The sequence below is a fragment of the uncultured Holdemanella sp. genome (genome assembly GCF_934754935.1).
Classification (GTDB): domain Bacteria; phylum Bacillota_I; class Bacilli_A; order Erysipelotrichales; family Erysipelotrichaceae; genus Holdemanella.
Genome location: NZ_CAKVJB010000003.1, coordinates 1 through 85,198, shown reverse-complemented (window position 1 = coordinate 85,198; position 85,198 = coordinate 1). Strand labels below are relative to the sequence as shown.

The window sequence follows — 85,198 nt, the reverse complement described above, 5'->3', positions numbered from 1 at the left end:
GCGGTATCGAGATGCAATGAGCTCTAAGCACAGTAAATAAGCGAATAATTACCATTCATTTGCAAAAGAGGAGCTTTCTGAAAATACCAATAAAGGCAGACGATAATCATACTCAATTCTGAGATAATCTTCCTTGATCATCCAATCAATGCATTTTGCGATATCATCTAATTTCATATCCTGATAGTATCCATAAGCAGGACATTCATTTAGTTGATGTTCAAATATCTTTTTATCCTTTGAACCTTTTAATATTTTAGCCAACATACTTCTTCCACCAGTTGAAATCAATTCATCTGCACCTCTTAGAATCATCCGTATGTCTTCTTGTGGCAAATCTTTAATTTTCCCTGCATCAAGAATGACTGGCACTCTACGTACTTTTTTACTCATACATGCTTTTCCTCTACATCATTACACGAATCAATCCACACAAAATTAAATGTCCTACATAGAACCAATAAAAGAACCATTTCATAAATGTACTCTTTCCTCTTGTTCCATCATATAAAGACATAATTGGATATACTAAAATAATCCCAAACTGTAATAAACCATATACTACATCTATGCATAAACAATAAACAAGGACATACATAGAAATATATAAAGCCATACCGAGTACTTGTTTTTTTAGATTGCCTTGATTTTTATAAATATGATTTGTGCAAAGAATCGGAAAACATGACCAATCACTTGGAAATGCCAATAAACAAAGAACAAGAATACAACCTATTTTCTTTGCGTCTTTCCAATCTTGATCTTCGACCCATAAACCAATCACCGATAAGAATAGTGGCCATATAATACTTGTTTGATTTAAGAATGATTCTTTAAATGGAATAAAAGATATGCCAAAACAGAAGTTATACGCAAAGTGAGCAATGATTGAAAAAATCAATAATCTTTCTAAATATTTCTTTAAACTATGCGTATGCGTATAGCCTTCCACCACCATAAACCACATAATAGGTGCTGCCACTCGTCCAATTAAATGTATCAATAAAAGCCACCAGAATTTTTCATAATTTGGATACAACGTTGTTGCGAAATGATCCATAAACATCGCAATGATCGCAATCATCTTGATTTGATTTCCATTTAACTTTTTTATCATCGAGTCACACCCTCTCCTACATTGGGTTCAAAGTGCGAATAAATCACATCCCCACCAAATAAAAGAAGTAAAACTAAACACGCTGCTGATAATTTTTTATTCAAGTGTTCCTTTACCCAGTTATCAATTAATGGTGCAACGACATAGACGAATGCCATACCACCAACGCCAAACACTAATAAACCTTCCGCACAAATTCTTCCATGAAGATTTAAGAAGTAGCCTGTATAATCCCACCATTTCTGACCATTGTGCGTGAGTTCTAAAAAGAATCCTGTAAAATATTCAATGCAGCCACAAAGAAGTACGGCCATACTAAATTCAACTTTAGGTCGCATTCTAAATCGTTTTAATAAAAGTAGAATCAATATACATCCAAAACCATAAATAGGAATCCATGGACCATGTAAAACACCACGATTCACAAATACTCCATAGCTAATCATAGATAAACTGACTTCCCAGATCCATCCGACAAAACACATAAAGAAGAAACATACTAAAATGGATGTGATTGTATAATTTCGATTTGGATGTAAAACCCGAAGATTTGACTTCTTATACTCCTCTTCAATTGGAGATAGACGAACTGGATAACATAATAAGTACACTTCGGTAATCATAGTTTCTGCTTCCATCTTAGCATAGGTATATCTCTCGTATTGTTTTTCTTTTGAACTCAAATGAAAGATGATTCCAAAATTATCACACAAGAATTTTTTAACACCCGTATACGCATTCTCTATTGGATTTTTCGCATTTAATGCCGCAATCACATCGGAATACGTATTTCGCATCAAAGCACTACTTGGTTTTTCAAATAAATACGTATCGTTTAAAATAGCACTCTGAAATTCTTTTCTTCTTAATGTATAAAATTCACACATTACTGACATACGATACATATTTGAATAGAATATAGCACTCATTCCAAATGTACATACATCTAGAATATACCATCCTGCCATTGATAGTTGCCATTTAAAACATTCAAACTTATGCCCCTTCATCATATTACGAGATAGAGAAAATGCATCTTTTAAAGATATAGTTGGATTTTCTGCCAAAATATAATCCACTAAAAAATATACATAGTAAAAATATATTCCTCCAACAACCGTAAAATTCATAACTGTCAAAATAATGGATTTCACTAACTTCACAAACGCAACATGTATCTGTTTGCGAATACGCATTAAATAAACCAATCGATCAAGTGGAAGTTTGGCATAGACTCTTCCTTCCAAAAAGAGTCTGCGATTAATAACTGGCAAAACATTCACAATATAGACTCTATAAAATACAGATATGCATAAACCTATTACGACAAAACAAATACTCGCAATATCTTTAGAATGAACAATGGTAGATAAACCTAAAAACAGTGTCTTCACAAAAGAACCTGAAGTAATTCCATTCACGACATGCGCAAATACACCATTACTCGTACCAAAGACACCTTCAGGAAGTAAAGATGTCATGGACTTCACAAAAGAGGAGTGCATCAATAAGCCTGAAACACTTTTGGCATTATCTTGCTTTAAAAGTGATAAAGTCGAACTGAATTCACTTCCCATAAGTACTGCCGCAAGACATAACACTAAATAGGTCGCGTAGTGTGTTTTTACATTTTTGTGTGCGTTTTTCTTAATTTCTTTGAGTTTCATACATAAATAATATCATATCTAGTGTAAAATATTTTCAAAAGAAAGAAGGAATGTTTATGAACCCAATCATTCAAAGTTTATTTGACCGTAAGTCATGTCGTATTTTTGAAGATAAAGAAATATCACAAGAAGACAAAACACGGATACTTCAAGCTGCTATGCAAGCCCCTAGCGCTGGAAACCAACAGATGTATACCATCATTGATGTACAAGATGAAAAGCTACAAGAAACACTATCTAAAACGTGTGACAACCAACCATTTATTAACCAAGCTAAAATGGTTTTGATTTTCTGTGCCGACTTTCAAAAATGGTATGATTTATTCAACCACGAAAACTGTAATCCTAGAAAACCAGGCGTAGGCGATTTATTACTTGCGACAACGGATGCGACGATTGCCGCGCAAAATGCGGTTGTAGCAGCCGAAAGTCTAGGTATTGGATCTTGTTACATTGGTGATATTTTAGAGCAGCATGATCTACATAGAGAATTGTTACATCTTCCAGAATATGTGGTCCCTGTATGCATGTTAGTACTTGGATATCCTGCAGATGATCATTTTAAAAGACAAAAACCACAGCGTTGCAAATTAGAAGACATTGTTTGTGTTGATCATTATTACAGAAAGAATGAACAAGAACTAGAAAATATGTTTGAACACAAAGCTGGAAATAAGAAACTAAGTGAATGGACAGAAGCGTTCTGTGACAGAAAATACAATTCTGATTTTTCAAAAGAAATGACAAATTCTGTACAAAAATATATTGACCAATTTAAAAGTGAAGCCGATTAAGACTTCACTTTTTATGTTACTTATTAATTTCTAATACGGCATGATAAGCATCTTTAAATGCATCTAAGGCAATACCTGCTTTCTTGCAGTCACCAATGATATATGTAGGAATACCTAAATCTGCATACATACTTGTATCATTTGCCTTTGATCCAACAGCCATAATCACACTGTCATATGGATATTCTTTGCCACTGGCAACAACGACATGATCATCAATTTTTTCTACAGTTGCACTTGTTTCTATTGTGATTGGCATTTGTGCCATCGCAAATTGAGCTGTAATTTGACGCAATGGTCCTAGATCTTGTAAAGCTTTTTCTTTCATTTCTAGAACCGTTACTTTCTTTTGTTTGGCAGCTAAAAATTCTGCTGTTTCAAAACCAACAAGTCCACCGCCAATAATGACCACATTATCGCCTGATACCTCTACTTTTTCACTTAATACATCATGTGCAACAATTGCTCTTTCACTACCCTCAATTGGAAGTATAAATGGACTTGATCCAATCGCAACAATGAGTGCATCCGGCTTAATTTCTTCAAGCATTTCTTTAGTACAAACCGTATTTAAGTGCACTTCAATACCAGATTCTTGAACATCCAAAATCATTTTGTCTACGGCATTCTTAAAATCTTTTTTAGCTGAAATAGCACCAGCCAATAAGAATTGCCCACCAAGACTTTCACTCTTTTCAAATAAGATTGGTATATTGCCTGTTTCTTTTAAATCTAAAGCTGCTTCCATACCCGCAATTCCACCACCTAAGATGACAACTTTTTTAGAAACAGAGCCAGATTTTAAACCTAATGTTTCTTCTTCTAATAAACCAGGATTTCGCATACAAGTAATATGTTTAATAGCTGGATTGTATAAAGAAGCACAGAATGAGTCATAACAACCTTGGTTACATCCGATACAATAGCGAATCTGATTGACTTTACCTTCCTTTGCCTTATTACAGAAATTGGCATCGGCAAGCTGAGCACGAGCCATGACAACTAAATCAGCCTTATCCTCTTCTAATATTTTTTCGGCAAATTCAGGCGTATTGATACGTCCACATGGCATTGTCAACATACCCGTTTCTTTACGAATGCGTGCAGCATCTTCTACGTTAAATCCATTTTCAATATCAACTGGAGCCACTTCATATAATGTAGCTGCCGTTAAGATATTTCCACGACTAATATTTAAAACGTCAACACCTAATTCTTTGGCATCTTTACAAAATTCAATCACTTCTTCAACCGTTAATCCACCTTCTAACATGTCATCATGACAATCGACACGCATGAATAGTGGCATGTCCTCTGGCATATTGGCACGAATAGATTTAATACATTCCAACGGGAATTTCTTACGATTTTTAAACGATCCACCCCACTCATCACTTCTATGGTTGATTCCACCCGACAACATTGAGTGTGGTAAATAGTTATGCGCGCAATGGAATTCTAAACAATCAAAGCCAGCTTCTACTGCACGTTTTGCAGCTTGTCCAAACTTATCTATTATATCGAGTAATCTTTCGTTTGTGATAGCTGGCACTGTATATTGTGGACTTAATGGTAAGTCATTTGGCACTAAGATCTGAGCCGTTTGATCCGAAGCTACAGCCAATCCACCTTGCCATAATTGAACGCAAGTTTTTCCTCCAGCTTCATGCACGGCATCATTTAATTTTCTAAATCCAGGAATGTACTTATCTTCGGCAATCGATAAAAATCCATGTGGAGCACTCGCTGCATCTACACTTGTAACTTCTATTGTATTTAATCCGTTTCCACCTTTTGCACGTGCTACATGATACGCAATCAGCTTATCTGTAACACTCTTTCCATCTTCACTTTCTGCACTTTCGTGTGTTCCCATCGCGGACATGACAACACGATTTCTTAATTCCATACCACGTATTTGTATGGGATCAAATAATTTGTCAAACATATGATTCTCCTCCTTTGTGTATGATTACTTCTTATTTCATTATACTTTAATTGTTAGCGGTTTCACATATACAAAAGAAAAAGAGCTGTCATTCTTTGACAACTCGTACAGTTTCAATACCATAATATTTCATGACTTCAATCGAACATTCACTGATTATTTCGCCTGGAATTACAGGAAGAATAGCTGGAGGACAAGATACAGTAACGCTTGAACATATTTTTCCTAAAGATTTAGAAACATCTACTGTCATGCTTGGCGCAAATACAGCTTGGCGTATATTCATTGCTTTATTAGATTGTTCTATTTTTGGTGGTTTATTTACTAAAATAGCTTTTCTTTCAATTCCACACAAACATTTCTCTAATCTTTCAAAATCATCTTTCGTATTATATGGAGATGGCATCAATACAATATAATCAGTATCATAGAATTCAGGATAGATATCACAATTCATTAAAAAATCTGCAATTTCATTTCCAGTATAGCCAAACTCTTTCGTTGCAATCGTAATCTTCATGGGTTCACCAGATAGAATCGTATACCCATATTGAACTAAAGTATTCTTTAATAAATCAACTCTTTGAATACATTCAGACAAAGAGTTTCTAAATGTATGGTCCAACACATCATTTGCCGCATCTAAAGATGCCATAATCAAATAGGATGGACTTGTAGAAGAAAAATACTCCATAAAATGTTTAACGTCATTTTTCCATACTTGATTCAAAGAATCACTTAAGTGAAGATAAGCTCCGCCTGTAAGTACGGGTAATGTTTTATGAGCAGAGTCACAACATAGATCAGCTCCTAAATCAATGGGGTGTAAAGAATCTTCAAGAAAGCGAAGATACGCACCATGTGCATTGTCTATGGCTAGTAATACATTGTGTTTTTTACATATAGAAGCTAATGCTTTAATATCCAAAAGATTTCCTAAATAATCAGGATTTGTCAAATATACAGCCGTCGGATTGTTTTCAATAATTTTCTTTTCTAAATCTTTCGCATTGATCTTACAAGATAAGTAGTCACTATTTCCATAAAGCCATTCTATGTCAAAATCTAAAAGTGCAGCCGCATGAATAAAGCTTCGATGAGCATTTCTTCCTGCAAGAATCTTAGGTTTCTTGCCTTTACTTTTGGCATCTTGGCATAATATCGTACACATCGTTTGAATGCATAAAGTCGAACCTTGGGTTGAATAATAGGTTGGACATCCAAATAAGGTTGAAGCGTTTTGTTCACTTTCCTTAATGATTCCCTCTGCCGCAAACAATTCATCGGCTCCAGAAATTTCTGTAAGGTCCATTCCTTCAAAACCAAGAATGCCAGCACCTTTATGGCCTGGCATATGCATTCTTACAGGTGACTTTTCTTGATATGATTTTAGAAAACTAACAATCGGCGTCTTCATTATTATTTTCTTTCATATCACGAATAATGGCTACGGCAAGTGCACATTCTAATCGTTTACAGAATAGTTCACAACCCTCTTTATATACACCTTTGACAGATCCTGTCGCATGATATGCATTGGCAGCACATCCTCCTGAACAATAAAGTCTTGCCCAGCAGTCTGCACATTCTTTACGTGCATATACGTTACATGATGCGAACTCATCTTGAATCTTTTTATTTGTGACACCTGTATAAATGTCTCCTAATTTAAAGGCTTCTTCTCCTACAAATTGGTGACAAGGATATAAATCTCCCCATGGTGTTACAGCCATATATTCGGTTCCTGAACCACATCCTGAAATACGTTTATAAATACATGGTCCGCCTTTTAAATCGATCATATAGTGATAGAAAGTAAATGGATCTTTCTTATCATCATAATCAAGCATTAACTTAGCCAAATCTTCATATTGTTTCATAACAATTTCACGATCAGCTTGAGTTAGTGCTGCAGGATCATCTGAACTAGCAACAACAGGTTCCATACTTAATTCTCTAAATCCTAAATCTAACATTTGCTGAACATCTTTTAAGAAGTCTGGATTGGCATGTGTAAAAGTACCACGCATATAGTAATTTTTACCTTCACGAGCCTTTACTAACTTTTGGAACTTAGGAACGATCGTATCAAAGCTTCCTTTTCCAGAATAATCCACACGATAACGGTCATGAACTTCTTTACGACCATCTAAACTTAAAACAACATTGCTCATTTCTTTGTTCGCAAATTCAATCACATCATCATCGATCAACATACCATTTGTCGTTAATGTAAAGCGGAAATTCTTTCCGGCTTCTTTTTCAATGCTACGGGCATAGGCTACTAATTGTTTAACCACATCAAAATTCATTAGTGGTTCTCCACCAAAGAAATCTACTTCTAAGTTTCTTCGTGTTCCTGAGTTTTCCACCAAGAAATCAAGAGCACGTTTACCTGTTTCAAAACTCATTAGTGCACGATCTCCATGATATTTTCCTTGACTGGCAAAACAATAAGAGCAATTCAAGTTACAAGTATGGGCAATATGTAGACATAAAGCTTTAATAACACCACTTGTCTTAGCTTTTAATTGTCCTGCCATTGGCTCATATGTATCTTCACTAAATAAACGACCTTGTTCTTTTAATTCTAAAATTTGATCATAACATTCTTCTAATTCAGATGTTTCAACACTTGGATATTTTTCTTTCATTTCTAGAACCAAAGCATTTTTATCTTTATCTAAAAATTCAGCAATCATATCATAGGCAATCTCATCTACCACATGAATACTTCCTGAACAAATATCCAATACAATATTCTGATCAAACATTTTATATTGATGAATCATGTATTTTTTCCTCCCTCAAATTTAAAAAAATGCTACCTTAAAGGCGGCATTAAAAATGCCGAATCACTTCGGCATTTCTTAATTACTTACTTTCTTTATTATTTTCGCAAGCTTGGTTCGCAATTCCACAGCTAGTTTTACAAGCTGATTGGCAAGAAGTTTGGCATTCTCCACATCCGCCATTTTTTGCACTTTCACACAAGTTACGAGTATCTACTGTATTAATATGTTTCATGATTATATACCCCCATATAAATTCTACTTTATTCTAACACGCCAACAAAAGAATATCAAATTAAAAAGGCATTCCGAAGAATACCTTTATAAACTATTTAGAACTTTCTTCCTTAGTACGGAATACGTAACGACTTGTTACTGTAGCACCTTCTGGAGCACCAGAGTAAGAAGCATATTCTTTATTCATAGCTTTGATTTCATCCATTACACTCTGTAATGTTCCAAGTTCTCCAACACCTAGATCAACCTTTTCTTTTAATTGATCCAATCCTTCAGACTTGAATTGTTCATTACCTTCGTATAATTGTTGAGCACCATCATTCAATTGATCAACGGCATCACTTAGTTTAGTTAATCCACTTGTTAATTCGCTCATCTTTGACTTAGATGCACTTAATTGTGCAGTTCCATCATTTAATGCCTTTGCACCATTTCTTAAAGAATCACTGTTTTCAGACAATTGACTTGTTGCTTGAGTTATTCCTGTATAAGCCTGAGACATACCTGAATCTAAACCATTTAAGCCTTCACCTAAACTATTTAATTTGTTTGCTAGAGTGGCTACACCATTAGCTATAGCAGGTGAATTCGTTGCTAATTTTTCAACTCCAGCTTTTAAAGTATTCACTTTTGTTTCAAACTCTTCACCTGTCATACCATTTTCATTTAAACTATTCATTACACCATTTAAAACTTCAACTGATTTTTTAGCTTCACCTAATTTTGCACTAAGTTTGTTAATGTCAGTTTCAGAACTATTATAAATTTCATTTAATTCTTTTAAAGTTCCCTTTGAATCCACAACAATTTTATCAATACCCGCCTGACATTGACTTAAATCTTTCAATGTAACACTTAATGAAGATGCATCTCCTAATGTTGCTTTCTGGCTTTCTAATGCATTAATTTGTTCTTCAATCTTGGCTTTAGCTCCAGTTGTATCATCTTCTGGAACTGCATTAGCTGCGTTTTTTAAAGCTTCAATTGAAGCATTTAGTGCGTTGATTTCTTTTGTACGAATAGCAGCTAATTGATCATCAACACTCTTAATTTGTGCATTATCTGCAGTAATAATTGCTGATGCTCCATCTGTAACTTGCTTAAAGCCTGTTTGTAGAGCTCCTAATTTATCAACATATTTTCTAGCTTCACTAATTTGCTTACTTAAATCAATAAATGCACCATCTTCATCTTGTAAATCATTAAGTACTTTTCCTAAATTTTCAACCTCTTCATTCGTAGTCTCTAAAGCTTCAGTAAGTTTTTTTACCATATCTGGTTTTAACATACTGTCATCACCATTTACTTGTTCATTTAAATACTGAATACCTTCGTTCAAATCATTAGATCCTTGAACCAATTGTGTTAATTGACTCTTTGATTCTTCATTATTTAAAGATGTATTTAATGTTGTAGCACCCATTGATAATTTATATAAATTTTGTTTACTAACAACATTTAATTGATCCACACCAGCCGTATATTGATTTAAACCAGTACTTAAAGTTGTTGTTCCATCATGTAATTGATCAAATGCATTTGTTAATGTTTCAATTTGAGGATAAGCACTTGATAATGGAGAAATACCTTCTTTTAATTGTGTTGTTCCATCATACAATTGTTTAGATCCATCAATCAATTGATCATCAGCTTCAATTAATTGGTCAATTCCATCTGTTAATTCAGATACAGAACCAATACCATTTAATTCATCTGCTAAATCAATTTCGTTTGTCATACCAATCATGATTGAACCTAGATCAAAATCATTGACATCGGCTTCAACTGTTACATCATCACTGATTCCTAATTGATCATTTACTTTATCTAAACCAGCAGATTTTAATGTTTCACTTAATCCTGGAATATTCGCAAATGCCAACATTTCATTTGTACCATCATTAACAATCTTACCAGATTCACATTTTACATTTGAGAACTTGCCAGTACTCATATTCAACATACCACCAGCTAAATAACTAGGGTGAATCACAATGGATTTACCATTGATATTTTTAACTTCTGAATAGTTATTTGCGAAAGAAATAGTTAATTTTAAATGTCCTGATTTTCCTTGAATATCATCTGCAGAAATTTCTTGACCATCTAATTCATAATGAATCTTAACAGACACAGGAAGTTGTTTTGTGGCTGTTCCTTCATAATACACATCATTACCCTTCGCATTCCATGTATATGTATTTCCATCTTTTGAAGGTTTTTCATTTGATTTAATGTTCTTAACATCTGTTAAGTTTAAAGTTTCTTTAATATTATTAATTCCATCCTCATCATGTAACCAACTAGATACGATTGTATCACTGATTGAACCATCTGAGTTTAATACAGAATAAACAGTTTCTGTTTTTTCTGTAGGATTTTCATCATTACCTTGTGCAAATACAGTCACAGGCATCATACTTCCTGCCATAACTGCACTTAACACTACACTACCAACTACTTTTACTGTATGACTTAAATTCATATTTATTCTCCTTTCGCTTCCATGTTTGATTCTGGCCAATTCTTTGTCGTCTTTTCAATGAACTTATGACAGAAAATCAACAATGAAGGTAATACCAATAAAATACTTACGACTGAAATTAAAGCACCACGTGCTAATAAAATAACTAATGATTTAATTAAATCCATCTTAGCTACAAAACTTACACCGATACATGCGGCAAAGAATGAGAATCCACTTGTCATAATTGACACACTCGATTTTTCCATCGCAATCAAAGCAGCTTCCTTAACCTTCTTACCATGCGATAACTCTTCTTTAAAACGCGTTGTCATTAGGATAGCGTAGTCAACTGTAGCCCCCAATTGAATAGTTCCAATAACCATACTTGCGATAAATGGAAGTGTAGTTCCTGTAAAGAATGGAATACCCATATTGATTGTGATCGCAAATTCAATTGTTAATACTAAGATGACTGGAAGTGCAAATGATTTAAATGTTAAGGCAACAATGATAAAGATCATGATGACTGATAACACGTTAACCATCGCAAAATCTGTATTTGTTGTCGTGATCAAATCACGTGTCATACTTCCTTCTCCACCAATCATACCCTTCTTATCATATTTATGAATGATGGTATCCATTTTATCTAATTGTGTATTTAATTCATCGGTTGCAGCTTTATAATCACTGTTTACTACTATCAATTTCTTTCCACCATTTTGGAAAATATCCTTTACTACACTTGGAGTAAAGTTAGATGCAAGTCCTGGACCCACAAATTCTTCATAAGCTAATACGTTATGAATACCTTTTAAATCTTTGATTTCAGAACACATATTCTGAATTTCATTTGTTGTTAATTTGTCATCTACCAAAACAAAATGAGTCGTTGTCATATCAAATTTATCTTTTAACTGATTTGTACCAATGATACTCGCAAAATCACCTGGCATACCAGAAATCAAATCATAATAGATATTTGTATGTGACTGTCCATATCCGAATGGAATGAAAATCAACACAAAGGCAACAAGAATCTTTTTATAGTGATGAATCACAAAACGAGGCACCTTGTGCAATTCATTCAAAATCGTTTTATGTTTATATTTTTCGATTGTCTTATCAAAGAACATCAACAAGCTAGGCAAAATGAAGATTGTTGATAATACACCAAGAACAACCCCTTTAGCCATGACAATACCAATATCTCTACCTAATGTTAACTGCATTACACACAAGGCAACGAAACCAGCAATAGTTGTGATTGAACTTGAAGTAATTGAAGTAAAAGTAGCTTTGATAGCCTTAGCCATAGCTTCTTCATTTGGAAGATTTTGTTTTTCTTCTTGATATCTATGTAATAAGAAGATGGAATAATCCAAAGTAACAGCTAACTGTAATACAACGGCCAAAGCCTTTGTGATATAACTAATTTCACCTAAGAATACATTAGTACCAAAGTTATAAACGATTGGGAAAATCATTCCTAACATAAATACAATTGGTGCAACCGTACTCTCTAATCCCAAGAACAATACAATCATACATAATACAACGGCAATACCTGCATAAATTGGTGTATCATGTTCTGTTTGATCTTTTGTATCTTCACTGATGGCTGACATACCACCTAAGTAACAATCATCTTTTGTATATTTTTTTATTTTACTAATCGCATTCATTGTACGCATTGACGACGTTGGCTCTTTAAACGTAACAATCATCATTGTACTGTCGCCAGAATAAAGCATATCTTGAATGCTTTCTGGAATTGCTTGTTTTGGAACAGAGATATCTAATACATCATCTCTCCAAATACATTTTTCAACTCCATCAATTTTATTAATCTCTTCCTTAATTTTTGCGGCCTCTTGATCAGACTTATTGTTGACAACCAAGAAGTCTACACTCGATAAGTTAAAATCATCTCCAAGAATCTTTTGTGTTTTCATAGATTCTGAAGTTGAAGGTAAATAAGATAATAAATCGTAATTAATATTTGTATTGAAATAACCAATTGCGCTTGGAATCAAAAGAACAATGGCTACAGCCAAAATCATATTACGATATTTAACTATCCATTTTGACATCTTATCCATATCGAATCACCTTTTTTTCTATCCTTTCCTTTACTACGTGAAGAGTATAGTACCAAACTGACCACTAGTCAATATTTTTGTTTTAATTTTTTTAAATCACCAATATACAATTGTTTTAATATGTTCAATTGGTCATTTTTAATTGTAATTTGTAAAATATTGTTTATAATAAGGATGGTGATATGCATGAAAAGTAAGATACTTGAAAATAAGAAAATAAAAGAAAACAACCTCTTACAGGCTGCCTTTAATCTATTCACAAAAGAAGACATCACAAACGTCTCTGTTAATGATATTGTAAAAAACGCGGGAGTCGCAAAAGGAACTTTTTATCTATATTTCAAAGATAAATACCAAATACGCGATATTCTAATTCAAAAAGAAGCACATCGCCTTTTTGAAGAAGCCCACAAACAATTAGAAAAAAATGATATTCGTAATTTTGAAGATTCTGTCATCTTCTTAATCAACCAAGTATTGATTCGATTAGAAAACAATCCATTGATTTTAAAATTTGTTGAAAGAAACCTATCTTGGGGAGTATTCCATGCCCAGTTAAACACGGCTATTGATAATGATAGTTTCAATCTTATAAAAGAATTTAACGAAATCGCAACCGCAAATGGATATGAATTTGAAAATTCAGAAGTCATACTCTACTTAATAGTTGAACTTACAGGAAGTACTTGCTATAACAGTATTCTTCATAGTCAACCCCTTCCTATCGAAGAATATAAACCCATTCTTTTCGATTCCATTCGAGCTATTCTTTCTCAAGGAAAGAAAAAAAGCTAGGACTCGCCTAGCGTACAATAATATAAATCATATAAATGACATATACGAGGATCATAAAGATCCCCTTTTTTCTTGTCATTGTATCTCCCTTTTTGGCAATGCCATAAATCAAAAGAGATACACCGATCAAGACAAAAGTATCAATAATATTTTGTGAAGTAGCCGCAATCGGATGAATTGTACTAGAAGCACCTAAAATAAATAAGATATTCATAATGTTACTTCCAATCGCATTTCCTAAAGATAATCCACTCTCACCTTTTCTTGCCGCAACAACACTTGTTACTAGCTCAGGTAATGAAGTACCAATTGAAACAACGGTTAAACCAATCAAAGTATCACTCATTCCAAGCATAGCCGCAATCTGTTTTGCACTATCTACTGTGATATCTCCACCCCAAATAATACACGCAACACCGATTACGATATAAATCAAACATTTGATTCCCGATAAAGTTTCAACTTCCTCATCCTCAACACGATTCTTTTTAGCACTACGAATCAAATTTAAAATAAACAATACTAAACCTACTAAGAAGATCATACCTTCAAAGCGATTCAACATTCCATTTAATACAAAAACAGAAAGTAAAATACTCACCAAAATATTGATTTTTAAATCACGATTCAAAATATCCTTATCCATTAAAAATGGAGTAATCACTGCACTTGTTCCAACCACAACCAAAGTATTGAAAATATTGGAACCAACAATATTTGAAATCGCAATTTCATTGCTGCCCATTAAACCAGCCGTAATACTTACACTTGCTTCTGGTAAACTTGTTCCAAGCGCAACAATTGTCAAACCAATAATAACTGAAGGCACTTTTAATTTACGAGCCACACTTGCACTGCCATCCACAAACAAGTCTGCACCCTTCATTAAAAGGACCATACCTAATACTAATAAAAGAAATACCATTTTCTCAATCCTTTCAAAGTCACCTTATTATATCACAGGCTTAAAAGAAAAGAAGAGATTTTTTTCTTCCCATCAATCGTTACAAATATTGAACAAAAGAACTTATCTCTTTTCATTTTGGCTTAAACTTTCATCAACGTCTTCTTAATCGACTCTTCACTCACTGAGAAAATCGATGCGATTGCTTTGATGCTGAAACCTTTGTCTAACATAGTTTGGTATACTTCAAATCTGCTTAGTGCAATGCCTTGTTCGATTCCTTGTTTGATTCCTAACTCAATTCCTTCAGCTTTCCATTCCTTTGACTTTACCTCAAGCCATCTCTTTTCTGCTTCACACATCTCAATACACCTAAGCTTTCATCAACATCTTCTTAATCGACTCTTCACTCACTGAGAAGATGGATGCGATTGCTTTGACACTGAAACCTTTGTCTAACATAGTTTGGTATACTTCAAATCTGTTTAGTGCAATGCCTTGTTCGATGCCTTGTTCAATTCCTTGTTCGATGCCTTGTTTGATTCCTAACTCAATTCCTTCAGCTTTCCATTCCTTTGATTTTACCTCAAGCCATCTCTTTTCTGCTTCACACATTGCAATCTCCTCCTTTTCCTCTAATTCCTTTAAATCCAACCATTCTACATCCGTCAATGTCTTGACCACTTTTAACACACTACTCTTTACAAGCCCAAAGCTATTACTTTTTCCTTCATAAATTGACTGATCATAAATACTTCGACATATATAGAATAAATTATACACGTCTTCTTCATTAAAATTATATGAAGTATTTCCTGTGATTTCAATCAGATTCATTTGGTAGTCATGGAAATAGGATTTAAATCTTTCATCCACATCTACAAGTTCTGAAAGCTTACTAGCTGCATTCCAAGGTCTTTCTCCTGTATAGAATACTAGAATGTGCACCATGGGTAGTTTTTCTTTCGATTTATTCTTTTTAAGCTTCTTTAACATTCGATCATAAGCTACATACTCATATGTTGCAGCTCTTACAACCATTGAAGCATCTACACGACTTTGATTTTCAATAATGAATGCACTATAAAGATTTCCATCATTATACTTACGAATCACATCCACATGCTTTTCTAGATCCATATTCGCATCATTCATCTCTGAATCAAGTTCTACACAATTCTCTGGTTTTAGAACTCTTTGACCATCAAAGAAGTAGGCATTAAAGAAATCAACAAAATAGGCATTGTTTTCTAGAAATTCCTTCATTGTTTTATCCTTAATTTTATTCATATTATTTAACCTCCTATATCATATACGAAATAAAATGAGGTTTTTCTAGAAAAGTTGTATTTGTTAAGAAATTTTTACATAATTACATAGAATTTTTGGACCAAAATATGTATAATAATCCCATAAAGGGAGTAGCATGCACATATATGTGTTTACAGCTTCGTCAATACGATGTTAAATCCGGACTGTGATGAAATGGCAAGACTTTGGTAAATAAGACCAGAGTCTTTTTATTTTATCTGGTCCAGGAGGAACTATATGAACATAATTTTATTGGTACTAGGCTTCATTTTACTACTAAAAGGAGCCGATTGGTTTGTGGATGGAGCTAGCAGTATCGCCTCTCGTTTTGGCATACCCCAACTTATCATTGGACTTACAATCGTTGCGATGGGAACTAGTCTACCAGAAGCCTTTGTTTCTATAACAGCCGCTTTAAAATCCAATGCTGCCATCACGATTGGAAACGTTGTTGGAAGTAACATATTAAATGTAGGAATCATTCTTGGCATTACCGCTCTCATTCGTCCATTACATATTCAAAATAGTACAATCAAATATGAAATGCCATTTATGATGCTTGTAACACTTGTACTTATTCTACAAGGCATAAATCATACTATTTCACGATTCGATGGTATTGTGATGTGGTTATTCTTTCTTGGTTACTTATACTACATCTTTAAAATGTCTAAGAATCAAATGGAAGAAACTGAAATCAAAAAGACAAACCCATTATTTATTCCACTCGGCCTTGTATGTTTAATGGTTGGAAGTAACTTTGCGGTAGATGCAGCCACAAACATTGCCATTTCACTAGGTGTCAGTCAAAGATTTATCGGCCTAACAATCGTTGCCTTAGGAACATCTTTACCTGAACTTGTCACTTCTGTAACAGCCGCAAGAAAAGGCAATGCCGACATTGCGATTGGAAACATCATTGGATCTAACATCTTCAACATCTTATTTGTCGTAGGATCTAGTGCACTTATTACACCTGTACCTTTTGAATCCCACTTTATTATTGATTCCTTTGTCGCAATATTGATTGGTCTTGTCCTTTATCTTTGCACTAAAAAAACAAGAGTACTCGACAAAAAAACCGGTATACTCTTGTTGGTTACATATTCAATTTATTTTATTTATCTTCTTTATTAGCCTTCAACAAATCACGAATCTCTTCTAATAAGACAACGGTATCATCTTTTTTAGGTTCTTCCTGATCAAGTTGATCATTCGTTGTCTTTTTAAAATGTGCTAAAAACTTTAACATTGAAAAGATACATGCCGCTACAATCAAGAAATCCACAACATTTTGAATAAAATTACCATACGTAATTGTAGCTGTACCTACTTGTATTTTTAAACCTGTAAAATCAAGTCCACCAAATAAAATTCCCACAATCGGCATCAATATATCATTTACTAAAGAAGTAACAATTTTTCCAAAGGCACCACCAATGATAACACCCACTGCCATATCCATCACATTGCCTTTGGCGATAAACTCTTTAAATTCACTGATTGTTTTATTTGGTTTCATTTATTTTTTCACCTTTTCAAAATGCAAAGTCTGTTTTAATACGGTTGAACAAGCTAAATCCCCAAGAACATTCACACAAGTAGCTCCCATGTCACATAAAGTATTTACCGAAATATATACACCTAAAATTTGATTGGTTGGGATACCTGCAATTGGACATAAAGCCGCAAAAGCCGCAATCGCACCACCAGGAACACCTGGAGTACCAATACTTAACAATACGTTACAAGCAAGTACTGTAACCATTGTACCCATACTTAAATCAATACCAAGTGCACTCGCAAAGAATGTGATCATAAATGACATCAAAATTGAAACAGCATCCATATTGATTGTTGCACCCAAAGGTAAAGTTAAAGATGTAATTTCTTCTGGAATACCAATTTTTTCAGTTGCACACTTTAATGAAAGTGGAATCGTAGCACTACTTGAACAAGTTCCAAACGCATTCAATGCAGCCGGTGCAACATCTTTAAAGAATTGAATTGGACTGTATTTTCCAAACAATTTGACCATACCACCATAAATAATAAATGCATATAAATAGAACGTAATATATAAAGCCAATAATACTTGTCCCAATTGAAGCATTGTATCAATTCCATTTGAGTACATAACTGTCGCAATACATGCGAATACTCCAAATGGAGTCACATACATGATTTTACTAATGATAAAAATAGAAATTTGATAAATAGAATCACACAAATTCACAAATGGATCTGCCTTTTCTTTGATTGCCAAACATGCAAGACCAATAATTACCGCAAAAGCTAGTACTTGAAGCATATTTCCTGTTGCGAATGCTTCTACTGGATTTGAAGGAATAATGTTCTGTAAAGTATCCAACAATCCATTAAACGTAGCCGCTTCTACTTGAGTCTTAGTTGCCACAATATGTGCATTTCTTCCCAAATGTAACATACGAGGTAAAACCAATCCTAAGCCAGAAGCTAAAGCCGTTGTACCTGTATACCATAATAAAGCATGTAAACCTACTTTTCCTGTTTTGGCAATATCACCAATACCAATAATTCCCATGACTAAACTTGTGAATACAAGTGGGAAAATCATCATTTTTAATGCCGACATATAAATGGAAGCCACAACACTCAATGCAGTATTTGCCCATTCCGGCATAATAATTCCTACAATAACACCGGCAATTAATCCAATAAAAATGCCAAGCGTTATATTATATCCTTTCTTTTTCATATTTCTCCTCCAATAATGTAAATATTTTACCACACTATTACATATATGTTAAAATTTACATTAAGCAATTGACATTTTCCATTAATAATGGATAGAAGTTTTTAATTGTCAAACGTAAATAATATTATGACTGTTTTAGAAACGATTTTCAAAATCAGGCAAAAAGAAAAGTATCTATTCATATAGACACTTCTTTTCTTCCTATTCTTTTAACTTTTAAATTCTTACATAGCACTAATTTCCCAAAAATTTTCTTTACGCTTACGCTCTATATAAACAATTTTTCTAGCCTCAATTAAATTTTCTAAACTAGTAATTAGATCCATTCTATCTATTTCACTAAGAGATTGAAGAATCTCATAGTATGAAATGTATTTATTCTTTTTAATTAGATGCAATATCTTTTCTTGGATTTCTTCTATTTTCTTCATTCCTCCATAGCGATAACTAGAAATAGAGATGTTTTTATATCGAATTCCAAACATCACTTTGAAATCAATAACATGTATAATTAGCATCAAAAAATTCAAATCCTGACTGTACATATAAGATTCATCCGGATAACTTTCTACAAATGTAGTTTTAATTCCACCTAACACATACTCTTTTTCATATAGCTTGACTATTTCAAAATAATATTCACGAAGATCAATCAAATCTGAAACCGGAAAACTATAAAGCTTATCATTTCCTTTTATAATTTGATCTTCATCATCTTTTATAATCCCCCTAACTGAAAGGACCTCAAGTAAATTTCTATCTGCATCCATAATAATTAGCTCCTTTCAAGTAATCTCACTTCTATATGCATAACATTTTTAATATCCATAATAAGATAACAATTTTTCCAAAGTGATATCTATCCCTTTACCTTTAAGTAAATCTTTTCTTTCTTCGTATAACTGAGTAATAATATTTATAGCATTATAGCCATAATGAATTTCATTATGACAATTACTGCATAATGAAACAATGTTTTCTTCAATATCCAACGAATATTCAAAATCATCCTGGAAAGACAGAGGCACTAAATGGTGTGCTTCTGTGTATGGCGTTTCTCCGTCTTTTCTTAAAAAGCACTTATGATCTTTATCTACTTCACATTTATAATTTGCATGATTCAAAGCATTAAGAGCTACCTGTTTTTCTCTCTTATAGATGGAAATACCATGTATAATTTTAGGTGTTGATTTTAATTTTAAATCACTTGAATATTGAAATTGTTCCTCACTTCTTTTTACATTGGAAATTGCAACTTTAATTTTTGTATCTTCTTCTTCGTTTCTTTGAACTATAAATCTATTTCTCTTTTTTAGCATCAAAACAATATTTTCTTTCAACTGCAGTGCTTCTTGAATAATCCAAGTTATATATGAATCCTCATTGTAATTTTCTGAATCATATGACAAAACCAATTTTTTGTGTTTAGTTTCGTTTTCTAATGTTTTGGTTGGAATAGTCCAAATTCCATTTGTACCCTTTTTTAATTCTTCAAAATTTTCATTGAAAAAATGGTACAATTCAACACTCTCTTGAATGTATACCTCTAAGCATTTAGTTGAACTATTTCGAATTGCTAGATGCATTTCATTATCTCCCCATCTCAAATCATAATACGACTTATTAATCATATTAGACTTTTTGAAATTATCTGAAAAGATTTCATTTGAATATGCAGTTGATATAAATTTATTCCAAAAATTGCTATACTTATTATTTTTAATCAAATCGTGTAAATATAAATATTTTGCTCCTTGAGGATTAGGTGATAACACAAAGGAAGAATCTAGTTTACTTAATAGTTTGATTAAATAAAATCGATATACTGTATTCTTCTTAGATAATTTAAATGTATTCTTTCTTTCTTGAATATATTTATACACATTATCATTTCCGATATATTTATCCGGTATGACTTCTATGACGTCTTCTACTTGATAAACAGCATTAATTACACCGCCAGTTTCTCTAAAAGCAATATATTTAGGTACTTTTTGAGGATAACCTTGTGTTAAAGGATGAGCATGAACATTGTATTTTTCTATTAATTCCAGGGTCCCATTAATAGGAACTGTTAAAACTTCATAATTTTCTTCTCTTGTATTTTGATAATAATTAAATGTATTTGTAGTTTCTAGAATATACTCTGCCCATGAAGTTAGAAAATTATCAGTACCTAGCATTTTCCGTGGCCCTTGAATATTGCCTGCCATTCCTCTTCTTTGTATATCAAAAACTGATAAGTTATCAAAATTAAATTGTTTAATCAATTTAAATCGAACATAATCTTTTCTTGTTATCTCATCATAATTATCAGGATTTCTCCAGTATTTTTTATCATTAATTAAACTGTTCTTATCAACATCGGTTTGTATCACTTCACAAAGATACTCAATTGTCTGTATAGGTCTGCTTACGTAAATATAAACATAATCCCCCACAGAATAATTTGCATTTTTTCGCCAATCAATAAATTCTAAATCATTAAATGCAGATTCAATATCATAAATATTAGGATTAGCCGGTATAAGCCATAACATTGTTTCACACCCTTTACATGAAATTCTTATAGCTCCACCATATCACAAATACATAAACATTTCATGAATTTATTAAATCTTTGAATTAATCAATTTAGCCAGAATCACTATTTTCTTATTGTTATCTCTTGTGTCACAAGTAACCAATGTCATTAACTGATCTTCTTTATTTACTGAAACACCAGTTTTATACAATCCTCTATTAATGGAATCTGATATAAATGCATTAAATGAATTTGTTGAACCCCATTCAGTTTGTGTAAATTCTAAAGAATCATTCAAGTTATTTTAATCAACATTCATTACTCTAAAAATTTGATATGTTCTAGTTTCATCTTCAGTAATAAATTTAAATGTATCATGCTTTTTATAATAGTTCTGATCCATATAACTCATTAAAAGTGTAAAGATAATGTTATCCCATTTACTAGAAAAATTTCATATTCTTTATCTTTCAAAACACACATTAATTTACTATTAGCTAAAATAGTAACGCAAGAGTCAATCGTCTTATCATATGCTTCTAAAAATCGTTTCAAAAAAATGACACTGCCTAAAACAGTGTCATTTGATTTTCTTCATCCAAACCCTCTAACGCATTCATTTCTGCTAGCTTTTCAACTAATGTCTTGGAAAGCTGTGTACGCTTTAATACATCTTCCTTAGAAAGGAATGGTTTCTCTTCCCTTGCCTTTACAACAGATAAGCCTACGTTTGAACCCAAACCATCAATACTTGTAAAAGGCGGAATAATTGCTTTTGGATCATCTGGATCCACAATAAATTCGGTAGCTGCACTACGATTAATACTAATATTCGAGAATCTAAAGCCACGCAATACCATTTCTAAAGCAAGTTCTAACGTATCATAAATCGCCAATTCTTTATCACTTGGCTTTTGTGTTTTGTCCTCTTTCATATGTTTGATGTCCGCCATTCTTTGACGAATAGCTGCCTCACCTTGAATCATTGTCTGCACATCATAGGCATCACAACGAATACTAAAATACATACAATAGTAATGTACTGGCATATGTACTTTAAACCACGCAATACGCACGGCCATCATAACATAGGCAACCGCATGGGCCTTAGGGAACATGTACTTGATTTTTGTACAAGAATCAATAAACCATTCTGGTACATTGTTCGCCTTCATTTCAGTAACCCATTCATCTTTTAAACCTTTACCCTTACGAACACTTTCCATGATCGTAAACGATAATTTTGGTTTAACACCATATCCCATTAAATCAACCATGATATCGTCACGACAACCAATAACTTCATTCAACTTACAAGTTCCATTATCAATCAAATCTTTGGCATTTCCCAACCAAACATCTGTACCATGAGACAATCCAGATATAGTGACTAATTCCGCAAACGTTGTTGGTTTTGTAAGTTCAAGAATACCACGAACAAATGGTGTACCAAACTCCGGAATACCAGCTGCTCCTGTAACTTCATTATACTTTGTCGTATCAATTTTAAGTGATTCTGTTGTTGAGAAAATAGCCATAGTCGCCTGATCATTCATTGGAATCTGACGAACATTTACCCCTGTAATTCTTTCCAACATTTTCATAGCCGTAGGATCGACATGCCCTAAAATATCAAATTTTAAGATATTATCATGAATCTGGTGGAAATCAAAGTGCGTTGTCTTCCAAGTCGCATTTGGATTGTTTGCCGGATATTGAACCGGTGTAAAATCATGCACATCCATATCCAAAGGCACTACGACAATACCACCCGGATGCTGACCCGTTGTTCTTTTGACACCTTCACAACCCTTAGCCAAATCTACACGCTTAGCCTCATTAAAAGGCTCACATTCCATTTCTTCCTCATACCCTTTGACATATCCATATGCCGTCTTTTCCTGAACCGTACCTACGGTACCCGCTCTAAAGACGTGATCATCTCCAAATACTTCTTTTGTGTATGCATGGGCATTTGGTTGATATTCACCTGAGAAGTTCAAATCAATATCGGGAACTTTATCTCCCTCAAAACCTAAGAATGTTTCAAACGGAATATCCTGACCATCCCCACGCATGATTTCTCCACATACTGGACAAACCTTATCCGGTAAATCAAAGCCAGACTTAGCTTCATCTCCATCTAAGAACTCATAATGCTGACAATTCTTACATACATAATGAGGAGTTAATGGATTTACTTCTGTGATATTTGACATTGTCGCAACAAAACTAGAACCTACAGATCCACGCGAACCTACTAGATATCCATCGTCATTACTCTTTTTCACAAGTAAGTGTGAAATATAATAAACTACATAGTATCCATGACCAATGATACTGTCTAATTCACGTGTTAAACGCTTTTCAACAATATCTGGCAAATCTTTTCCATACCATTGGTGAGCTGTTTCAAAACAAATATCTCGCAATTTTTGGTCTGAACCCTCGATATCCGGTGGATACAATTTATCTTTGATTGGAAAGATTGGTTCAGTTAATAACTTTAATTTATTTGTATTTTCCACAACGATCTCATAAGCTACATCTTCACCCATCCACTCAAATGCCTTCAACATTTCATCTGTTGTCAACAAATGCTGATTTGGATTGCTCGTAGCCTTACGTGCCTGCTTATTATAAATATATAGAGGATGTCTAGCATTTCCAATTGCCTTGGCATTGATATACACATCACGAAGACGTTTCTCATTAGGATTGACATAATGCGCATCGCTTGATGCGATAACCATTTTACCAGCTTCTTTTGCCGTATCATAAATAAACTGTAGATACCATTTTAAATCATCCACATCCGTAATGCTTCCGCGATCCAATAAATTCTTATAACAATCTAATGGTTGTAACTCAATATAGTCATAATAGCTCATGGCTTCAAACAATTCTTTTTTACTTCTTGTATGAGCCAATTCAAAAATCTCACCATTTTGACATGAAGAACCAATCAACAAGTTGCCATTATCCCACTTCTTTGAGATTTCCTCCTTAATAATACGAGGCTGTCCATTTTCTTTCCCCATACTTACTAAGTATTGCGTATGTGATAAAGTAATCAATTCAAACAACTCTTTTAAACCATCTTTATTCTTGGCAAAAACTGTCATGTGATATGGACGATTTCTTTCGTAAGGCTTCTTACTTGAATACTTTTCACATCCACCTTCCATATCTATCAATGTATCTAATGTTGCTTCATGCCCCAATTGATTCATCATATTATACATAACTTGTGAAAGTACATCCGCATCATAATCTGCACGGTGCGCACCTTCACCATCATAACTCACACGATAATGACGACATACACTTCCTAAATTAAATCGTTTTTGATCATCCGGAAGCATCGCATACGATAGTGGTAACGTATCGATCACTGGATTCGTTAGTTCATCACGACCAGTTTTTCGACATGCCGCATTCATAAAGCCAACGTCAAAGGTTGCGTTGTGTGCAACTAATATGGAATCTCCTATAAATTCTAACAATTCATCTAAGGCATCTTCGATTGGTTTTGCGCGATCCACATCATTTTGTGTAATATGCGTTAAATTTGAAATATGCGCAGGAATCGTTCGCTTTGGGTTAATAAACATCTGTAGTCGACCCACTTCTTCACGATTCTTGATCTTCACACCACCAAATTCAATAATCTCATCACGCGTATTCGATAAACCTGTTGTTTCCAAGTCAAATACGACAAATGTTGCATCTTCTAATCTTCGATGATCATTATTGTAGACAATATGATATTTAGAGTCTGCCACCAACATTTCACATCCATACAACATTTTAAATTCGCGATTCGGATCTTTTTTTGACAATGCCTCAATCTTATGTTGAGCCATTGGAAAAGCCTGAACAACTTGGTGGTCACACACACCAATGGAATCCATACCCCAATCATAGGCTTGTTGGATAAATTCTTCGATGGCACAAACACCATCCATTTCCGAAAAGTTAGAGTGCACATGCCACTCCGTTCTTTTCACTTGAGCATGATCCTCTCTTTTCTTTTCTTGCGTAATTTCAAGCTTTCTTACCATAAAAGAATCACACTTAGAAAAAGAATCATATACGACTTCTCCGGTTAAAACTACGTGCATTCCTTTTTTAACAGCTTGAATTTCTTCAATTGGACATCTAGCCCCCTCAAAACGTTTTGCGACAATCGCATCATCATAATCACTGATATATAACATTTGTAGTGTTTTACCACTTTTCATCACACGATTATCAATATCAAAAATATGACCCTCAATTTGAACATTCGAGTAGCCCACACGCAAATCCGCAATCTTATATTGTGTAGCCGATTCTTTTTTATAACTATTTGAAGAAGAATATTGTTTCTTGACTGGTTCTTGTTTCACAACAGGTGCAGCAACTTGAACCTTTGCCGTTTCAATCGCAACATTTTCCTCTACTTTTTTACATACAATTTCTTGATTGATGCCCACTTCTTTTAACTTTTCTTGTAAACTCGGCAAAGCTAAATTTAATGCTGCAAGTCGAGACTCATCTCGTGTTGAAAAACAAATCGTATCATTTTCTAGATAAGGATGTAAGAAACGGAAATCCTTCACATCACTATATTTTTCCACAAAATGATTCACATAACGATCCAATTCATCCATTTCTACCGCATTATTTTTGGAATGAATATGCAGCTTCACATGTACATGCAGTGCCAGCTGCAACTTTGTGATGATCTGTTCATATATTTCTAAAGGAATTACATTCTCAAATTCTATATAAAACTCAACTATTTTATGAGCTGTATGAAATACAGGTTTCTCATAAAAGGAGGCATTTTTAAAATAAGCATATAATTCCGTATCCAATAATTTTTCAAATACTTCCATTTTATTTAGCCATCTTTTCAAAAGCATCCTTAGCGGCTTTTTGTTCTGCTTTTTTCTTTGTACTACTTGTTCCTTGACCTAATAAAATATCATCTAAATATACACCCATAGTAAATGTTGGGGCGTTGCTTGGACCTTTTTCTTCTAATAATTTATATTGAATTGTTTTTCTAGAATCTGCCTGAATGACTTCTTGTAGATGTGTTTTATAATCTGTAACAGCTTCACTCTTTTCTTGTTTGAATACAGGCTTCATATACTTAGTCAAGATTTCATCACAAACATGATATCCTTGATCAATATAAATAGCTCCAATACAAGCTTCAAACTGATCGGCCAAAATACTTTCTCGATGTCTTCCACCCGTTTTTTCTTCACCGACACCTAAACGCAAAAATTCATACCATCCTAGCTGTCTATTTAATACGGCTAATGTCGATTCACATACAGTTTGTGCACGAAGTGTTGTCATTTGTCCCTCACGCATTTTTGGTTCCATTAAAAATAGCTGAGTTGCACTCCAAATCTGCAAAACAGAATCGCCCATAAATTCTAAACGTTCATTATCATCCATTTCACGATGATGTTCATTGGCATAAGAAGAGTGTGTACATGCCTCTAAATAAATATCTTCATTTTTATATTTATATCCATTTACCTTTAACCAATCAATAAACTTTTCCATTTTATTCTTCTCCTTTTTTAAGATCTTCTAATACGCAAGCTGGCACAAAACCAGAAATGTCTTGTCCATATTTAAAGAGTTCTCTTACATTTGAACTTGAATATAAACTATATTCAGGTCGTGTGAATAGACAAACCGTTTCAATATTCTCATCCAATCTTGCATTCATAAACGCCATGTTTTGCTCGTATGTACAATCCACACCATTACGAATTCCACGTACCAGCACAGTAGCATTTACACTTTTACAAGCCTCTACTACTAATCCAGATTGAATTTTACATGTTACATTCGATAAATGTTTTGTCGATTCATTTAACCATTCAAGTCTTCTTGCCTCGGTAAACTCATTGTTTTTGTCTGAATTTGGTGAAATAAAAACAACCAACTCATCAAACAATTTACTAGCTCTTTCAATAATATCCAAGTGTCCATAAGTCACTGGATCAAATGTTCCACAAAATGCTGCTATTTTCATTTTTCATTCTCCTCTTTTTGATAATAAGAAATCCGCGTAATACCATATGTCTTTTCTTTATATTTTGTAAAGGAAGCTATTTTTTCTGGCCACACCTCTTCTTCACGGCTTTCCACAACAATAATTCCATCGGATTTTACCATATCCAAATCATCTAACTTCTGAATCAATTTTTCATTTTCCTGCTTTGCGTAAGGAGGATCAATATAGACTACATCATATTTTAATGTGAGTCGCTCTAACACACTAAAGATATTTCCACAAATGATTTTTGTCTCTTTATCAGCCTTTAAACTTTTTACATTCTCCTTGATTACCGAGATAGCACCCTTATTATTATCGACTAAAGTCGCATGATCCATCCCCCGACTTACAGCTTCTAAACCCATATTTCCTGTTCCGCTGTAACAATCTAAAAAGTTACCACCATCAAAAATATTTCCTAAACTTGAAAAGATTGCACCCTTAATTTTATCTTGTGTCGGTCTAGTTGCATCATTTTTAGGACTTTTTAATGATCTAGACCCATATTTTCCCGCTACAATTCTCATGATAAACGATCCATCTCCCTTCTTCGGATTGCACAAATACAATTTTGTGCCAACCCCATTGTCAGCATAATCGACATTAAACTTGTTCCCCCACTACTTATAAACAAGAGTGGAACGCCTGTAAAAGGAATTAAACAAGCAACGCCTCCGGCATTTAAGAAAAAGTGCATAAATAGATAAACGCCTGTTCCACCTAATATCACTTTATACATGTCTTCACTTGTTTTAAATGCATAATAAAATAAACGAATTTCAATCATTCCATATAATATAACTAAACCAAATAATCCAAAAATACCCGTTTCCTCAAGCAATACAGCTAAAATATAATCATTATCTGCCTGTGTTAAATAACCATATTTTCGCGTTGAATTGCCTATACCTTTTCCATGAATATCTGAACTTGCGATACCATATAGGGAGTTGGCAGGTTGATATCCATCTCCATATACATCTGTATATGGATCTTTAAAATTCTCAACACGTACCGCAATATGCGCAAGTGGTGTATATTTTATAATTTCAGTACCAATATTTGTGATTCCAAATAAGACAATGGCTGCTGCAATGGCTCCATACACCAATACTTTCAATACTTTTTGCGTACGTTGTAAAACCACATATTTTGGAATCATGATACAAGATAGGAAAATAAAACAAATAATCACCAATGTTCCCATGTCTTTTTGAACAAATACAATTCCAAACATTAAAACAAATGAAATCCATGCTCTCATAAAAAGTTGCCCTCTTACTTTTAACATATCTGTTTCTTTTTTAGCCCGATATAAACATGTAGCACAAATAAGAATAATCAATGGTTTTGCGAATTCACTTGGCTGTAAGGAGATACCTCCAATCAAGATCCAGGCACGGCTTCCTCCAATTTCAGGGAACGCAAATGTAGTTCCCATAATAAACAAACAAATTGGAATAATCATTTTTTCAATTCTTGCATACCATTTAAAGCGAAACCATCTATTCATAAACCACATTGCAATATATCCACATACCGCAAACATACATTGTTTTATAAGTACTTTAGGAACAATATTGGGCGCAGATGTTGTTTTCCCTACATTTGTTGAAATAATAGTGAATGTTCCAACCAATAACAGAAGCGCAACCGCCCAGTTGATATATTTATCACAATTTGGATCCAATGCGAAAAATGATAATTTTGACCGCCGTTTTTGTTTGGACATGAAAATCCCCCCATCATAAATTCTATTTTAGCATATTTTCAAAAATCATTTGTCAATAATTCGAAAATGCTATAGAATACTTGCGAGGATGATTACTATGAAAATAACAAGCAAAGATATTATATTAGATACTGATGAGCGAATTCGTATGCAAAGTGAGCCTGTTTCATTGCCTTTATCCAATGAAGATAAAGAACTTTTGCAGGCTATGTTAGATTATGTACGTAATTCACAAGATGATGAAATTGCCGAAGCCGAAGGTTTACAGCCAGCTGTTGGTATTGCGGCTGTTCAAGTAGGCGTTTTAAAACAAATGATTGCGGTTAGAATCCCATATGAAGATGGTGTGGATGAAGTTGCACTAGTCAACCCTAAAATCATTTCTGAATCTGTACAAAATGCATACTTAGATAATGGAGAAGGCTGTTTATCTGTGAAAGGTGAACATCCAGGTCATGTTTTCCGCCATGCAAGAATTAAAGTTCGTGGTTATGATTTGATTCAAGATAAAAATGTAACCATTTCAGCCGAAGGATATTTCGCAATTTGCCTTCAACATGAAATCGATCACTTGTCAGGTACACTTTTCTATGATCACATTGATGCCAACAATCCTTGGAAAAGTGATGATGAGGCAGAAGTCATTTAAGCTTCTGCTTTTTTAAATTGCCTAGCTTTGCTATAATAACAATAGAGTCATTAAATTATAGAAAGAGGTCGAATATGCCAAAAACACAAGAACAAACGTTTGGGCATGCATCGAACAAAAAACCATATCATGCAAAAAATCACGTTGAAAAAGGTGATACTTTGATCTATGCCTTAGGAGGTCTAGGCGAAGTTGGTAAAAATATGTATTGCTACGAACACGAAAATGAAATCTGTATCGTAGATTGTGGCGTTTTGTTTCCAGGTGATGAATTATTAGGTGTTGACTACGTTATTCCTGATTATCACCATTTGATTCGCATGAACAAAAAAAGAAAGTTTTTAGTAATTACCCACGGTCACGAAGACCATATTGGAGGAATTCCTTTCTTACTTAAGCAAGTCCAGATTGATGCCATTTATGCACCTCGTTTTGCGAAGGCTTTGATTCTTAAAAAGCTAAGCGAACATAAAGGACTAGAAAAAACAAAAATTATAGAAATCGATGAAAATTCAAGTATTACTACAAAATACTTCAAAGTAGGTTTTTTCAATACTATCCACTCAATCCCAGATTCTTTAGGTGTACATATCACATGTCCTAATGGATCTATCGTTCATACAGGTGACTTTAAATTTGATTTAACACCTGTTGGAACCAATGCTGACTATCAAAAGATGGCATTTATCGGTGTTACACAACCCGACTTATTAATGTCTGATTCCACAAACTCTGGAGTTGAGGACTTCTCTATTTCAGAAAGAAAGGTTGCCAACGAAATCCAAGACATTATGCGAAAGACAAAGCAGCGTCTAATCGTTGCCACATTCGCATCCAATGTACATCGTGTTGCCCAAATCATTGAGGCAGCTACTAAATTTGGAAGGAAAGTCATAGTCTTTGGACGAAGCATGGAAAATGTTGTGGATATTGGAAGAAAGATGGGTACGATCAAAGTCAAAAATTCAGACTTTTTGAGTCCTGAAGAACTTGCTCATACTCCAGATGACAAAGTATGTATTATCTGTACAGGAAGCCAGGGAGAACCACTTGCAGCTCTATCAAGAATTGCCAATGGTACACACCGCTTTATCCACTTAAAGCCAGGCGATACAATTGTCTTTTCAAGCAATCCAATTCCGGGAAACCAATCGAGTGTCAATCGTGTTATTGATAACTTATTTAGATCAGGTGCTACCGTACTTACAAAATCCATCTTGAATAACTTGCATACAACAGGACACGCTTCAAAAGAAGAACAAAAACTAATGTTACAATTAGTTCGTCCTACTTATTTTATGCCAATTCATGGTGAATATAAAATGTTGATGCAACACAGACAAACAGCTATGGAAACTGGTATTCCAAAAGAAAACATCTTTGTATGCGCAAATGGTGACATTCTTATTTTAAGAGATCACAAAGTACTACAAAGTGATTGGCGATACCAAGGTGATGACATCTATGTAGATGGAAATGATATTTCTGGATTATCTACAGCCGTATTAAAAGATCGTCGTATTTTGGCCGATAATGGTTTAGTTGCCGTTATTTTAGCTATTGATTCAAAAGAAAACAAGATCTTAATGCGACCTGTTATTGTATCACGTGGATTCGTCTTTATTAAAGACTCACAAGGTTTGATCAAAGAAGCTGAATATATTGTAAATAATTCGCTTCAAGAAAAGATGAAAGAAAAGACAACTTTCTCTGAAATCAAAAACTGTGTACGTTCTACATTAGAACCATTCTTATATAAAAAGACACATCGAAATCCAATTGTAATTCCAGTTATCTTAAATTCAAAACAAACAATGGAAGAACTTCAGAAGAACCGTAAAAACTTCCATGCAAGAAAGCCAAGAACAACAAAGACATCCTAGTGATGTCTTTTCTGTTTTATGATAAAATATTTGCATGACAAAGTTACAGAAACAAATGTTCATCATTATCGGTATTTTATTTGTGGTTGTTTTAAGTATGGCTGCATCTATAACAATCGCAAAAAATGTAGAACCCGATAAATTGATCGTACAATATAAAACACTACAAGATACTAAGATACCTGAATCTATGAATGATGTGTCGATTGTTTATTTTACGGATTTGCAGTATGGAAAATTTGAAAATAAAGAAAGAACAAATAAACTCTTTAATAAGATTGAACACTTAGATCCAGACATTCTTATTTTTGGTGGAGATCTATTTGATGAAAGTAGTCAGATGAGCCAAGAAGATATCGATTATATAACGAATAAATTATCAAAAATCAATGCACCCTTAGGTAAGTTTTGTGTGCTAGGCGAAAAGGATGAGGCAAATAATGATATTGTTCGTTCAATATTAAATCAATCGCAATTTGAAATTTTAGAAAACGAAACCATTCTTCTGACCAATCAAAAGAGTGATGGCATTACATTAAGTGCATTATCCAACACGCCAGATCCAAGTAAAATCACTGTTGCAGATACACAATATAACTTATTAGTTACCCACATGCCAGATACATTGACAAATGAAGAATTATCTACAAAATCCATCTCTTTAGCACTATGTGGACATTCCCATGGAACGCAAATCACATTCCCTGTTCTAGGAGGATACAAATCAATAGATGGCGCAAAATCATTAAATCGTTCCCGTGCTAAAAAGCTAACCTTCCCATACATCATTTCATCTGGTGTTGGCTGTACACACGTAAATCTTCGCTTTATGTCAACTCCCGAAATTTATTATTTCATGCTACAAAGTAAATAAGACAACGCCATAAACGTTGTCTATTTTTTTATCTTCTTTTCTCAATTAATAATACATATGGACAATGATCCACCAATAAATTTTGTACCTTCTGTACCTGAATCGTTGTTTGCGTTTTTAAAAATTGTTCCATACACTTAGCTTCTTCTTGTCCTGATTCATGTGGATACATCACAAGTGCCATTCTTCCTTTTACTTTTAAAAGATGCAAAGCTTGTTTTACTGCACTAACACTTGAAGAAGACTGAGTTGTGATTTCATGATTTCCTTGAGGAAAATAGCCAAAATTAAAGATGATCGCATCTACTTCTTCATGAATATATTCATTCATATGTTCATGTCCGACATTATAGAAACAAATTTTTTGATCAACAAATCGTTTTTTTGTACTTTCAAAAACATCCTTTTGAATTTCAAAACCATATACTTTATGTACATTTTGCGATAAAAAGAAATCTGTATCTTTTCCCTGACCCAATGTGGCATCGATACAAATTGCTTGTTTATGAAGAACTGGCTTTAAAAATTCATGAGATAAATCAACCATGGATTTCATCGCAGTCTAAGTGCCTCTTTATATAGCATATAATCTTCTGTCTTATCACATACAAAACATACATGAATCGCCTTTGTCTCAGGAAACTTATTCATTAATCGCTTTACAGTTTGAATCGCAATTACACAAGCCTCATGATTTGGATATGCATTGATACCTGTAGAAATACATGGAAAAGCAATATTAATCGATTCCATATCATTTTTTCGCATATAATCATAAGCCAATGCCATACTATTCCAATAACAAGCGGCCAAATATTCATCTTCATTATGCGTTCCATCCATATAGCGTGGCCCACACGTATGAATAACTGCCTTACATGGTAAATTAAAAGCTTTGGTCATTTTAGCTTTTCCTACTTCTAAACCATTCAATTCTTGACATGCCTTCATCATTTCACTTCCGGCTTGATGAAATATTTGTGCACTAACTCCTTGCATCGGTAATACTTGTTGATTGGTTGGATCGACAATCAAATCAAAATCCAACAAAGCTATATTTCCCTTTAATGTACTAATCATTCGTCTTCTCCCATCTTAGTCATTCGACTTGATAATTTCTGTGCAGAAATAGAAACCGCATGAAATTGTGTTGCCAAAGTTTCCAATGTCTTTTCTGCCTTTATACTTCTTTCCACAAGACGATTCGCATCTTCTTGAAGCAATAATATATTTCTTTCGATTTCTTCCATATGACTTGTTCTATAAAAATCTTTAGTACTTGATAATAATGTCATCACCTCTGCTACAAGTGTCGTTGGTGATACTAACATCACATGTTTTTGAAGGGCGTATGTGAATAAATCATCGCATTTTGCACAAACAAATTGATAAATAGCTTCACTAGGCACAAACAATAAGGCATAAGGCATCGTATCTATATTGATATATTTATTAGCCACATCATCAATGTGCTTTTTCATATTCATCTTAAAAGGCCTTAAATACGTATCCATATCTTCTTGTAAATTTAAATAGTTTTCCATTGGAAACTTTGAATCAATGCACAATACTTTATTAGTATCTGGCAAATGAAAAGCACAATCCGCAATCTTTCCATTCGGCAAAGTATACTGCATAGAATAAATTGATGGATTTTGACCACAATATACACTTAGAAGCATATCCAATTGATATTCTCCCCAGTTTCCTCTTAATTTTGTGTTTGTCATAACTTGATTCATACGATACAAATAGTCTTCCATTTGATTCAAACTCATTTTAGATGTAGCCTGATTCTTTTGAACATCCTGTACTTGTTTTAAAAGATATTCAAAATTCTTTTGAAGAATCAAAGAATCCGAATTTGAGGAAACACTTTCCTTTGATTTATTTTGCATCAACAAAACAATTAAACATACAATCACAATACATAATAATATTAAAATAATGATTTCCATTAAAGCCTCCATACGAAAAGAAAAGAGACAAAAGATATTTGTCCCCTATTTGTATATTTATTATAGTTCAACTTCAAATGAATTACTACATCTTTTGAAATTCTTTCATGTATAGTTAGTATGACATGTTTGTTGATTTACATTTTTTATTGCGTATGATATATTATGATTGTAGATAGGAAAACTATCTTACATTATTATTTTGCCATCCTTTATTTAGGGTTATGACCGATTGTCCTAAGTCAGCAACAAGTCGCTTATTGATAGTGAAAGCTATTGATGAGTAGAGGTAGACAAAAACTAACGGCAACTTATTTTAGGGTTCTGACCGATTGTCCTAAGTCAGCAACAAGTCGCTTATTTATAGTGAAAGCTATTGATGAGTAGAGGTAGACAAAAACTAACGGCAACTAAGGATGGCTTATTTGCATCTTATATAGATGCTTTTTTTTTGGAGATACTATGGCTACTAGATTTTTAAAGATAAATGATGAATTTAGAGATTCTTTAGAAGAAACATTAGATAAAAACAATCATTCTGGAAAAGTAAGACCATATTATTATGGAATTTCTTACGAAAATAAAATCATACTTGTGCCATTGCGCAGTAGATGTCCTAAAAGTTATTCAATTCCAATTTATAATACAGGAAACAAAGCTAGACCTGGGCTTGATTTCTGCAAAATGATCATCATGAATAGAAACGAATTAAATCTTTATACTTCTAGTGTGTCAGTCAATAAAAATGTTTTTGCGGATTTAAATAGAAAACGAAACCAAATAATCAACATGGTTCATAAAACAATTAGTGACTATAAAACTATGAAACAAAAAGTCGAAAACAACACTGATTTATCTTCTGATGAAATATTTTTAAAAACACGTTCAACTTTGAAGAATTGGGAAGATATTATCTAGTGTTTATGCGAATATATTAAAAGGTGTCTGCATTTTCTGAGACACCTTTTTTGTATATTTTTTGAAAACTATTCTAGCAATGTATCAATCCAGTTGAATACTACTTCTGAAACAAGTCCAACATTACTGGAAAATACATAAAATCGATATAACTACCATTCATTTTATCTGATGATTTACATGTTTTTTTAATATTTATATTAAATGTGAACTTGAATTACTACATCTTTTGAAATTCTTTCATGTATTCCACAAGAAAACCAGCCGTAGCCTCAACCATCTCTTTACCCCATTCATATGTTGCATATTTAGGATGGTCCTTACCAAACCAACCATTGTCACTACTTAAACGATTGCTTCTAGGAACAGGAATATCCACACCTTTAAAGTTAACCGTTTGCGCATTTGAAGCTGTTAATCGGGATGTAAATTGATTTAAATTTGAATCCATGATCTTATCCTTTTGTACTAGACTTTCATCCACATACAACATAGCTGCTGTTTCCTGACCTGCACCATGGCCTCCAGCCCATTCAGGATTGATTTTACCGGCAATGGTCCACCAATCAAAAATCGTTCCAACAGCACCCTTTTTATATAAATGACGACACACTTTACTTAATGCATGTGTATTTCCTCCATGACCATTTAAAAACACAAAGTGTCTAGCTCCACAATCATAAAGTCGATCACTAATTCTTTCCATGACCATTTCCAATAAGTCACTACCAATCGATATTGTACCTGTGTATTCCGTATGAAAATCAGCATCCCCATAAGGCAATGTTGGTGCAATTAATATATCACTCTGTTTTTCTACGAGCTCTAAAATTTTATTAGGAATCATTGTATCGGTTCCTAATGGATTGTGAATTCCATGATTTTCTGTACTTCCCGTTGTCAGAATCACCATATCATGATCCTTAAAATATTCTTCACAATCTTTCCAACTCATTCTTTCTAGTCGCATAACTTCACTTCCTATCTGTATATATGTATAATACTCCTAACGAAAGGAAAATTTCTATGGATATTCAAATTTTATTGTTTATACAAGAAAATATACGAAACTACATATTAACGCCATTCTTTACTTTAATTACCAATGAATACTTCTTATATATACTTCTAGGAATCGTATTGATATATATGTTCAAGAAAAATGAACAAACAAGAAAACTCGCAAAAGAAACAATCATTGCCTTTCTGATTTGTACTGTATTATTTATTGTCTTAAAACTCATATTTCAAAGACCTAGACCCTTTGATGCATTTAATGAACTTGTTCCATTAATAGATAAACCAACCGACTATTCCTTTCCATCTGGACATACGGCATCTGCCTTTATTTGTGCCTTTATGGTATATGATGGTCTTCCCAAAAAATACAGTATTCCAGTCATCCTGCTCGCAATTCTTGTTGCCTTTTCTAGACTCTATGTAGGCGTACATTATCCAACGGATATTCTTGCAGGTATTGTACTTGCGTATATTGTGTATAAATTTATGAAAAAGACTATGTCAGCTAAATGACATAGTTTTTTTGTGGGAGTATGGAGTATAATAAAAACAGATATAAAACGAGTTAACATTACACAAAGAAAAGGAGGATTATTGTATGTTACACGAAGTATCTTTTACATCTTACAATGAACGCGATCAAGTGCAAGGTTGGATTTATGTTCCTGCCTGCAAACCGAATGGAATTGTTCAATTGATTCATGGATTTGGCGAACACTCAAGACGCTATATCCACATGATTTCAGCTTTTCTAGATGCTGGTTATATTGTAGCAGCTGATGATCATGTAGGTCATGGAAAAACCGCAATGGTAAATAATGCATGGGGTGATTGGGGAGACAAAGGATGTCACACCATGATGGAAGATGAGCACACATTGAAAGAAATTGTATGTGAGAAATATCCAGATTTACCTTATTTCTTATTTGGTCACAGTATGGGTTCGTTTATCACAAGAGATTTTATTGCGAAATATGGAAATGAGTTAAATGGTGCAACCATTTGTGGTACAACAGGCATTTTCCGTGGTGCTAAAGAAGCTCAAGAGAAATTGAAAGAAATCATTGATGCAGGACACGGTGAAGAGTCGGATCCAAATGTTGTTGGCTCACTTATGGGTTGGATGTGCGAACGTTGTGGTGAAATTCAAATTGGAAATGAATGGATCTGCCACGATCCATACGTACAAATTGATCATGCACAAGATCCTTTTGATGCCTTCACAAGACCTACAAGCAATCGTTCTATTTATGATTTTATCCAAATGATGCTTACAATTGAAGGTACGCAATGGGCCAAAAAAGTACCTACCGAACTTCCTATTTATAATATTGCGGGTGATCAAGATCCAGTTGGTGAATATGGTCTTGGCGTTTGTCAAGTCAGCAACTGGCTTGTAGAAACTGGACATCATGTCACTACTAAACTATATTCTGGCTATCGTCATGAAATTCATAATTATGCAGAAATCAAAAATGAAGTGGAAGCTGGAATCATTGAATTCATGAATTCAAATTTATAGAGGTGTAATTCAATTTACACCTTTTTCATTAAAGGAGAAACCTATGTTTAAGACAATGCGAAGATTCAAACAACAATTAAGCCAAGAAAAATGTATTGAAATACTTACAAATGAACCACATGGAGTATTATCTTTGATTAGCGATTCAGGATATCCTTATGGTTTTCCTATTACACATTGGTATGATGAAAAAACTGAAAACATTTATTTTCATGGTGCTAAAGAAGGCCACAAGATGGATTGTTTAAAACAAAGTAATAAAGCCAGCTTTTGTGTCATGGATAAAGGTTTTAAGAAAGATGGTGAATGGGCTATTCATTATCAGAGTGTTATAGTATTTGGAAAAATCAAGTTGGTTGATGATCCAAATAAAGTCAAAGAAATATGTACGCAACTCTGTTTAAAATTCACCGATGATCAAGATTATATTGATCATGAATTAAAATATTCAGGTCCTAGTGTACAATGTTTTGAACTTATTCCTGAGTATATAAGTGGAAAAATCGTCAAGGAATCTTGATTGAGTTTCATGTCCTTCAATGTTACTATTAATATAATAAAGTTGAGGAATTATTATGGCAACACAAGCAACATTAGAACAATGGAAAGAACTATATGATTTAGCTATTGAAATCACCAAATTAAAGCCATGGAACTCTTATTGGGACATGGATTTAATTGCGGTAGAAACAAAGAAAAATGAAGAACCCAACTTCGTATCAATTATGGGAAAAGGCGGAACTTGCACAGGCATCAGTGTCTATCGTGGTATGGAAGGTTATAGTGATTTTTGTCAAATCAGCAATGACGACTATAATGTACCCGCAACATTTGTGATGTCCGATCAAAACTGCATTACTTGTTATTGGGGCAATCGTGATGAAATAGATGACGATATGTATTCTATTATCAAACAACTTGGTCTTCGCTTTCGTGGAAACGGAAACTGGATCTATTTCAAAACGTTTGAAAAGAAGAGCTTTCCTAGTCTACCAAATTTTGGTGAAGCCAAGATGTTAATTGAAACCTACAAAGGATTGATTGAAACACTTAAACATGAAGAATACCAAGAATCTATTTTTGAAAAAGGCGATATTATCTATACGCAAAAAGATGAAGATAATCATTGGTTTTCATATACTGTACCTAGACCTACGGAACCAGAACGATATAACACAATTCTTATCAATGATACAAATTTAATCGATCATTTCAAAAATATGGATGACTCAGATTTAGAACTTGCGATCGACATGGATTATATGATGGTCCCTACAAATGATAAAGGTTTTGAAAGACCTATCAATCCATTAGCCTATATTGTATTTGATTTAAGAAACGATCAAATTCTACATTTTGATTTGATTCATCCTGATCAAGAAGATTTTGAAGTTATTATGGATAATTTCTTAGGTGTAGTCGACCATTTTGGTAAACCTAAACATGTATATGCTAGAAACCCATATATTCTAAGTTGGCTTGAATACATTTGCGATGAACTCGACATTCCTCTAGTTGAAGATGATTTAGAGGAAATCGATGATATTTTTAATATGTTAAAACATATGGATATGGAGTAAAAATGAAAAAGAAACTACAAAAACAAATGGATTCCATGATGGAAATGACAATAGACGCAATCACAAACAATAAAAAATTAGTACCTGCATTAAATGAATTATTCAAATATGCACCAGAAGATGACAAATACCAATTTATCTTACTTCATGAAATTGCCAATCAATATTTACATGAATTATTAGATATTGATTCTGAATTCCATGATTATTCTTTTGAAGAAGGTATAAAGATTTGTATTGAAGAAAAAACGGACTATTTAAAAGAAAGATTTCAAATTTGTACCATTCAATTTCAATTGGAGGATATCACAAGAACCATCACGTTCCCTAAAAGACTTCCATTAGCGGACATGGCTTACTTTGTGATGTCAAGTTTAGACATTGTATGCAGCTATGATTTTATAATTCACTGTGAAGGTATTGATTATACTGCCGAAGAAATGCAGATTTGTACCATTGCCGATTTATGTTTAGAAAAAAATGACATGTTCTTACTGTCATTCTTTGATTCTGAAACAGATGAATTCTATCCTGTGACAGGAGAACTCATCAAGGAAGAAATCAATAAAAAAGAAATTGATTTGGAACGCATTCAAATAATTGAATCCCAAAATGATGGGCCTTGGGTAGATGAAGATGAACATCGCACTTTAGAAGAACAAAATGATCAATTAGTTTCTGGATTTTTCTTTAATAAGTTGTTCTATGAAAGACCTGATTTATTTGAAGAATTAGAAAATGGTAAAGACATCGAAGAACTGCTTTTCCAAATGGTGGATGAAGAATTAGATGATAATGTATTTGATACAGATTTGTTAAATTAAAAAGGATCGAAACCGATCCTTTTTCTTATGGCTTGTAATGAATAAGAGAAAAGAGCAAGATTACAAGCCAAGATATATATTAGTATTCATATTTTAATGCATCTTTACCACGAGCACCTGTTGAGATACGAACAACATCCGCAACATCGTAGACAAAGATTTTTCCATCCCCAATATTACCAGTATACAATGCCTTTTTAGCCGCCTTAACAACATCAGCTACAGGCACTTCACTCACAACGACTTCCACCTTCAATTTAGGAAGCAATTCCATATTTACCTTAGCACCACGATAGTAGCTAGTCTGACCCTTTTGCACACCACAACCAGATACTTTCGTTACGGTCATACCACCAATACCAATTTCATTTAATGCAGCCTTGATCTTATCAAATTTCTCAGTCTTCGTAATAATGACAACCTTTGAAATTGAACCATCACTATGAATAATTTTTGTAGGTACGGCATCATCTACTTCAACACTTGGAGTATAACTAGAATCTTGTACCGTTTCTAAATAATCACCAGGAACATCGGCTTCTAAGGCAAAACCAGCATATGCACTTTCCAATCCATGTTCCATTTTATCAAGACCAACAATTTCTTCATGTGCACTTACACGTAAGCCAACCGTCTTTTTGATAATAAAGAAAGTAATAAACATCGTTACAGCAGTCCAAGCACCAATTGCCAACAATCCTAATAATTGAACACCTAATAAATGGAATCCACCACCATAGAATAAGCCTTGTACTTCAGTCATTGTATCTGTGCCACAAGCGAATAATCCTACACAAATTGTTCCTAATACACCATTGCCAAAGTGTACAGCTACAGCACCTACTGGATCATCTACTTTTAATTTATAATCTAGTAACCATACAATGAAACAAACCACAAATCCAGATAAGATACCAATCACAAATGATCCAAATACGTTTACAGCATCACATCCAGCCGTAATCGCAACTAAACCAGCTAATGAACCATTTAAACACATCGCAACATCTGGTTTTCCATATTTGATCCAAGTAATCAACATAACCGTACATGTCGCAACAGCTGGAGCTACAGTTGTTGTCGCAAAAATTGTAGCTAACTGTAAACCATTTGTAGCAGCCGCACCGTTAAATCCATACCAGCCAAACCATAAGATGAAACATCCAAGTGCACCAATTGTTAAGCTGTGTCCTGGAATTCCTCGAGGAGTTCCATCCTTGTCAAACTTACCAATTCTTGGACCTAACATCCATGCTCCAATTAAAGCAGTTAAACCACCAACATAATGAATGGCAGCACTTCCGGCAAAATCATGGAAACCAAGGCTACTTAGCCATCCACCACCCCATACCCAATGGGCTTCAATTGGATACACGATCAAGCTAATCACAAAACTATAAATACAATATGAAATAAATTTAGTTCTTTCAGCCATAGCCCCAGAAACAATAGTTGCAGCTGTTGCACAGAATACTAAGTTAAATGTGAAACTTGACCAGTTTGTTCCGGCAAAGTTTGTCAATGGACTTTCACCCCAACCAATTAATCCTGCTAAATCATGTCCCATCAATAGACTATAACCAATGATTAAAAATGCGACAGTTCCCAAACAGAAATCCATCAAGTTTTTCATGATGATGTTGCCGGCATTTTTGGCTCTTGTAAATCCGGCCTCTACCATCGCAAATCCAGCCTGCATAAAGAATACAAATGCAGCTCCAATCAGGTACCATATTCCAAATACCTCTGTTAATACTTTCTCCATAATTTTCCCTCCTTATACAAAAAGAAAAAGGCACTTACAGCTCATGTATGTATGAACTATAAGCGCCTTTGCTTATGTATGTACGTATTTTATGCTCTATGAAACATTTTGTCAACTGTTTTCTGAAACATTTTGAAAATTCTTTTCCATATGATAATAACTTGGAATCAAAATGACAACAGCACCAATCCACGCCAATACTTCTACCGGATATAGTCCTGCCTTTTTAAAAAAGATAGGTAAAACTAAAGCACCAGAAATACGCATCAACAATTCAAATAATCCCGACACCATAGGAATAAAGGCGTTGGATAAACCTTGAATCGTAGAGCGATATGCATGCAACATATATAAAATTGGAAGGAAAACAGTTAAACATCTTAAGAAAGTTAATCCGTATGTCATAGCTTGTTTTGCCCCTTGGCTTGTATTTGAAATAAAACAAGAAAGGAAAAATGGTCCAAAGAACCATAATATTATGGAAATCAAAATGGAAGTGGCTAAAGATAGTAAAACAACTTTTTTTACACCACTCTTAATACGATCATACCTTCCTGCTCCATAATTTTGTCCTGTATACGTAACCATGGCATATCCATAGGAAACAGCCGAAATTTCAAGTACACCATACAATTTATTCATAGCCGTAAAGCCTGCAAGGAAATATGTTCCATATCGATTTACTGCACTTGTTAAGACCATGCCACCAATCGCAATCAATACATTTTGTAAAGCCATTGGAATACCCAATCTAAATTGATTCATATAGTATGATAAATCTCTACAAATTGAATTTGGCATAAAATCCTTTAACTTTAATACATGATACAAGCAGAAACATCCAGCTAGAATCTGTGCAATCACTGTCGCAACACCAGCACCAATAATGCCCCACTCAAGTCCCATGACAAACAACACATCTAAACCAACATTACAAATACTTGCAATAATCATGGCTTGTAATGGTGTTTTCGAATTTCCAAAAGCACGCAATATACTTGCCAACGCATTATAAAACATTGTCGCAAATAACCCTATATAAATAACATGAGTATATGCGAGTGCACGATCCATAATATCAGCTGGCGTCTTCAATAGCACAAGAATTCTTGGCAATAATGGATAAATAATAGCTAATAAAACTACAGTCGAGATAATCGCATTCACTACTAAAGCAGAAATACACTTTTGAACATTGCTCTTATCATGTGTACCAAAGGCATGGGAAACAGGAATTGAAAAGCCTTGGGCAAGACCTGTCACCACGGCTATTCCCATCCATGTAAGCCAATCACAACATCCAATGGCCGCCAATGCCTTAACGCCTAAGTGTCTTGAAACAATAATCGTATCGCACACTGTATATAATTGTTGAAATATATTTCCTAACATTAAAGGTAGAGAAAACAAAAAAATTAACTTTAATTCGTTTCCCTTCGTCATATCTTTTACTTGCATAAAACTCTCCTGTCAAACAGAAATAGTATATCATAAGATAAATTTTTTCCAACAAAGTTATTTACAACTAACTTTCTTTGGTATATACTATAGTCAGTTAGATGTGACTAACTATTAAGGAGGTAACCCATATGAAATATGCATACGCAAGCCGCACAGGTAATGTCGAAGAAATTGTAAATTCATTAGGTATCGATGCACTTCGCATCAATGATGGAACGGAAAGTATGGATGAACCATATATCTTATTTACATATACAGATGGATATGGCGATGTTCCTGCAGAAGTAGAAAGCTTCTTAATGGCCAATGGTACCTTGATTCAAGGCGTCGTTTGTTCTGGAGATACAGGTTATGGTGATGCTTATTGTCAAGCCGCAGATAAAATCAGTGATGACTATGGTTGTGAAATTCTATATAAAGTAGAAAATTCAGGTACACCAGAAGATCTTGAAAACATCAAAAAAGTGATTGGAGCTTAATTATGCCAAAAAAACGTTTTGAATCTTTATTGGCCAATTATTGTGCTCCCACTTTGAAGCAATATAAATATGCCAATATGTTTCACCTTCCAAAAGACGACGATAGTATTCAGTTTTTTATCAAACAATACAATCAACAATTCAATTCTAAAGGAATCTATTTTATCCTTATAGAACAAGAATCTCAATACACCATTTATGTATACAATTCCAAACTTAAAGACTATATTTCCTCAAATGCAGTTCAAAACTTTTTAAAATCCTATCAATATCCAAATACATTTGAACTGTGTATACAAGAACTCAAAAAAAGACTTAACACAAAAAACTTTCCTCATGAAATAGGTGTATTTCTTGGATATCCATTAGATGACGTAATTGGATTTATTGAACACAAACCATACTACTTAGTTGGCGATTGGAAGGTGTATCAAAACGTTAATGAAGCAAAGAAACAATTTGATTTATTTAAACAAACAAAAGAAACAATGTTGAATAAAATCTATAATGGATATGAATTATCTCAAATTCTTTAATATTTTGTTTCTATCGACCAATTCCATGATATTGGTCTAATAATATACTTGTAGATGGTATATTATATGTATGGTTATAAATATCATTTCACATTAAAAAATTAACCAAAAAAAGATATCTTTACGATATCTTTTTTTATTTACTTAAAACATAAGCCTTGGTTAGTTTTACACAATCCTCAATAGCTTGAACACTCGTTCGTTCATAGCCATGTGAATTCATACATCCAACGCCAAATACAGCAGGTGTAATATTATTTCCAGCACGGATGGCAGCTGTGGCATCTGAACCAAAACGATAATATGTATCTACACAATAATGAATATCACTAGCTTTTGCCAAGTTGATCAGTTTTGTGGTCAATTCCCAATCATATGGAGAATAATTATCACTTGCTCCAATCGATACTTTCTTTTCTGAACCATGATTATCCGGTCCAATCAAGCCAATATCCAACGCAACATATTCACTCACTTCACTAGGAACATAGGCTCCTCCATGACCAATCTCTTCAAAGATAGGAAACGCAAATAATGTATTATAAGCTGGTGTCAGGTTTTCTTCTTTTAATTGACGCAACACTTCGATTACTGCAGCCACCATAGCCTTATCATCAATATGACGTGATTTAATGAAACCAGATTCTGTACGTTTAAAACGTGGTTCGACACTGATCAAGTCCCCATGCTCAATACCTAAATCATACACATCCTTAGCACAACTTACATCTTCATCTAACAAGATGGCTTCATTAAACTTATCTCGTTCACGACTTCTCGCATCATCAAATACATGGGTAGAATGTGACTTACAAATCACCATACCCTCATATGTTTTACCACTACGCGTATGAATATATACATTTTCACCTTCAATATTATGAAAATTGATTCCACCCAAATTCTTCACTTCGATCCATCCATTTTCCATCACATGACGAACCTGCAAACCAATCGTATCCAAATGCGCCCCTACACATACTGTCTTACTTGAATCTTTTCCTGGTATACGAACATAAGCTGTTCGCTTATTATCAAACTCTAGCTTATACCCTAACTTACCAATCATTTCACTTAATTTCTTATGAATTTCAGGATAGAAACCAACCACGCTTGGTGTATTGATCAACTCCTCTAGATTCTTTAACATTTCTTCTGTTTTTACCATAATCTTCACTTCCTTTTCTTAAAAGTTATTATACAATAGTTGTATGAAAATAATTATATCTCCAGCTAAGAAAATGAAAACGATTGATGATATTAACATAGAGTGTACAACACCTATATTCTTATCCAAAACGTCTGAACTTTTAAATCACATTCAAAGTCTAGATTATCCAGAATTAAAATCATATTTAAAATGTTCAGATACCATTGCCAAAAATACATATGAACAATTTCATAATATGACCTTAGACAAAAATACAACACCTGCCATACTCGCTTATTCCGGCATTCAATATCAATATATGGTTCCTCACGTATTTACCGATGATCAAATGAAATATATTCAAGAACATCTGTATATTCTTTCTGGTTTCTATGGATTATTAAAACCATTAGATGCGATCACACCCTATCGTTTAGAAATGCAGACAAAATGTCCTTTCTCACTTTACGACTATTGGAAAGATGATCTTGCCGACAAAATAGATGAACCCATTTTAAATCTGGCGAGTGAAGAATATGCCAAAATCATTCGAAAATATAAACCATTAGTGGACGTTCGTTTTATCGAAGAAAATGGTAAAGAAAAAGGTGTGTATGCCAAGATGGCAAGAGGTGCCATGGTCCGTTATCTAGCCGAAAATAATATTCAAAACATCCAGGATATCACCAAATTTTCAGATTTAGGATATGCATATGATGAAAGTCAAAGCACAGAAAAAATGATTATATTCAAAAAAAAGCTATCTTCATGATAGCTTTTCTAATAATTCGACAACCATTTGTGTTTGTTCCTTATACATTGTATAAGTTTCTTCATCCTTATTTAGAATGATATTCATAAAATCCTGACACTCATACAACATGTGATTTGGCTGTTCAATACTAATTTTTTCTTTTGTATCCGTTGCCTTTTTACCAATCTGATCCTTCTTTGGAGCATCAAAGAAAACATCTTTACATACGCCACTACTTGCACCAGAAACAATCAATGTTCCCTTATCCCCTTGAAGATAGACTGTATTCGGACTGGAACAATCTTTTGCCCCTGTACAAGTTGCGATAAAACCAGGATATTCCATAATAATAATTCCACTTGTATCAATGCCATTATATCCAACATTCTTAAAATAATGTACATCTTTCGGTTTACCAAATAATCCCGTCACAAAATGAAGATTATAGACATTGATATCCATTAATGCACCACCATTAAAGGCTGGATCAAAGGCATTAGTTTGAATATGATCTTTATATTTTTGATATTTTGATGAATATTGCGAGAAGTTGCATTGTACCATCTTAATATCTCCACAATTTGATAGATGTTCCTTAACTATTTTATAGTTTGGAAGATGCACATTTGTGATGGCTTCAAAAATATAAACACCATTCTTTTGGGCAATCTCAAAAAGATCATTACACTCTTTTAAAGTCGGTGTAAAAGGCTTTTCATTGATAACATGCTTCTTATGTTCCAAAGCCATTTTGGATTGTTTATAGTGCAATGAATTTGGACTTGCCACATAGACAATATCCACATTTTCATCACTCAACATTTCTTCCATATCCGTATAATACTTTTGAATACCATGTTTATCGGCAAATTCTTTAGCTCTTTCTTGTGTTCTAGAATAAACACAATACAAATTGTATCGCCCATCTAAACGCATAGCCTCGATCATACGATCTACAATAACACCAGATCCAATTGTCGCAACGTTCATCATACTTTTTCTCCTTTATTTTTTACCCATGTATTTTCTTTTTTCTTTCTTTGTTTTTTCACCTTTCGATAAATAATAAAACGAACACCATCATCACTATTTTCACCCTTCACAATATAGTGGTTGGCCTTACAAACCTTAGAAACTATGGATAATCCAAGTCCAAAACGACCACCTTCTCCTTTTTCATAAGGTCTAAACAAAGATTGAATTCGATCCTCCGGCATTTTTGGACCATCATTACTAATACATAGCCAGTCTTCTCTTACTTCGATCTTTATATATGATTTTGCGTAACGGAAGGCATTTTCCATAATATTCTCAATTGCGACTCGCCATGCTTCAATCAAACCATCAAAGAAAACTTCCTCTACATCTGTAATCACTTGAATTTCCGGACGAATTACAGCCGCATTCAATACAACCTGCTCCACAACATCCTTCATATTTGTGACTACACCCTCGGCATCACTTGCCACTAAATATTCAACACGATTCATATATAATAAAGAATGTACTTTATTTTCTAATCTCTGTGCATTATCTAAGATGACATCGACACTACTTTCAAGCGTTCCATAAGGATAGATTCCATCTTTAATCGATTCTGCATACGATTTAATTGTCGCAATCGGCGTTTTTAAATCATGCGAAATATTATGGATCATATCTTCTTTAGCTTTATCCTGCTTCTTTAATTCATCATTCATCTTCACAATGGCAGTTGCCATTTCACCAATTTCATCATTTCGATTTAAGTGAAGCTCAACTTCTTTACCATCCTTGATTTGTTCAATATAGTTTCGAATTAGATTCAAAGGATGAATAATAGAGAATACCCACATTAGAATAATCAAGAATACGATCATAAACGCAATCACAATAACATACACGGTTGAATCAATTAATGAATCTCTAAATTGAGTCGCATATGTATCATCCATAAAGCTTGCCAAAATAATATCATCATGACAATAGATCAAACGATAATAATATTTTGAATTTCCCACAGTAATCGTACCTTGTAACACATTATTTGTCTTGGCATCCATATCTTTTGATTGTTCCAATAAATACTCATATACCTTACGATTGACTGGCTTTCTATTCGAATTTTGATTAGTGATTACATTCATTTCATCATTTTGAATAAGACAATTGGTTTGAACACTATCACTCGCTAAGAAAGCATAAATATCATCTAAACTATTCGTTTGTTTGGAATCCACTAAACCAACAATCGGCGTCTGTCGATTAAGAATCAATTCATACATTTGTTTCGTAATAGTTCGATCAATATTATCACTGACAAATACAAAAAAGAACATGATAAAAAACATCAAAACCGTCAAAATAATCGAAAGAATTTGTCGTGTTAATGACATTTTTTGAAAATAAAAGGAAGGTCCCTTCATAAAATATCACCTCATCATACAATTATTTTACCATAAGAAAAGAAAAGGGGATACATTTGTATCACCCTAAACGATATCCATATCCATAGATTGTATGAATGTTTAAATTTGGAAGTTTTTTACGCAAACGACGCAAAGTATCATCTACAACTCGATCACTACCAAAATAATTTTCATCCCAAACATTTTCTAGAATCTTATCACGAGAGAATGCGATTCCCTTATTTTTAATAAACATCATCAACAAATCAAATTCTTTTGTCGTCAATTCAATTTCCACATTATCCGCATAGATTTTTCTTTGTTCTTCATCCAATTCATATCCATCAATACTAATACGATTATTGTCATCACGATATGCACGCTTGATAATATTGTTGACCCTTAATACAAGTTCCTTTGGTGAGAATGGTTTTGTGATATAGTCATCACAACCTTTTTCTAAACCAATAATACGATCAAATTCTTTATCACGCGCAGACATGAAGATAACAGGCGTTTCTGGCCCTTGTAGACGAATTTCTTCAATCAAATCAAATCCAGATTTGTCATCCAACATAATATCCAAGATCCACAAATGCACATCATCATCTACGACATGAGCACTCGCTTCTTCATATGTATAATATGAATGAACTTCATATCCTTCTTTACGTAAATATTGGGCAACTAAATTATTGATGTCTTTTTCATCTTCAACAATATTTATGACTCTTTTCATAGGGCCACCCTTCTTTCTAAAAATTATTTGCTTCTAAGAAATCTGTAACACGCTTTACATATTCAGCGCACAATTCATCTGTCTTAGCTTCTACCATGACACGAATCAATGGTTCAGTTCCACTTGGACGAACTAAAATACGACCTTCATCACCTAGATCTTGTGCTACTGAATCCACTACTTCTTGTAGCTCTTTACTTTCTAGACAAGCATTTTTATCTTTAACTGTTACATTTTTCAACAATTGAGGATAAATAAATAATCCTTCACTTAATTCTTGTAATGATTTACCAGTAGCTTTCATGATTTCTAAAATCTTTAAAGCTGTCATTAAACCATCCCCAGTTACTTCATGTTCTAAGAAAATAATGTGTCCACTTTGTTCTCCACCAACAAAGTAATCATTTTTTTGCATTTCTTCAAAAACATATTTATCACCAACTGCTGTTTGAATATAGTCAATCTTATTCGCATCTAAAGCCTTATATAAACCTAAGTTAGCCATTACCGTAGTAACAACCATATTCTTATTTAAACGATTCACAGATTTCATATATCGAGAACAAATGTATAGGATGTAATCTCCATCACACAATTCTCCATCTGAATTAACCATGATCAAACGATCGGCATCTCCATCAAATGCCAAACCAATATCATAATCACCTTCACGCATCATTCTTTGTAAAGCTTCAGGATGTGTTGAACCACACTTATTGTTGATATTGATACCATTAGGTGAATTGCTGATGGCATCTACTGTAGCTCCTAATGAATCTAATGTTTCAACTGCTGTACTTGTGGCAGAACCATTTGCCAAGTCACATAGAATTTTCATTCCTGATAAATCCACAGGAACACATTCTTTTAACCAACTCATATAGATTTCTAGTCCATCTTCCCACTCGAAATATTCTCCAATATGATCTCCCGTAACTAAATCTAAGTCTGTTAAACCATCCATATATTTTTCAACTTCAAGAAGTAATTCTTCTTCCATCTTTTCACCATTGTGGTTAAAACATTTAATTCCATTATCATAATATGGATTGTGACTTGCACTCACCATAATTCCGCAATCGAAACGTTCTTTACGAACTAAATAAGAAATAGCTGGAGTCGGACAAACACCAAGTAAATAGACTTGTGCACCCATACTTGTAGCACCTGCTGCTAAACCTAATTCAAACATATCTCCACTAAGTCTTGTATCTTTACCGATCAAGATTTTTGCATGTTTTTCTTTTCCATAATACCAACCTAAATATTGTCCAATCTTAATAGACATATCTAAAGTTAAACCTTCATTTGCTCTTCCACGAACTCCATCTGTTCCAAAATACTTACCCATTACTCTGAATCCTCCTTATCTGATGTGTTTTTCGCTAATTTTACACTCGCATGCACCGTTTCCGGTGACAACGAAACATTTACTCGATTTCCCTTGGCATCGTAAGCTGCTAAAGTCGCATTTGCCTCAAAATCCTGAATCTGACCCGTACAGTCAATCAACGCTTTGACAATACGAATTGAATTCAATTGATTTTGACTTGCCGTAATCTTAACTGTCATTGTATCTAGAGTAGGTGTTTCAAAATCACTTACTTTTTGATTTGTACCTACCAACAATTCCGGTTGAATTGTAAATGTCTTCGTAATTTTTTTCGAAAGTGTAACATCAATCGTTGCAGGATCAACCACCGCTTCAATTTTTTCAGGTAAATTTTTAACTTTTAAATTAATAATATTTTCACCCTCAGAATACTTTTTCAAATCCGCAACAACTTGTACACTACCCTTTGAACGGAATACCTGAATACTTGTCGCATCTCCTGTTAAAGAAACATCCACAGTACTTGGTACACCAGCTACATCATATTGATCTGTATCTGCCAATACTTCAACAGCTACATTTCTTAGATCCACAGTGGTTCTTGTATCATTAAACAATTTTAAACTTATATCTTCATAATTGATCACAACACAAATCATAATGGATAAAATCAAAGAAATAATCACAGATCCCTTTTTATCAAACAACACACGATCTACTAACTTACTCATCTTTTGAAAGATCAAAGTCGATAAACCACGCAATTCATTAAACCATACGGAAGGGCCTTTTTTATTTGGAGATTCCATGTTGACTGCCCTCCTTTTTCTGTTCGATTAAATTCACAATTTCAATAGCCTTAACACGCTCATCCTTATTTATATCTTCTTCTTGTTTTTTTGCTCGCTTTGACATAGATTTAGCTTGATTCAACATAGGAACAAGAATTGAAGAAGGATTTTGATTTGAACTTTGCACCAACATATTTGTTAGGTATCGCTGTAATCCTTCTGGTGGATATTGTGTTAATTGTCCATTAACCGCTACTGAAATATTACCTGTTTCTTCACTAACTATAATTGTTATTGAATCTGTAATTTCGCTGATTCCTACAGCCGCTCTATGCCTAGCTCCATACTTACTTGGTAAATCCTTTGTGGTTGGAGGAAAATATGCAGCTGCACACGCTATTTTATTCCCCTGAATAATTACAGCACCATCATGCATTGGCGTTCCATACTGAAATATAGTTCCTAATAATTCAGTTGAAACTTCAGAATCCATCACAATCCCTGTACGAATAAAATCGGACAAGCTCTGTGTTCTTTCAATAGAAATCAAGGCTCCTGTTTTTGATTTTGACATTTGTGAACATGCTTCCACCAATTCATTGATCATTTGTTGAATTTGCGAAACCGAAATATCGGTTGTTAAGATAGCTGTTGTTTTACCTACTTTTTCTAACATACCACGAATTTCTGGCTGGAAAACAACTAAAATAACAACAACACCCCAGTTCAAAAACATTTCAATCAAATAGTTCAATGCGTTTAAGCCTAGCCATACAGCTAAAGCCTTGACTAAAACTATAATCAATACACCCTTCACAAGTTGAATCGTACGTGAATTATTACGCACAATTCTAAGTCCAGAATATATCAATCCCCATACTACTAAAATATCCAATAATAATCGAATTAGGAATGTAATATCAGATAAGGTAAAACTCATCTAAAATACCCCCTTATTTTTTTACATATTTTTTGAAATTAAATCACTTACTGAATCATACTCTATTTGAGCATGTGCTTTTACATCTTCATCTGCATAAGACATTACAGATCCATGAGCTCCAAACTCGATCAATGGAATGTCATTATGTCCATCACCAATTGTATATACATCTTCTTCTTTAATATTGGCATACGCAATCAAGAAATCTAAACCTGTTGCCTTTGAAATACCTTTTGGCACAATATCAACAACGAAATTATTTGGATATGCGACAACTTGTTCATAATACAAATCATTGATCTTGCTCGCAACTTCTAAAGCCGAAGCTGTATCTTCCATAGATAAAACAATTTGCGCAAAATGCGTCATATCTAACAATTCTGCCTCTGTAACATCTGGTTTTAAATTTGGATAACGATGATCCACTGCTTCAGGCTGTAAAACAATACGATGACGATGAATCCCATCATTTACAACATAGCTAATTACACTATCTAATTTTTTTACGCTGTGTAAAATATCTACGCAAACATCAAAATTTAAATAATTTGATAATAAAACATTTCCATTCTCATCAAAAACCATGCCACCATTATTTGTGATCAAGTAATCACATGGTAAATTAAACAATTTGATTTGCGTATCAATCGATTCTTTCGAACGACCCGTAACGATCACGAATTTATTCCCCTTATTTTTCCATTCTCCAATCGATTTTAAATCTTCTGGCATTACATCCTGTGCATAACGTAATGTACCATCATAATCTGTAGCTAAAAGCTTCATATATAAGTCCTCAACTTTTCTATTTATTATAATTTTATCACATATTTTTAATAACAAGCAATATTACTATCCGTCCTTGACTCACAACCTGCAACATAGACTCCATTTTCAAGTCGAACTATGATTTGTCCACGGCCAAACATAGCTAATTCCTGCTCAATTTCAATCTCATGACCACGTTTTTTTAATTCAGAGATTATATTCTCATCAAATCCAGGCTCTACAATAAACTTCTTATTTTCTATCCACTGAAATCGTTTGGCATCCAAAGCCATCTGTGGATTTAAATGAAAATCAATCATATTTGTGACAACTTGCATATGCCCTTGAGGCTGCATATAACCGCCCATAACACCAAATGGTCCTACTGGCTTATCATCTTTTGTCAAAAAACCAGGAATAATTGTATGATACGTCTTTTTATGTGGCATCAAATAATTCACATGAGATGGATCTAGACTAAAGTCGTACCCACGATTTTGTAAGGAAACGCCATCTACGACAATACCGCTGCCAAATCCCATATAATTTGATTGTATATAAGAAACCATATTGCCATCTTTATCGGCTGTACACAAATAGACAGTTCCTGAACCATGTGGTTTATCTACACGAGGCGGTAGAGCCGTATGCTTAATTTGATTGGCTCTTTTTTTACCATATTCAACACTGATCAAATCATTTACTGGCATATTCATACATTTTGGATCCGTTACATATTCTTTGGCATCCGCAAAAGCCATTTTCAATGCTTCCATCTGGGTATGAATACAATCTACATTACGGCTATCAAACTGAAAATTATTTAAAATATTCAAAGCCATCAAAGCCACAATACCCTGTCCATTAGGTGGTAATTCCCACACTTTATATCCATGATAATCCACATGAATAGGTTCAACCCATTCGACGACATGATCCATCAAATCTTGTTTTCTCAAGAATCCACCAAATTTTCTAGATTCCTCATCTATACGATCTGCCAATTCTCCATAATACAAAGCATCTGTATTTGTATCAGCAATTTTTTCAAGTGCATCTGCCAATTTTGGCATACAAATCATTTGCCCCGGCTCTGGCGTTTTTCCATCAAAAGTAAAAGTTTCATACCAGCCTTTAAACTCTTCACTATTTGGAATCGCATTTAAAGCCTTTTTCCACATACGCGCAATCTCTGCACTGACTGGATATCCATTTCTTGCATAATCAATAGCTGGTTCTAATAATTGTTTAAAAGGTAAAGAGCCAAATCTTTCACTCAATGCTTTCCAGCCCTTTACAGCTCCAGGCACCGTTACCGGTATCCATCCTCGTTTTGGAATTTCATCAATTTGATCAGATGAAATCGCATAAGGAGAATGACCCGAACTATTCATACCATACATCTTATCTTTCATCCATACAATCGCAAAACCATCTGATCCTAAACCATTTGAACAAGGTTCTACAACGGTTAAACAAGCCGCTGTTGCGATAGCTGCATCTACGGCATTTCCACCTTGCAAAAGCATTCTTAAACCAGCTAGTGTAGCTAAATTATTTCCTGTACAAACAACACCATTTCGTGCAATCACATTCATTCGTTTGGATGCGAATGGATTTTTATAATAATCAATTTCCATATTTTCTCACCGAAACCATTATACAAAAATTAGAGCAGACATTCCATCTGCTCTGATTTATTTATTCACTTTTTTTAAACCGGATAACTTTTCTACCTTATCCAATTTTTTTATCATCCACATTATGATTTTTTCTATTCATTTTCCTTAAGCATTTTCTCAAGTATGACCATATATGAGTATCTTTAAGTTCCATGACTTAGATTGGATGATATTCTTAACATTTCAAGTACTCTATCCTTTTTGTGATTATTCACTCGATAAAAACCCTTTATCTAAATCCTATTTCCTTTTCCTGTTAAGTTCCATTGAATGTTTTTTCTAGAATTCTTCTAGCTTAACTTTTGGAGCCTTCTCTCCATAGCTTCAACTTTTTATAGTTAAAACATTCCGTTTCAACTCTATGTTATTGTCATCTTCTCACCGCTCTCTGATTTTCTTAAGAGAAGTTTTCTCTGCTCTTACTTCTCTTTACACTTTCATTATATACAACAAAATCAAAAAGAAAAGGCAAGTGGTAAAACTCGCCTTTTTACTGGTAAAACCGGTTATTTCATCGAAATCTTTCGCTTTTTTCCCCTCGAAACTGGAATTAAAACTTTATTTATTAATTCAACTTCATCTTTGTACCAAGCCACAATATATTTCGAATTCACAATATACGATACATGTACGCGTAAAAAGCCAAATTCTTTGAAAATATCTTCAAGTGCATTCATACTGTCACGCTTATGGAAAACGCCTTTTTTCGTATAGAAATACACCATCTTTTCATTCTTTTCCAAATAATAAATATCTTCATACGCAAGATTCATACGAACCCCATCATAATTAAATTCATAGACGTGACTTTGAATACATTGCGAACGAATCATTTGATCATAAGCTGAAATATCCGCTGCGATATGATCCTTTGAAATATAAAACACACGACTTCTTTCATCATCGCCACGCGTCTTAATTGGATTTTCGCACACATAAATCACAATCGCATTGGGATTATCATGTACAAATACACTTTCAATACGACTCGTCTTAAACATTTCATCAAACACAAACAGTTGATACTCTTCTTCCTTCATCCGTTTTGCGAGATCACTCGCCTTTAAGTAATGACGAAAACACCAATCCTCATGCATAAACAATTTAGATAATTGAAAAACGATGTCCTTAGTTTCTTTTTCATATTCTAATATGGCTACTTTTATCATACTTATAATTATAAAGAGTGATCTCACTTTTATCAAATGTAAACCATTTCAAAATGTTATTCTTTAAAATCACGAATTAGAATCAAATCCTTAACAATTTCACGAGCACTAATTGTTAAAATAATTTCGCCCTTTTCTTTAGTGGCACCTCTAGGATCTCCACCAATCCCAATGGGCTTTCCTTGTTCAGTTACCCAATCTGTAGCTAGCCAAGATAAATGTGCTTTCATGGCCGTATTTTTAGGAATACCCTTTTCACTCGTTTCTAATTTAACTAAACTTTCATCAATCGCCATAACCATGGAAGTTTCCATTTCTCCACCGTGAAAATCAAATGTGTTCCCTTTAGAAATCGTTGCCTTCACATCCGAATGATCAAAGGCACCTGAATTGAGTACAAATGGATACACCCCAAAATCACTACGGACTTCTCTAGAAATCAAATTGGCCACCGGAGCATTTCCACCATGACATACAAGAAAAGCCAGTTTTTTAAAGCCATGACTTGCTAGACTTTCACATATGTCATACAACATATGATAATAAGTCATAGGCTTAAATGTAATGGATCCACAAAACTCTTTATGTTCGGTGCTCAATCCAACAGGAATTACCGGAAACAATAATAGGTTTATGTCTTCATCCATTAACTCTTTTTCAATATAATCACACATCGCATTGGCAATCAATGTATCCGTACCTAGTGGTGCTTGATTTCCATGTTGTTCTAAAGCACCTAATGGAATCAAAACAATTGTATTTTCTCGATCGACTTGTTCCATTTCTAAACGTGTTAATTCTTGATACTTACAAATCATTTTTATTTTGCCTCATAAATGAACTTAAAACTTGGGCGAACTGCAGCCAATCTTTCCATCAAGAAATATCCAATGATGTAGTTAGCTGAGATTTTGATCAAGTTAAATGGAATTGTCGCAAGTGCAATAAATGAAGTTAAATCTTTAATGCTTGGATTTATAGAACCCACCATTTGTACAACCGCATCAAGTGGCATACCCATAGCCTTGGCATATAATGGTAAAGTAATACATGCATTGCAGAAACATGCGAATATAGTTCGTACAACAATTCCAACAAGTAAAGAAACAATAACAGCTTTTCTTGTTTTGTTCATTTTCTTATACACAAACCATGTTGGTAAAATAAATAGAAAAATACCTAAAAGATTTGCGAGTTCACCAACATAAGCTGTATTTGTTCCTACAGTCACCACTTTTACAACCAATTTAATCACTTCAACTAAAGTGGCAGATACAGGTCCTAAACTAAATAGGGCAATAATACTTGGTACATCACTAAAATCAATCTTGTAGAATGGTGGCATCATTGGTAATGAAAATTCCAGTGACATTAAAGCTCCAGCCAACCCAGCAAGCATCGCCGTTAATACAAGTGTTTGAACATTCCATTTTTTCATCTTCTTTTCCTCCTTTTGATTCGTATAAGCTCTTCCAAAAGGAAAACCCCAAGAAAAATCTTCTCGGGGTCTAAAAAAATACAAAAAATACTTTTGCGTCTTCTACCATCCAGACTATACTGTCGGTCTTGGAATTGCACCAAGTCAGCCACTTGCGTGGGTCGCGGACTTTTACCGCCGGTAGGGAATTGCACCCTGCCCCGAAGAACTCATTGAATCTATGTTCGTGAATAAAATAGCACATAACCTTTCATTATGCAACTAATTTGTTTATTTTTTCACAATATTAAATTTATCAGACGAAAAACAAGGACATACATTTTCACGCGAAGCTATGACAGAACTAGCTAAATGACTACCTATCTTCATAGCCTCAAGCATACTCTTACCATAGGTTAGCCCAGCACTTGCACCAGCACAAAATGCATCTCCTGCTCCTGTTGTATCTTTTACCTCTATTTGACGAGCCGAACAAAAGCCACATTCCCTAGTGTTTTTCACATATAAAGAACCAGTTTCACCAAGCGTTACAATCAATGATTTAAATTCGGATCGTTGCAGTTCCTCAAGCAATGCATGACTCAATTCTTCTGCTGATATCTCTTTAAAATCTCTTGAAAAAAGAATACTCGATTCTAATTGATTACAGATTAAACAATCAAATTGCTTCAAAAGATCTTTTCTTTCAATCGCAATATTCATATTGCTGACAACACCAAATAATTTTTTATTATGTTTTCGACATAAATAAACAACTTTTTCAACAATTTCCTCATCCATATCTATTTCAGCCACCACAGAATCGCAATTTTCAATAATTGTATCTCCGTTTTCTTCTAAAATTGAATAGATTGGCATTAAATTCGGGCGATGAGATATTGAACCTGCTAATTCTCCATTATGATCAAAGACAGCTAGCCATGTGCCCATACCATTTTCTATAGATTTCATATACTCTGTATTCACATTTCGATTTTGTAATCTTTGTTTAACATCTATTCCCAATGCCGTATTATCCACAATACCCACAAAGGTAGAGTTTAATCCTAAATTTGCAATATCTTCTACAACATTTCTTGCTACACCACCATGAATATACTCAATATGTCCCGCATTTCTTCCATCAGGAACATATGTATCCTGTGGAAAACCTTTAATATCCACAAAAATCGCACCTACTACGACAATTCCATTCTTTTTTTGAATCACGTTATTTTTCACCCTTCATTTCAAATAAGATATCTCTTAATTGCGCTGCTCTTTCGAAATCTAAAGTACGAGCTGCCTCTTTCATTTCCTGCTCTAATTCTTTGATCATCTTTTCTTTTTGTTTTGCCGGCAACTTTTTCTTCTTCAAGTACTTAGCTGCCATTTCCTTGGTTTCTTTAGAACGAACCACATCATGAATTGGTTTGATGATCGTCTTAGGAACAATACCATGTTTTTCATTATATTCCATCTGAATCGATCTACGTCTGGCCGTTTCATCCATGGCTTCCTGCATACTTTCTGTAATTTTATCGGCATACATTATTACTTTGCCTTGGGCGTTACGTGCTGCACGACCAATAATCTGAATCAAAGACCTTCGTGATCTTAAGAAACCTTCTTTATCCGCATCTAATATCGCAATCAAGCTGACTTCTGGAATATCCAAACCTTCTCTTAATAAGTTGATACCTACAAGTACATCATATTTACCTTGACGTAAATCATGAATGATTTCTGTACGTTCAATCGTTGTAACTTCATGGTGTAGCCATGCTACCTTTAGATCCATATTCTTTAAATAAGAAGTCAAATCTTCTGCCATACGTACGGTTAATGTCGTAATCAGAGTTCTTTCATGTTTTTCAATACGCTCCTTGATTTCATCCACCAAATCATCAATTTGACCTTCAATCGGACGCACTTCGACTTCTGGATCTAATAATCCTGTTGGACGAATGATTTGTTCCACAATTTCTCCATGCGTTTGATCCAATTCATAATCGCCTGGTGTCGCGGATACAAAGATGGCATTTTTGATCAATCCCTCAAACTCATTAAAACGTAAAGGACGATTATCTAAAGCACTTGGAAGTCTAAAGCCATAATCTACCAATACTTGTTTTCTTGCACGGTCGCCATTATACATACCGCGAATTTGTGGTAAAGAAACATGACTTTCATCGACTACAAGTAAAAAATCATCTGGGAAATAATCAAATAGCGTATAAGGTCTTTCGCCTGGTTTTCTGCCGTCAATATGCCTTGAATAGTTTTCAATGCCTGGACAAACACCAAATTCTCTTAATGCCTCAATATCATAGCGACATCGTTGTTCCAAGCGCTCTTTTTCTAATGGTTTACCCTGCTCATCAAAATAAGCCAATCTTTCATCCAATTCTTCTTGAATTGTATCAGCTGCATGATTGATGATATCCATACTTGTCGCATAGCCGTTAGCTGGATAAATAATATACAACTGGTAAGATTGATTAACATGTCCTGTTACTGGATCCACTTCACAGATTCTTTCCACTTCATCATCAAACATTTCGATACGAATTAAATAACGATCCGTATGACCTGGTGTAATTTCAATGACGTCTCCACGCACTCTAAAAGTTCCTCTTAATGGATCTGTATCATTACGCTTATATTGTTGATGTACTAATGCCAACATCAATTCATTTCTTTCGATGATCTGTCCACTCCGTAAAGTAAAAATCATGTGACGATATTGTTCTGGATTGCTTGCACCATAAATAGAGGCAACACTCGCTACAATGATCGTATCTCTTCTCTCTAAAACACTATTTACAGCTGCCATTCTAAGCATATCCAATTCTTCATTGGTCTTTGTGTTTTTATCGATATACGTATCGGTTTTTGGCAAATACGCTTCTGGCTGATAATAATCAAAATAGGATACAAAATATTCCACGCGATTATGTGGAAAGAATTCTTTAAATTCAGAATATAATTGGCCTGCCAATGTTTTATTGTGCGCAAACACCAATGTTGGTCGATTGACTTGGGCAATCACATTTGAGATGGTAAATGTTTTTCCGGTTCCTGTAGCTCCTAGTAAAACTTGAAACTTTTTATCTTCTTTTAAACCAGAAACCAATTCTTTGATTGCTTCTGGCTGATCTCCACTCGGTTTATATTCAGATACTAGTTCAAACTGATCTTTCATGAATTCACATCCTTCTTCTCTATTATATACAAAAAGTAGGTTTATACCTACTTTTGTGTCTCTTCAATTGCTTTTTGTCTTTGCGTATCATCACTTGGTGTTTCATTCATCTTCAACAATACTTTTTCCACCAAAAGATCCCATGTTGTCTTATCACAATCGCCTGTTGCTTCTAAGCCATGATCTTGTTGGAAATTGGCCAAGCCTTGAGAACTCGTATTTGAAAAATATGTGTCTGTTCGATCTACACTATATCCTAAATATTGTAGATATATCTGAAGGGCTTTGGCATTATCATCTACACTATCTTTTTTAATAACATCCTTTTTCTTAAATTTGTAATAGGATGTTGTCTTAGCTTCGCCAAGCTCAACTTCAATATCTGGTTTAAACCCCTTTTTATTAATACTTGTTCCATTTGGCGTATACCATTTTGCCACAGTATACTTAAAACTTGTTCCATCTGAGAATGGTACAGTTACTTGTTCTGTGCCTTTACCATAAGATGTAGTACCTACCGTAGTGACTATATCGCCTAAATTATCTTTTAAAGCACCAATCAATACTTCGGATGCACTTGCCGTATTTTCATTTTGTAGAACGATAATTTTATCCATTTTGACCTGATTGAATTCATCTTTTGTCTTTTGTTTAGTCACTTTTCCATTCTTATCTTTTTCTGTAAATACAACGGATTTTTTTGGAATCAAAGAACTTGAAATTTCTAATGCGGCATTTAAATAGCCGCCACCATTATTTCGTAGATCCAATACTAATTTTTTGATACCTGCATCTTGTAGACGTGTCATAGCTTTTGAGAAATCTTTTCCACTATTTTCGGAGAAACTCGATAAAATAATTTCTCCATAATCCTTATATATATTACATACAACGGTTGAATCAAAAGTACCAGGAATTAAATTTGTCGTATATTCATTTCCATCTCGAAGATATTTTGTCTTCACACTCTTGCCTTCGTGAGATTTAATATATTTAATAATTGTATCCGAATCATTTTCACTACATATTAAATCGTCTAATGAAACAATTTCATCATTAGGTTTTAAGCCCTTTTTATCGGCCGTTGAATTAATATATACATTAGATACCACAAAATTCTTATTCTCGTTTAAATAAAAGGAAATTCCCAAGCCAACATTGCTCCCTTCAAGACTGCTTGAAAAGGCTTTTGCCTGCTCCAAATTAAAATAGTTTGTATGAATATCCTTATCTAATGTAGTCATTCCAGTAATTGCTTGTTCCATCAATTTGGAATCCAAATTTTTAATTTTATTTGAATAATACCAATCCGAATTCAAAATGGAATAAATCGTATCCAATTTTTCTCGTTCTTTACTATCACTCGATGCTGTTTTATTTAAAATAATAGGTACACTAACACCGGCACCAAAACATATAACGCATAATAATACAATTAATAGTTTTTGACTTTTTTTACTCATAAACTCATCCTACTCTAAAACAAAATGGGACGAATCATTCGCCCCAATAATTCTATACAAAAAGTATACGAAACAATCTTTTATTCTGCAATCTTTTTATCGTTTCATTTTTAAATATTTTCTTGCCGCAAACAAAGAGGCAAAACCACCAATCAAAGCTCCTGCAAGAACAATAGAAAGTCCTACTTGAAAGCTGATTGTGTTTGGTTTAAACAAGGCAAACATCGGTGTAAACAATTGTCCGCCTAGACTTGTATATAGCTTTTCATATCCAAAATGAACAATTAAATAAGGAACAACAGCACCTAATAAACCAATAAAGATTCCTTCTACTATAAATGGATTACTAATAAAGCCATTTGTAGCCCCTACAGTTCGCATAATCATAATTTCGTCTTGTCTTGAATCGATTGTTGTGCGAATCGTATTCGAAATTAAATATAATGACAGTACGATCAACAATGCAACAATGCCAAGACCTATTTTTTGAACCATATTCAACATTTCAACTAAAGAGGTAACACTATCTCCACCAAAGGCTGTGCTAGCGACTCCATCAATTTTCTTGATTTGTGCGCTTGTTTTACGAATGTTAGAAGCATTCTTTACATAGACAAAGAAGGCATTTGACAAAGGATTTGAATCACCTCTATAAGCTTTAAAAGCCAATCCTTTTTCTTTGATCATTAATTCAAGTTCATTGTCTTTAGATGAAAATTCAACTTTATCCACATTTTTTAATTTGGAGATTTTATCATTTATGTCCTGAATGGAAGTTTCATCCTTTATGTCCTCATTTAATATGACATGAATACTCAAATCTTTTTGTACATCATTCGAAAAATAATTCACATGAAGTCCAATAATCAGAATGGTTCCAATTAAAAGTAGCGTAATTCCGATTGCACTAATGGCCGAAAAGCATAACATGATATGTCTTTTCATTCCTAAAAAAGCATATTTAAGTTCATATAAAAAAGTTCTTAAACCTTTCATAGACTCTTATACCCACCTCTATTCGAATCGTGGATCACATATCCTTTATCTAGCATGATCGTACGTTTTTTAAATCGGTCTACCAATACTTTATCATGTGTAACCATCATAACCGTAGTATCTAGTTTTTTATTGATTTTTTCAAGCAATGTAATAATTTCTAAACTCTTTTCGGGGTCTAGATTTCCTGTTGGTTCATCCGCAATCAAAACCATTGGTTTATTTGCGATGGCACGACCAATCGTGACACGCTGTTGTTGTCCACCGGATAATTCATCTGGATAGCTTCTAGCTTTTTCTTTCAAATCAACAAGATCTAAAACTTCCATCACGCGTTTTCGAATTTGTTTGCGTGGCATACCCACAACTTCTAAGGCAAACGCAATATTTTCATAAACAGTTAGTTTAGGCAACAATCGATAGTCTTGAAAAACACATCCAATATTACGTCTGTAGTATGGGACTTTTCTATGTTTCAATGCACCTACATTGACTCCACCTACAATAACGGTTCCTTCATCTGGAACAATTTCACCATTTAATACTTTGATCAAGGTTGACTTTCCAGAGCCAGTTGCTCCAATCACATACACAAATTCACCTTTATCAATATGTAAATTAACATGATTTAAAGCATGCACCCCATTGGAATATGCTTTTGAAACATCTTTTAAATCAATCATAATGTTCCTCCTAACCAAAGAACTTTTCTGGTCTTTCACGACATGGTGCTGCACTTCCAGCTTCACAAGTACTTCCACCAGACCATCCTGTTCCCCACGCAAAATCGGCACCTGCACTAAAACGTGCTACCGCATCACTAACAGACATCGATCCTAGATTATAAACTTCAATATGTGTATGTGCACCACTTGAGTTTCCTGAATTTCCAGATAGCGCAATCGTCTGTCCTTGTGAGACACTTTGTCCTGCACTTACATAAAGGCTTTGCGATAAATGGAAGAAACTTACGGCATATAATGTGCCATTCACATTACATAACATTTGAATTGTATTTCCTCCACCGGCAGGATAACCTGTCCAATTACCTAAATAACCACTATTACTTCCTACTGGAGCTGCAGCATATAAAATGACACCACTTGCAGGAGCCACAACACTTGTTCCAACTGGAGCTGCCCAATCTAGACCTAAATGAAGTCCACCACTTGCGTATGCCCAAGTACCAGCACTTTTACTTCCGCCTTGTACGGGTTGTATAAAGCCTGAAACTGATTCAATGGTACCCGAGAAATTTGTAGAAATCACAAAATCACGAATTGTACTCATATCTACTTGTGCAGATCTTTTTTCTGCTTCTAGTTGAGCAATTTGTTTCTGATATTCTTCCACTAGCTTGTTATAGGATTCCTCTAATTCACTCGCTTGTTTCTTTTGGTTTTCCAATTCTGCCTTCTGACTTTTTGCGTCTGCATCCAAACGCTTTTGTTCATCTTGCTGCAAAACAAGTTCTTTCTTTAGTTTGTTTAATTTTTTAATTTGCGACTGATCATCTTCTGTAATTCTTTCAACACCTGAAATACGACGAAGCATGTCACTCAAACTATCCGATCCCATGATCAAATCAATGATCATATTCGTTCCAATCGTAGTTTGTTCATTTTTCATTCGCATTTCAATTTGTTCGTTCCAAGCTTCGATTTCCTCTTCCTTAGCCTTAATTTTTGTTTCAAGCTCTTCGATATTCTTTTCGATCATCTCAATAGATTTTTCTTTTTCACTAATTTGCGCCTGTAAATTTGTGACTAATTCTTTTTGTTCCTTGGCAAGTTTCTCCATTTTTGAAGTATCACTCTGCAAAGAAGCTATACTTGAATTATAAGAATTAATACTATCTTGAAGATTTTGTTTACGATTCTTCTGATATTCCTGAAATCCTTGACAAGCTTTTACTCCCGATTGAGAAGTTTGCGCTTGACTACACTTGGCATACCAAGCTTCTGTATCCGAATAGTCTTCGGCTGAAACAGGCATAATCAATGAGCAGGCCATTACGAAACTTAAAAAACCTGCACCAATTTTATATTTTCTCATCGTGTCCACCTCAAATATTTTCTAACTGCCAAATAACTTCCTAGCATTCCTACAACCATTCCAATTAAAAGAATGCCACCAGAAGTGCATAATACAAATGGATATGGCTTTAACATTGTCATCATGTCACTAAAAAACATACCATTCATTACATGGTAAAGTACTGTATATCCAAATATACAAATCAAAACAGGGCCTAAAGCACCCCAAAAACCAATAAAAATTCCTTCTAAAACAAATGGAAAAGAGATATACCAGTTGTAGGCACCAACTGTTCGCATGATTGCGATTTCATCTTTTCGTACCATTATCGTCATTTTGATGGTATTTCGAATCAAGAATATGGCAATCAATACCATAAGTCCCACAAAAACACTTCCCCATACACGAATATTCTTAAACAAATGAATCATAGTATTGATGGCACCACCTCCATAGGTTGCCTTAACAACACCATCCATTTTAGAAATTTTGTTTGTCACTTTTGAAATTTTTGTGTTGTCTTTTAATTCCACATTCAAAACATCGTATAAAGGGTTCTTGTCCTCTCCCTTATATTGTTTAAACATAGCTCCATTTTCTTTGATCAACGCATCCAATTCTTCTTCTTTACTTGAATACGTTACTTTTTTTACTGAAGCAAGAGATGAAATCGAATCAGATAATTCACTAATTCCTTCATCTTCTAGTGTTGGATTTAAAGAAACTTGAATCATGAATTCACTTTCAATTTGATTCGTAAATCCTCCAACATTCATGTAAATCACAAATATAAACAAGGCCATTAGTAAAGCGATACCAATTGATACAATTGAAGAAAAAGTCATCGAGAAATGACGGTGCATATCCTTATTGGCGCTTCGTACTAGTCTTGGTAAACTCTTAAAAAATAGTAACATTTTATCACCTACATCACTAATTATAACACACCTATCAAATTGGCCTACAAATCACAAAATTTCACATACACCTTAAATCTAAACCTTCCATGTGAAAATACCATTAAAATAGAAAAAAAGATCGAATTTCTCGATCTTTTATAAACTTTGACCTACTGCATCTGCCTTTTTAATAGCGGCAATAAACTCTTCTTTTGTGAATGGGAAAGGTGCATTTTTCCACTCATTTGTTTTTGTAGCTGCTTGGGTCAAAGCTTCTAAATGGCTTTCATTCAAATCCACATCTGCTAAAGTCACTGGTAAGCCGATTGATTTATTGAATTTTGCCATTTTCATCAAGTTTTCTTCATCTTTGGCATATGCATACAATACTAATACACCAAAGGATACAACTTCACCATGTAGATGGTGTCCGTCACGTGCAATTGAGCAGCTTCCATTATAGAAGGCGTGCGCAATGCTTGAATTATAATAATATTCTGGTTGGTTTGTTAAGTTTGAAACATATCCAGTGGATACAACAATATCCAATGCAATGGCTTCGATTGCAGCTGAATTTGTATCGTTTTTACAATCTTCCATACCTTGTTTACCATATTTCAACAATGGTTCTGTACAAGTTTTAGCTAATGCCAAACCCATTGTAGCTGTATGATCCAATGTCTTTCCTTGTGTTGCGAATTCAACTTCACATTGTTTAGACAACGCATCTCCAATTCCAGCCCAGAAATATTCGCTTGGTGCTTTTGCGATAACATCTGGATTGATAAAGATATGTGCTGGACAATGAGGATATGAATAGTGGTCCAATGCTCCATTATCATCGTATACTACGGCAATGGCTGTAGCGGCTGAACAGTTTGAACAAATTGTTGGAAATGAGAATACCATCTTGTCATCCATTTCAATGGATGCGGTTTTACAAGTATCAATAGCTTTTCCTCCACCAATCGCAAAGATGACATCAGCTTCTTGTACGTTTGGATTTGAAGTTAATTTATGTACATTTGTCATTGTACATTCAACACCATATACAATTGAATCTGTAATAATAATATCAGTCTCTTTAATGGCTTCGCGAATTCTTGGTTCAGCAGCTGCCAAAGCTCTTTTACCACCAATCAACACAACCTTTTTAATGTTGTATTTTTCACATACACTTGGGATTTCGTTGTAACAACTTTCTCCGACTGAATAATTAGACATTTCAATTGTTTTCATAAACTTCGACTCCTTCTTTTACTTCAACACTTTCTGTATGATAATTCTTGTATACACCGACTGTTAAGAATGGAACAATGATGATTGCGATAGCTAAATATCCACAATAACCATATCCATATTTAATAATGTTCGTTAATCCGGCCATTGAAATGGTCATAGATACTACAATAATAAATGCAGATACAATGATTCTTTTCTTTACTGGATTTTCTACATTCTTTAAAACACGAATATTTTCAAAACGAGCCACAAATCCGAATGTTGTTGTTACTGCTGTAGAAATTAAGCAAAGTAATAAACAAATACCATATACAACAACCATCCAGTTGGCATTCATCGCATTTAAACTTGTCAATGTAGGTAGAGTTGTTTCTCCATAAACACCCTTCCAAGAAATTAACATCAATACACTTAATACTAATGCGACAGCATTCATCACAAATGAGATCCACATTGCTTTTGAACAAGATTTACGATCTGGTAAGATAGCTCCACAAGCAACGATTGTTGGTAATGTCACACATTGAAAGCCTGCATATGTAAATGCATTTAAGATAGCTTTAGGCATATTCATAAAACCATTTACAGTAAAGTCATTTGCTAAAATAGCTCCAATATTTTGACCTTTCATGATTCCCATACCATAAATAACAATAGCTGTTACTAAGATAGCCATACCCATATATGTACTTGCCATACGAACTACACTAGCTCCAAAAATTGTTAAGCAAAGAACAACGATTCCAACCGCAACGACACAAGCATAATAATTAAATCCAAAGTATTGTTGTAATGCACTTGCAGCACCACTGATTGCGGCTGCAACCGCCATCAAAACCATGATATTAAAGAAAATCTCGAATAAGATTTCCAACTTATCGAATGGATGATATAAGTTTTCAAACAATTCCTTTGCGCTTGTTAAATTTCTCTGGTTATACATCACCATGGCTTCTCGCATTGTCAATATCAATAGCAACATAGCTATTATGGCACTCACAATACCAGTCCATCCTAAACCTACATAATATGTATTTGCCTGATTTCCTGTGGCAAATCCACCTCCAGCGTGTGCTGAGAATAATACGGCGCCTACTGAAAATATCGCCATTTTTCCAACTTTTTGTGCTTTCATACGTTTCCTCCTATAGTGTGCACAACAAGCTAACAAAAAAACCAATCGTTTCTTGCTGCCTGTTTAGACAGAAGAGACGAAAGGTTAGAATTACAATACTTCCGCGGTACCACTCTTCTTCATTCATTTAAGAATGCACTCATTTCAGATGCTATCACATCCTGCTTTATTAACGTTAAGCATACGTCCAAGTCTTATCAACCTGACCACTCCATGGTAAGTTCAAAGTTTGATCCTTCATGTCTTGCACCAACCGACAATTCTCTAACAAAGACTTTCCTTTTACTACTCCATTTCTCTGTGTTTTGTGCGTTTATAATAACACTGTATTTTCATTCATGCAAGCATTTTCTTACATTTATTTTCAGTAAATATTAATTTTGCTTTTTACATCCATCAAAAAAGGCACACATTACACATGTATACCCTCAATTTCTAATAATATTTCCTTCTTCTCAATTCCACCTGCATATCCAATTAAATACCTAAATTAATCCAAACAATCTAAAGATAATTTATATTTATATTTTATTATAAAGTTTTCAATTTTCTGTTATAATGTTCTTGGCATTGAAAGATAAGTAAGAACCCCTAGAGACTGCAATCACTAGGGGTTCGCTTTTTTTGGATTCGGCATGAAAGATAATACTGCTTCTACTTAATAGCGACTATAATAGCAGTATGACGTTAAGCACTACAAGATACTTCACAAGTAGTATTCTGCACATTCATGCCAAACCACAACATGTTTGTGTCTTTTCATATATAAGCCAAAATTAAATCCCATGCTTTTTTTCTAATTTCAATAATATTTCTTTCCTTTCAATTCCACCTGCATATCCAGTTAAATTATTATTAGATCCAATTACTCTATGACAAGGAATCAAAATCGAGATTTTATTATGTCCTACAGCACTTCCTACTGCTTGTGCTGACATTGTTGGTGAAATCATTCTTGCGATATCCTTATATGTCACAGTTTTTCCATAGGGAATATTAAGAAGTATGTTCCAAACTTTCTTTTGAAACTGTGTTCCAATCAGATGCATCTTAGGTAACAACTTGGGTTCTTTACCACTAAAATAAAGATTTAACCATTCTTTTGTTTCTTTTAAAACAACCATTTCTTTTTCAACAGGGTCTTTTAATCCATTCGCATAATATTTTTGATTTTCAAACCAAACGCCAATCAATCCAATTTCATCAGCAGCCAATAACATTTTACCCAATGGTGAATCATAATATTGTATATACATAATCGTCCTCTTTATATATAGAAAAAAAGTCATCCGAAGATGACTTACTTTTTAAAATTGGTGGAGCGTATCGGGATCGAACCGATGACCCCCTGCGTGCAAGGCAGGTGCTCTCCCAGCTGAGCTAACACCCCATATATTCAGCAAATGGTGGGCCTGAATGGACTTGAACCAACGACCTCACCCTTATCAGGGGTGCGCTCTAACCACCTGAGCTACAGGCCCATTCGCTGAATGCCTATTAAATATACCATGTGTTTTTGTATTATGCAAGTCTTTTTTTGATTTTTTTTAAATATTATAATTAATTTAGTTTTAGACATAAATACTGTCAATTTAATGATTATAATGATATAAAACGGAGGTACCCTATGAGTCAAATAAAATGTCCTAATTGTGGAACTGTATTCCAAGTAGATGAGAGTCAATATCATGAAATCTTACAACAAGTTCGTAATGAAGAATTTGAAAAAGAATTAAATGAAAGACAAAAAAACTCGAATCAAATCATTCAATCTAAGCTTGAAAAAGAATATGAATCTAAATTAAATCAAAAAGCTTTAGAAATCAAAGAGCTTCAGGCAAATAAAGAACAAGAAATCATTTCTTTAAAAGAACAATTAAAGTCTACTGAACAAATTATCAAGAGTAAAACCGAAAAGGCTTATCAAGAACAATTAAACAAGAAAGAACTTGAAATCAAACAGCTACAATCGGATTTTAATCAGAAACAAAATGATAAAGAACAAGAAGTCATTTCATTAAAGGAAAAGTTAGAAGCAAGTACACAGTTAACGAAAACTGAAACACAAATAGAATATCAGGAGCAGTTAAACCAAAAAGATTTAGAAATATCTAAGCTCAATGCCAAATTAGAGCAGATTCTTTCGCAGAATAAGATCAATGAATCTAAGACTGAACAAGAATACAAATTGCAGTTGCAGGCAAAGGAAAATGAGATTCAAGCTTTAAAGAATGATATTTCAAATAACGAAAAAGTATTAAAGGCAAATCTAGAAAATACATATCAATCTAAGTTAAATGAAAAGAATCTTGAAATCCAATCTTTAAAACAAGATATGGATAAGGCTAAGGTTGAAAATGAGTTGAATGTAAAGAGTATTAAACAAGACCTACAAAATCAAATTGAGCAGGATAAAATGAAATATCAGCTTCAAGAAAAGAGTTTACAGGAAAAATATGATACTTTACTACAAACCAAAGATGAGCAGATTGCCTACTATAAAGATTTCAAATTAAAACAATCTACTAAAATGATTGGTGAATCTTTAGAACAACATTGTGAAATTGAATTCAATAAGCTTCGTGCGACTGGTTTTCAAAATGCATACTTTGAAAAAGACAATGATGCTCGTACAGGATCAAAGGGTGACTATATCTATCGTGAGTTAGATGAGAATGGTGTAGAAATCATTTCTATTATGTTTGAAATGAAAAATGAAAATGACAAAACGGCTACAAAACATAAAAATGAAGATTTCTTAAAAGAATTAGATAAGGATCGCAATGAAAAGAATTGCGAATATGCTGTTCTTGTTTCTATGTTAGAGCCAGAAAACGATTTATATAATACGGGTATTGTTGATAAATCGCATCGTTATCCTAAGATGTATGTAATTCGTCCACAGTTTTTTATTCCGATGATCACGATTTTAAGAAATGCTGCATTCAATTCAATGCAGTATAAGAATGAATTACAGTTGATGCGTAATCAAAATATTGATATTACACACTTTGAAGAGAATATGAATGATTTTAAACAAAAATTCTCAAGAAATTATGAATTAGCTTCTAAAAGATTCAACGACGCTATTGGAGAAATTGATAAAACAATTTCACATCTTCAAAAGACAAAAGAAGCCTTACTATCAAGTGAGCGACAATTACAGCTTGCTAACAACAAGGCAGAGGATCTTACAATCAAGCGTTTAACACGTAACAATCCTACAATGAAGCAAAAGTTTGATGAATTAAAGAAGAACAACCAATAAAGGACATTTCCAAATAGGAGATGTCCTCTTTTTTAAAACATATTTATAAATAATGAAATGATGATCCAAAGAATTGTAAATATTAAATATAAAAGATTTGGGATTCGTTTAAAGAATCTCGCATACCAATTCTCACTTGTCTTCTCTTCTTTAATAAATGCATTCACTTCTTTTGATCTTAAGATTACTGTAATCAATCCATAGATTACAAGCGCAAGTACTAAAACTGTAATCAAAATATTATTTGAATAAGCCGACATTAGAGCTAGAAAGTTATTACCCGCATGAGCTAATATTGTCACTAATATACTATCTGTTTGTACATACATGTAACATAGCACTAGACTCATAAAGAAAGCGGGTATAGCTTGTGTAATATTCAAGTGTAACAATCCAAATAATAAAGAAGTCACAATGACCGCAAACATTTTATTATATTTAGTTAAATGATTTAAAATCATACCTCTAAATATCAATTCTTCAAAGATAGGTGCAAGTACGACAACACTAACAAAAGTAAAAGTGTTATACAACAAACTTCCATTTAACGAGAAATCTGGGCTTGTGTCTGGCAATCCAAATTTTGATAATAAAGCACCGATAATGCCAATCGCATAATTCAAAAAATACATCATTGCAAGGGTATCGATTGTCTCTTTAGGTTTAAATGTAAACTTCAAATCTTTGATACTTCTTTTAAAAGAATTACTCATAAACCATAACAGGATGATTCCGGATATAAAAGAAATAAACATTTCAATACAGGCATTGATTGCGGAATAATCATAATACAAAGAATACATGATCAAAGGCATAGCTACAAAACTAAACAAAAAAGAGAGTGTCAGCTGCATAATAATATATAGCCATAATGAGCCTCCAACTTTACTCAATTCTTTATCGGGCATAAATTTAGGTGGTTGTTCCATAATAATCACTACTTTCTAAATTCATTCTATCATAAAAGAGGCCCTTAGGCCTCTTGTAAAATATGAAGTTTTCTTAATGATTCCTCAATTGAATCTAAATCTTCTTGTGATCGTGCACTCACCGTATGACAATGATATCCACTCGTTAGATCCGTTAAAGGTTTTGCCTGATTCTGTGAAATAGAATCAATGAATTCCTTGACTTGTTTTCTAGAACTAATATTCATTGTAGCTTCTAACTTACCATACACATCATGTTTGACAAATACATTTTCAATACAGCCACCACAATCTACGATGGCATTCATCTCCTCTTCCATACGATCATTCAAATGGAAACAAGAAAATACTTTACGAACTCTTTGTGGTGAACATACATATCCTTTGTGTGTCGCATAAATATGCACATTTCTTGCCTTCAACAAGGCAATATCTTGCACAATAACTTGTCTTGAAACATTAAACTTTTTAGAAAGCGCTGTTCCAGAAACCGGTCCTTCACTTTTTGAAATCGTGTCATAAATGGCTTGAAGTCTAGCTTCCTTTTCCATTTACTTCACCTGCAAATTTTTTAAAGACAAATCCAAAATTGGTGCTGAATGCGTTAAGGCACCACTTGAAATATAATCCACACCTAATGCAGTTAGCTTTTCAATGTTCTCTTTCGTAACATTTCCTGAACATTCTGTCTCAGCTCTTCCATCAATGATTTCGATTGCCTTTTTCATGTCCTCAACACTCATGTTATCTAACATGATAATATCAGCGCCTGCTTCAACAGCTTCTTTTACTTGTTCTAAAGTTTCAACTTCTACTTCAATCTTACGAACAAAAGAAGCATAATCCTTTGCCATCTTAACTGCATTTGTGATAGAACCAGCTGCCGCAATGTGATTATCCTTTAACATAACACCATCTGATAAATTGTATCTATGGTTATTTCCACCACCAACACGCACTGCATATTTTTCAAACACACGCATATTTGGCGTTGTTTTTCTTGTGTCCAATAATTTTGTCTTTGAACCCTTTAAGTAAGATGCGACACGATTTGTATATGTGGCAATTCCACTCATTCTTTGAAGATAATTCAAAGCCGTTCTTTCACCTGATAAAAGAACACGAACATCCCCAGATACTTCGGCCAATAATTGACCATTTTTAACTGCATCCCCATCTTTTACATAGAATTTTACTTTCATTTTTTCATCTAACAAATAAAAGACTCTTTCAAATACTTCAAGACCTGCAATAATACCATCTTCTTTACAAATCAATTGTACCTGCCCATATTGATAGGAAGGCATCACTGCATTTGTTGAAACATCTTCACTTGTAATATCTTCTTGCAAAGCTTGGATCAATAAATGATCCACATTTAAACGCATTGTATTCTTATCCACGAGCTTGTCTCTCTCTTTCTATTTCTTCAAGTACCATATCATGATACATTTTTTCTTGATTTGACAACTGATGTGATTTAGTCACATTTGCCAAATGATCAAAATCATTTGTATAAGCCGGCTCCTTTTTCAATAAATCAACAACAGCTCTTTTACCCCATACTAAAGATTCAAGTAATGAGTTGCTAGCCAAACGATTTTTTCCATGGACACCATTGCAGCTTGTTTCTCCTACCGCATATAAATGTGACATAGAAGTACGCGAATCTTTATCTACATGGATTCCACCCATAAAATAGTGTTGGGCTGGTGTAACTGGAATCCATTCTTTTGTACAGTCATAGCCTTCTTCTAAACACTTTTCGTAAATGTGAGGAAAATGATTCTTGATGACTTCTTCACCTAAAACAGTCATGTCCATCCAAACATAAGGCATATCATCCTTCTTCATTTGTTCACGAATCTTTTGTGTCATGACATCACGTGGCAACACTTCATTCGCAAAACGGTTTCCATCTTTTCCATAAAGTCTAGCCCCTTCACCACGAACCGATTCACTAATAAGGAAGGCTCTTCCTTTTTTCTTTGTATATAAAGTTGTTGGGTGAATCTGTACATAATCCACATTTTCTAGTTTGATTCCATGCTGGATTGCAATCGCAATCGCATCTCCTGTTAAGTGTGGATAATTTGTTGAATGATCATACAATCCTCCAATTCCTCCACACGCAAAGATCGTATAACCTGCCTCAATGTACATTTCATTGTTGTTGGCATCTTTTGCCAAAACACCGAAACAAACATTATCTTTTTCAATAATATCTGTCATTGTTACATATTCCATGATTGTAACATTCTCTAACTTGCGAACTGCTTCTAGTAAAGTCGATGTGATTTCTTTTCCTGTAATATCTTCATGGAATAAAATACGTGGTTTAGAGTGTGCTCCTTCACGCGTATAATCTAATTTGCCATCTTTTGTCGCAAAATCTACACCATATCCTATCAACTCATTGATAATGCCACGACTTGAATTGATCATGATTTCAACAGATTCTTTACGATTTTCGTAATGCCCTGCCTTCATGGTATCTTCCATAAAAGAATCAAAATCATTCTTATCTCTTAATACACAAATTCCACCTTGTGCTAAAAATGAATCACTATTTTCGGCATCTGATTTTGTCAACATAATGACCTTTTTATCACTTGGAACATGTAAAGCTGCAAATAATCCACTTGCACCTGTTCCAACAATAACTATATCTGCCTCTAACTTTTCCATACTATTTTGCCAACTCCAACATTCTATCTAATGACTTTTCAGCCATAGCCTTCACTTCTTCATCTACAAACACTTCGTTTGTCTCATTCAACAAACAATCATAAACCTTTTCTAAAGATACCTTCTTCATGTTCATACAGATCAATTTATCTGTTAAAGGATAGAAAGTTTTATCTGGTGATTTCAACTGCATTTCATGAAGCACACCAAGTTCCGTACCAATCACAAATTCTTTACTTGGATTGTCCACTGTATATTGAATCAATTCTGAAGTACTTCCCGCAAAATCAGTTGCCTCAACCACTTCATTAACACACTCTGGATGAACAATAATTGGAACATTTGGATGTTCTTCACGTGCTTTTTCAACATCTTTTAAGGTCACACGCTTATGCGTAATACAATATCCATCATTTAAGATAATATTCTTTTCAGGTACTTGTTTCTTTACATAAGCACCCAAGTTTCCATCTGGAATAAAGAAAATATTTTTATTTGGAAGTGAACGAACGATCTTCACGGCATTTGAACTAGTTACACAAATATCGGCCATTGTTTTTAACTCAGCTGTTGAGTTGATATAACATACAACTGCTAAATCTTCATATTCTTCTTTCATCTTCTTAATGACAGCTTGACTGGCCATATGTGCCATTGGACAATCTGCATTTAAATCTGGCATTAATACCTTCTTTTCTGGATTTAACATTTTGGCACTTTCACCCATAAATTTAACGCCCGCAAATACAATAATATCTGCATCTGTATTTTTAGCTTTCTTTGCCAAAGCATAAGAATCTCCGACAAAATCAGCTACATCTTGTACAGCTCCATCTACATAATAATGCGCTAAGATAATCGCATTTTTTTCCTTTTTTAATTTCAATACATCTTCCTTTAAAGACATGGAATTTTTCCTCCCTTAAAAATTTTACCGTTTTGAATTATACACCCAGACTTTACATCTGACAAGACAGTTGTAAAGTCAATATAATATAAGAGATATGTCAAAATGAAAAAAAGCGTTCTCTACAACGCTTCATTTACAGATTTCATTAAGTTGTCTACATCCTTATCATTTGGATGTTTTAAAGCCTCATCAAAATTCTTCAACATTTCTGGATTTGATTCAAACTTTGCACGAATTGCCAAAGGCATCTTTCCTTGGCACATCCAAGTTCCCTTTACACAATTGGACGCATCCAAATGACTCTTTACATGATTTAAAATCATCTCAAAATATTCCTTAGACTTACCAAAGCCAGCTGTTCCAAACAAGAAAACATTTTGATTTCGTAGTGTAGAAAGATATTGTTTCATTTGATTATCACAATCTCCCTTGTCACACCAGAATCCAATGCATAATAAATCTACGGGTTCTAAATCTTTTGCGTTTTCTACAGATACACAATATTTTGACTCCATAAAATTCAAGCTGTTTGCCAAAGATTGTGTATTTCCTGTTTTTGAACTATAAACGATTCCTATCATAAAATATATCCTTTCTACAAGTAACGATTACGCCATGCATAATACTCTTCATCTTTTTCCATATCTATACCATGATCATTTTCATAAACTTCAAAGGTATTCTGTTGAAATAATGAAATAAAATCATTTTTTGAAAGTTTTGAATGCCATTGACTATGCCATATATATATCTTATCTTTTTCCATTTTGATCAAAGCACGATTTTCTAAACATACAAGTGCATGACTATCTTTTAATTTTTCAATTGCCTCTATTATTTCCATAGAATTATTTTAGCACAACTTTCAAGGATAAGAAAAGACAGCCGAAGCTGTCTTGAGATATTATTATTCGTAATGATCTTTTAATTCTTGGAAATAAGCTTGTGGATGGTTACACACTGGGCATACTTCTGGAGCTGTTTCACCATAATGAATGTGTCCACAGTTTAAACAAATCCATACTGTAGAAGTATCTTTTTTAAACATTGCGTCTTCTTCTACATCTTTCAACATAGCTTTGTAACGAGCTTCATGATGTTTTTCAATAGCGCCTACACCTTCAAACAAGGCAGCAATATCATCAAAGCCTTCTTCACGAGCTTCTTTAGCCATGGTTGCATACATATCTGTCCACTCATAGTTTTCGCCTGCAGCTGCATCCTTTAAGTTTTCTGTCGTTGTAGGTACTTTTCCACCATGCAAAGCCTTGAACCATAATTTAGCATGTTCTTTTTCATTATTTGATGTTTCCGTGAAAATGTTCTGAATCTTTACATAACCATCTTTTTTAGCTTGTGAAGCATAATATTGATACTTAACACATGCCTGAGATTCACCCGCAAAAGCAGCCATTAAATTCTTTTCTGTTTTAGATCCTTTTAATTCCATAATAAAGACCTCCTATCTGTCTTTATTCTAAAACAACTAACTTTGTTTTTCCATTAAAATGCACAGAAAAAAGACAAATCCTAAGACTTGTCTTTCATTCTTTAATCGTTGTTGGACCAAGAAGGTGTCTCATTACCTCTACGTACTAAAATTGCCTTTTGGAATTCTGTTTGATCTAAGAATTCTAGAATACGCATTGTTTCTTCTTCTGTACAACCCACTAATAATTTAACAATACAATCCTTTTTCAGAATATCTGCTGTAATCGCAATCGCATCCACATTATTTGTTGCGACTGAACCCTTGAAAACATCAATTGGTTTTTGATCTGAGCCAAATGTATCTGAAAGAAAACCGTAGTCTACAGGATAAATCAAATTAGTGAATTTATAATGAGCACTTCCTTTTGGACGGTCAATTGTACAACTGCTTGATAATAGAAGTGTATCTAACTTTTGCCAAAAAAATGCATTATTTTCTAATTGCTGCATAATAACCTCCTGTCTTGTAATAGTCTATTAAATATTATAGCATTTACAAAATTATTTACAATACAAGAAAAGTTTTTTCAATATTCTTGGAAGAAAGATTTGATTGTTTCATGGTTTTTAGTACAACTTAGCGCAAGCATCAATAAAATTCTTGCCTTCTGCGCTGAAAATTTGTAAGCAGGAATGGTGACTCTTTTAGAATCAAACACATCTGAATCAAAAACAGCCCCTTCTAATACACGGCTTGCACGAACTATTGTGCAATCTCCTGTATAATTTTCTAAAACCTCTTTTATCTTTGTAGGATAATTTCCGGAACCTGTACCTGCTAAAACTAAACCATCATACTTATTTAACATAAATTCTAATAATTCTGGATCCGAGTCTGTATGTACATAGAAAATTTCTACTTTCGGCAAATCTTCAAATTCCATTTTTGAAAAAATCGTTTGAAATGTATGCTTCTTAAATGGTGAATTTAATAAGTATACATGATCGTCACGCATATAGCCTAAAGATCCAAATTCTCCCATTTTAAACGCATCTGTTTTATAACTATTTGTTTTCTGTAAATCCCTTCCTGAGTAGATCGTATCTGAAATAACAGCTAAAACACCAGCTTGCCAAGCTTCCATATGACATGCTAAAGCTACTGCTTGATATAAATTCATTGGCCCATCTGCACTTGTTGCCGTTGCAGGACGCATTGATCCAGTTAAGACAACAGGCTTGTGACATGCTAAAGTCAAATTTAAAAAGAAGGCTGTTTCTTCTAGAGTGTCCGTTCCATGTGTAATGACAATTCCATCTACATAGCGATCTTTTTCTAATTCATGACAAATTTTTCTTAATTCAACCCATTTATCTAGTCCCATATCATTAGAATCTACATTGTATAATTGAATCGTATTTAGATTTGCCAAATCACGAATTTGCGGAATACTCTGTACAATTTCTTCCACATCAAATGTACCTGCTTGATAATTTGCACTTTTACCTACACTGCCACGTCCGGCAATCGTTCCACCTGTCGCAATAATCGTAATATTCTTCTTATTCATATGTTTCTAAAAACTCCCAAAATTCTTGTGTGTCTGCCAAATCAAAATCAATAGTTGAATCTACATCCCATAAACTAATTGAATTATCGCTTTCGTTATATCCAATTCCGGCATGTTTTGCCTTACCATTTTGAATCACATATAACGTTGGTGTATATAGAAAATATGGAGCCATATCCAAAAGAATCTTTCCATCTTTTGTAGAACTTTGTAGCTGCTTAGAATCCTGACTGATTTTACTAAAGCCATAGTCTGTTGAATCAATCTTATATAAGACTAAATTTGGATGTTCATCTTTCGTTTTATCGATATACTCTTGTAAAGCCTCACAATAAGGACAATTCTCTCTTTCAATAATTAACACAAATGAATCTTTATTGTCTAATTTTTTTTGTAGTTTTGTTGCACTGATTTCTTTAATTTCAAAAGGCGTTTTCGATTCACACCCAACAAGCCCTATACAAAGCACAAATGTACATAGTAATGTTATTATCTTTTTCATCTAAAAACCTACTTTCTAATTCCATCTATAAGTCTAGTTAAGCTAAAAGCTAATGCCTCTAATTTTTCACTTCCTGTTTGTAGAGCCATTTGAAAAGACATGGCACGATCGGCACTCGAAAAAATACCTATCATACCTTCATCATATAGTGATTGATAGCCTAAGCCTAAAGCTCCACTTAAACAAACACATGGAACATTATAAGATCTTGCCAAATGTGCAATACCTAAAGGTAGTTTTCCATATAATGTCTGAGCATCAGTTTGTCCTTCTCCAGTAATGACTAAATCAGCATCTTGAAGACGATCTTTTAATCCTGAATATTCTACAACTAAATCGATACCTGAAAATTTTTTAGCCTTCATGACACCTAATAATACGGAGCCAATACCTCCGGCTGCGCCTGAGCCTTCATATTCATTTACATCTACATGAAAAGTTTGTTTTAATTTCGTACAATAGTGAGCCATCCCTTTTTCAACTTCGGACATTTGATTTAAATAAATACCTTTTTGTTTACCAAAAACATAAGTAGCTCCATTTTTGCCTAACAAGCGATTCTTTACATCACAAGCACAAATAATTTCTACATCTTTTGGAAGTCTTGCATAACGCTTATCAATAAAGGCAATTTGACTAAGGGCATATACACTTGGTATAAGTAATTCTCTTTTTGAATTATAAAAACGAACACCAAATTCATTTAAAATTCCCATACCGCCATCATTCGTTGCACTTCCACCTAAACCAATAATGATTTTTTTACATCCTCTAGAAAGTGCATCCTTCATCATAATACCTACGCCACGACTAGAAGCAATCATTGGATTTCTTTTCTCTTTTGGCGTCATATTCAACCCGATGCAACTAGCAACATCCATTACGGCTAAATTCCCATCTTTAGAAATACAATATTTCGTAAATACATTTTTACCATAGGCATCCACAGTTAATACATCAATTGCATTTCCTTGGATAATATCACAAAACACCATGGCCGTCCCTTCACCACCATCAGCCATAGGAAAAGTTAAAACTTCATGTGTATCATTTGCCTTTAATATTCCTTTTTTTATACTTTCTTCAACTTCTTTTGAGGACATACATCCTTTAAAAGAGTCACACGCAACAATTATTTTCATGCGTTCATTTTACCATATGCTAAGAAAAATAAACACTTTTTTAAAATTTAGGTTTTAGAAGTTAAAATATCCTTAATGAATACTTTATTGTTGCTTGAAAACGATGGATTCATATGGGATAATGTCTTAGTGAAAAATCAATACGTGATTTTATTCACAAAGGAGAATCAATCATGGAAAAAAAACATGTTGTTATAGGAGTGTCTGGCGGAATCGCAGCCTATAAAGCTTGTGATCTTGTCAGTAAATTATCCAAAAAAGATTATGAAATCAAGGTTGTCATGACAAAACATGCACAAGAATTTGTCAAACCAATCAACTTTGAATCTTTAAGTAAACATAAATGTGAAGTTTCTTTATTTGATGAAACAAACGAAGATCCAATTGCCCACATTACTTTAGCTAAATGGGCCGATATCATGGTATTAGTTCCTGCGACTGCCAATATTATTGCCAAAGTCGTCCATGGAATTGCGGATGATATTGTTTCAACAACATTCTTGGCTTGTCATACAAAAAAATTAATTTGTCCGGCAATGAATGTTCATATGTATGAAAATGAGGTCACTCAAAGAAATATCAAACTTGCCAAAGAGCTTGGATATAAGTTTGTAGAACCTGTTGTAGGTCATTTGGCATGTAATGACACTGGAAAAGGTAAGCTTGCGGATGTACAAGATATTGTAGCTGCCATTGATCATGAATTTGAAATGGAACAAACATTAAAAGGAAAGAATGTTTTAGTTTCTGCAGGGCCTACTCAAGAAGCTTTAGATCCTGTTCGCTTTTTAAGCAATCATTCAAGTGGTAAACAAGGATATGCGATTGCCAAAGCTGCCAAAGCACTAGGAGCGAATGTAACATTAGTTGCAGGTCCTACGGCTTTAGAGGATCTTAATGATGTAAATATGATTCATGTAACAAGTGCTCAAGAAATGTTTGATGCGATCACATCAAGACTCGATGATCAAAACTATATTATTATGGCGGCGGCTGTTGCGGATTATAGACCTGAAATAGTTGCAGATCAAAAAATCAAAAAGTCAGATGAGGAAGTTACTTTCCATTTTGTGAAAAACCCTGATATTTTAGCTTATATTGGACAGCACAAAAAAGACAATCAAGTCATTTGTGGTTTTGCGATGGAAACACAAAATTTAGAAGAAAATGCTAGAAAAAAATTGGAAGCTAAAAATTGTGATATGTTGATTGCGAATAATCTATTCACGAGTGGTGCTGGTTTTCAAACAGATACAAATGTTGTAACTTTACTTAGAAAAAATGAATCAAAACATTTACCTAAATGTTCAAAAGAAGAATTGGGATATATAATTCTAGAAACAATGAAAGAAATTGAGATGGAGAAATAATATGCTTGTAACAGTAGACATTGGAAATACAAACATAACTATCGGTATTTTTGATAAGGATGATTTAATTGGTACATACCGATTAACTACAAAAGTACGAAGAACGAGTGATGAATATGGTTTTATGTTGAAAAACTTCTTGGATCGTTCAAATGTACACGAAAAACAAATTGATGCAGTTATTGTTTCAAGTGTTGTTCCAAAGGTAATGCACTCTTTCACAAATGGAATCAAAAAATTCGTAGGCATTGAGCCTCTTATTGTAGGTCCTGGAATCAAAAGTGGAATCAGTGTTCAATTAGAAAACCCAAGAAATGTTGGTGCAGACCGTATCGCAGATTGTGCTGGTGCATTTAATGAATATGGAGGACCTATTCTAGTTGCCGATTTTGGAACAGCTACAACTTATGATTATGTAGATGAAAACGGTTGTTTTAAAGCTGGTGCCATTGGTGTTGGTATTGAAACAGGTGCTAATGCATTATGGGGACAAACAGCACAACTTCCTGAAATTGAAATCAAACGTCCAAAAACCATTTTGGCAAGAAATACACAAACAGAAATGCAAGCGGGTGTCTTCTATCAATTCTTGGGTGGAGTTGAATATACGATTGCTCAATTTAAAAAAGAAGTCGGCAAAGACATGAAAGTTATTGCGACTGGTGGTTTAGGAAGAATCGTTTGTAGCTACACAAAATCCATTGATGTGTATGATCCAAACTTAATCTTCAAAGGATTAAAAGTTATATATGAAAAGAACAAAGATTAATTCATCTTTGTTCTTTTTTTAACCATTTCTTGTATGTATGTTCAATTAGAAATGCTCCTAATGGAGCTGTAATCAAGATGGATAAAACGGCAACTGTCAATACAATTTGACCACATCCAAGACCACAAGCTAAAGGAACAGATCCAATTGCAGCTTGTACGGTTGCCTTTGGGCAATAAGCAATCATACAAAATAAGCGTTCTGATTTTGTTAGTGATGTTTTTAGTAAACAAATAAATACACCAAGCATTCTAAATACAAGTGCTCCAAATATCAACAGAATAGCCATCACACCTGCTTTTAATGCATAAGATATATTTACACAAGCACCCACTAATACAAATAATAAGACTTCTGCACCAACCCAAAGCTTATTAAATTTAACTGACAATCGTTTGGAGGCAACCGAATGGTTTCTTTGTAGAAAAATCCCCATAAACATAATCGCAATTAATCCTGAAAATGGAATTGGCAACGCATCTTCAAGTGTCACTAGAATAAATGCGATACTTAATAAAATTAGAATTTTGACTGTATCTCGCATATGGTTTGTCTTAAAGAAAATTGCTAGTCCTTTACCCAACAAAGAACCAAATAGTATTCCTGTTAAAATAGATAGTGGAATATTCACAAAACTTAAAACATTTATACTTTCTCCTTGGGCTAAGCCAAGAAATGCTGTAAACATCACAATCACAAATACATCATCTACACTAGCTCCTGCCAAAATCAATTGGGGAATACTTTCTTTCGTTCCATATCCTTCATCCATAAGTTGTAACATTTTCGGAACGATGACTGCAGGACTCACAGCTGCAACAACACTTCCCATAATAGCAGCATCTAGTAAAGAGAGACCTAATAATTTTGGCGCCAACAAAATCATTCCAACCATCTCAAAACAGGCTGGCACAAAACACATCAATATGGCAGGTCTTCCTACTCTTTTTAAATCACTTAAATCTAGATTCAATCCAGCACGCATCAATATAATAATCAACGCAATCTTTCTTAATTCACTAGATATGTTTAATAGTGATGAATCAATCAAGCCAAGACAATAAGGCCCTAAAAGTATCCCAGTAAATATCATTCCTAATAATCCGGGTAATCCCACCTTTTTGCATAACCAAGACAAAAACATGCCCACAAGAAAAATATAAGATAAACTGATCAGCATTTTATCTCTCCTTTCAAAACGCAGAAAAGCTGATGGTTTCCGCGTTAAAAAAACACAGAAGTCATCAGCTTATAAAAGCGGTTTTAGTTTTTAAACTAAGGGAGAACTTCATTCCCAATGAAATTATACTACAACATCTAAATTTTCATCAATAGCTTTTTGATTGATTCTTCACTCACTGAAAAGATCGATGCGATAGCTTTGACACTAAATCCTTTTTCTAGCATGGTTTGGTATACTTCAAATCGATTTTGTTCGATACCTTGTTCAATGCCTTGCTCAAAGCCTTGTTCAATGCCTTGTTCAAGCCCTTGTTTAATACCCATTTGGATTCCTTTGTTTGTTGATTCTTCAAACATTTCATCTAATGCTCTACACACTTTTACATCACCCTTTTCACTTTTCTTGTAAAGAATGGATGCGATATGTGCATCCATTCTAAATTAAGCTTTCATCAATAGCTTTTTAATCGACTCTTCACTCACCGAAAAGATCGATGCGATAGCTTTGACACTAAATCCTTTTTCTAGCATAGTTTGGTATACTTCAAATCGATTTTGTTCGATACCTTGTTCAATGCCTTGTTTGATACCCATCTGGATTCCTTTGTTTGTTGATTCTTCAAACATTTCATCTAATGCTCTACACACTTTTACATCACC

Annotated in this window: 82 protein-coding genes, 2 tRNA genes, 1 pseudogene, 2 riboswitches and 1 other annotated feature; of the genes and pseudogenes, 18 read left to right on the top strand and 67 right to left on the bottom strand. The window is 33.9% G+C overall.

Annotated features, from left to right (window positions below; genetic code table 11):
- Window positions 1-48: 48 nt before the first annotated feature.
- The 3 genes from Q0E86_RS01630 to Q0E86_RS01620 are packed head-to-tail and all read right to left on the bottom strand — an operon-like array spanning window position 49 to window position 2,784.
- Window positions 49-393: an RQC-minor-1 family DNA-binding protein gene (locus tag Q0E86_RS01630; protein ID WP_295754202.1), complete on the bottom strand. Its 345-nt coding sequence runs from the start codon at window positions 391-393 to the stop codon at window positions 49-51.
- A gap of 13 nt (window positions 394-406) precedes the next feature.
- Window positions 407-1,117: a TraX family protein gene (locus Q0E86_RS01625; RefSeq protein WP_295754201.1), complete on the bottom strand. Its 711-nt coding sequence runs from the start codon at window positions 1,115-1,117 to the stop codon at window positions 407-409.
- Complete coding sequence (locus Q0E86_RS01620) at window positions 1,114-2,784, bottom strand: DUF975 family protein (RefSeq protein ID WP_295754200.1); 1,671 nt, start codon at window positions 2,782-2,784, stop codon at window positions 1,114-1,116. Before Q0E86_RS01620 ends, Q0E86_RS01625 begins: the two co-directional genes overlap by 4 nt.
- A 56-nt stretch (window positions 2,785-2,840) precedes the next feature.
- On the opposite strand from Q0E86_RS01620, the gene Q0E86_RS01615 reads away from it, so the two are divergent.
- Complete coding sequence (locus tag Q0E86_RS01615) at window positions 2,841-3,578, top strand: nitroreductase family protein (RefSeq protein ID WP_295754199.1); 738 nt, start codon at window positions 2,841-2,843, stop codon at window positions 3,576-3,578.
- Between the two features lie 16 nt (window positions 3,579-3,594).
- On the opposite strand, the gene Q0E86_RS01610 is transcribed toward Q0E86_RS01615, so the two are convergent.
- From Q0E86_RS01610 to Q0E86_RS01585, 6 genes are all read right to left on the bottom strand, one after another.
- Window positions 3,595-5,526: an FAD-dependent oxidoreductase gene (locus tag Q0E86_RS01610; protein WP_295754198.1), complete on the bottom strand. Its 1,932-nt coding sequence runs from the start codon at window positions 5,524-5,526 to the stop codon at window positions 3,595-3,597.
- A gap of 88 nt (window positions 5,527-5,614) precedes the next feature.
- Window positions 5,615-6,943, bottom strand: a complete 1,329-nt coding sequence (locus Q0E86_RS01605; protein ID WP_295754197.1) for an aminotransferase class I/II-fold pyridoxal phosphate-dependent enzyme — start codon at window positions 6,941-6,943, stop codon at window positions 5,615-5,617.
- Entirely contained in the window at window positions 6,924-8,318 is a 1,395-nt protein-coding gene (scfB, locus tag Q0E86_RS01600; protein WP_295754196.1) for a thioether cross-link-forming SCIFF peptide maturase, read from the bottom strand. The genes Q0E86_RS01605 and scfB overlap by 20 nt, the downstream gene beginning before the upstream one ends.
- Window positions 8,319-8,400: 82 nt before the next feature.
- The gene (scfA, locus tag Q0E86_RS01595) at window positions 8,401-8,553 is read right to left on the bottom strand and encodes a six-cysteine ranthipeptide SCIFF (RefSeq protein ID WP_003865538.1); all 153 of its coding nucleotides are present in this window, start codon (window positions 8,551-8,553) and stop codon (window positions 8,401-8,403) included.
- A gap of 93 nt (window positions 8,554-8,646) precedes the next feature.
- Window positions 8,647-11,040, bottom strand: coding sequence for a hypothetical protein (locus tag Q0E86_RS01590; protein WP_295754194.1), 2,394 nt, complete (start codon window positions 11,038-11,040; stop codon window positions 8,647-8,649).
- Window positions 11,041-11,042: 2 nt separating this feature from the next.
- Complete coding sequence (locus Q0E86_RS01585) at window positions 11,043-13,124, bottom strand: RND family transporter (protein ID WP_295754193.1); 2,082 nt, start codon at window positions 13,122-13,124, stop codon at window positions 11,043-11,045.
- 186 nt (window positions 13,125-13,310) lie between these two features.
- On the opposite strand from Q0E86_RS01585, the gene Q0E86_RS01580 reads away from it, so the two are divergent.
- Window positions 13,311-13,919, top strand: a complete 609-nt coding sequence (locus Q0E86_RS01580) for a TetR/AcrR family transcriptional regulator (protein ID WP_295753057.1) — start codon at window positions 13,311-13,313, stop codon at window positions 13,917-13,919.
- Window positions 13,920-13,926: 7 nt separating this feature from the next.
- Here the strand turns inward: Q0E86_RS01580 and Q0E86_RS01575 are convergent, their stop codons facing one another.
- The 3 genes from Q0E86_RS01575 to Q0E86_RS01565 all read right to left on the bottom strand — a co-directional run bounded on the left by Q0E86_RS01575 (window position 13,927) and on the right by Q0E86_RS01565 (window position 16,113).
- Window positions 13,927-14,844 carry a calcium/sodium antiporter gene (locus Q0E86_RS01575; protein ID WP_295754192.1) on the bottom strand — a complete coding sequence of 306 codons (918 nt, stop codon included), beginning with the start codon at window positions 14,842-14,844 and terminating at the stop codon, window positions 13,927-13,929.
- A gap of 122 nt (window positions 14,845-14,966) precedes the next feature.
- A complete protein-coding gene (locus Q0E86_RS01570; RefSeq protein WP_295754191.1) occupies window positions 14,967-15,185 on the bottom strand; it encodes a hypothetical protein in 219 nt (72 codons plus the stop codon).
- A 10-nt stretch (window positions 15,186-15,195) separates the two neighbouring features.
- Window positions 15,196-16,113 carry an Rpn family recombination-promoting nuclease/putative transposase gene (locus Q0E86_RS01565; RefSeq protein ID WP_295754190.1) on the bottom strand — a complete coding sequence of 306 codons (918 nt, stop codon included), beginning with the start codon at window positions 16,111-16,113 and terminating at the stop codon, window positions 15,196-15,198.
- A 258-nt stretch (window positions 16,114-16,371) separates the two neighbouring features.
- Between Q0E86_RS01565 and Q0E86_RS01560 the strand changes: the two genes are divergently transcribed.
- Window positions 16,372-17,271, top strand: a complete 900-nt coding sequence (locus tag Q0E86_RS01560; RefSeq protein ID WP_295754189.1) for a calcium/sodium antiporter — start codon at window positions 16,372-16,374, stop codon at window positions 17,269-17,271.
- On the opposite strand, the gene mscL is transcribed toward Q0E86_RS01560, so the two are convergent.
- From mscL to Q0E86_RS01510, 10 genes are all read right to left on the bottom strand, one after another.
- A complete protein-coding gene (gene mscL, locus Q0E86_RS01555) occupies window positions 17,252-17,656 on the bottom strand; it encodes a large-conductance mechanosensitive channel protein MscL (RefSeq protein ID WP_295754187.1) in 405 nt (134 codons plus the stop codon). The two genes, Q0E86_RS01560 and mscL, sit on opposite strands and share 20 nt — an antisense overlap.
- The gene (locus Q0E86_RS01550; protein ID WP_295754186.1) at window positions 17,657-18,871 is read right to left on the bottom strand and encodes a dicarboxylate/amino acid:cation symporter; all 1,215 of its coding nucleotides are present in this window, start codon (window positions 18,869-18,871) and stop codon (window positions 17,657-17,659) included.
- A 224-nt stretch (window positions 18,872-19,095) separates the two neighbouring features.
- Complete coding sequence (locus Q0E86_RS01545; RefSeq protein WP_295754185.1) at window positions 19,096-19,641, bottom strand: hypothetical protein; 546 nt, start codon at window positions 19,639-19,641, stop codon at window positions 19,096-19,098.
- 48 nt (window positions 19,642-19,689) lie between these two features.
- Entirely contained in the window at window positions 19,690-21,411 is a 1,722-nt protein-coding gene (locus Q0E86_RS01540; RefSeq protein ID WP_295754184.1) for an HNH endonuclease, read from the bottom strand.
- Between the two features lie 72 nt (window positions 21,412-21,483).
- The gene (locus tag Q0E86_RS01535) at window positions 21,484-21,693 is read right to left on the bottom strand and encodes a hypothetical protein (protein WP_295754183.1); all 210 of its coding nucleotides are present in this window, start codon (window positions 21,691-21,693) and stop codon (window positions 21,484-21,486) included.
- 271 nt (window positions 21,694-21,964) lie between these two features.
- Window positions 21,965-26,278 carry a PolC-type DNA polymerase III gene (locus Q0E86_RS01530; protein WP_295754182.1) on the bottom strand — a complete coding sequence of 1,438 codons (4,314 nt, stop codon included), beginning with the start codon at window positions 26,276-26,278 and terminating at the stop codon, window positions 21,965-21,967.
- 1 nt (window position 26,279) lies between these two features.
- Window positions 26,280-26,963, bottom strand: coding sequence for a ribonuclease III (gene rnc, locus Q0E86_RS01525; RefSeq protein ID WP_295754180.1), 684 nt, complete (start codon window positions 26,961-26,963; stop codon window positions 26,280-26,282).
- A gap of 1 nt (window position 26,964) precedes the next feature.
- The gene (gene coaD, locus Q0E86_RS01520) at window positions 26,965-27,441 is read right to left on the bottom strand and encodes a pantetheine-phosphate adenylyltransferase (RefSeq protein WP_295754179.1); all 477 of its coding nucleotides are present in this window, start codon (window positions 27,439-27,441) and stop codon (window positions 26,965-26,967) included.
- Window positions 27,438-27,992: a 16S rRNA (guanine(966)-N(2))-methyltransferase RsmD gene (gene rsmD / locus Q0E86_RS01515; RefSeq protein WP_295754178.1), complete on the bottom strand. Its 555-nt coding sequence runs from the start codon at window positions 27,990-27,992 to the stop codon at window positions 27,438-27,440. Before rsmD ends, coaD begins: the two co-directional genes overlap by 4 nt.
- Window positions 27,989-29,197 carry an FtsW/RodA/SpoVE family cell cycle protein gene (locus Q0E86_RS01510; RefSeq protein ID WP_295754177.1) on the bottom strand — a complete coding sequence of 403 codons (1,209 nt, stop codon included), beginning with the start codon at window positions 29,195-29,197 and terminating at the stop codon, window positions 27,989-27,991. The genes rsmD and Q0E86_RS01510 overlap by 4 nt, the downstream gene beginning before the upstream one ends.
- A 97-nt stretch (window positions 29,198-29,294) precedes the next feature.
- Here Q0E86_RS01510 and def point away from each other — a divergent pair, with 97 nt between their 5' ends.
- From def to Q0E86_RS01495, 3 genes are all read left to right on the top strand, one after another.
- On the top strand, window positions 29,295-29,846 hold the full coding sequence (def, locus tag Q0E86_RS01505) for a peptide deformylase (RefSeq protein ID WP_295754176.1): 552 nt from the start codon (window positions 29,295-29,297) through the stop codon (window positions 29,844-29,846).
- Window positions 29,847-29,920: 74 nt separating this feature from the next.
- On the top strand, window positions 29,921-31,729 hold the full coding sequence (locus Q0E86_RS01500; RefSeq protein WP_295754175.1) for a ribonuclease J: 1,809 nt from the start codon (window positions 29,921-29,923) through the stop codon (window positions 31,727-31,729).
- 34 nt (window positions 31,730-31,763) lie between these two features.
- Window positions 31,764-32,603: a metallophosphoesterase gene (locus tag Q0E86_RS01495; protein ID WP_295754174.1), complete on the top strand. Its 840-nt coding sequence runs from the start codon at window positions 31,764-31,766 to the stop codon at window positions 32,601-32,603.
- Between the two features lie 28 nt (window positions 32,604-32,631).
- On the opposite strand, the gene Q0E86_RS01490 is transcribed toward Q0E86_RS01495, so the two are convergent.
- The 3 genes from Q0E86_RS01490 to rmuC are packed head-to-tail and all read right to left on the bottom strand — an operon-like array spanning window position 32,632 to window position 34,561.
- Window positions 32,632-33,159, bottom strand: coding sequence for a class I SAM-dependent methyltransferase (locus Q0E86_RS01490; RefSeq protein ID WP_295754173.1), 528 nt, complete (start codon window positions 33,157-33,159; stop codon window positions 32,632-32,634).
- Entirely contained in the window at window positions 33,156-33,683 is a 528-nt protein-coding gene (locus Q0E86_RS01485) for a macro domain-containing protein (RefSeq protein ID WP_118010816.1), read from the bottom strand. The genes Q0E86_RS01490 and Q0E86_RS01485 overlap by 4 nt, the downstream gene beginning before the upstream one ends.
- Entirely contained in the window at window positions 33,680-34,561 is an 882-nt protein-coding gene (gene rmuC, locus Q0E86_RS01480) for a DNA recombination protein RmuC (protein ID WP_270741379.1), read from the bottom strand. Before rmuC ends, Q0E86_RS01485 begins: the two co-directional genes overlap by 4 nt.
- 462 nt (window positions 34,562-35,023) lie before the next feature.
- Here rmuC and Q0E86_RS01475 point away from each other — a divergent pair, with 462 nt between their 5' ends.
- Window positions 35,024-35,479 (top strand): hypothetical protein, encoded by a 456-nt coding sequence (locus Q0E86_RS01475; RefSeq protein ID WP_295754172.1) that lies wholly within the window; start codon window positions 35,024-35,026, stop codon window positions 35,477-35,479.
- A 220-nt stretch (window positions 35,480-35,699) separates the two neighbouring features.
- Here Q0E86_RS01475 and Q0E86_RS01470 read toward each other — a convergent pair whose 3' ends face one another.
- On the bottom strand, window positions 35,700-36,449 hold the full coding sequence (locus tag Q0E86_RS01470; RefSeq protein ID WP_295754170.1) for a creatininase family protein: 750 nt from the start codon (window positions 36,447-36,449) through the stop codon (window positions 35,700-35,702).
- A gap of 56 nt (window positions 36,450-36,505) precedes the next feature.
- On the opposite strand from Q0E86_RS01470, the gene Q0E86_RS01465 reads away from it, so the two are divergent.
- The 5 genes from Q0E86_RS01465 to Q0E86_RS01445 all read left to right on the top strand — a co-directional run bounded on the left by Q0E86_RS01465 (window position 36,506) and on the right by Q0E86_RS01445 (window position 40,425).
- Window positions 36,506-37,012 carry a phosphatase PAP2 family protein gene (locus Q0E86_RS01465; RefSeq protein WP_295754169.1) on the top strand — a complete coding sequence of 169 codons (507 nt, stop codon included), beginning with the start codon at window positions 36,506-36,508 and terminating at the stop codon, window positions 37,010-37,012.
- Between the two features lie 85 nt (window positions 37,013-37,097).
- Window positions 37,098-38,021, top strand: coding sequence for an alpha/beta fold hydrolase (locus Q0E86_RS01460; protein WP_295754168.1), 924 nt, complete (start codon window positions 37,098-37,100; stop codon window positions 38,019-38,021).
- Window positions 38,022-38,064: 43 nt separating this feature from the next.
- The gene (locus Q0E86_RS01455; protein WP_295754167.1) at window positions 38,065-38,541 is read left to right on the top strand and encodes a pyridoxamine 5'-phosphate oxidase family protein; all 477 of its coding nucleotides are present in this window, start codon (window positions 38,065-38,067) and stop codon (window positions 38,539-38,541) included.
- A gap of 55 nt (window positions 38,542-38,596) precedes the next feature.
- Window positions 38,597-39,601, top strand: coding sequence for a DUF6930 domain-containing protein (locus tag Q0E86_RS01450; protein ID WP_295754166.1), 1,005 nt, complete (start codon window positions 38,597-38,599; stop codon window positions 39,599-39,601).
- Window positions 39,602-39,603: 2 nt separating this feature from the next.
- Window positions 39,604-40,425: a hypothetical protein gene (locus Q0E86_RS01445; protein ID WP_295754165.1), complete on the top strand. Its 822-nt coding sequence runs from the start codon at window positions 39,604-39,606 to the stop codon at window positions 40,423-40,425.
- Between the two features lie 79 nt (window positions 40,426-40,504).
- Here Q0E86_RS01445 and Q0E86_RS01440 read toward each other — a convergent pair whose 3' ends face one another.
- Both Q0E86_RS01440 and Q0E86_RS01435 read right to left on the bottom strand, forming a co-directional pair.
- Window positions 40,505-42,190: an ammonium transporter gene (locus Q0E86_RS01440; protein WP_295754164.1), complete on the bottom strand. Its 1,686-nt coding sequence runs from the start codon at window positions 42,188-42,190 to the stop codon at window positions 40,505-40,507.
- Window positions 42,191-42,301: 111 nt separating this feature from the next.
- Window positions 42,302-43,648, bottom strand: a complete 1,347-nt coding sequence (locus tag Q0E86_RS01435; RefSeq protein ID WP_295754163.1) for an MATE family efflux transporter — start codon at window positions 43,646-43,648, stop codon at window positions 42,302-42,304.
- Window positions 43,649-43,779: 131 nt separating this feature from the next.
- On the opposite strand from Q0E86_RS01435, the gene nrdI reads away from it, so the two are divergent.
- Together nrdI and Q0E86_RS01425 are read left to right on the top strand one after the other, a co-directional pair.
- A complete protein-coding gene (nrdI, locus tag Q0E86_RS01430) occupies window positions 43,780-44,130 on the top strand; it encodes a class Ib ribonucleoside-diphosphate reductase assembly flavoprotein NrdI (RefSeq protein WP_295754162.1) in 351 nt (116 codons plus the stop codon).
- Window positions 44,131-44,132: 2 nt separating this feature from the next.
- Window positions 44,133-44,666 carry a DUF3793 family protein gene (locus Q0E86_RS01425; RefSeq protein WP_295754161.1) on the top strand — a complete coding sequence of 178 codons (534 nt, stop codon included), beginning with the start codon at window positions 44,133-44,135 and terminating at the stop codon, window positions 44,664-44,666.
- 136 nt (window positions 44,667-44,802) lie between these two features.
- Here the strand turns inward: Q0E86_RS01425 and Q0E86_RS01420 are convergent, their stop codons facing one another.
- The gene (locus tag Q0E86_RS01420) at window positions 44,803-45,834 is read right to left on the bottom strand and encodes a M42 family metallopeptidase (protein ID WP_295754160.1); all 1,032 of its coding nucleotides are present in this window, start codon (window positions 45,832-45,834) and stop codon (window positions 44,803-44,805) included.
- A gap of 43 nt (window positions 45,835-45,877) precedes the next feature.
- On the opposite strand from Q0E86_RS01420, the gene yaaA reads away from it, so the two are divergent.
- A complete protein-coding gene (gene yaaA, locus Q0E86_RS01415; RefSeq protein ID WP_295754159.1) occupies window positions 45,878-46,588 on the top strand; it encodes a peroxide stress protein YaaA in 711 nt (236 codons plus the stop codon).
- Here yaaA and Q0E86_RS01410 read toward each other — a convergent pair.
- The 23 genes from Q0E86_RS01410 to Q0E86_RS01300 all read right to left on the bottom strand — a co-directional run bounded on the left by Q0E86_RS01410 (window position 46,583) and on the right by Q0E86_RS01300 (window position 70,257).
- Window positions 46,583-47,563: a Gfo/Idh/MocA family protein gene (locus tag Q0E86_RS01410; protein ID WP_295754158.1), complete on the bottom strand. Its 981-nt coding sequence runs from the start codon at window positions 47,561-47,563 to the stop codon at window positions 46,583-46,585. The two genes, yaaA and Q0E86_RS01410, sit on opposite strands and share 6 nt — an antisense overlap.
- On the bottom strand, window positions 47,560-48,975 hold the full coding sequence (locus Q0E86_RS01405; protein WP_295754157.1) for a HAMP domain-containing sensor histidine kinase: 1,416 nt from the start codon (window positions 48,973-48,975) through the stop codon (window positions 47,560-47,562). Before Q0E86_RS01405 ends, Q0E86_RS01410 begins: the two co-directional genes overlap by 4 nt.
- A 61-nt stretch (window positions 48,976-49,036) precedes the next feature.
- Complete coding sequence (locus Q0E86_RS01400; protein WP_003865578.1) at window positions 49,037-49,696, bottom strand: response regulator transcription factor; 660 nt, start codon at window positions 49,694-49,696, stop codon at window positions 49,037-49,039.
- 16 nt (window positions 49,697-49,712) lie between these two features.
- Complete coding sequence (glmM, locus tag Q0E86_RS01395) at window positions 49,713-51,047, bottom strand: phosphoglucosamine mutase (protein ID WP_295754156.1); 1,335 nt, start codon at window positions 51,045-51,047, stop codon at window positions 49,713-49,715.
- Window positions 51,047-51,838 carry a YbbR-like domain-containing protein gene (locus Q0E86_RS01390; RefSeq protein WP_295754155.1) on the bottom strand — a complete coding sequence of 264 codons (792 nt, stop codon included), beginning with the start codon at window positions 51,836-51,838 and terminating at the stop codon, window positions 51,047-51,049. The genes glmM and Q0E86_RS01390 overlap by 1 nt, the downstream gene beginning before the upstream one ends.
- The gene (gene cdaA, locus Q0E86_RS01385; RefSeq protein WP_288536186.1) at window positions 51,822-52,760 is read right to left on the bottom strand and encodes a diadenylate cyclase CdaA; all 939 of its coding nucleotides are present in this window, start codon (window positions 52,758-52,760) and stop codon (window positions 51,822-51,824) included. Before cdaA ends, Q0E86_RS01390 begins: the two co-directional genes overlap by 17 nt.
- A 21-nt stretch (window positions 52,761-52,781) precedes the next feature.
- The gene (locus tag Q0E86_RS01380; RefSeq protein ID WP_295754153.1) at window positions 52,782-53,549 is read right to left on the bottom strand and encodes an HAD-IIB family hydrolase; all 768 of its coding nucleotides are present in this window, start codon (window positions 53,547-53,549) and stop codon (window positions 52,782-52,784) included.
- A gap of 47 nt (window positions 53,550-53,596) precedes the next feature.
- Window positions 53,597-55,171 carry a gamma-glutamyltransferase family protein gene (locus tag Q0E86_RS01375; RefSeq protein ID WP_295754152.1) on the bottom strand — a complete coding sequence of 525 codons (1,575 nt, stop codon included), beginning with the start codon at window positions 55,169-55,171 and terminating at the stop codon, window positions 53,597-53,599.
- Between the two features lie 548 nt (window positions 55,172-55,719).
- On the bottom strand, window positions 55,720-56,382 hold the full coding sequence (locus tag Q0E86_RS01370) for a LytTR family DNA-binding domain-containing protein (RefSeq protein ID WP_295754151.1): 663 nt from the start codon (window positions 56,380-56,382) through the stop codon (window positions 55,720-55,722).
- Window positions 56,383-56,438: 56 nt separating this feature from the next.
- A complete protein-coding gene (locus Q0E86_RS01365; protein ID WP_295754150.1) occupies window positions 56,439-57,200 on the bottom strand; it encodes a creatininase family protein in 762 nt (253 codons plus the stop codon).
- Between the two features lie 2 nt (window positions 57,201-57,202).
- Window positions 57,203-57,820 (bottom strand): ECF transporter S component, encoded by a 618-nt coding sequence (locus tag Q0E86_RS01360; protein ID WP_295754149.1) that lies wholly within the window; start codon window positions 57,818-57,820, stop codon window positions 57,203-57,205.
- A 93-nt stretch (window positions 57,821-57,913) separates the two neighbouring features.
- A riboswitch (FMN riboswitch) is annotated at window positions 57,914-58,032 on the bottom strand.
- Between the two features lie 58 nt (window positions 58,033-58,090).
- Window positions 58,091-59,029: a PfkB family carbohydrate kinase gene (locus Q0E86_RS01355; RefSeq protein ID WP_295754148.1), complete on the bottom strand. Its 939-nt coding sequence runs from the start codon at window positions 59,027-59,029 to the stop codon at window positions 58,091-58,093.
- A gap of 1 nt (window position 59,030) precedes the next feature.
- Window positions 59,031-61,004: an excinuclease ABC subunit UvrB gene (gene uvrB, locus Q0E86_RS01350; protein WP_295754147.1), complete on the bottom strand. Its 1,974-nt coding sequence runs from the start codon at window positions 61,002-61,004 to the stop codon at window positions 59,031-59,033.
- Between the two features lie 47 nt (window positions 61,005-61,051).
- A complete protein-coding gene (locus tag Q0E86_RS01345) occupies window positions 61,052-62,467 on the bottom strand; it encodes a S41 family peptidase (protein WP_295754146.1) in 1,416 nt (471 codons plus the stop codon).
- Window positions 62,468-62,563: 96 nt separating this feature from the next.
- Window positions 62,564-63,463, bottom strand: a complete 900-nt coding sequence (ftsX, locus tag Q0E86_RS01340; protein ID WP_295754145.1) for a permease-like cell division protein FtsX — start codon at window positions 63,461-63,463, stop codon at window positions 62,564-62,566.
- Entirely contained in the window at window positions 63,460-64,146 is a 687-nt protein-coding gene (gene ftsE / locus Q0E86_RS01335) for a cell division ATP-binding protein FtsE (RefSeq protein ID WP_295754144.1), read from the bottom strand. The genes ftsX (Q0E86_RS01340) and ftsE overlap by 4 nt, the downstream gene beginning before the upstream one ends.
- Window positions 64,147-64,156: 10 nt before the next feature.
- On the bottom strand, window positions 64,157-65,518 hold the full coding sequence (locus Q0E86_RS01330) for a murein hydrolase activator EnvC (protein WP_295754143.1): 1,362 nt from the start codon (window positions 65,516-65,518) through the stop codon (window positions 64,157-64,159).
- Window positions 65,515-66,417, bottom strand: a complete 903-nt coding sequence (ftsX, locus tag Q0E86_RS01325; RefSeq protein WP_295754142.1) for a permease-like cell division protein FtsX — start codon at window positions 66,415-66,417, stop codon at window positions 65,515-65,517. The genes Q0E86_RS01330 and ftsX (Q0E86_RS01325) overlap by 4 nt, the downstream gene beginning before the upstream one ends.
- A gap of 138 nt (window positions 66,418-66,555) precedes the next feature.
- On the bottom strand, window positions 66,556-67,638 hold the full coding sequence (locus Q0E86_RS01320) for an iron-containing alcohol dehydrogenase family protein (protein WP_295754141.1): 1,083 nt from the start codon (window positions 67,636-67,638) through the stop codon (window positions 66,556-66,558).
- Window positions 67,625-68,776 carry a hypothetical protein gene (locus Q0E86_RS01315; protein WP_295754140.1) on the bottom strand — a complete coding sequence of 384 codons (1,152 nt, stop codon included), beginning with the start codon at window positions 68,774-68,776 and terminating at the stop codon, window positions 67,625-67,627. The genes Q0E86_RS01320 and Q0E86_RS01315 overlap by 14 nt, the downstream gene beginning before the upstream one ends.
- Window positions 68,777-68,845: 69 nt before the next feature.
- Window positions 68,846-69,084, bottom strand: a binding site (T-box leader).
- 468 nt (window positions 69,085-69,552) lie between these two features.
- Complete coding sequence (locus Q0E86_RS01310) at window positions 69,553-70,032, bottom strand: methylated-DNA--[protein]-cysteine S-methyltransferase (protein WP_367117370.1); 480 nt, start codon at window positions 70,030-70,032, stop codon at window positions 69,553-69,555.
- A 58-nt stretch (window positions 70,033-70,090) separates the two neighbouring features.
- Window positions 70,091-70,166: transfer RNA gene (locus Q0E86_RS01305), tRNA-Ala, on the bottom strand.
- A 14-nt stretch (window positions 70,167-70,180) separates the two neighbouring features.
- A tRNA-Ile gene (locus Q0E86_RS01300) sits at window positions 70,181-70,257 on the bottom strand.
- 146 nt (window positions 70,258-70,403) lie between these two features.
- Here Q0E86_RS01300 and Q0E86_RS01295 point away from each other — a divergent pair.
- Window positions 70,404-72,044, top strand: coding sequence for a DUF2130 domain-containing protein (locus Q0E86_RS01295; protein ID WP_295754139.1), 1,641 nt, complete (start codon window positions 70,404-70,406; stop codon window positions 72,042-72,044).
- A gap of 32 nt (window positions 72,045-72,076) precedes the next feature.
- Here the strand turns inward: Q0E86_RS01295 and Q0E86_RS01290 are convergent, their stop codons facing one another.
- From Q0E86_RS01290 to Q0E86_RS01235, 12 genes are all read right to left on the bottom strand, one after another.
- Complete coding sequence (locus Q0E86_RS01290; protein ID WP_295754137.1) at window positions 72,077-72,973, bottom strand: CPBP family intramembrane glutamic endopeptidase; 897 nt, start codon at window positions 72,971-72,973, stop codon at window positions 72,077-72,079.
- Window positions 72,974-73,017: 44 nt separating this feature from the next.
- The gene (locus tag Q0E86_RS01285) at window positions 73,018-73,524 is read right to left on the bottom strand and encodes a transcription repressor NadR (protein ID WP_295754136.1); all 507 of its coding nucleotides are present in this window, start codon (window positions 73,522-73,524) and stop codon (window positions 73,018-73,020) included.
- Window positions 73,525-74,376 (bottom strand): carboxylating nicotinate-nucleotide diphosphorylase, encoded by an 852-nt coding sequence (nadC, locus tag Q0E86_RS01280; protein ID WP_295754135.1) that lies wholly within the window; start codon window positions 74,374-74,376, stop codon window positions 73,525-73,527.
- Window positions 74,369-75,661 carry an L-aspartate oxidase gene (locus Q0E86_RS01275; protein ID WP_295754134.1) on the bottom strand — a complete coding sequence of 431 codons (1,293 nt, stop codon included), beginning with the start codon at window positions 75,659-75,661 and terminating at the stop codon, window positions 74,369-74,371. The genes nadC and Q0E86_RS01275 overlap by 8 nt, the downstream gene beginning before the upstream one ends.
- A 1-nt stretch (window position 75,662) precedes the next feature.
- Window positions 75,663-76,568, bottom strand: a complete 906-nt coding sequence (gene nadA / locus Q0E86_RS01270) for a quinolinate synthase NadA (protein ID WP_295754133.1) — start codon at window positions 76,566-76,568, stop codon at window positions 75,663-75,665.
- A 122-nt stretch (window positions 76,569-76,690) separates the two neighbouring features.
- Complete coding sequence (gene bilS, locus Q0E86_RS01265) at window positions 76,691-77,152, bottom strand: flavodoxin family protein BilS (protein WP_295754132.1); 462 nt, start codon at window positions 77,150-77,152, stop codon at window positions 76,691-76,693.
- Between the two features lie 14 nt (window positions 77,153-77,166).
- Entirely contained in the window at window positions 77,167-77,415 is a 249-nt protein-coding gene (locus Q0E86_RS01260) for a hypothetical protein (protein ID WP_295754131.1), read from the bottom strand.
- Between the two features lie 63 nt (window positions 77,416-77,478).
- Complete coding sequence (rbr, locus tag Q0E86_RS01255) at window positions 77,479-78,021, bottom strand: rubrerythrin (RefSeq protein ID WP_295754130.1); 543 nt, start codon at window positions 78,019-78,021, stop codon at window positions 77,479-77,481.
- A gap of 101 nt (window positions 78,022-78,122) precedes the next feature.
- On the bottom strand, window positions 78,123-78,512 hold the full coding sequence (locus Q0E86_RS01250; RefSeq protein ID WP_295754129.1) for an Inorganic pyrophosphatase: 390 nt from the start codon (window positions 78,510-78,512) through the stop codon (window positions 78,123-78,125).
- Window positions 78,513-78,589: 77 nt separating this feature from the next.
- A complete protein-coding gene (locus Q0E86_RS01245; RefSeq protein ID WP_295754128.1) occupies window positions 78,590-79,573 on the bottom strand; it encodes an asparaginase in 984 nt (327 codons plus the stop codon).
- Window positions 79,566-80,075, bottom strand: coding sequence for a hypothetical protein (locus tag Q0E86_RS01240; RefSeq protein WP_295754127.1), 510 nt, complete (start codon window positions 80,073-80,075; stop codon window positions 79,566-79,568). Before Q0E86_RS01240 ends, Q0E86_RS01245 begins: the two co-directional genes overlap by 8 nt.
- A gap of 8 nt (window positions 80,076-80,083) precedes the next feature.
- Window positions 80,084-81,217 carry a glycerate kinase gene (locus tag Q0E86_RS01235; protein ID WP_295754126.1) on the bottom strand — a complete coding sequence of 378 codons (1,134 nt, stop codon included), beginning with the start codon at window positions 81,215-81,217 and terminating at the stop codon, window positions 80,084-80,086.
- 173 nt (window positions 81,218-81,390) lie between these two features.
- On the opposite strand from Q0E86_RS01235, the gene coaBC reads away from it, so the two are divergent.
- Window positions 81,391-82,587: a bifunctional phosphopantothenoylcysteine decarboxylase/phosphopantothenate--cysteine ligase CoaBC gene (gene coaBC / locus Q0E86_RS01230; protein WP_295754125.1), complete on the top strand. Its 1,197-nt coding sequence runs from the start codon at window positions 81,391-81,393 to the stop codon at window positions 82,585-82,587.
- Window position 82,588: 1 nt separating this feature from the next.
- The gene (locus Q0E86_RS01225; protein WP_295754124.1) at window positions 82,589-83,356 is read left to right on the top strand and encodes a type III pantothenate kinase; all 768 of its coding nucleotides are present in this window, start codon (window positions 82,589-82,591) and stop codon (window positions 83,354-83,356) included.
- Between the two features lies 1 nt (window position 83,357).
- Here Q0E86_RS01225 and Q0E86_RS01220 read toward each other — a convergent pair whose 3' ends face one another.
- The 3 genes and pseudogenes from Q0E86_RS01220 to Q0E86_RS01210 all read right to left on the bottom strand — a co-directional run.
- Window positions 83,358-84,536, bottom strand: coding sequence for a sodium:proton antiporter (locus tag Q0E86_RS01220; protein WP_295754123.1), 1,179 nt, complete (start codon window positions 84,534-84,536; stop codon window positions 83,358-83,360).
- 48 nt (window positions 84,537-84,584) lie between these two features.
- A riboswitch (Fluoride riboswitch) is annotated at window positions 84,585-84,661 on the bottom strand.
- A gap of 12 nt (window positions 84,662-84,673) precedes the next feature.
- Window positions 84,674-84,973, bottom strand: coding sequence for a hypothetical protein (locus Q0E86_RS01215; protein WP_295754122.1), 300 nt, complete (start codon window positions 84,971-84,973; stop codon window positions 84,674-84,676).
- A 6-nt stretch (window positions 84,974-84,979) separates the two neighbouring features.
- Window positions 84,980-85,198 (bottom strand): annotated as a pseudogene (locus tag Q0E86_RS01210) (hypothetical protein); the annotation flags it as partial.

Bases quoted from the DNA above. Each gene is read 5' to 3' on its own strand.
- cdaA (WP_288536186.1), bottom strand. From the start codon at position 52,760: ATGAGTTTTACCTTATCTGATATTACATTCCTAATTCGATTATTATTG.
- Q0E86_RS01470 (WP_295754170.1), bottom strand. From the start codon at position 36,449: ATGCGACTAGAAAGAATGAGTTGGAAAGATTGTGAAGAATATTTTAAG.
- Q0E86_RS01375 (WP_295754152.1), bottom strand. From the start codon at position 55,171: ATGGAAATTGATTATTATAAAAATCCATTCGCATCCAAACGAATGAAT.
- rmuC (WP_270741379.1), bottom strand. From the start codon at position 34,561: ATGGAAATCATTATTTTAATATTATTATGTATTGTGATTGTATGTTTA.
- Q0E86_RS01560 (WP_295754189.1), top strand. From the start codon at position 16,372: ATGAACATAATTTTATTGGTACTAGGCTTCATTTTACTACTAAAAGGA.
- Q0E86_RS01290 (WP_295754137.1), bottom strand. From the start codon at position 72,973: ATGGAACAACCACCTAAATTTATGCCCGATAAAGAATTGAGTAAAGTT.
- Q0E86_RS01450 (WP_295754166.1), top strand. From the start codon at position 38,597: ATGGCAACACAAGCAACATTAGAACAATGGAAAGAACTATATGATTTA.
- Q0E86_RS01420 (WP_295754160.1), bottom strand. From the start codon at position 45,834: ATGGTAAAAACAGAAGAAATGTTAAAGAATCTAGAGGAGTTGATCAAT.
- Q0E86_RS01250 (WP_295754129.1), bottom strand. From the start codon at position 78,512: ATGCAGCAATTAGAAAATAATGCATTTTTTTGGCAAAAGTTAGATACA.
- Q0E86_RS01455 (WP_295754167.1), top strand. From the start codon at position 38,065: ATGTTTAAGACAATGCGAAGATTCAAACAACAATTAAGCCAAGAAAAA.
- Q0E86_RS01540 (WP_295754184.1), bottom strand. From the start codon at position 21,411: ATGTTATGGCTTATACCGGCTAATCCTAATATTTATGATATTGAATCT.
- nadA (WP_295754133.1), bottom strand. From the start codon at position 76,568: ATGTCTTTAAAGGAAGATGTATTGAAATTAAAAAAGGAAAAAAATGCG.
- Q0E86_RS01550 (WP_295754186.1), bottom strand. From the start codon at position 18,871: ATGAAAAAGAAAGGATATAATATAACGCTTGGCATTTTTATTGGATTA.
- coaBC (WP_295754125.1), top strand. From the start codon at position 81,391: ATGGAAAAAAAACATGTTGTTATAGGAGTGTCTGGCGGAATCGCAGCC.
- nrdI (WP_295754162.1), top strand. From the start codon at position 43,780: ATGAAATATGCATACGCAAGCCGCACAGGTAATGTCGAAGAAATTGTA.
- glmM (WP_295754156.1), bottom strand. From the start codon at position 51,047: ATGGGTAAGTATTTTGGAACAGATGGAGTTCGTGGAAGAGCAAATGAA.
- Q0E86_RS01360 (WP_295754149.1), bottom strand. From the start codon at position 57,820: ATGAAAAAATGGAATGTTCAAACACTTGTATTAACGGCGATGCTTGCT.
- Q0E86_RS01445 (WP_295754165.1), top strand. From the start codon at position 39,604: ATGAAAAAGAAACTACAAAAACAAATGGATTCCATGATGGAAATGACA.
- Q0E86_RS01225 (WP_295754124.1), top strand. From the start codon at position 82,589: ATGCTTGTAACAGTAGACATTGGAAATACAAACATAACTATCGGTATT.
- Q0E86_RS01570 (WP_295754191.1), bottom strand. From the start codon at position 15,185: ATGTGTGAAGCAGAAAAGAGATGGCTTGAGGTAAAGTCAAAGGAATGG.
- Q0E86_RS01485 (WP_118010816.1), bottom strand. From the start codon at position 33,683: ATGATTAGTACATTAAAGGGAAATATAGCTTTGTTGGATTTTGATTTG.
- Q0E86_RS01495 (WP_295754174.1), top strand. From the start codon at position 31,764: ATGACAAAGTTACAGAAACAAATGTTCATCATTATCGGTATTTTATTT.
- Q0E86_RS01615 (WP_295754199.1), top strand. From the start codon at position 2,841: ATGAACCCAATCATTCAAAGTTTATTTGACCGTAAGTCATGTCGTATT.
- ftsX (WP_295754145.1), bottom strand. From the start codon at position 63,463: ATGAAAGGTTTAAGAACTTTTTTATATGAACTTAAATATGCTTTTTTA.
- Q0E86_RS01245 (WP_295754128.1), bottom strand. From the start codon at position 79,573: ATGAATAAGAAGAATATTACGATTATTGCGACAGGTGGAACGATTGCC.
- ftsE (WP_295754144.1), bottom strand. From the start codon at position 64,146: ATGATTGATTTAAAAGATGTTTCAAAAGCATATTCCAATGGGGTGCAT.
- Q0E86_RS01630 (WP_295754202.1), bottom strand. From the start codon at position 393: ATGAGTAAAAAAGTACGTAGAGTGCCAGTCATTCTTGATGCAGGGAAA.
- Q0E86_RS01605 (WP_295754197.1), bottom strand. From the start codon at position 6,943: ATGAAGACGCCGATTGTTAGTTTTCTAAAATCATATCAAGAAAAGTCA.
- Q0E86_RS01585 (WP_295754193.1), bottom strand. From the start codon at position 13,124: ATGGATAAGATGTCAAAATGGATAGTTAAATATCGTAATATGATTTTG.
- Q0E86_RS01625 (WP_295754201.1), bottom strand. From the start codon at position 1,117: ATGATAAAAAAGTTAAATGGAAATCAAATCAAGATGATTGCGATCATT.
- coaD (WP_295754179.1), bottom strand. From the start codon at position 27,441: ATGAAAATAGCAGCATTTTGTGGAACATTTGATCCAGTGACTTATGGA.
- Q0E86_RS01390 (WP_295754155.1), bottom strand. From the start codon at position 51,838: ATGGAATCTCCAAATAAAAAAGGCCCTTCCGTATGGTTTAATGAATTG.
- rsmD (WP_295754178.1), bottom strand. From the start codon at position 27,992: ATGAGAATTGTAGCGGGAAAATATGGGTCTAGATCATTAAAAAGTCCT.
- Q0E86_RS01275 (WP_295754134.1), bottom strand. From the start codon at position 75,661: ATGGAAAAGTTAGAGGCAGATATAGTTATTGTTGGAACAGGTGCAAGT.
- Q0E86_RS01235 (WP_295754126.1), bottom strand. From the start codon at position 81,217: ATGAAAATAATTGTTGCGTGTGACTCTTTTAAAGGATGTATGTCCTCA.
- Q0E86_RS01530 (WP_295754182.1), bottom strand. From the start codon at position 26,278: ATGGAAGTATTTGAAAAATTATTGGATACGGAATTATATGCTTATTTT.
- Q0E86_RS01405 (WP_295754157.1), bottom strand. From the start codon at position 48,975: ATGAAGGGACCTTCCTTTTATTTTCAAAAAATGTCATTAACACGACAA.
- Q0E86_RS01435 (WP_295754163.1), bottom strand. From the start codon at position 43,648: ATGCAAGTAAAAGATATGACGAAGGGAAACGAATTAAAGTTAATTTTT.
- Q0E86_RS01545 (WP_295754185.1), bottom strand. From the start codon at position 19,641: ATGGATGCAGATAGAAATTTACTTGAGGTCCTTTCAGTTAGGGGGATT.
- rnc (WP_295754180.1), bottom strand. From the start codon at position 26,963: ATGGAAAAGTTTATTGATTGGTTAAAGGTAAATGGATATAAATATAAA.
- Q0E86_RS01580 (WP_295753057.1), top strand. From the start codon at position 13,311: ATGAAAAGTAAGATACTTGAAAATAAGAAAATAAAAGAAAACAACCTC.
- Q0E86_RS01500 (WP_295754175.1), top strand. From the start codon at position 29,921: ATGCCAAAAACACAAGAACAAACGTTTGGGCATGCATCGAACAAAAAA.
- Q0E86_RS01590 (WP_295754194.1), bottom strand. From the start codon at position 11,040: ATGAATTTAAGTCATACAGTAAAAGTAGTTGGTAGTGTAGTGTTAAGT.
- Q0E86_RS01440 (WP_295754164.1), bottom strand. From the start codon at position 42,190: ATGGAGAAAGTATTAACAGAGGTATTTGGAATATGGTACCTGATTGGA.
- Q0E86_RS01320 (WP_295754141.1), bottom strand. From the start codon at position 67,638: ATGAAAACAATTGAAATGTCTAATTATTCAGTCGGAGAAAGTTGTTAC.
- Q0E86_RS01410 (WP_295754158.1), bottom strand. From the start codon at position 47,563: ATGATGAACGTTGCGACAATTGGATCTGGTGTTATTGTAGATCGTATG.
- Q0E86_RS01315 (WP_295754140.1), bottom strand. From the start codon at position 68,776: ATGAAAGCACAAAAAGTTGGAAAAATGGCGATATTTTCAGTAGGCGCC.
- Q0E86_RS01345 (WP_295754146.1), bottom strand. From the start codon at position 62,467: ATGAGTAAAAAAAGTCAAAAACTATTAATTGTATTATTATGCGTTATA.
- Q0E86_RS01610 (WP_295754198.1), bottom strand. From the start codon at position 5,526: ATGTTTGACAAATTATTTGATCCCATACAAATACGTGGTATGGAATTA.
- Q0E86_RS01465 (WP_295754169.1), top strand. From the start codon at position 36,506: ATGGATATTCAAATTTTATTGTTTATACAAGAAAATATACGAAACTAC.
- Q0E86_RS01310 (WP_367117370.1), bottom strand. From the start codon at position 70,032: ATGTATATACAATATTATGATTCACCATTGGGTAAAATGTTATTGGCT.
- Q0E86_RS01370 (WP_295754151.1), bottom strand. From the start codon at position 56,382: ATGATAAAAGTAGCCATATTAGAATATGAAAAAGAAACTAAGGACATC.
- def (WP_295754176.1), top strand. From the start codon at position 29,295: ATGAAAATAACAAGCAAAGATATTATATTAGATACTGATGAGCGAATT.
- Q0E86_RS01475 (WP_295754172.1), top strand. From the start codon at position 35,024: ATGGCTACTAGATTTTTAAAGATAAATGATGAATTTAGAGATTCTTTA.
- Q0E86_RS01400 (WP_003865578.1), bottom strand. From the start codon at position 49,696: ATGAAAAGAGTCATAAATATTGTTGAAGATGAAAAAGACATCAATAAT.
- scfA (WP_003865538.1), bottom strand. From the start codon at position 8,553: ATGAAACATATTAATACAGTAGATACTCGTAACTTGTGTGAAAGTGCA.
- Q0E86_RS01215 (WP_295754122.1), bottom strand. From the start codon at position 84,973: ATGGATGCACATATCGCATCCATTCTTTACAAGAAAAGTGAAAAGGGT.
- Q0E86_RS01220 (WP_295754123.1), bottom strand. From the start codon at position 84,536: ATGCTGATCAGTTTATCTTATATTTTTCTTGTGGGCATGTTTTTGTCT.
- Q0E86_RS01565 (WP_295754190.1), bottom strand. From the start codon at position 16,113: ATGAATAAAATTAAGGATAAAACAATGAAGGAATTTCTAGAAAACAAT.
- Q0E86_RS01285 (WP_295754136.1), bottom strand. From the start codon at position 73,524: ATGGAAAAGGAAGCTAGACTTCAAGCCATTTATGACACGATTTCAAAA.
- Q0E86_RS01575 (WP_295754192.1), bottom strand. From the start codon at position 14,844: ATGGTATTTCTTTTATTAGTATTAGGTATGGTCCTTTTAATGAAGGGT.
- Q0E86_RS01510 (WP_295754177.1), bottom strand. From the start codon at position 29,197: ATGTCCAAACAAAAACGGCGGTCAAAATTATCATTTTTCGCATTGGAT.
- Q0E86_RS01330 (WP_295754143.1), bottom strand. From the start codon at position 65,518: ATGAGAAAATATAAAATTGGTGCAGGTTTTTTAAGTTTCGTAATGGCC.
- uvrB (WP_295754147.1), bottom strand. From the start codon at position 61,004: ATGAAAGATCAGTTTGAACTAGTATCTGAATATAAACCGAGTGGAGAT.
- yaaA (WP_295754159.1), top strand. From the start codon at position 45,878: ATGAAAATAATTATATCTCCAGCTAAGAAAATGAAAACGATTGATGAT.
- Q0E86_RS01490 (WP_295754173.1), bottom strand. From the start codon at position 33,159: ATGAAATCCATGGTTGATTTATCTCATGAATTTTTAAAGCCAGTTCTT.
- Q0E86_RS01295 (WP_295754139.1), top strand. From the start codon at position 70,404: ATGAGTCAAATAAAATGTCCTAATTGTGGAACTGTATTCCAAGTAGAT.
- Q0E86_RS01620 (WP_295754200.1), bottom strand. From the start codon at position 2,784: ATGAAACTCAAAGAAATTAAGAAAAACGCACACAAAAATGTAAAAACA.
- Q0E86_RS01425 (WP_295754161.1), top strand. From the start codon at position 44,133: ATGCCAAAAAAACGTTTTGAATCTTTATTGGCCAATTATTGTGCTCCC.
- Q0E86_RS01260 (WP_295754131.1), bottom strand. From the start codon at position 77,415: ATGGAAATAATAGAGGCAATTGAAAAATTAAAAGATAGTCATGCACTT.
- scfB (WP_295754196.1), bottom strand. From the start codon at position 8,318: ATGATTCATCAATATAAAATGTTTGATCAGAATATTGTATTGGATATT.
- rbr (WP_295754130.1), bottom strand. From the start codon at position 78,021: ATGGAATTAAAAGGATCTAAAACAGAAAAGAATTTAATGGCTGCTTTT.
- Q0E86_RS01365 (WP_295754150.1), bottom strand. From the start codon at position 57,200: ATGATTTGTAAGTATCAAGAATTAACACGTTTAGAAATGGAACAAGTC.
- mscL (WP_295754187.1), bottom strand. From the start codon at position 17,656: ATGAAACCAAATAAAACAATCAGTGAATTTAAAGAGTTTATCGCCAAA.
- Q0E86_RS01460 (WP_295754168.1), top strand. From the start codon at position 37,098: ATGTTACACGAAGTATCTTTTACATCTTACAATGAACGCGATCAAGTG.
- Q0E86_RS01240 (WP_295754127.1), bottom strand. From the start codon at position 80,075: ATGAAAAAGATAATAACATTACTATGTACATTTGTGCTTTGTATAGGG.
- bilS (WP_295754132.1), bottom strand. From the start codon at position 77,152: ATGATAGGAATCGTTTATAGTTCAAAAACAGGAAATACACAATCTTTG.
- Q0E86_RS01380 (WP_295754153.1), bottom strand. From the start codon at position 53,549: ATGAAGCTTTTAGCTACAGATTATGATGGTACATTACGTTATGCACAG.
- ftsX (WP_295754142.1), bottom strand. From the start codon at position 66,417: ATGTTACTATTTTTTAAGAGTTTACCAAGACTAGTACGAAGCGCCAAT.